A 115343-nucleotide genomic window follows, 5' to 3' on the forward strand; every position below is an offset into this window, starting at 1 on the left:
TCTCTATGTGTTCAAATCTAGATTTGTTCTCTTCTCTTTTTACAGATTTAAAAAAGTCTATGTTTCTATGTGTTTAAAAAGTTTAGCCACTGATTGTAAAAAGATTCAAAAAAATCTGCTAAATCTGCGGGAGAAAAAGTAAGCCACGAATTTCACAAATTTCCACAAATTATAATTCGAAAAAATTGGTGCAATCTGTGGCAAAAAAAAAACTTAAACCGTTTCCTTATTAATTGCAGTAATAAACTCCAGAATTTCCTCCGTAGTCAAAACGTAATCCGGAGTGCTATGCAGAATAGCGTTATTCGGCATAAAAGGCATATCTGCAGAAAGCGGATTCTGTACGACCGTGATTCCGCCTTCGGCCTGAATGGCTCTTAATCCGACAGTTCCGTCAGAATTTGAGCCTGAAAGTAATATTCCGACTAAAGTTGATTTGTATATTTCTGAAGCCGATTCAAAAGAAACATCTATGCTTGGTCTGCTGTAATTTATTTTTTCTGAAGTATCCAACGAAAGCGTTTCTTCTTTTTCAAATAATAAATGATAGTTGGAAGGCGCTATATAAATGAACCCCTTTTTTAAGGCCACTTTATCTTCAACTTCTTTTACCTTAACTTTCGTTTTTAAATCGATTAAAGCTTCAAGAGTTTGTTCGTCCGAATGTTTACGATGTACTACGATTACTATGGCAAAAGAAATAGGGTTTTCTATAAAAGGCAAAATCTGTAATAATGCCTGTAAACTTCCTGCCGAACCGCCTATTATAACTACTTTACAATTTGTTATTCTTTTATTTTCCTCCATATTTTCTCTTTATCAAATTGTTTGTATTTGGTTGGAGATATAGAATATTTTATAGTTTCTTTTGTTCCAAGTGCTAAAAATCCCAGCACCGCCAGACTGTCATCAAAAAGATTAACCACTCTTTTCTGCAGATTATTATCAAAATAAATTAAAACGTTACGGCATAAAATCAGATCGAATTCATTAAAAGAAGTATCTGAAACTAAATTATGCTGTGAGAAAACCATCTTTTCTGAAAGGTCTTCATTGAACTTCGCAAATCCGTAATTGGCGATATAATAATCCGAGAAATCCTCTTGTCCGCCTGAATCACGGTAATTATCGGCATAATCTTTTATCATTCTCAGCGGAAAAATACCGCTCTTCGCTGTTTCTAAAACCGATGCATTTATGTCAGTCGCATATAAAATAGATTTATGCAGTAAACCGGCTTCTTTCAGCATAATGGCCATCGAATAGACTTCTTCGCCTGTAGAACAGCCTGCATGCCATATTCTGATGAAAGGTTTGGTTCCCAATAAAGGAAGTACTTCCTTTCGAAGTGTCATATAAAAAGACGGATCACGGAACATTTCTGTCACATTCACCGTTATTTCGTCAATCATTCTTTTGCAATACTCTTCGTCTGTACGCACTTTTGATAAAAACTCATGAAAATGCGTAAATCCGTCTAAATAAAAAACCCGGTTGACACGTCTTTTCAGTGAAGCCCTCGAATAACTTCCGAAATCGAAACCATAATATTCGTAAACTTCATTTATAAGAGTTTCTAATTCAATATCTTCAATCATAATTCATTCTAAATTTCACCCAATATCTGCAATAATTTATCCACATCTACGGGTTTTGAGATGTATGCATCTGCCCCAGCCTCTAAACATTTTTCCTTATCTCCTGCCATTGCCTGCGCCGTTACCGCTACGACCAAGGTAGATTCCTGAGACGGAATGGCTTTTATTAACGGAATAGCTTCGTAGCCATCCATTTCTGGCATCATCATATCTAATAAAACAGCATCGATCAAACTGTCGTTTTTCAATATTTTTAAAGCCTCTTCGGCACTTAGACACGACAAACAGTCAAACGATTTTGCTTTTAAGGTATTCACCAAAGCAAAAATATTTCTGGAATCGTCATCTACAATCAATACTCTTTTCTTTCCCATTAGCACTTTAAAAATTAGATTTTATCATACAACCAAACACGCAGTAACGATAACAGCTGATCTACATCGACAGGTTTTGTGATATAATCTGAAGCTCCCGCTCTAATGCACTTTTCACGATCCCCCGTCATCGCTTTAGCTGTTACGGCAATTACGGCTAAGTTAAGAAATTTCGGATTACTTCTTATCTTTTCTGCTGTTTCATAACCATCCATATTGGGCATCATCATATCCAACAATACCACGTCTGTGTCTGGATTTTCATCTAAAATTTTAATCGCTTCTTTTCCGTCAAAAGCTGTAATGACATTCATTTTAAAAGCTTCCAAAGCTTTAGAAAGCGAATAAATATTACGAACATCATCATCTACAATTAATACTTTCTTTTCGAATAAAACATTGTTTAATGAATTCAGTTTCTTGTGACTTTCTTTTTTCTTGCCTTCTTTCTTTTCTTCCACCAAGTGAAGGAAAAGCGAAACTTCATCAAGCATTCTTTGGTAAGAATGTGCCGTTTTTACAATGATGGAATCGGCATATTTTCTAATTTTTAATTCTTCTTTAATCGATAAACTTTTTCCGGTAAATACAATTACAGGAAGGTTCTCTAAGCCCGGACTTTTCTTCACTCCGTCCAGAATTTCATACGCTTGCTGATCCGGAATTCCCATATCCAGGATTACGCAGTCTACATCTTGTTTGTTTAAAACGGTTAATCCTTCGGAAACATCGCTTTTAATTTCAGAATTGATATTATACGTTTCTAAGTAATACGCCAGTGCTTTTGCATGTTTCGGGTTATCTTCAATAATTAAAACCTTTTGAGATTCTTTATTGATGATATGTTCAATACGCATAAAAACTTCCGGAATCTTATCAAAAGCAACCGGTTTGTCTAAGAAATCTACCGCTCCTTTTAATAAACTTTCCTGTTTCAGTTTGTGCGAAGACATAATATGAACCGAAATATGTTTGGTCTGAGAATGATTTTTTAATTCTTCCAAAACTTCCCAACCGCTCTTAATTGGAAGTTCGATATCCAATAAAATTCCGATTGGTTTGTAGATTAAGGCAAAATTCAATGCATAATCTCCTCTTACCGCGACAACCGCTTTATAGCCTTTTTTCTGAGTGAAAGCCAAAAGTGATTTAGCAAAGCTAATGTCGTCTTCTACAATCAGAATAACCTTGTCACCTTCTACGATAGAATCCCTGTCATCTTCTATTTCTTCAGGTACAACCTGACTGATGTATTTTGGTCTTTTATCATTTGTTTCGTCCGTTTCCTCTATGACTTCAGCATCTTCAATTCTGTTAACTGAAACCCTGTTTATCGCAAATCCTAAAACCGGAAGACATAAAGTAAACGTACTTCCTTCATTTACTTTACTATTTAAAACAATTTCTCCTCTCAGCAATTTAGCCAGTTCACGGCTGATTGACAATCCTAAACCAGTTCCTCCGTATTTGCGTTTGGTCGAACCATCAGCTTGCTGGAAGGCTTCGAAAATTAAAGGTTGTTTCTCCGGCGGAATTCCGATTCCTGTATCTTTTACAATGAAGCAGATAATTTTATCGTCGTCTGTATCTACTTTTATTTCTAGAGAAACGGTTCCTTTTTCTGTAAATTTAATTGCATTCGAAATCAGGTTTTTCAGAATCTGTTCCAAACGCATTTTATCTGTTTTAATGACAATTGGCGCTTCCTTGGTAATAATTTCAAACTTGATTCCTTTTTCTTTGGCTACAATAAAGAATAAGTTATACAGACTGTCCGTGATTTCTTTGGTGGAAACATCTAAGAATTCTAAATCCATTTTACCGGCTTCAATCTTAGATAAATCCAGAATTTCGTCAATTAAACCTAATAAACTTGTTCCCGAACTCTGAATTACTTTGGCAAATTCAATTTCCTCGTTGTTCATGTTTTTATTATTGTTTTCTGCCAATAATCGGCTCAACAATAAAATGGAATTCAATGGAGTTCTTAATTCGTGCGACATATTCGCCAAAAACTCTGATTTGTAACGCGTAGTCAATTCCAACGCTTCGGATTTTTTCTGTATTTCGGTATTTTTTTCTTCTAAAAGAACACTTCTTTCGGATAATTCTTCGTTGGTTTGTTCCAATTCTTCCTGCTGTACGCGAAGTTCTTCTTCAGAAGCTTGCAATTTTTCGGTTTGTGCTTCCAATTCTGCATTGATGGCTTCTAGCTCGCTGTGCTGAACCTGAAGTTCTTCTGCCTGAGATTTGGTTTCTTCAAGCAATTCCATTACTTTTTTACGGTTTTGAGTTGCTTTTAAAGCAATACCGATATTATTGGCAACCAAATTCAAAAACTCTAATTGCAACATAGAGAAACCATAAATACTGGCCAATTCGACTGCACCTTCTACTTTGAAATCCATTAGCGGAAGCGCCACAATATGAGTGGGTTTGATTTCGCCTAAAGCGTAATTAATCTGAATATCATCTGGCGATAAAGTTTTTAATTCCAGCATTTTTCCGGAAACAATCGCTTGGCCAATAAGTCCTTCACCTTTTTTAATTCTTTCGCGGTTTTTACTCGGAATATAACTATAGCCTCCTGAAATTGCCATTTCTTCACCATCCAATACATACAAAACTCCCGCACTGCTATTCGTATATTGGCATAAAAATTCGATAACATCTTTGGATAATTTCTGAATCGTTTTTTCGCCCAGCATTTTATCATTTAAAGTAGCAACTCCCGTCTGAAGCCATTCTTTTTGAGATAATAAATCGAAAGAACTTTTAAGCGAATCTTTCATATCGTGAATAGAGGTTCCAAGCGAACCTAAAGTATCGGCTTTCCTGTCATCTATCTGAACATCATAATTCCCTTTTGAAATTTGAGTTGCGATTCCTGCAATAACTTCTAATCTTTCGGCAATTTCTTTATCTTTTTTCTCCAATTCATGCTGCAAAGCAGTTCTTTCATTGTAATCTTTCAAAATTCGAATTAGGAAAACAATAGATATTATAAAAGCAATAAAGAAAGCGACAACAATCAAAACCAAACTGTAAGTTCCGTAACGTTCTGAATTTGAATTGCGTTCTTCCAGAAGTTTTTGCTCTGTATTTTCGACCTTTCTGATGATTGCTCTCATCTCATTCATCATATTTCGGCCTTCATTCAGGTCAAAAATCAGTGTTTGTTTGTTTAAACGCTTTTTTACGATTTGATTATTTAGGTATTTAAAGAAACCGGAGCGCTTAGCGCGTAAGTCATCTAAAAGTTTTTTTTGAGAAGGATTATCGACAGTAAGTTCATCCAGCTTATCAAAATAACTATTAGATTTATTTTCGGCATCGTTAAAACGATCTACAAATTGTTCATCACCAGTAAGCAAGTAACCGCGCATGCTGGTCTGGGCTTCTGTAATAATCGATGAACCTTCATTTAAGTTGTAAATTACATCCTGAGTATGATTTACCCAAAAATTACTGTTTAGTAAGCTTTTAATACTAATAAAAGAAGCAACAGAACTAATAGTGAGTACAAGTAGTGAAACTAGGGAACTAATTAGTAAATTTCTTTTAAAATTACCATTCATATATTTCTAAATTATTTTGATTTGTATTTCAATGGAAGCACAATAATAAAGCTTGCGCCTTTTCCTACTTCACTTTTAGCTGTTATTAATCCGTTATGTTTTTCTATAATTTTCTTGGCGATTGCGAGTCCTATTCCGGTTCCTTCGTAAGTCTGGCGGTCGTTTAGGCTTTGAAAGATAATAAAAATTCTGTCTAAATAAATTTCGTCAAAACCAATTCCATTATCTTTTACCACAATTCTGCAAAAACTACCCTCCGGCGACGTGGGACTATCAAATGATTTTTCTACGATAATTTCAGAAGTGATTTCGATTTCCGGTTTTTGGTCTATTCCTGAAAATTTCAGTGCATTTCCAATCAAATTCTGGAAAACCTGACGCATCTGACTCGGAATACTATCCACAGTCGGAAGTTCGTTGGTTTTGATTGTCGCATTTTTGTTTTCTATCAGATAATCAAAATCAGATAAAACTTCCTGTAAGACTTCATTCAAATCTGTTTTTTCCGGTTTTACCTGAGCCGAAAGTCTGGAATACGCCAAAAGATCGGTAATTAAAGTCTGCATTCTTTCCGCCGATTTTATCGTTCGATTGACATAATCGACTGCTTTGTCATCGGTTTTTAAATACAGATCTTTTATAATTTTAATGAAAATCTGAATTTTACGAATCGGTTCGTTCAAATCGTGCGAAACCACCCATGAAAATTGCTGTAATTCATGATTTCGAAGTTCCAGTTCTTCGTTTTTCTGAACCAGTTCTTTGGTTCTCTCTGCAATTTTAATTTCAAGATTGTCCTGTGCTTCTTTTCTAATTTTGATTTCTTTAGAAAGAAGGTCTTTCATAACCTTAAGTTCGTTTTGCTGTTCGTAGATTTTGATAAAAGTTTTTACTTTTAAAATCAGCAAATCGGTATCGACTGGTTTGGTAATGTATTCAACAGCCCCTGTTTCATACCCTTTAAAAATATATTTCTTCTCGGTATTAAGAGCCGAAAGAAATATAACAGGAATATCTTTGGTACGCTGATTTCCGGAAAGGATTTTAACGACTTCAAAACCGTCAAGTCCTGGCATCTGAACGTCCATTATAATCAGGCAATAATCTGTTTTTAGAATTTTCTTTAAAGCTTCTTCTCCAGATTCAGCACTATCGACATCGATATTATGCAGTTCTAATGTTTTCTTTAAGGCAATAATATTGGCCCGTATATCGTCTACAATTAATACCATGCCCTTTTAAAACTAAATCTGTTGTGAATCAAAACTCTTGAATTTAAATTATTATAAAAATTTTCTTATTTTTTTATGGAATTACATAAGTAGTTCTTAAAAATGATGTGGAAATTCTCAAATGTATAAAAAAAATAACGGGCAGGTTTTTTATCTAAATCATAAATAGTTACAAAATTCCCACTTTTGATGTCTTTCTTGGGCTGAACAATGGTTCTGTAAAGCATTAGAAATTCGTGTTATTTTAACATTTTTTTAAAAACAAAGGTTTTTCATACAAAATCATTTATTGAGGCAAACAAAATTTCTTTTAAGGCAAGGCAAATTGTTGTTCTGAACTAAATTTAAAATGCATTAAAAGAAAAAATCATGACGAAGACAAAAAAATTCCCCGAACAAAAACAAAATCTTCCCGGCAACGAACATATGATGAAACCGGAACCGGAAATCATTCGAGAAAACTATGTCGGAAGTGGAAAATTACTCGGAAAAACAGCTTTTATAACCGGTGGCGACAGTGGCATTGGAAGAAGTGTTGCCGTACATTTTGCCAGAGAAGGTGCCAATATTGCGATTGTTTATCTGAAAGAAGACAAAGATGCCCGCGAAACAAAAGAGTTGATTGAAAAAGAAGGACAGCAATGTCTTTTGATAAGTGGTGATCTAAAGGATGAAAAGTTCTGTAAATCGGCGATTAAAAAATGCCATACCACTTTTAAAAATATCAATATTGTTGTAAACAACGCAGCAGTGCAATTTCCTGAAAAGGAACTAGAAAATATTACAACAGCTAATCTTCATAAGACTTTTGAAACGAATATCTATCCGTATTTTTATATTACGAAAGCGGTACTTCCCTTTTTAAATGAAGGCGATACGATTATCAATACTACTTCTGTAACTGCCTTTCGCGGAAGCGAACATCTAGCCGATTATGCTAGTACAAAAGGTGCGATTGTCAGTTTTACAAGGTCGCTCTCGACAATGCTGGCAAAACGAAAAATACGGGTAAACGGTGTTGCGCCTGGACCAATCTGGACACCGCTTATCGTATCGACTTTTGATAAATTATCAGATTTCGGAAAAGATAATCCGATGGAAAGAGCCGGACAGCCGTCTGAAGTTGCGCCTGCATATGTGTTTCTGGCGTGCGAAGACAGTAGTTATATTACGGGGCAGTTTATTCATATTAATGGCGGTGAATTGGTTGGTGCGTAGTTTTTTTAACCGCAATCCCGATAGTTATCGGGAGCAAAGATTTACGCAAGGATCGCAGAGTTTTTTAACCTCGCCAAGTCGCTAAGTTTTGTTTCACGCAGATTTGGCAGATTTTAGCAGATTTTTTATCATCTGAGTCTTCATGAAAAGTACAGTTTTTCCACAATCTTGTCATCCTGAGGAACGAAGGATCACACGCGAGAATCGATAAAAATTGTCCGCTATACTTTGTGGAGTTTCTTGTGTGATCCTTCGTTCCTCAGGATGACAAAAATACGGGCAACGAATGAAAAAATCTCAGAGCAATAGAACCTCAGCATCTTAGCAACTTAGCATCTCAGAACCTTAGACCCTTAGAAAAAAATGAATTACATAGACATCATTGGACTTTTTGCAGGAGCTTGTATCACCATCTCCACGATTCCGCAGATTTTAAAAGTTTGGAAAACCAAAAAAGTAAAAGAGATTTCCCTTAAAATGTTTTCAATACTAACTTTCGGAATTGCGATATGGATTATTTATGGCATTTTGAAAAGCGACTGGCCAATCATTATCACTAATGGAATTTCGCTTTGTTTGAATCTTATTATGGTATATTTTATTCTTCATTATGAAAAAGAGTAGTATTATAGAACATAAAATATCTCAAGCAGATATAGCAGATCTAGCAGATTTTCTATTGATTTATAAATATAATACTTTACTACCAAAACCTTCTAAAAAAGAAAAGCTCATACACAATCTTGTCCTCCTGAGGAACGAAGGAACACATGCGAGATTCGACAAAGATTGTCTGCCATACTTTGCGGAGTTCCTTGTGTGATCCTTCGTTCCTCAGGAGGACAAAAAATACACACAACAAATAGAAAAAACTTAGAATCTCAGTACCTCAGAATCTTAGAATCTTAAAGAAAAAAAACTGCTCGTATGAGCAGTTTTTTTGAAGTATATGTCAGGCTTTTTAGCTAGCTAATTTCTGGTTGTACGGTTTTAATTCCAATTGATATTTTTGCTTGAGTGTTCGCGACTGTAAACTTCTACGGATCATCTGCAAGGGCATTGTTACAGTCGAAACACTTAAAGTCGAAAGTTTTTTGATTTCGTTTATTTGTTTAGAAGCAAAATTTAAAATCGGATTAAAGGTGCTTAAATAGTTATAACTGTGTTGTGCTATCTCCAATTCCAGTACTTCTCTCAATATATTTCTCATCATCAAATAACGAACTGTTCCTTTCTTTGGAATTGCTTTTAATTCCTCGAACTTCTGTTCTATTTTATGATTTTCGTTTCCAATGTAAATGTAATTACCAGATTCATTTGTAAATATTTTTTTCACTTGAGAAACAAAATCGGTTTCTTGATTATTTACCATAGTAGGCATTCCAATTAGTGAAAACTGAATGTGTTTGTGACTGTTAAAATACAATACACTATTGATGGATGAAGAATTACTCATAATTCCCGACTGGTTTTTCTTTAAACCTTTCACATCGCCATTTGCGCCGAAACTATGGTTTAGATTTCCTTTTTCACAATACACAAAGAATACTGGTGTTAACGGATTAGATTCAATACTTAAACTAACATCTTCATTAAAGGTAAAATCAAAATTGAGATAGGTCATTTCTTTCTCAAAACGAACACCGGAAATACTTCCTTTTGCCCATTTGGATTTAAAAGTCAATTTATATTCGTTGGCGGAAATCGTTAATTTACCGTCAAAACTATCTTTAAAGTTATTAAAAACAGCATCAAATCCTCCAGTATTTATGTAAAGTTTCTTCATTATAAGGTTTTTGGTTGAACAACTGGTTAGTACTTATTTACGTACAAAAACTAACCTTGGTTTTTATCTTAATTTCTATACTTCAAATTTCGTTTATCTTGTCACTCAATTCCTTATACAATTTCGGACAGATATTTCATAATTATTATTTTGTGAGGTACAAAGGTTCAAAGTGACAGAGTGACAAAGATTTTACTTCTAAGTGCTTTATGCATAAAGAAACTCCGCCAACTAAATAAACCTTTGCCTCTTTGTAACTTTGCCACTCTATAACTCAAAAAAAAGCAGCTGCCTCAAATAAATTTGAAACAACTGCTCATCAGCAAAATAAAAATATCAATCTATTTTTACCTATCTATGTAAGTTCGTTTATGTCGGCATTTTTAGAATAATTGGCTTTTGGAATATCCTTGAAAAATTCAGCTTCTTCTAAATCCGCTGTAGGACCATAACCTAATAAATGAGTTCCTTTTCTGTTATCTTTTGTTTCGATTACATATAAAATTGACATATCATCCGGATCGCTCATTCCTTCATAGCGCTGATGTGCTACAATAAAAATATCTTCGGGCTTGTAAGCAATTTTAGTTTCTGCATCGATTAATTGATCGTTTTCAAATAAGTAAGTAACAGTATATCCTTGGTCTTGATATGTTTTTATATAGTCGGTTTCGTGTTTTGAATATTCTCGTTTCATAATTTTTATTTTAATCTATTTATCAAATTTCCGTATTGAAACGCGATAAAATTAACTCTAACGATTTTAATCGTAGCTCATTCAAAAATCATAGAAAAACTCATTTTATTTTTTATTAATTTTAACCATGCCTTACTCTGAGTAAGATTTTTTTATACGAACTTTAGAATTATTACAAGACGACAAATACCCTTTTTAATGAATAATAATTATGATTTTTTGGCAAATGGAGGAGAAATGGGAGCACTTACCCGAGCCAAAGATTGGAGCAAAACACCCGTTGGACCAGCAGAATTTTGGCCTCAAAGTCTTCGTACTACTTTGGGGATTTTGTTAAATTCTAAATTTCCAATGTTTTTGTTTTGGGGGCCAGATCATATTTGTTTTTATAATGATGCTTATCGTCCAAGTCTTGGAAACGATGGCAAACATCCTGCAATACTCGGAGAAAAAGGAGCCGATTTCTGGCCTGAAATATGGGATTTTATTCAACCTTTAATCGATCAGGTTTTAACTCAAGGAGAAGCTACCTGGCACGAAGATCAATTACTTCCCATTTATAGAAACGGTAAAATGGAAGATGTTTACTGGACTTTCAGTTATAGCCCTGTAAATAATGAAGATGGAAAGACTTCTGGAGTTTTGGTCATCTGCAATGAAACTACAGATAAGGTTTTAACCAACCAAAAGCTCAAAGAAAGCAATGAACGTCACTTAAACAGCATTTTGCAGGCGCCCAACGCAATGTGCATTTTTAGAGGCCCTGATTATACTATTGAAATTGCCAATAAACTAATGCTCGAAATTTGGGAACGAAAGGAAAAAGAAGTACTCCATAAACCCGTTTTTGATGCTTTGCCTGAAGTTCGTGACCAAGGTTTAGAAGAAATTTTAAAAAATGTTTATACAACTGGAGAAACTTTTACAGCTCAGGAACTCCCTGTGAAATTGTACCGAAAAGGCAATATCCTTACTCATTTTATCAATGTAACTTATGAAGCCTTAAAGGAATCTAACGGCGAAATCTCTGGGATTCTGTCTATTGCCAATGATGTTACACTTCAGGTCAATGCACGAAATGCTGTTGAAGAAAGTGAAAAACGTTTTAGAAATACCGTAAAACAGCTGCCGCTTGGAATTGGAATTTTAAAGGGAGAAAATCTTGTTTTGGAAATGGCGAATGCGACTTACCTTCATATTATTGATAAAAATGAAAGTGATGTTATCGATAAACCTATTTTCGACTCGGTCCCCGAAGCAAAAGAAACTGTCTTTCCATTATTAAAGAACGTTTTTGAAACAGGAGTTCCTTATTATACGGATGAACTTCCTGTGACATTAAACCGTTATAATAGTGAAGAATTGGGTTATTTTAATCTGGTATTTTATCCATTGAAAGAAAGTGACATTATTACTGGAGTTATTGTCGTAGCTTATGAAGTAACTGAAGAAGTAAAAGGAAGACATCTTTTGACCGAAAGCGAAAAAGCCTTTCGAAATATTGTGATGGAATCTCCCATTGCAATGGCAATCTTTAGAGGGAAAAAACATATTATCGAAATGGCCAATAATACTATGATGTATACCATTTGGCAAAAAGAAGAAAAAGATGTTATTGGAAAACCTCTACTGGAAGTTTTTCCCGAACTGGCTAATCAAAAATATCCCGAATTATTAGACGAAGTTATCAATAATGGTAAAACCATTCGCGAAAACGAATCTATTGCTTATGTTGATATTAAAGGAAAACTAAAAAAATTCTATCTCGATTACGAATATACACCTCTATATGAAAAAAATGGGAAATCATCCGGAATTATGGTAACCGTTAATGATGTCACACCCAAAGTTAAAGCAAGAAAAAAACTGGAAACTGCCGAACAAAGATTGCGATTGGCTGCCGAAATTGGTGAAATTGCCATGTGGGATTTAGATCTCAAAACCAAAAAACTAATCTATAGCGATAATCTACTGGAACTTTTTGGTTTTGAAAAAGACAAAAAGTTGGTTCACCAAGATATTAGAAGCAGAATTCTTCCTGAAGATGAACCTATTATAGAGGAAGCTTTAGCAAAGGCTTTTAAAACGAGTATTTACAGATATGAAGCCCGTATTTTAAAATTAGACAATACCATCAGCTGGATAAAAGTACACGGAAAAGTGTTTTTTGATGAAAATAAAGAACCTGCCAAAATGATTGGAACTGTAATGGATATTACGGTCGAGAAAAACAATCAGCAGGTTTTGGAGAAAAGCGAAAAGAAATTCAGACTCCTTGCCGACTCTATTCCACAATTAATCTGGACAAGTGATTCACTGGGAAATTTGAATTATTTTAATGAAACTTTTTATACCTATTGCGGTTATTCCAAAAAAGAAATTGAAAAAGATGGCTGGCTTCAAGTTGTTCATCCAGATGACCGGGAAGAGAATATCAAACTTTGGATGGAGTCTGTCAAAACAGGGCATGATTTTTTATTTGTGCATCGTTTTAAACGTTACGATGGAGAATATCGATGGCAACTCAGCCGTGCGATTGCACAAACAGATGAATTAGGAAAAATCCTGATGTGGGTTGGAACCAGCACGGATATCGAAGAACAAAAAAACTTTACAAATCAGCTGGAAGAACAAATTATTGACCGAACTACACAACTTGAAATTCAAAATCGTGATTTAGTCAATATGAATATTGAATTGCAGTCTTTCGCCTATATCTCAAGTCATGATCTTCAGGAACCTTTAAGAAAAATACAAACTTTCGCCAGCCGATTAAACGAATTGGATGATCAGAATATTTCGGCGAATGCCAAAACCTATTTGTCTAGAATTGAAGCATCGGCAAGAAAAATGCAGACGCTTATACAAGACTTATTGACTTATTCCCGTGCAAATTCTGCCGATCGTGTTTTTACAACTGTAAATATAAATGACATTTTGGATGAAGTAATCAGCGATTTCTCAGAAAAAATTGAAGAAAAGAAAGCCAAAGTAGAATACCATGATTTGGGAGAAGCCGTATTGATTCAGTTTCAATTCAGACAACTATTACACAATTTAGTAGAAAATGCTTTAAAATTCTCTAGAAACGGTATTCCTCCAAGAGTGCAAATTTCAGTAACAGAAGTAAATGGAAGTGCTATCCCAAATGCCGAATTTAAAGATAAAATCTACCATCATCTGAAAGTTTCGGATAACGGAATTGGTTTTGATATGGAATACAAAGAAAAAATCTTTGAGGTATTTCAGCGTTTAAATACAGAAAGCGAATTTAAAGGTACAGGAATTGGTCTTGCAATTGTCAAGAAAATTGTTGAAAACCATAAAGGTTTCGTCACCGTTTCCAGCGAAAAAGACAAAGGATCAACTTTTAATATTTTTATCCCTGATTTATCGTAAAAAATTAGAATTTGAAAACAAAATTAGATTTGGTTGGAATAAATTTATCCCACTCAATCTGAATAGCTAATTCTATAGATTTGATAATATCACTCATCAAAATAGGTTTTGTTATAAAGGCATTTGCTCCCAGAGCTCGGCATTTCTCAATAATTCCAGGTTCGCTTGAAGTAGAATAAATTACAACTGGAATATCTTTTTTATAGTCGGAATTTCTAAGCTCTTCTAAAACATCGAATCCATTTTTTCCTGGCATATTTAAATCTAGAAAAACTACATATGGAGTTGATGGCGGATTAAATATGGCACTTAGCAGTTTATCTCCTCCACTATAGGTCTGCAATTTAATTTCTCTTGGTATCGAATCTACTGCGTCGGTAAAAATGCTGATATCATCTTCGTCATCGTCAGTATATAATATAGTGTAATCAGCCATGGTGTTTTCGAGTGTAATTTTAATAAGCCAAATATAGGGTATTTTTTTGGGGTAAGCCCAATTTTGAGTTAAATTCCTACAATATCTCAAATTGGAATCTCATAATTTCTATGTTTTATTATATAATAAGAAAGAAATTAAAAATCCCAACTTTACATTTCTATTACTTATTAGATAAATACAAATTTTAAAATACAACATCATGGGAGATCATAAAGACCTTACAGACGAATTTGCTGTCGATAAAATTAAAGATCTGGCAGAACATATTAAAACCTGTATGTTTTGTACATACAATGAATATAGATTACAATCAAGACCAATGTCTGTGCAGAAAATAGACGATTTAGGACAACTTTGGTTTTTATCGGATCGAAACAGCAGTCAGAATGCTGAAATTACTGCAAATCCAACAGTAGAAATTTTCTTTTCTGAACCGCACGACAAATTCCTTACATTACATGGAACGGCAAGTATTTCGTATGATCGAGAAACGATTAAAGAATTATGGAGTCCAGTTGTAAAAGTCTGGATGCCAGGAGGCGAAGACGATCCAAATTTAAGTGTAATTAAAGTCGTGCCGGAAGACGGTTATTATTGGAATAACAAAAACGGTAAAATGGTCGCTATCGCTAAAATGACCGCTGCCTTTGTTACTGGAAAAACAATGGATGATGGAATTGAAGGAACTTTGAAACTTTAATGGTGGGGCTGGTTTAACCGCAAAGAGTGCAAAGAATTACGCAATCCCGATAGCTATCGGGAGCAAAGTTTTTTTAGCCACAGATTAAATAGATTACAAAGATTTCAAAAAATCCTAATAATCTATTTAATCTGTGGCTAAATATTTTAAACGCAAAGTTCGCAAAGCTTTATTCTTAAAACTTTGCGAACTTTGCGTTTTTTTTTAGACCCCGCATATCAAAAAACTTTGCGTGCTTTGCGGTTAAAAACAAAATTTATTTAGACATTCATTCGTTTTAATTCTAAAGCATTCAAAATACCAGCTTCGCTTGCAGTATTATTAAAATAAACAAATCCTTTCTTTTTAGTATCAATATTACTATTTATATCAGTTAATTCATCAGTAGAATAACTGGAATGAAACATTTTGGGAATTCCGTGAAATCTAATATACAATAAAGGAAAATCTTTAAAGATAGTCTGCGGAAGATTAGGATGACTCACACTGCAGAATGTAATATTATTTTCTTTGAAAGAATTCCAAACCTCAGCATTCCACCAGCTTTCATGTCTAAATTCGATTACATTTTGAAAATCATAATTCAAAATACCAATTATACTATGCAATTTTTCTTTACTAAACACATAACTAGGCGGAAATTGAAACAAAATTGCCCCCAGTTTATCCTTCATTCCATTTTTACAAATACTATAAAAGTCATCTAAAAGACTTTCGCAATCTTGAAGTTTTTTGATATGTGTAATTTCTTTTGGGACTTTGATTGAAAATAAAAAATCTTTGGGTGATTTATCGTACCAATTCTTAAAAATTCGAAGGGTTGGAAACTTATAAAAACTGCCGTTAAATTCATAAGTGTCAAAATGCTGGCAGTAAAAATTAAACCATTCTTTTGACGGTAAAGTCTGTGGATAAAATACTTTTTTCCAAAAACTGTTATAATAACTCGAGCAACCTATTAAAACTTGATTTTTCATATGTATAATTCTTGACAATTGGGACAGAAAAAACTTCTGCGTTTTCGGTCTCCAGTCTGTTTTTTGTGAATAGGAAGATTGCATCTTAGACAGACACTTTTGGTGTAAGCTTCCCAATGCTGTTTGAGTTCGAATTTCTTTTTCCAATACAAAAATTCGAAACTATAAATCGAACATTCGGCAATAATCTGACTGATTTCATTTGGCGGAATTTTTCCAATTATAGATTCTGGATGAATATAACAGCGGTACAATACTTCGTTTTTGATGATATTCCCTACTCCTGCAAAAATATTTTGATCTAGGACCACATCACAAATCATTTTATCTGGCATTTTTTCTAAACTGACTTGCGCCATTTTGGGATCCCAATTTTCATTCATTACATCGACACTCCAATCGTAATGAGAATTAATATCGCCTTCTAAGAATTTAACGGAACAGGTGTAGAAATTGAGTTCTCCATCTTCAAAAACGAGACTTAAACGTGGCGTCGATTCTTTACGTTCGTTAACTCTATAAGTACCAAACATCAGCATGTGAATTTTAACGGTAAAAGAATCAAAACAAATTAAAAAATGTTTACCCCAGGTATTGAATCTATTAATCGTCTTATCTTTTAGTCGGGAAATATCAATACTCGCATTTCCAGAAACAGAAATGATTTTCTTTCCAGTAAATTGCTGTACTTCTTCTTTTAAAATTACTATGGAAGGACCTTCTGGCATATAATTTTCTTTAGGTTTGTATAAAAAAGTGCAGTCCGAAAACTGCACTTATAAGTATATTTTATTTTTTATTCAATTTCTGCAGCTTCAAGATTCACTGCATTTACGGCAACTTCAGTCAAAATCTTATCGGCACCTTTTTCTTCATCTAGTGTCTGCTCTAAAAGTGTTGCTGCTTCCGGCAATCCTAGAGTTTCAGCAAATTGTCTTAAAGTTCCATAAGTGGCAATTTCATAATGTTCAATTTTCTGGCTTGCAGCGATAATTCCTGCATCACGAACTACTCCAATTTCGGTTTCTTCAAGCATTCCTTTGGCTTCTTCAATAAGCCCATCCATGGCGTCGCATTTTTTGGCTGTAGCTTTTTTTCCAATAATTTTAAAAACTTCCTCCAGACGAGTAATTTGTTCTTCGGTTTCGGTTAAATGATTGTCAATTGCATCTTTCAATTCTACTGAAGAAGCATTTTTAACCATTGTTGGCAATGCTTTGGTCAAAGCTTTTTCAGCCCAATAAATATCTTTTAAACCGTCTTCAAATAATTCTGTAAGTCCCGAAGCCGCATTCGATTTTGGTTTTGTAACGCCTCTAGGCGTTGTTTCTTTTGCAGTGGCTTTTTTACTATTCGTAGTTTTCTCTGTAGTTTTCATGGTAATAATTTTTATGATTAATAAGATGATAAAATTACTGCCTGCAAAATCAGACTGGTTATATGATTTTATCTTTAAATTTCATTCTAAACATCTGTTAATTATACAATTACACAAGACAATCGTATAAGAATTCCTAAATTATTCAGCGCTAAATTTGAAGATATAAATTACTAAAATTGAATATCATGGATACGACAGACAAAAGAAACAGCACCTTTCCTAAAGATCCAGGAAATCCAAATACTTCAGACAGAAACACTGTAATGAATGAGGAACTTTATGACTTAAATACAAAAAGAACCCAAAGCAGTAATGCTGAAGATGCAGAACGAGGCTACACGGTTCGAAATGGCCATAATCCGAATAAACCAAATCCTGACGAAAAACTTAACGGTTATGACGACGATTTGGACGATTTAAATGATGATTTTCATAATGACAGAGATCTGGAAGATACCGATGACGATGTTTATGAAGTGGTTTTGGAAGAAGGAGAAGAATTTGACGATGAATTCGATGAGGAAGAGGAGTACATCGAAGAGGATTTAGATGATGAAGTTGAAAATGACGAATTTGACAATCCTGCCGATACCTTCGAAAATGACTTCAGCGAAACCGAAGATGTTTTAGAAGACATCGACGATGATGAAGATTATGAAAACAACAATTATGTTGAAGACGATGTACAGCGTCAAAAGAAAAAAAATAAATTTACAAAAGAAGAGCAAAGAAGGCTTTACTAAGTAAAACCAAAAAAGCCGTTAAGTTCATTCTTAACGGCTTTTTATTGAGTTTAAAATTCAATTAATCACCAATAATTTTCAATACCGGGATATCGTCCATTCGCTCCAAGCGTTCTGCCAAGCCCGCTCTTGCTTCACTAAGTTCCTGCTCTGCTTTGCCTAATTCTTTATACCATTGCTCCTTTCCTATTGATGAAGACTCCAGTTTACGCACTATTTCATAAATTTCACCCTCAGCTTCCATCACTTTTAATCTTTTATAATAGGTCAAACTTTCGGTCATGTGTGCTAGTGCAATCATAGCCGTTAAAAAAGGATGATTGTTGGTCACATTCACATCTTTTACTTTTCCATGCTCCAATTCTACTTTCAATGCAAATGCAAATTCTTCCATATTAAAAGCTTCATGTTTGCTATTTGGGTCTAAATAGGCTTTTATAGCATGCACATTATTCATTGTCGAAAGATCAACATCTGTAGTTTTACTATTTAAATCTTTAAAAACTACATTTGCAATTGCTCTGGCTTCGGCAATTGTGGGATCGTTGTCAGGATTGTCAAAATCGCGAACCGACCAATCCCAATTTTCAGGATGAACAGGTTTAATGTATTTTTCACAAAAATCTGTTACATCATTTTTTAGGCTTACCATCACATCATCCCTTTTAATATAAACATCCTGATAAGCACCGCTTTTTGTTCCCATGATTGCTATTTTTTCTTTATTGAAACCACAAACGACACATTATCGAAATAAATGTGCCGTTGTAGTTTGTTCTTTATTTTACTGATATTCTTCTTATACTTTTGATCTTCCTGAGATTAAAGAAATAATAAATAATACTAAAAAGATGAAGAATAAAATCTTAGCTATACTTGCAGCTCCAGCGGCAATTCCGCCAAAACCAAATATTCCCGCCACTATGGCTAGAATAATAAAAATGACTGTCCAACGTAACATAATAATAGTTTTTTAGTTAATACTGATTTTGTTTGTATTGAAAGCTTTTAGAGAGATGCTTCAAACTCTATATTATTGACACGGCGATTCTAAATCGATTTGATAATTCTGAATCAATTCAGAAAAAGCTGTTTCTGTTTTTGTAAAATATTTTTTTGTGCTTCGGCTTTTCTTTACTTTATCAAAATACTTTTGGATACTTCCATCTTCGTAAGTTGAAATCAAAAGGGGATGCACATAATAATCTTTGCAAACTTTTCTAGTGTTTCCGAGTGCTTCGGCGGTTAGATCAAAAGCAGTTATAATATTTTGTTTAATTTCTTTTTCGTTGGAAGTAATTCCTAATTCCATCAAACTTTCAAAAAATATTATGGATGCTGCCCAGGTTCTAAAATCTTTTGCACTGAAATATTCTCCCGAAATAGCATGTAGATATTCATTTACAGCATGGCTATCCAATACCTTTTTTTCGCCATTTTTATCGTAATATTTAAAAACTTCATAGCCTGGAATTTCTTCGCAGCGACTTACCAATTTGATGAGTTTTTTATTTCGGGTTGTGATCGTGTGTTGTTTTCCTTTTTTACCTACAAACTCAAATCGAAGTGAATTACGATTGATATTAATATGTCTTTTTCTTAAAGTAGAAAGTCCATATGATTTATTGTCTTTGGCATATTTCTCGTTACCGATTCTGATATGCGTTTCCTCCATTAATCGAATTACCAATGCCGTTACTTTTTCTTTTGACCATTCTTTCTTTTCTAAATCAATATCGACCTGCTTTCTTATGGAGGGAAGCTTTGCTCCAAACTCTGCTATTTTGTAAAACTTAGTCTGATTCCGAATTAAATTCCATTTTGGATGATAACGGTACTGCTTTCTATTTTTAAGATCGGTTCCAACTGCTTGTAAATGTCCGTTTGTAACATCTGTAATTCGGACATTTTCCCATGCGGGAGGCAAAACAAGACTGTTGATGCGTTTGATTTCATTTTTGCTTTTTACATCTCTTCCGTTCTTTTTATAAACGAAATTTTCACCTTCACGACAACGGATAATCGTTAATTGATTATCATTTATATATTCTAAATCCAGTTTTTCAATTACTAAATGCGGCGCTTTAATCAACTGATTCATTAAGACTTCTTTTCGGGCTGCTGCATTCATGGTATTTATTTTTTTATCACTGAAATGGTTTTGATCAATTATTAGTTATTTCTTAAAGATTCAATCAGATCTTTTTTGTTCATATAAGACCTTCCTTTTATTCCAACTTTACTAGCTTGTTTTTGAAGTTCTTCTTTTGTCCATTCTTCATAAGGTTTTGCTTTTCCACCTTTTTTTCCTGCATCTGGTGTATTGGCAATACGAGCAGATTTTTCTTTGCTGTATCCTTTTTTTACCAACGCTTCATATTGCTCTTCATTCTTAATTCTCGGATTTGGCATGACTTTAAATTTTAAGGTTAAATTCTAAAAATCTGATAAGTCAAAGTTCATCAAAAAGTAAGGCGTTTCTGTTATAGAATTTTTTGCAGAATTTTCATATTTGTGGGATGGGAATTGTGAAAGACAGGATATAAAAAAATCCCGCTCATTGGAATGACGGGATTCTTTAATAAAAGAAATATTTATTTATTTGAGTTTACTTCTAATAGCAGAAATAATTTCTACATAGTTTTCAAAACTATCTGGCGAAATTATTAAGTTTTTGTTATTAACTAATTGTAATACTGTTTGAGTATATCCGTCTGTAAGATATCCTGATTTCCCTTTCATTCTAATTTTTTGAGTTTTAAAACCTATTATAGATATAAAAGGAATAAATTGTCTATGCCTAGAAATAACAAATATCTTTTCAATCCCTTCTTCTTTTATTGTTAACTTGAAAGTTTTAGCCAAATCTAATGCTGCGAAAAAGAGAAGAACTAAAAAAACAAGCGAAAAAATAAAAACAGGGTTTTTAGTAAGTTTAGAATATTGCGAAATACTATTTATGCATAAGTATAATGTAAAAATAAAAACCAGAAAACCAATCCCTGCTCTTATCCAAAACAACTTTCTAAATTTCGATTTGATTTCCATAATTATATTAATTAACTCCAACTCATATCAATTACAACTCTATTTCCCGTAATCTTAACTCTTCCGCCATAAGCACCTTTTTTAGGATGGATTTCGTAAGTAATTGTTCCATCCTTTACTTTCATTTTACTGTTTTTAAATCCTTTACTTTCTTGCATCCAATTTTTTATCTGTGAATCAGAGCAAGTAAATTCAATTATAAACTGTCTGGTAAACATACTTCCTCTTTTTTCCAGATGTGTAATATCGGCATCTTTTGGAAGTTTTTGTAACTCTCCCCAACTTAAGGCCGCTTCAATAGCTTCCTCTCTATACCAAGGCATAACAAATGGAGAGAAAAAATTAATATAAAAGCAAAAAACTCCAAAAAAGAAAATTCCGAAAAAAAACTTAGCGCTTTTTGTCATAAATTAATCACATTTTACTTTTTCTAATTTACCCGATTTAGTATCTAATTTAAGACAGGTTTGCTTTAGCAAAACCATCTTATTATTGACTACTTTATATTCTGCATCAATAACACTGCTTCCAGCACAGCACGAATTATGTTCGTAGATTCGTTTGTTTTTTTTGTCAAATTCTAAAGAACTCCCACTAAAACTACTTTCAAAATATTTTCCTGTTTTGGGATTGTACAAAAAATACAAACTGGAAGTATTTGGGCCGGCAGAGCCTCCTTCATAAACAGAAAAATCTTCTATTCCATCAAAATTATAATCATCAATACTAATGTTTCCTATTCCTAAAAGCTGGCATTCTACATCGAATTTCTGAATTAACTTATCAGTCTTTTTTTCATAAATCTTCACTCCTTTCACTTTCGGTTCATAATCATCTTTTTGTTTAGAAAGTACTAATTTAAAATACTTATCTTTAAAAGAAACCCGCTGCAGCATTTCCCTTTCTTTCCCTTCCATATCATAAGCCTGCTCTACATCAAATTCTCTTGCTAGTCTTATTGAAAGCTCTTTACCTGAATTTAAATCTTTCCAAATTCCATTTAGCTGACTACTTTTTGCATTATAGTTTTGAAATGTTAGACTAGCAGTAGCTTTATCATTTGTGTCTTTTTCTGTAAAAACCAAAGTTTTGCCCTTTATTTTAGCATCTAAGCCAATTGGAGTATCAAAATTAGTGTAGGCGTAAATTCCAGAACCAACGCCATCAGAATAAACATAGCTCACAAACTCTATTGGATATTTATCAATAAAACCTTTGTAGCTTATTTGAGCAGAAAGGAAGATTGTTGTTATAAAAAATAGGAAAGTAATTTTTTGTTTCATCAAAAATAGATTTGAGTATTCAGATTCAATATGCGTATAAATAGTTTTATTTTTTACATTATTTCAAAGATCCATCATCCTTTATGAATTGAAAAGGATAACATCCCTTATTATTTTTCCTCCTATCTGCATAAATGTTCCAAATAATCCCCTCTCCAATCTTCTGTATCATTTTCTTTAGGTGTGTCCCAGCAAATCACTCCACAAAAATTAGGTTCATCTAAGTCGTCTTTTACTACTATACCATTCTCATTACCTAAAGTAACCTTCATTCCATAAGTAAAAGTATTTTCCATTTTTTTGATTTTCTAGTTTAGCTAATATAATATCTTTTTATTTGAAAAATGAGAAATTACATCCAAATCCTATAAAAATCTCTAAAAATCCTGTAAGATATTCCTTTTTGTTCTAGATAATTTTACATCATAACATTTAAAACCATACAATCATGAAAAAGTTACTATTAGCCGGAAAAGCCATTTTAGGAGCAGGATTAATTATTATATTCCTTCAGTCTTGTAAAAACGAAACGAAACAAGAAGACCCAAAAGAAGTTGCAGAAGATGCAAACGAGGCTAAATTTGATTCTATAGACAGTAAAGAAGATGATTCTGAATTTTTAGTAGATCAGGCAGAAATCAATTTAGCTGAAATCGAAATAGGAAAATTGGCACAAAGTAAAAGTACCAATCCAGAAGTGAAGAAATTTGGTAAAATGCTTGTTGATGAGCATACTAAATCAGCTTCAGAAGTAAGCGCTTTAGCAAAAGCAAAAAACTTTACTTTACCAACTTCTCTAACAGAAGAAGGTCAAGAAGAATATAAAAAACTAAACGAAAAATCAGGTGTAGATTTTGATAAAAAATTCGCAGATATGATGATCGACGGTCACGAAAAAGCAATTAATAAACTTCAAGATGCCTCAAAAAATGCGGTAGATGAAGATGTTAAAACGTGGGCATCTAACAGCATTGCGGGTTTAACTGCACATCTAGAACATGCAAAATTATTAAAGCAGAATTTAGATAAAAAGTAAAATAAATTTAATTGGTTATTTATTTTTAAACGGCAAGGATTCTGAGATTCTGAGTAAGTATTTTTTTAAACAATTTAGTATTATTAGACCCTCAAATCTTTGCTAAAAAACCCCTCAAGAGTTGAATTGCTTGAGGGGTTTGTTTTTAGATGCAAAGGTGCAGAGGCTCAAAGTGACAGAGGTTTCCCTGTGCAAAAACCTTTGTCACTTTGAGCCTTTGTCACTTTGAGTCTTAGAGAAACTTATTTCCCAGCTATTTTCTGTAAATGCTCTGGGTATCTTGAACCTTCGATAGTAATTTTAGAAACGGCTTCATTAATTTCAGCCAAATCTTCGGCAGAGAGCTTTAGGTCTAATGCAACAAGATTTTCTTCCAATCGATGCAGTTTGGTTGTTCCTGGAATTGGAGCAATCCATGGTTTTTGAGCTAAATTCCATGCCAATGCGATTTGTGCGTTTGTGACTCCTCTGTCTGAAGCCATCTTGCCTAATAAATCAACAAAAGCTTGATTTGTTTTTCTTGCTTCAGGAGCAAAACGTGGCAGTGTATTTCTAAAATCTGTACTGTCAAATTGCGTATTTTCATCAATTTTTGCTGTTAAAAAACCTCTTCCCAACGGACTAAAAGGCACAAATCCAATTCCGAGTTCTTCTAAGGTTGGAAAAATTTCTTCTTCCGGCGTTCTCCACCAAAGTGAATATTCACTCTGCAACGCTGTAACAGGCTGAACAGCATGTGCACGGCGAATACTTTCTGCGCCAGCTTCCGAAAGTCCGAAATGTTTCACTTTTCCTTCCTGAATTAAATCTTTGATCGTTCCTGCAACCTCTTCGATTGGAACATTTGGATCTACACGATGTTGATAATACAAATCAATTACATCTGTGTTCAATCTTTTTAAAGAACCTTCAATACTTTTTCTAATCCATTCCGGACGACTGTCTAAACCTTTTTTAGAATCTCCTTCTAAAAAACCGAATTTAGTCGCAATTACAATTTTATCGCGAAAAGGAGCTAAAGCTTCTCCCAGCAATTCTTCATTCAAAAATGGTCCATAACATTCGGCAGTATCAAAAAAAGTAATTCCTTTTTCGTAAGCTGAACGCAAAAGATGGATCATCTCATTTTTGTCATGAGCAGGACCATATCCAAAACTCATTCCCATACAGCCCAGTCCCAGTGCAGAGACTTCCAGACCGCTATTTCCTAGTTGACGTATTTGCATTTTTTTTCTTTTTTAGGGACAGAGTTACAAAGGTTTCTTTGCAAAAACCTCTGGAGGTTTAAAGCTTTATCCCTTTAAACCTAGTTTCAAATTCTTTTTTATTAATTTGAGAAAAGCTAAAAGATTTATTCAAGAAAAAACTCTGAACCTTTGTAACTTTGTCACTTTGAACCTATTTCAAAGACTCCATATCAATCACAAATCGATATTTAACGTCTCCTTTTAATAATCTTTCGTAGGCATCATTCACATCATTTACGCCAATTACTTCAACATCTGAAGTAATGTTGTGTTCTGCGCAGAAATCAAGCATTTCCTGAGTTTCTTTAATTCCTCCAATTAGCGAACCAGAGAAACTTCTTCTTCCTAAAATCAAACTGAAAGAGGTTACGGGAAGCGGATCCATCGGCGCACCAACCAAAGTAAGTGTTCCATCAACTTTTAGTAAGTTTAAATAAGCATCGATATTGTGTTCTGCAGAAACGCAATCTAAAATAAAGTTTAAACTTCTGGCATGTTGTGCCATCTGTGTTTCGTCTGTAGACAATACAACCTCATCTGCTCCAAGACGTTTTGCATCATCAGTTTTAGATAAAGAAGTTGTAAAAACCACAACGTGAGCCCCCATAGCTTTTGCTATTTTGATTCCCATGTGTCCGAGACCTCCAATTCCAACGATTCCTACTTTTTGACCAGGACCTACTTTCCAGTGTTTTAATGGCGAATAAGTGGTGATTCCGGCACATAATAATGGGGCTACAGCAGCAAGATCTAATTTGTCTGAAATGTGTAGAACGAAGCTTTCATCAACTGTAATACTTTGGGAATAACCTCCGTAAGTTTGTCCTCCTAAATGTTTGTCAGGTGAATTGAATGTTTGAATATTTCCTTCATCACAAAACTGTTCCTGATCATTTTTACAATGTTCGCATTCTCTACAAGAATCCACCATACAACCTACTCCTGCCAAATCGCCAACTTTGAAACCTTTTACATGTTCTCCTACTTTTGTAATACGACCCACAATTTCGTGTCCCGGAACAATCGGATAAATGGTTCCATGCCATTCATTTCTAGCCGTATGCAAGTCTGAGTGACAGATTCCGCAGTATAAAATTTCGATTTCAACATCGTGTGCCTGTACTGCTCTTCTTTTAATATCTAAGGTTTGTAATGGTGCTTCGGCTGCTTCTGTACCAAAGGCTTTAATGCTTTTTGTTTCCATTTTTTTTATAATTTGTTTCGATTTTTTGTTTCAGGTTTAACCGCAAAGAGCGCTAAGGTTTACGCAAAGCACGCCAAAGAGAATAAACATAGAACCTTGGTATCTTAGAATCTTAGCAACTTTACTAGAAACTACTTAAGAGAAAATACTCTCCGTCCGTTACAGGCTCAAGCCAAACGCCGTGACCTTTATCCACTTCTGTAATAATGGCTACATAAGAGAATTTCTCAAACGGAGTGGCACCGTACCAGTGCTCTACACCTGGTAAAATAGTCACTACTTCATTTTTTTTAAGCATTCTCACTGCACTTCCTCTCTCTTGGTAATAACCACTTCCTTCTTTTGCAATCAGCATATGCAAGCCTGCATTACTATGCCAATTACTTCTTGCGCAAGGCTCGAAAGTCACTTCCTTTACAACAGTGTTTTCTGGATGAATATCACTGGTTTGTTTTTTATAGGAAACGTCACCCGTCATGTAGGTGTTCGGGACTTTTCCTTCTTCGATAACGGCTGAATAATTTGTTGACATAAATTTACTTATTTTTTGAGTTTGATTTTATTTTAAACTATATATTATTCATTACCAAAACGTTAAGAACAACCCGTTATTCCTTTTTTTTGCATTTTCGGTAATGTATAAATTCACTGTTTGGTTAATTTTCCTTCCAGTTGGTGTAAAATATTCTAAAAGCTACATCTCGCTTTAGAAAATAGAATTGTTAATTCATTTCAGAGTTTTTCATAATTTTTCGGTTTTAGGAATTATCAGAATCAGAAACTAAATTGGAGAAAGCTAGAAGGCGCTTTATGAAGTAGTTATTTAGTCCGTTAAAAACTGATAAATGATTAATACTGTAATTTCAGAGGCAAAATTAGGCTAACAATGCTTCTGAAAAATAACAATATTCAAACAAAAAATTATGAAATTGAAACAATTTACATGCGAAATGATTTTGGAACCGTTCCTGTAAGCCTTTTAAAATAATTATTAAAATAACTTGGATATTCAAATCCTAGCGAATAACCAATGTCCGAAATACTCCAATCAGTATGCTGCAATAATGCTTTGGCTTCGTTTATAATTCGGTCCGTAATATGTGCTGTTGTTGATCTTCCTGTAACTTCTTTTACAGAACGGTTTAAATGATTGACATGGACCGCTAGACTTTGTGCATAATCCTGCGGTGTCTTTAATGCCAAAGGCTCGTTTTTGGTTTCTATCGGAAATTGTCTTTCTAATAATTCCAGGAATAAAGAGGTAATTCTGGATGAAGCATTTTTATGTTTGAAGAAATTCTCCGAAGGCTGCATCTTCATTGATTCGTGAATTATCAAGTTGACATAACTGCGCATTAAATCGTCTTTAAAAACATAATCGGTTTCATATTCCTGAATCATTTTTTGGAATAACGAATCTATAAAAACCTTTTGCTCAGCGTTTAAAGAAAAGATTGGGGTTCCTCCTATTTTAAACAAAGGCGATTCCTGCAATGTTTCAGAACGGTCTTTTGCTTTCAGGAATTCTTCTGTAAAAACGCAGGCGTAACCTTCATAATTCTCTGAAAGTGTTTCCCATGAATACGGAATAATAGGATTACCGAAAAACAAAATGCTTCCGTCGGTTTCTATGCCGCGGTCAGCGTATTGTATAAGGCTTTTGCTGGTATTGATGCAGATTTTATAAAAGTCTCTTCGGCTATAAACTGGAACTTTACTAAAATCTCCATTTATAGGATACACTTTAAATCCCTTCATTTTTAAATCTGAAGTAAAATCGCAATTCTGAGTTTCTGTCTGATTATTCATTTTGCAAAGTTATGAAAATCAAACAATATTTAGTTTTTTTTTGTTTCAGGTTTCAGGTTTCAGGTTTAACCGTAAGGAGCGCTAGGATTTACGCAATCCCGATAGCTATCGGAAGTATTTTTTTTTTTTTTTTGGGAGGGGACAAGAAATAATCTCGCAAAGTCGCAGAGCCGCAAAGTTTTTTCTCTCGCAGATTTTGCAGATAAAGGAGATTTTTTATTTTTGATTGGATTAATCTAATAATCTGCTTTATCTGCAAAATCTGCGGGAGACTATTTTAAATTTAAACTTCCAGTTCGTAATCCTTTTGCGGAAGCGGATAAAATAACTTCTTTGGCATTATCTTCTTTTTGGATAATGATTTGAGCGTAGCCGTTGAAAAGCCTTCTTTTCCAAGATTCCGCAGGCGTAATAACCTGAATAATTCCGGGATCGGTATTCATAACGTCCCAGTCTTTTATTTTTTGTAAAGGAGTTGCTACTATATGAATCGTATTTTTTCCTTCTTTTAAAATTGCTGTATTAAAAGTATATTTTAGGGAATCTTCTTTACATGGTTCTACTTTAGTTCCGTTTACAAAAACAGCTGCTTCTACTCCTATTTTTTTGTAAAAGAAACTCACTGTATTTTTAACCGAATTTCTTTTTAATTCAAATTCCCCTCTATAAACATAACTCGGTGCTTGTTTTTTATAATCACGGTCTTTAAAAGCGGTAATCCATTTACTCTCAGTATAATTTGATAATTGCTGAGGCAAAACAGCAGTTGTTTCTTCTTGCTCCTGAAAATTCGTTATCGAAACCAAAGCCAAATCATCTATAAACTGATCGTTTTCTAATGACGTTGGATTGCCGTTTCCTACGCCTAAAATTTTACCGCCTTTTATCGAAAATTCTATTTCATCGTTTGCTGTGGGAACATGAAGACCGTTTTTATCTGTAAGTTCAACCGTAATTACAGAAACATTTCCTTTTGCAACATTTTCTTTATCCAAAGACAATTTGATATTTTCAGCTTTAGCCGTGGTTTTCTGAATTTCAGTAAGTACTTTTTTACCATTCTTATATCCTACAGCTTCCAAAGTTCCCGGCGCATAATTTACTTTCCATTCTAAATGTCCATTTTGCTCCATTTTCTTTTTTCCTAAACTTTTTTTGTTCAGGAAAAGTTCTACCTCATCACAATTAGAATATGCCCAGACATCAATTGCTGCGCCTTCCATTCCACTCCAGTTCCAATGTGGTAATAGGTGTAAAACAGGTTCTTTTCCCCACCAAGATTTTAAATAAAAAACATTGTCTTTGGGAAAACCGCAGACATCCATCATTCCGAAATAAGACGTTACAGATGGCCAGCCATAAGGCGTTGGTTCTCCTCGATAATCAAAACCGGTCCAAATGAACATTCCAGCTAAATAAGGACGTTCTGCATAAAATTTCCAGCCTTCTTCTATACTATAAAAAGTAGGTCTTGGCTTTTTGTCGTAGGCACTTTGGTAATGTTTGGCATCGTCAGTAAAATAAATCCCTCGGGTTGCAAACGTAGAACCTTCCTCCGTTCCCATTCCGGGCTGATTTTTAAACTGATTTCTATGTGCATCAATATCTCCGTTTCCAAGATAATTATACCCCATAATTTCAACTACAGAAGAAATCCCGCTTTTAAATCCGCTGCTGATTCCAACCGTTATTGGTCTTGTCGGATCGATGCTTTTGGCGAAATTCTGCATTACATTGGTCACTCTTTCACCTACAATGCCACCTTCAATATTCCATTCTTCATTTCCAACCGACCAGCAGAAAATACTTGGATGATTTCGGTCACGCTCCATCATTCGTTGCAAATCATTCAAATGATAATCGTTTATTCCCATTAAACGAGTTTCATCAATCACCAACATCCCTAATTCATCACAAGCTTTTAACAACTCAGGAGTCGGAGGATGATGCGAGCAACGATACGCATTTGAACCCATTTCTTTCAGTTTCTTAATTCTGTAATACTGAATTTCGTCTGGCAATGCCGTACCAATTCCTGCATGATCTTGATGATTGTTGGTTCCTTTCAATTTTAAAGGTTTTCCGTTAAGGAAAAAGCCATTTTCAGGATCAAACATAATGGTTCTGATTCCGAAAGTAGTTTCATAGCTGTCAATTACTTTTCCGTTTTGCTGTATTTGAGTAACCAAACGATATAAATTTGGATAATCAACATCCCACAAAAGTGGATTTTTCACATTTAGTTTTGAAGTAAAAGTTGCTGTTTTATAAAATTCAGGTGCAGTAAATTGTTCAGATTTTGTTGCAATCTGTTTATTCGAAGCGTCGAAAATAGTCTGAATAACTTCTAAAGAACCAAAAAAATTCCCTTTATTTTCAATAGAAACCTCTGCCGTAATTTCAGCATCATTATTTTTCAGTTCGGAAGTTACATAAGTACCATTTGTCCTAACATGAATCGGATTTGTCTTTTGTAAATATACGTGTCTATAAATCCCTGCTCCTTCATAAAACCAGCCTTCTTCCATCGAAGCATCAGCACGTACAACGACTGTATTTTCTCCGCCATAATTGACATAAGCCGTAACATCATATTCAAAACCATTATAACCGCTTTGTTCAGTTCCAAGATAAAATCCGTTATAAAATACTTTTGAATTTCTAAAAACACCGTCAAATTTGATTGAGATAATTTTACCTAAATCACTTTCTGGAATATTAATTTTCTTTCTGTACCAGCCAATGCTTTTTTCAGGATAATTTTTACCTGCCGCTTTAAATCCGTGGCTGAAACTGGCGCTTTCGCTAAAAGGCTGTTCAACCGCCCAATCATGAGGAAGATCTAGTTTTCTCCAAGCGCGATCGTCAAAATCTTTTGCTGCAGGGCCATCTCCAAAACCTGTTTTGGTTAAATATGAAAAATAACCTTCTGCATGTCCAAAATCTTTTTTAGTGTCATATAAATGTCCGAACGAAAATCGCCATTCTTTATCAATTAAAATTAGTTCTCTATCCGATTTTTGAGCCGAAACCCAAAACGATAATAACAGAAAAAAAGAAAGTAAAGTTTTTGGAACAAAAGTGGTTTTCATAAAGATGGTTGTTAGTAAATCAAATAGCGATAAAAATAAGGTTTTTAGCATAAACGGATTAATAGTATTTTATCAAAAGCTGATAACTCATTCATATTAATGCTTCTAAACAGGCTTTCAAAATTTAGAATGAATCTAATGGCTTAAGATTCAAGAATAATTTTCTTTTGATGTAACTTTATCTTAAAATCATAAAAAAAGCAAGAATTATTATGGGTACTATTATAAACGAAAATAGACTCCACAGTAAATTTAAAACCCTGGATCATAAGATTAGCGAGCTTAATGATCAAAAGATTGTTGCTTTTTTTGAATCTTTAGGATTAACAGAAAGAAGTGATGTTGCAAAGGATTTCCTGAAATGGGAAAACATTCTGATAGTCGTTCCAAACCGACATGTATCTCATGAATTGAAATATTACAAATATGCAATTTCCAGAATTTCATTTCTAACAAATCCTTACGCAGATCAGATTCATATCTATGATCTTAAAGAATGGAAAAGAGCATCGGGAAACAAAACACAGTTTCAGATTAGAGAAATGCTGAAGACGAGTTTTGGAGGGGTTAAAAAGATTATTAAGGAATCTTAAAAACAAGGAAAAAGTAATGCGAAAAGAGGCTGTCTCAAAAGTCGAGACAACCTCTTTTTTATTTGGGTACCTATCGGAGAAATTTTCCATTTACGCGATTCTCAACAGCTTGATTTTACTTTTGAGACAGCCTCTTTTTTAATTTTTTAAAGCTGAAATTAAAAATCTAATTTCTCTTAATCAATTCTTTCACTCTTCCAAAAACAAAATTGGCTTTTTCATCAAAAACAACCATCTCAAAATCACGGGTTCCTTCGATAAAATGTCCTTCTTTCTTCGTATCAGCATAAACTTTTTCAAAATAGACATCCCTTTTTTTAAGCCATTCCAGTTGTTCTTTTTTTAGTTTAGATTGTTCTTTGGAACTTATTTTCTCTTTAAGATTTTTATAAACCACATTTAGCAGACTGTCCGATTGATTGTAATAATTTATCGAACAACCACTCATATTATTTCCTTTATCCAAACATTTCTGATAATTCAATTTCATTTTTGAAACTGTTTCCAGTGTCTGCGAATTGGATTTAAACGAAACCAAGACCAATACTGCTAAAAGTGTCTTTTTAATCATAATCTTATTTATTTAATTATTGTTATTCCTGATTGTAAAACATACAACATAAAAGCCGAGAAAACTTATTCCAAAATACTTTTTACCATATCTTCAAGCGCTTTTCCGTGAATGTTTTTAGCCAAAATAATGCCATTTTTATCAACCAAAAAGTTCAAAGGCACCGATTGCAACATATAATCGCCCACAACTGGAGACTGCCAGTATTTTAAGTCACTAACGTTTGTCCACGGTAATTTCCCTTTTGCAATGGCTCCAGTCCATAAAGGCTTTTTGGTATCCATTGAGACACCATAAATAGATAATTTATCTGGATACGCATTGTGCAACTTTAGCAATAATGGCTGTTCTTTAATGCAAGGTCCACACCATGAAGCCCAAAAGTCTACTAAAACCAAGGAACCTCTTAAAGAAGAAAGTGCTATTTTTTCTCCTTTAGTATCTGGAAGATCAATTTCTGGAGCGATGTCGCCAACATCAACACCTACAACTTGTGCTTTCACACCAGTTATTACACAACATAAGAATGTAAAAATGAGTAAAGTTTTTTTCATGATTTAAGTTTAATTTGATTTGAGGTTATTTAAATTTTGCTATAACTGCATTGTTTGTCATTTCGACGAAGGAGAAATCACACTAGAAATTCCGCAAAGTATGTCGTCAATCTTTGTCGATTTCCGAGTGTGATTTCTCCTTCGTCGAAATGACATAAAATGAGAATAGAATACAAAAACAAATATAAATTTTCTTTGCTAAAATTCTAAAACATCAAAGCATTTTCTCCTTCCACAATCATAAAATTATGCTAAATAAATTTCTCTTAATTGGTATATCGGGAAAAGTCGATATATTTGTATCATGGAAACGATAGAAATTTTTAAAGCTTTATCTAACAAGTCCAGACTACAAATGCTGGAATGGTTAAAAGAACCGGAAATTAACTTTCCGGGTCAGCTGGAACATGCCGGATTTGAACACGGAGTATGTGTGGGTCAGATTCAGGCTAAGGCTGGTTTAACACAATCGACAGTTTCAGAATATCTGTCTATTTTACAACGCGCTGGTTTTATCGAAGCCAAACGTGTGGGACAATGGACTTACTATAAACGCAACGAAGGTGCCTTTGAAGCACTTAGTAAATTAATTCAATCTAATTTGTAAAATTACTATGAGTACAAACAACCTTTTTTCTCCGTTTAACTTAAAAACGTTAAACCTGAAAAACAGAATCGTAATGGCGCCAATGACGCGCTCTTTTTCTCCAAACGGAGTTCCAACTGACGAAGTAGCCGCTTACTACCAAAAAAGAGCGGAAGGCGAAGTTGGTTTGATTTTATCTGAAGGAACTGTAATTGACAGACCTTCATCTTCTAACGACGCTAATGTTCCTCACTTTTACGGTGATTTAGCTTTAAACGGTTGGAAAAAAGTAATTGAGAAAGTTCATGCTGCAGGCGGACAAATGGGACCGCAAATCTGGCATATGGGAATTATGGATAACCATCATTCAGGATGGGTTCCTCCAGTTCCTTTCGAAGGTCCGTCTGGATTAAATCGCCCTGATTTTAGAAATGGTGTTGCCATGACTGAAAAAGATATCGAAGACACTATCCTTGCTTTTGGTAAAGCAGCTGCTGATGCTAAAAGATTAGGTTTTGACACGATCGAAATTCATGGCGCACACGGTTATTTAATCGATCAATTCTTTAGAGCTGAAACTAATTTACGTGAAGATATTTACGGTGGTAAAACTTTGCCAGAACGTAATCGCTTTGCTATCGAAGTAATCAAAGAAATCAGAAAACAGGTTGGAAATGATTTTGCAGTTATTATGCGTTTTTCTCAATTCAAACCTTCTGATTACAATTATAAACTGGCTAAAAATCCGCAGGAATTAGAAGCTTGGCTTACTCCTCTTGTAGATGCTGGAGTTGATATTATACATGCTTCTCAACGCAGATTCTGGGAACCTGAATTTGAAGATTCTGATCTAAACTTTGCTGGTTGGGCTAAAAAAGTAACGGGAGCACCAACTATTACGGTAGGTTCTGTTGGGCTTTCTGGTGATTTCTTCGGTGCATTTGCGGGAGAAAGCTCTCAGCCGACTTCTTTGGAAGAATTAAACAGACGTTTCGACAGAGGCGATTTTGATTTGGTTGCCGTTGGAAGACCTCTTTTATCTGATCCAAACTGGGTAGCTAAAATCAAAGCAGGAAAAACTGATGAGTTAAAAGGTTTTAGCAAAGAAGCTTTGGGACAATTGGTTTTAGAATAATTTTTTTTTAAGATACAAAGGTTCAAAGGGATAAAGTTTTTCCTTTGAACCTTTGTTATTTTCTACCATGCAGGTTTATATTCAAATCTGTGTATATCTGCTGAAATCTTTTAAAATCTGCGTGAAATAATTTTGCGCATCGATTTTTCACTCAGATTTATACAAATTAAGCAGATCAAATTAGATTTTATTTATTGTATTTCAGCTAACGGATCAAAAGTTAGTACAAAACATTTATCTTTGCAGTCATGAAATTCTTGAACAACATATTACGCCTTCCATTTTTCAGCACTTATTATTATGCAATAATATCTGCTCGGATAGGCTATGCATATAATTCAACGTATTCACAACTGTAAATTAAACAGATAAATTATATAACCTTAAAGCCCGGGCATTTTGTCCGGGCTTTTTTATTTTAAAAAAATGGAAACAATTCAAAAACTTAAAGAAAATGCCACCATCTTCCTTCCTGAAAATGGTTTGGAAGAAAAATTAAATCAGGTTGCAAAAGAAAACAGAAAACTGATTATCAAAGTGGGATTTGATCCTACTGCACCTGATTTACATTTAGGACATGCTGTTGTATTGAAAAAGCTAAAACAATTTCAGGATCTCGGACATCAAATTGTAATTGTAGTGGGAAGTTTTACCGCACAAATTGGCGATCCAACTGGTAAAAACAAAAGCAGAAAACCATTAAATGAAGAAGAAGTACAACACAATGCTGCTACATACATTTCGCAATTATCAAAGATTATTGATGTAGAAAAAGCGCAAATCGTTTTTAATTCTGATTGGCTTGATGCGCTTTCTTTTTCTGAGATTATTCAGATCATGTCTAATGTTACGGTTGCTCAATTAATGCACAGAAATGATTTTAATAAACGTTTTACAGAAAATACCCCTATAGCCATGCACGAATTGGTTTACCCTATTCTGCAGGGATTTGATTCAGTAAAAATCAATGCAGATATTGAAATGGGTGGTACCGATCAGCTTTTTAATTGCACAATGGGAAGACAATTGCAGGAAAATTTTAAAATGCCTGCCCAAATTGTAATGTGCATGCCTTTGTTGAAAGGTCTTGACGGAAAAGAAAAGATGAGTAAATCACTTCACAATACCATCGGTTTAATTGATGAACCAAATGAAATGTTTGGCAAAACGATGTCAATTCCGGATAATCTTATTTTGGAATTTCTAGAATTGACAACCGATTTTTCATTCAAAGAAAAACTGGAAATAAAGAAAAGGCTGGAACTAGAGAATCCGATGGACATCAAAAAGCTAATTGCAAAAAATATCATCAGACAATACCATGATCAAAATAGCGCTGAGGAAGCTGAAAGATTCTTTGTCAATCAATTTCAAAATAAAAATGCAGAAGCCAAATCATTTACCTCGGTTATGATTTCTTCTTTAGAAAACGAATCCAATCAAATTGCCTTAATTGACCTTTGTTCGTTAATTAAAAATGATATTACAAAATCGGCAAACAGAAGATTGATTGAAAGCGGTGCCGTTCAGATTAATCAGGAGAAGATTCTAAATCCATACGAGTTGGTTCCGCTAATCAAAGAGACCAAAATCAAAATCGGAAAAAGAAATTTTTATGAGTTACTTTAGGTTAAGGTGCAAAGTGGCAAAGTAACAGAGAAACAAAGGCTTTACTTTGGTTATCTAAAATGCAAAAGAGCCTGTCTTACAAGGACAACCTCTTTGAATAAAAGATAATGCTTGCTAAAAAAACACTACCATAAACTCCAAAAGGGTACATTATTTATAGAATTTCGATTAGAAAATGAAAAACATTTGCCCTTTTCTATAAATATGACTCCTCTCCAAAGCTTACAAAAAAGGAGCTGTGCTTTTTGACATCTCCTTTTTGTTTATAAATCATCATCGTCATCATCTGAATTAAAAAAATCGTTTGGATTAAATGGAATATCCTCATCTGGATCTTTATCATGCGCATTTACACCAGGTGGATTAAATAATCCCCAACTGTCTTTTATATAATTCCAAACATCAAAACTTGCCACCCAATCAATAAACAAGAAGCGGAATTCTTCAATTGTATTGCGTAAGAGATAAATATAATCAGTATCTGTAATTCCATCCTCATAGCGAAGACTTCCTGCCTGTACATATAATTCTCTTGCCGCTTTTCTAATAATTGCAGCATTTTCCATTCTAAGATCATACAAATCACCGGCTTCGGCTCCAGCAATTTTAGCGGGGATAATCATGGCGTTCTCCAACATAAATCGAACAGTCGTTTCCTGCAAAAACTCATTCTCTGCTGGAATAATCTGAACTAAACCTTCAGTTAGTTTCAAAATCTGTTCTGCCTTTTGAAAAATTGGCATTTTGTGCGTTTCATCTAATCTTGCCATATCTTATTTACATTTTGTGGTTTCAATTTTAGACGCACTGCGGTACGTCTCTACAGTTTAAAACATTATCTAATCCGCGACTGATATTCATTAAACTTAATCATTTTCATTTTATTATCTAAAAAACAAAGGGATGAAATTTAAAATTTCACCCCTTCCTGAATATCTATAACTAACAAAATTAAGAAATTCAATATTTTCTTACAGGTACAAAGTAGCAAAGAGACAAAGTGGCAAAGTTTTGTACTTTGTTTCTTTGTTACTCTGTCTCTTTGAACCTTAACTAGATCTTTTCTGAAACTTACTTACAAGCCATTTTCTAACTGGTTCATCATATAATTTTAAACATACAAAAGCCAGTACGATACTTGCGATTAAAACTCCAATTCCTTCCAGATAACCATTTTCCATAGAAACTTTATTATCTACGACCCAAGCGGTAAACCAATAAATTAACGGGTAATGTGTAATGTAAATTGGATACGAAATATCACCTAAAGCTTTACAGATTTTTAGAGAAACTTCATTTTTAATTTCTCCTCCTGCTCCAATGGCTACAATAAGAGGAAACATAACAATAATACAGAATGATTCGTATAAACCATTCATCCAAAGACTGTTTTCATCTCCAAACCTTGGCAAAGCCAAAACGATAGTAATCAAAATACTGCAGATCCAGAAAGCATTTTTTACATGAATCAGTTTTCCTAAACGACATAACAAAACACCGGCAAAAAACGGAAATAATAAACGTGTAAAACCAACATTCAACTGTTCTAAATTTAACGACCAGCCGCCAATTACATCTCCTTTTGGTCCAAAAACAGTATAATTGATTAACAGTCCAGCAAATATCAGTACGAAAACCGACATGACTTTGTTCGAAAATTTACGAAAGATTAAAGCATATAAAATGTTTGCAATGTATTCGAAGAAAAGTGACCATGCCGGACCATTTAAGGGATGCATTTCTCCCCAACCTCTAATTTCTAATGAAGGCGGAATTGGCAATAAAGTAAAACCGATTACCATAGTCAAAATCACTTTCCACACTTCCATTCTTCCAATCATTGGAAATAGAATATCAGATGCTTGAAAATAGTAAAATACAGCCCCTATAATCATTCCCATAATGACCATTGGCTGTAAACGAATCAAACGACGTTTGTAAAATTCCCACTGCCCCATTTTCCCCCAGCGATCGTCATACGCATAAGCGACAACAAATCCTGACAAAAGAAAAAAGAAATCAACGGCCAGATAACCGTGATTGATAATTTGTTTGAAACGGTTTCCTCCAGCGAAAGCTTCAAAAATATGAAAAGCAACTACCAGAATAGCTGCAACTCCGCGCAGACCATCTAAAATTTCATAGTGCTTTTTTGGTGTAATATCAGATGAAATTGAACTCATTTATATTTAGTTTTGGTTAAGTTTTTTTAGTTAGTAATGATTTTGGAATTTGGAATTTGAAAATTAACTTCCCTATTGATGATTTTTCAACCATTCGGATCTTCTTTGATCCGGCAGATGTTTTACAGAGAAATTTTCAAATTTGGCTTCAAATCCTTTTCCATCAGGAGAAGCGGCCATCAAACCAACCATAACTGGTGTATTATCCTGTAAGGGTGCATTTCTGGTCATGATATAGTTTTTATCATCAAAAGAATAAAATACCTCAACAGCATCTAATCTTCTAACGGCTTTTATCCAAATAAAAGGTGGTGCTTTTTCCAGAGTCGTTACGCTCCAGTCACTTTTATCATGTGTTACAACGGTGCTGACATTGAATTTTCCGTCAACAAACTCGACGCCAGTTTTGATATAGTTTTTTTCGTCAACACGAATCATTAAACCCATTTGATCAAAGCGGGCAATATAATTTCCTGTCAATTTTACTTTAGCTTCAAATTCACCTCCATAAGTGGCGTAATAAAACGGAGCATCATCAACCGTAAATCCGTAATGCGAAATACGCCAGTAATCACTGTTTGCCGTTACATTCATGATTAAAGCATTGTTTTTAATTTCCCATTTTTCAGGTTCATTAAACCACTGCATTTTACTTAGAGTTTGTGCTGAAATATTTTGGCACAAAAACAAACCAATTGTAAAAAATAATATTCGTTTCATTTTATTTGATTCTTATTTAGAGAAAGTAAAACTTCTAACATTTTACTCCTAACTTTTAACTTTTTTAAAACAAAAGCAAAGCTGCAAATTTTTACACTTGCAGCTTTACAAACCAACCAATTTTTAGAAATAAAAACTCTTATTTAAGTGAGAATCCCACTTTAGATTTTATATCTGTTGATGAAGCACCAATAACTGCTTCGAAATCACCAGGTTCCGCAACCCAGTCATGTTTTTTATCGTCAAAGAAACTTAAAGCCGTTTTGTCGATTGTAAAAGTTACTGTTTTTTCTTCTCCAGCTTTAAGCGATACTTTTTCAAAGCCTTTTAATTCTTTTACCGGACGTGGTAAAGAAGATTTAGAATCTGTAATGTACAATTGAACGACCTCTGCTCCTTCTCTGCTTCCTGTGTTTTTAACGTTTACAGAAAATGTGATTTTGTCCCCTGCATTGATTTGTTTTTTATCAGCCGTTACTTTTCCGTAAGCAAAAGTCGTATAACTCAAACCATGTCCAAAAGAGAATAAAGGTTTAATATTGTTTTTGTCAACCCAACGATAACCCACAAAAATTCCTTCGTTGTATTTTACTTCATCTCCACCCGGGAATTCTCCTAAAGCATGTGCACCGTTATCAGCCAATTTTACTGGGAAAGTGAAAGATAATTTTCCAGACGGATTAACATCTCCAACCAAAACATTAGCCAAGGCATTTCCAGCCTCAGTTCCTAAAAACCATCCTTGAACAATTCCCGGAACCTCTTTGATCCAAGGCATTTCCACGGCGTTTCCTGAAATATTTACGAAAACAATGTTTTTGTTCACTTTCGCCAATTCGCTGATTAATTTATCCTGACCATAAGGCAATTCTAATTGTTTACGATCGTGTCCTTCATCATCTTGATTTGGGCTTTTGTTCAAACCTCCAATAAAAAGAACAATATCAGCATCTTTAGCTACTTTTAAAGCCTCTGCAGTTAATTCTGCCTGAGGACGTTTTTCTTCTAAACTAACTTTAGCTACAACACCATTATAATTGCTTGTTGGATCTCCAACATAACCTCTAGCATACATAATTTCAGCCTGATTTCCGATTCTCTTTTTTAATCCCTCAAGCGGTGTGATTTCATATCTTGCTTTAAGTGAAGAACTTCCTCCTCCAACAGTCATCATTTTGATTGCATTTTCTCCAATTACCGCAATCTTCTTCGTTTTAGAAAGATTGATTGGTAATATATTGTTTTTGTTTTGAAGCAATACAATTCCTTCTTCTGCAATTTTACGACCAGCCAAAGCATGTTCTTCTGTTCCAAAAGATCCAAACGGACGATTTCTATCCATAGTGGTCAAGAAAGACAAACGTAAAATACGACGCACTTTCTCATCTAATTCTTTTGTCCCAACTTCTCCTTTTCTGATCATTTCAGAATATGGTTTTGCTAAATAATAGTTGTCATAAGCGTTGCTTGTTCCCCAAGAAAGTCCGTTTGTCCAAGAACCAAATTCCATGTCCAAACCATTATGGATAGCTTGTTTAGTATCGTTAACACCGCCCCAATCTGAAACCACAACTCCTTTGAAGCCCCATTCTCCGCGAAGAATATCATTCAACAAATATTCATTGTGGCAACATTGCTGTCCTTTATATTTGTTGTAAGATCCCATAATTGACCACACCTCTCCCTCTTGAACAGCCGCTTTAAAAGCAGGAAGATAGATTTCATATAATGCACGATCATCAACAATTACGTTAACCGAATTACGATTTGTTTCTTGATTGTTTAAAGCGAAATGTTTTACGCAGGCTGCAACTCCGTTTGACTGAACGCCTTTAATATAAGGAACTACCATTTTAGAAGCTAAAAATGGATCTTCTCCCATATATTCGAAGTTACGTCCGTTTAATGGACTTCTGTAAATATTAACTCCTGGCCCTAATAATACATTTTTATTACGGTAACGTGCCTCTTCTCCAATTGATTTACCATACAAAGAAGCCAATTCTTTATTCCATGTTGACGAAAGTGCTGTAAGCGCTGGAAAAGCAATACAAGAGTCGTTTGTCCATCCCGCTTGATCCCATTCATCCCATTTTACCTCTGTACGAATTCCGTGTGGCCCATCGGTCATCCAGTTTTCTGGAATACCAAGACGTTTTACACCTGGAGAACTAAATTTTGACTGCGCATGAATCATGGCGATCTTTTCATCGGTTGTCATTCGCTTAAGTGCATCTTCTACCCTTTCATCTATTGGCTTTTTATCGTCCAGATAAACTGGAACTTTATTTTGGGCATTCATTCCCAAAGAACTTAGTAAAAGTAAAACAACAACTGTTTTAACGTTTTTAAACATAATAGTATTAATTAAAGCATTAGGTTATATAGTATAATAGTGGTTTCTTTTTTAAAGAACTTTTATCATAATGTAAAACTAAAACGTTATCGTACACGATACATTTTTAGATAGAAAAAAGTAGTAAGTCAAAAAATTAAAACATTGATTTACAATACTTTAAACAAAATAAATAATAAAAAAAAGTAGTAGATTTAAAATAAATCTTTATACTTTCAAAGCCATTGAACCGATTTTCATGACCATTTCTTCGAAATCATTTCGAGAAACTACAGCCTTATTTCGAGCTCGGGTTCTATAGTTATAAATTGTGCTTAAAGAGTAACGCAAAAATGCGGCGATTTTGACACTGTCAGTAATTCCAAGTCTAATTAAGGCAAAGATTCGAAGTTCTGTATTGAGCAGTTCATTTTGTTTGAGGACAATCTGCTCTTCTGGAATTAATAAAGTATTGAAATCTTTTACGAATGTTGGATACAAGTTCAAAAAGATGATATCAAAGTTCTTGTAAAGTTCCTCTAATTCATTATCAACTAGAGTGGTTGATTTTAAGATTTTATAAATTTCATCAAACTGTTTTGCGGTTGCTTTTTTGTTTAGAATAATTCGGTAGTTTTCTAATTTATTGATGTAAGTCGAACATAAACTGAAAAAATGCGCGATATATTCTTCCTTAACTAAATTAGATTCAGACAATTGCAGATTACTCTGTTGCAGTTGATTGTTGGTTTCCGTAATATCTTTGTTCAATTCTGCCAGTTTCTGACTGGTTTCATATAATTCTGTTCGAATTCTAGAAACCTTTTTCATCTGTTTATAAACATAAATAATGGCAACTAATAAGAATAGTGAAAGCAGACTGATACAAAGCAGATAAATCTGCAACTCGCTTTTTCGTTTTTTTTCACGTTCTAAATAAGCCGTGTTGATAATCGAATAAACTTCTGACATCAACAGCGTTCTAAACTGAACATTACAATAAAGCGCATCTTCAATAGCCGATTGCGTCAATTTATAAGCCATATCAACATCGCCTATTTCATAAAAAACCAAAGCTAATTCCTGTAAGGAAGCATTATCTTTGTTGGCATTTTTAATATCTGAAGTGGCAGAAAGGGCGTAATATTTTTTTCTGTTTTCTAATTGATGTGTGGCTTCTGCAATTTTACCCAATAAATAGGTAATCATAGCGTAGTTTGGACTTTCTTCTTTTGTTTTACTCAATAAAGAAAGCAGCTGTTTTTCTGGTTCATTGTATTTTCTATGAATAAAAATATCCTGCTGGATTCTATTGATTTTATATTCTAAAGTATTGGGATTTAAAATTCCTAATAAGGAATCACGGTATTTTCCAATCTGTATTCTGTATTCCCGATTATCACTATTGGCTGCGTAGTGCTCAAAAAATTCACGATACGAAATATAATAATTAGGTAGTAATGAAGCTGAAAGTGTCTTTTTATTAATACTTTTTAAAATAGCCTCAGATTCCCGATATTTTCCAGATGAAGAATAGAGTGTTACTAATTGCAACTGTGCCAAATTCAAAAGTTCTTTGTTTTGAAGTTCTTCAGCAATTTTTATATTCTTCTTTACATATTGAATAGCCGAATCTGAATTTAACTTTTGATATTCTAAATACATCGTTTTATTATAATTATACTCCTGTTCTTTAGTAAGATTATCCGATTTTATTTTCTTGAAATTGAGAATTCTTTCTTCCTTTATTTTTACGTAATGCTGTTTGTTTTTTATGGCTTCATTTAATTGTTTTAAAATAGCATCAGAACCTTCCAATGCGAAGACTGGAAAACTTACAATAAAAAGAAACAGAAATAAGTAATAATTTTTCAAGCTGATTTAATATAAAGGAATTACAAATATAACAAAGCGAAAATATAAAAATTGAATTATTTGACTGTGGTTAAAATGTACTAAAAATAGGGGCGATTTAGTTTTTTTGACATAAATAAAATAATTAAAAACCAATATCGCTATAAATAAAATGATTTCGATCTGATTAAAACCAAACTCGAAATCATTTAAAATTTATTAGATATCAAAACTAAATATGCGCAGCAATGGGCGCGGCTAAACAGCTTTCCGGAATATCAAATGCGTTAACCAATGCCACTGCATCTGGACGAATATCCCAGCAAAGCTGATTAACGATTTTACGAACCGCTTTTGTTTTGATTGCTTCCATATAACCATCTTCCAAATACCAAGCTTTATTTTTTTCTATCTGCGAAAGCGCATACAATTGACACTGCTTTGTCAAAATCGTTTTTGATTCTTCATCTTCAATTGCTTTAATCGCGGTTTGAAATTGCTCTAAAACCACTCTTTCCAAATAAGCCTGAGCGACATCAATCATTTGATGCTGTACAACGTTAAAGGCATCATAGGCTTCTAAACCACCATCAACCAATTTTTTAATACGTCTTGCTGCAGATGCCAAAATTGTTTTTTCTCTGTGAACAAAAGCCTGAAGATGAAATTCGCTGTCTAATAAATGCTCATCATCTGTTCTTCGTGTTGCAATTGGGTTCTTTTCTGTAATTGCCGTTTTAGCATTTTCATAAACGTAATTGATAATTCCCAACGATCCCATTTCGCCAAACGATTTTCTAAACTCAGACAAACGGTTTTTCGCAACCAACTGCATTAAAACGGTATTATCTCCTTCAAAAGTGGTGTAAATTTCAGTATCATTTTTTAAAGCATCAATTCTATTTTCAGACAAATAACCTTTTCCGCCGCAAGCCTCACGGCATTCCTGTAAAATATCTCTTGTACTCCAGGTAGAATAGGATTTCATTCCGGCTGCCAAAGCTTCGATTTCCTGCATCTCTGCTTCTGTTCTATTTAAGAATCTCTTGGTTAGATATTGCAATGCAAAATGAACGGCGTATGTTTTAGCTAAATGAGGCAATAATCGACGCTGATGCATTCTATAATTTAAAATCGGAACTTCTGATCCGCCTTCTGGGCCAAATTGTCTTCTTTGATCGCTGTAGCGAATGGCGATTGTTAAACCAGATTTCGCTGCAGCCAGAGCCGAACGCGGAATCCCAATTCGTCCTCCAACTAAAGTTCCTAACATCGTAAAAAATCTTCTGTTATCACTTGGAATCGGACTTTCAAATTCCCCTTTTTCATTTACCGAAGCAAAACGATCCAGCATATCGTCTTTCGGAATCACAACATTATCAAAACTGATGGTTCCGTTATCTACTCCGTTTAATCCCATTTTATGACCGCAATCACCAATTGTTACACCGTTTACGACTTTTCCATCCGGATCACGTAACGGAACAATAAAGGCATTCACGCCATAATCATGTCCATCTATAATTAGTTTTGCAAAAACCGTCGCTTTTTGTCCGTGAACTGCTGCGTTTCCGATATATTCTTTCTGAGCATTTTTATTGGGAGTATGAATCGTAAAAGTTTGATCGTTATGATTGTACGTTGCTGTAGTTTCCAAGCCTTTTACGTTTGATCCATGATGAGTCTCAGTCATGGCAAAACAGCCCGGAAGCTTCAACGTTCCAATATCTTTTAAATATTTAGCATAATGTTTTTCGGTTCCTAAAGACTGTACGCTCATTCCCCATAATCCAAACTGAACACCAAATTTAATTACCAAACTTAAATCATGATAACTCAACGTTTCCATAATCGCAAAATAATCGGCTATGTTTTCTCCTCCTCCGTATTGTTTTGGATATGCCATATTTCCAAGGTTTTCCTCGGCTAATATTTTACACCATTTGTAAACAGTTTGCCTGAAAACATTAATATCTGTAGAAGTTTCATAAGCAAATTCAGGTCTCGAAATAACCGATTTTACTCTTTCAATTATCGCCGCTTCTTTTCCGTTTAAGATTTTGGTGATTTTCTGAATATCAAAACTGGCATTGGTATGTGAATCTGCTGTAAAAGAACCTGCTTTGGTTTTGAAGTTTTGAAGTGCTTCTTCTCCTAAAATTCCTAAATCATTTTCCAATTTTTTAAAATCGGATTCGATAGGCGATAAATCCAATTCATTTGCTGAAAGTGCTTTTGCAATATCAAAAATCGATTTGATAGAAGAAGTATCCTGAATGCTTTTTTCAATATCCGATTTCCATTGTGTGAGTTCATTTCGCGAAGGCGGATTTGAAATATCTACTTTAGATAATAAATATTCTTTTTCTTCTTCTGATAAAACAGTCAGTGAATTAATAAACTCTTTTAGTGTCGAAAATTCTTTCTGCGTCAGTAAATCATCTGACCACACTAAATAAAATAATGGCGTAAAGGCTTGAAGTTTGGTAGCTTTCATATCAATACTATTCGGGTTTGTATTTTTTTGCCACAGATTACACAGATTAAAAGGATTTTTTTTCGCCACGAATTACACGAATTTGCACGAATTATTTTTTTTAATCTAAAATGAAAATTTGTGTAAATTCGTGTAATTCGTGGCTATTTTTTTTGCACAAAGAAATAATCCTTTTAATATGTATAATCTGTGGCTTTATTCATTTAACTGCATAAAAAAACAGGAATGAAAAATAATCATTCCTGTTTAAACATCCTGTTAAGATTCTTGTAATTTTCGATTTTAAACCAATAAAAAATATGAAAACTAAGATTATGAACCTTTGGATATTGCGGTCATTTTTTGCTTGATGGCAAAAATATGATGTGAATTAAAAACTAACACTGCTATAAAAATGATTCCGTATGCGGTAACCTGCAGAGATGTGATATTCTCTTTGAAGAAAAAGGCTGCTAATCCAAATGCAATCATTGGATTGATGTTTAAAAGCATCCCGACTGTTGAAGAATTGATTCCGGAAAGTGCGTATAAATTTAAAAACAACGGAATTATCGTAAACATAATTGCAATGGTCTCAATGCAGAGATAAAACTTAAATTCCGTTGGTACCGGTCCCCCAAAAACCGGATAAAAAGGTAATAATACTAATCCTGCCAAAGTAATATGAAACGTTAATACAATAAATTTATCAAAACCTTTATTGGCACGCTGGCTTACTAAATAAGTGGCATAAGTTAATCCGATAATGATACTGAAAACCATATCCATAATAGCGGCATACGATAATAACATGCAGCCGGAAATACTTAATCCTACCGAAATCCATTGTGTTTTGGATAATTTTTCTCTTAATATGAAATAGGCCAATAAAGTGGTCAAAATTGGACAGACTAAATAAGCTAGAGAAGTTGCTTTAACGCTTACGTGATTCATCACATAAATATAAGTAAACCAATTCCCCATTAGAAAAGCGCTTCCGCCAATATTCAGTAAAACCGATTTTCTTTTTTCAGCTTTTGGTAAAGCTTTAAATATTTCTATAGTCTCTTTTATTTTTTTTCTTTTAAATAAAACAGCAATCAAAAGCATCAAAATACTACAGCTGAAAACACGAAAAAACAAAATATCCAATGATGGATATTCATGAATTGGCCTTAAAACCAAGCTGAAAAGTCCCCATGTTGTAAAGGCAATAATAGCCGCTATATAATACTTTGTTGTTTTCACAAAAACGCTGTTTTGAATTGTTTTCTTTTGATGAAGCAAATTTCTAAAAAATAAAACAGCAATACAGATACAGTTTTTGTAAATTGCACCATAACAGTTTTATTTTTTTCTGATGAAAAACGCCAATTACTTATATCTTCAATTTGCAGACCGTATCGAAAAACAGATTAAATCTGGTCTTTTGAATGTTGGCGACAAACTACCTTCCATTAGAGAAATCTGCGCTGAAACAGGTTATAGTATGAGTACAGTCAGCAAAGCGTATTATGAAGTCGAAAGCCGTTCTTTGATAGAATCTCGTCCGCAATCTGGTTATTATGTGAGTAATATTTCGGCGCGAACCATTCCGGAACCATCTTCAAGCACACCAATTTTGACTTTGGAAAACATTGAACGTGAAGATTTAGTCGATTTGGTTTACGACGACATGCGTAAAAAAGACCTTACGATGCTGTCGCTTGGTTTTCCATCAAATGAATTACTGCCAATTGCAAAACTGAATAAAGGAATGGTTCAGGCCATGCGTCAATTGCCTAACAGCGGAACGAGTTATGAGGAAATTCAGGGAAACAGTAATTTACGTAAAGAAATTGCCCGCTGGTCGTTTACTTGGGGCGGTTCTTTGACAGAAGATGATATTATTACAACTCCCGGCTGTATCTCTGCAATTTCAGACTGTTTACTGACTCTGACCAAACCGGGAGATACCATTATCACAGAAAGTCCTGTATATTTTGGAATTCTACAGCTAGCGAGATCTTTAGGTTTATATGTTATGGAACTTCCAACCAACATGACAACTGGAATCGAATTGGAAGCTGTAAAAAAGACATTGGCTTCTAATAAAGTAAAAGCTTGTGTTTTGATGAGTAATTTCAGCAATCCATCAGGAAGTATGATGCCTAACGAACATAAAAAAGAAATTGTCCGTTTAATGGATTTTTATAATGTTCCTTTGATTGAAGATGATATTCACGGCGATTTGTACTTTGGCAACAGCCGACCAACCAATTGCAAAACCTACGACGAAAGCGGGATTGTACTTTGCTGCAGTTCGGTTTCTAAATCTCTAGCACCTGGTTATCGTGTAGGCTGGGTTTCGCCTGGAAAATTCAAAAAAGAAATTCTGAGAACCAAATTATACCATACCATTTCTAACACAACGATTACACATGAAGTGGTGGGAGACTTTTTGAAAAACGGTCGTTATGAAAACCATCTTCGTAAAATTCGTCAGATTTTAAATCGAAACTGTACCAATTATATCAATACTGTTTTAGAATCTTTCCCTGCAGGAACAAAGGTAAGTCAGCCACAAGGCGGATTTTTTCTTTGGGTTGAAATGGATAAAAAAATTGATACTGCTGCGTTTTATCATTTGGCTTTAAAACACAATATCAGCATTGCGCCGGGAAGGATTTTTTCGCTTCAGGATCAATTTTCCAATTGTATGCGATTGAGTTTTGGATTGCCTTGGTCGAATGAATTGAGAACTGCTATTCAGACTCTGGGAAAATTGGCGAAACAATTGTAAATATTTCGTTTTAACATAACCCGCGGTTTCAACCGCGAGAACGTATAGAAGGTTTTGATTTTGATTGCGTTCAGTGGTTGAAACCACTGGCTTTATTTAAAATGCTTGTGAATTTAGCAATGAAAAAAAAACTGGACAGCGCAACTACACACTGTCCAGCCAACAATTAAAAGAAGACCAAAATTAAATAGTTATAAGACAAAGTAAGCGTCTTTTTCGACTTTCTTAGGTTCGTCTACTAAGTGAAATTCATTCAGAATATCAAATTCACTTTGATATTCATTCAGCATTTGCTTGATATTTTTTTCTATAGTATTTGCAATAGCCGTAACAGGTGTATCGGTTGCTCTGTTTTCGAATGGATCTTGCAAATGAATTGCCATTCTTTCGATCAAAAAGAAAGCGGCGCCAATTGCTGTAATTAACGGAATCGCGAACCAGCTTAACACACTTGTTAGACCAAAAGGCAATAACAAAATGAACAGACATAAAGTCAATCTGATATACATACTGTAGGTTGTCGGGAAAATGGTGTTTTTAATTCTTTCACATTTTCCCATTTCATCACAAAGTCTGGACAACGTATTATCAATCTCAACCTGCTGATACATATTGATTTTCTTTTCGTTTTTTGCATTTCGCAAATCTCTTGCATGCAACATCAAAATAGCATTTGGAACATTTTGATGGTTTTTGATGTATCTGATTTCTTCTTCACTCATCAAACCTTCGAGCGGTTTTATAGCATCTCTATTTCTAAGAGATTCTCCTAAACTATAACACCATGCAATTTGTCTTTTAGCAAAATTCTCTTTGAATTCACTAGCTTCAACAGAAAAATCAGGATCTTTATAAAACGTCAAAACCTGACGGATTAAGGTTCTGGAATCGTTTACAATCGCTCCCCAGACAATTCGGGCTTCCCACCATCTGTCATAAGCCTGATTGGACTTAAACGCTAATAATAAGGAAATAATGGTTCCAATCATTGTCGGAATCGCGATTGGAATATCTACGGGAAGGTTTATAAAATAGTGATGAAATATTTCAAATAGTATCGTATAAGCCAATACTAAAGCAATTTCTACTTTAATTTTCCCGAGAACGTACTTCATTGGTATTCTTTTCTTTAATAACATATTTTCGGTTTTAAATTAAATTATTACTTATTTTGAAGAGATTCGTTTAAACTATCTCTTCGTACAACGAGAGCACCGGAAGTCCCAATTTCTCATTGACATTTTCTTTTTTTACTTTTTTAAATTTGATTTTTTCGCCTTTTCGAGTTTCTACCAGCATGTCTATGTTATGCTTCGAAATGGCTTCTGATAAAAATGGTGCCACATTTTCGTAGTTGTCTTCAAAATTGGCCGTCTGGCTTACGATTTCAAAAGAGAAATTTTCGCTCAAATATTGCTGTACATCTTTTACATGAATATTTGCCGTTGAATTTTCTACATAAAGCGCTTTACTGAAAACCTCTTTGTTGATTTCGGTACTTAAATGCAGAATTGGACATTTCTGATTGCCAGCCAACTGCACAAAATATTGGTGGATTTTTTTGGTTTCCTGTTTATAGGAATGCGTCAGGATAACCAGTTTTACAGAAAAAGCTTCTATAAGACGTTTTAAAATAGGTGCAGAAAGTCCGTATTGGTTGTGTACTTTCAATTTTGCATTTGGCGTGTGATCAATAATATATCTGCAGGTTTCCAGAACCTCTTCTTGACTTTTAGTAAGTCCCGATCTCATTTCACGCAAAAAACTGGAAGATGAAAAGGTATCGGGTGCTTCTGAAACTAATACTAATATAATTTCTGATTCAGTATCTTTTGACTGATTCACCGCAGATTTAACAGCCGAAATGGTATCATCTTTTAAAGTCGTAGGTATAAGAAAATTTTTCATAAGCATAATCGTTTAGTTTATACTTACAAATTAATAATCAACAAATTAGACGCTTCTTAATCTAAAATTAGAATTTCCTAAGATTAAACATTAGATTTTTTAATGTTTCGTTTTTTGAAGATAATAGTAACAATTGTACCCTTATTTTGTTCGGACTGAACCTGTAATTCCCCTTCGTGCATTCTGATAATTTTGGAAGCTAAAGGGAGTCCTAAACCATAACCAATATATTTAGTCGCAATTTTACCTCTAAAGAAAGGTTCATATAAATGAGGAATGTCTTCTGGCGGAATTCCGATTCCAATATCGTTAATCGTAATTTTAATCATTTCGTCATTTGCCGAAAGATTTACGAACACTTCGTTGTTATCTGAATATTTTACACCATTGGTAATGATATTATTAATCGCTAATTCTAATAAAGGTTTGTTACATGGAAGCAAAAGCAAATTAGACTCTTTTGGAGCAATATTAATTATGATGCTAACACGATTATCTGGATAAATTTTGTCTAAATCCGATTTTACATCTAATAACAATTCATCTATTCTTGCAACATCCGAAACTTGTTTTTGTCCGTCGTAACCTGTTTGAGTTAACTTTAGAAGACTTTCCGTTAGATTTCCTAAACGTGATGCTTGACTGTATATGTTTTCTAAAGATTCTACATACTCATTTACTTCACGTTCTTTTAGAAGCATAATTTCTGCCTCGGCAATAATAGTTGTTATTGGCGTTTTTAATTCGTGTGAAGCATTATTAATAAAGTTAGCCTGAATTTCGAAAGAAGTTTCCAATCGATCCAACATATTATTAAAAGTATTGGTCAAATCTGATATTTCATCAGAGTTTTTAACCTCCGGTAAACGATTGTGAAGATTAGAGGCACTGATTCTCTTTACTTCTTTTGTAATACGAGCGACAGGATTGATAACTCTTTTAGCTAAAAATCTTCCTAAAAGAAAAGCCAAAATCACAAAACCGATTCCGCCAAACAACATAATTTTGACAATATAAACCGTGGTATCTTTTCCTTTGCGGTCTCTTGCTCCAACAATTACGATATATCGCTGTCCGTTTTCTTCAAAAATCTGACCTAAATAATACTTATTATCCTTTTCATAAGAATCTTTTCCTGTACTTAAAATATTAGTGTAAAAGGTATTCGGAAGATTCAAATTCGTATTATAATCAAAACTATTGTGGCTGTTGATTTTTAATACATATTCTTCTTCCTCAATTAATTCTTCGAGACCGTTTTTTTGAAGGTTTTTATAGTATTTTATTTTCTCAGGATCTTTTTGAAAATGAATAGATGCCACAATTTTGGACCTGTCATCTAAACGCTTTAAGAAATGGTATCGATTATTTTCTCTAAATAAAAAGAACACAATAATACACAATAGCGAAGTACTAAAGGTAGAAAGGGCAACGTAATTAAAAGTAATTTTTTTTCTAATATCCATTTTATGGCTTTATAACATACCCCAATCCTTTCATTGTATGAATCAGTTTGGTATTAAAAGGCTTATCAATTTTTCTTCTTAAATACGTTATATATACATCGACAACATTAGTATTCATATCAAAATTGATATCCCAGACATTATCTAAAATCTGATCGCGAGAAACGATACGTCCTGTATTTTTTGCTAAATAGTATAAAAGTTTAAACTCTTTTGCTGTCAAAACAATATTTTCGCTTCCTCTTTTTACTGATTTTGCTCTTCCATTTATCTCTAAATCACCAATTACAATGGTATCAATTTTTTCCGTTTCCTGATGCGATCTTCTGTAAAGTGCATTTACACGGGCATCTAGTTCTCCGAATTTAAATGGCTTTACTAAATAATCATCGGCACCGGCATTAAGCCCTGTGACAATGTTTTCTGAAGTTCCTAAAGCTGTAAGGAGTAAAATGGGAACAAAATTCTTGCTGGCGCGAAGTCTTCTACAAATTTCGATTCCGTTAATATCTGGAAGCATTACGTCTAAAACTACAACGTCAAAAGTATAATTATGAATCATCTCCAAAGCGGTCTTACCGTCTAGAGCTACGCTAACTTCATTATTATTTTCGGCAAATCCTTTACGCAGAATTGATAATAGATTTGGCTCATCTTCAACTATTAGTAACTTCATAGTAATTTGTATATACAACAAAAATAAGGATTGAGTTTCAAAAATAGTACTTATTACGGATAGAAATTATGATTTAATTATGAACAATTAAACCAATACATAAAAAACCAGATCAATTTACCTTCTTATTCTTATTTTTTTATATTTTTTCTTATTTTAAAAAGAAAGTAAAACTCAAGATTACTTTAGCCATTTTCAAATACTTAAACTCAAAACACTTCTCCTGCGTTTAAGTAAAATCCTTTCGAATTGTTGCCCCATGCATAGTCGGCTACAAGATTGGTTCTTGTTTTTTTGTCAATTAATATCCTAAATCCAACTCCTGCTGCGGGCTGAATGGAATGAAAAAGCCCTATATTATTGTCTGCATTACTTGCCGTAACGAAATTGATAAAAACCGTTCCGCTCAACATTTGATTACAAGTAATAGGAAAACGGAACTCTGTTGAAAGATAAACCAATCCATTTCCTCTAAATAACCCCTGTGTATAACCTTCCCCACTCCTGCTCCGTTGATCCCAACCAATAGCCGGAAGATTTAAATAAGGCACTTCGCCTCTGGTTACAAATTGACCGTAGGCCCAGATTCCTAAAATGTAACGATCATTCTTTCGCGAAAGCGGTAAAAAATGTCGATACTCCGCATACAAAACATTACTATATTTCTGATTGTGAAATAAAACGGGATTAAAGCGATAATTGAGATTCGCAAACCAGCCTCTGGAAGAATTTACCTGATTATCTCGGGAATCATAAACCAGATTCAGACTTAATCCTGTTAGGAAATATTCTAAATTATCAAAACCATGCAACTGACTGTAATTGTAATGATAGGTTAAATTTCCGTTCTCAACATCCAGTTCTTTATCTTTTATATTGGTGTACCAATCAATATTGATACCTCCACCCACATAAAAATTCTTTCTTACCTCAAAAGATGCCGTTTGATGAAATTTAAAGTAATTGTAATCCATGGATTGGGCAATAGAATCAATACTAAAACCATCGGGACGATCTCTTCTAGGCGGAATAATAGCTGTTCCAAGTCCGTAATTGGGTTGAGAAAAAATATAAAACCGATAATCGCCGCTTAGAAAAATTTTATTGTTTTTTAGCAGAATATTATTCTTGACATTAATCATCCATTGTTTTTTCACGGTATAAAGTATCCCCAGATTAGCCACAGAATATTTATCATTTTCCTGTTTCCCTTTGAAAGTATATTGTGCAACGCCACCAAAGAAAAAACCTGTAGCAGGCTGAGAACCAATTGCTGGTATTACAAGAAAAAAATCGTTTTTTGTAGGTTTTACAACGTAAACAGAATCTTTCTTTCTAAAAAGTTCTAAAATAGTTTTAGGAGAACATTCTTTTTGACTTTGAGATTCTATTTCAGTTTGAGCATTCAAAAATGACGGAATACTAAAAAGTAAAATCGTCACTTTTAATATACGTCTAAAATTCGTCTTTTTGAAAAACTCCACACTCTTAAAGTTTTAATTTTTATATAGGCCAAGATTCAAACCTTATGTAAATATAATTCATTTTCAACACTTTACATAAATAACTTTTTAAAAATCAACAAAAAAAACTGTCAATTTCTTGACAGCTTGTTATTATAAAATTTATATCAAAATTATTTTGTGATAAATTTTGGATGAATTAAATTTTCTAAAGAATAGATTTCATCCCATTTTTCCTGAGTGATTAATTTTCGTTCCAAAACAGCAATTTGATGTACACTCTTACCTGTTTTTAAAGCTTCTCCAGCAATACTCGCACTTTCTTCGTAACCGATAATTGGGTTTAATTGTGTTACGATTCCGATACTATTCATTACCATATTGTAACAATGATCAACATTTGCTGTAATTCCAACAATACATTTGTCAATCAAAGTTTGTATTGCATTTGAAAGATAATCCAAAGAAGTAAACATAGCAAAGGCAATAACTGGTTCCATAACGTTCAATTGCAATTGTCCTGCTTCTGCTGCCATTGTAACCGTTAAATCCTGACCAATTACATAAAAACAAGTCTGATTTACTACTTCTGGAATTACTGGGTTTACTTTTCCCGGCATAATAGAAGAGCCTGGCTGACGTGCTGGAAGATTGATTTCGTTAAGACCTGTTCTTGGACCTGAACTTAATAAACGTAAATCGTTGCAGATTTTAGAAATCTTAACTGCAGAACGCTTTAAAGTTCCCATAATCTGAACATAAGCTCCAGTATCAACCGTTGCTTCAATTAAATCTGGAGAAAGTGTCAACGGAATTCCAACCTCATCTGCTAAATATTTCACGCAGATTTCAGGATAACCTTCTGGGGCATTTACTTTTGTACCAATTGCAGTTGCCCCCATATTGATTTCCAACAACAATTCTTGTGCATTTTTTAACCGCTGAATATCTTCTCCAATGGTTGTTGCATAAGCTTTAAATTCCTGTCCTAACGTCATTGGAACTGCATCTTGCAGCTGTGTTCTTCCCATTTTCAGAACATCCTTGAACTCTTCTCCTTTTTTAGCGAAAGCAACTTCTAAGCCTTCAAAAGTTTTAATGAAACTTTCCATTTTCAAATACAAAGCAATTCTAAATGCTGACGGATAAGCATCATTTGTTGACTGAGAACAGTTTACATGATTGTTGGGATGAAGAAAATTATATTCGCCTTTTTTGTGGCCTAAATATTCCAATCCAATATTCGCGATAACTTCGTTAGCATTCATATTAACAGAAGTTCCCGCTCCGCCCTGAATCAAATCGCTTACAAATTCTTGATCAAATTTCCCTGCAATTACCTGATCGCTTCCGTAACAAATTGCTTCAGCAATTTTAGGATCAATTGCTCCGCAGTCTTTGTTTGCCATTGCTGCCGCTTTTTTCACATATCCTAAAGCTTTGATAAACAAAGGTTCTTTTGAAATGGGAATTCCTGTAATATTGAAATTTTCTACAGCTCTAAAAGTCTGGATTCCGTAGTATAAATGATTCGGGATTTCTAATTCTCCTAAAAAATCATGTTCCTTTCTTGTTGATTCCATATAATAAAAATGATCTGTTTTAACTTAAAAATAAGTGTAAAGCTAAAGCATTTTAGGCATTAAAAATAGAATTAGAATCAAAATGATTTAGGATTAGTTCTATTTATTTTATGGTAAATTAGTACCTTTTCACTCTCAAATAATTACTGGAAAGAGTTGAAAAAAGAAAGCGAATATTTTCTTGATAAAGAATACAATACGATTATTTACGCCAAAGACGATCTTAATTTTAAAGACTTCGAAGGTTGCGTATTTAATGATTGCAACTTCTCTGCCTGCACTTTTCTAGCCGTTACTTTTATTGACTGTGTTTTTAATGATTGCATTTTTAGTGAAGCAAAGATTAATTACGTCGCTTTGAGAACAGTCACTTTTAATCGATGTGAAATTAAAGAGGTAAATTTCGCCATGTGCGACAAATTAATTTTTGAAGTACATTTTAATAATTGTATTCTCGATTTTTCGAAATTCTACTCTTTAAAACTAAAAGGAACTCCATTTATCAATTGCAGTTTAATTGCTGTAGATTTTATGGCGACAGATTTAACAAGTGTTGTGTTTGACAATTGTGATTTGTATCGTTCCGAATTCAACAAAGCCATTGCTAACAAAGCTGATTTTAAAACAAGTTACAATTACACTATTGATCCTTCTAAAACTAAATTGAAGAAAGCTGTTTTTTCTTTGAATCAAGTGAAAGGGTTATTGTTTACGCATGATATTGTTGTGAGTTGAGCCACAGTTTGTCATTTCGACTGAAAGGAGAAATCACACTATCCCGAAGCTTCGGGACGCACAGATAGTCTCCAATCTTTGTCGAGCTCCGCGTGTGATTTCTCCTTTCAGTCGAAATGACAAAAATGCTGGAAAATTACTTTGAAATATGCTTCCCCATTACATAATCCTCCATCAAATACCCTTTCCCAATTTCTATATCAACGGTTTCTTTAATTTCGAAACCTAGCTTTTTATAGAAATTCAAAGCGGTATTAAATCGGTTTACATTTAATAAAAGTTCATTTGAATTGTTTTCTAAAGCCAGTTTTTCAATAGATTCAAAAACTGTTTTGCCATATCCTTTTCCTTGTGTTTCTGGCAAAAGATAGATTTTGTGGATTTTGGTAATGGCTTCGTTTTTATAATGATGCTCAATTCCGATAAAACCAATTACTGATTCAGAATCTGAAACCAAATAAAATAACTCTTCTTTATTCTGAATTTGTTTTGAAAGCGCTTCATCAGAATAAATGAGATCTAACATATACTCTAATTGTTCTGAAGTCAAAATTTCGCCATACGTAATGGGCCATGTTATATTTGCAATCTCTTGAATTTTAGCAATATCTTCAATCGACGCTTCGGTAATTTTAATCATATTATTTTGTAAAAACCTGATTTTCCTGTTCGCTTACGCGGATGAAAGTTGTTCTTTTAGTCAATTCTTTTAATCTTGAAGCGCCAACATAAGTGCAAGTGCTTCTAATTCCACCTAAAATATCTAAAACAGTGTGAATCACATCTCCTTTAAACGGAACCTGAACTGTTTTTCCTTCACTCGCTCTATATTCTGCAACTCCTCCAGAATGTTTGTCCATTGCAGTTTTTGAACTCATTCCGTAAAATTGTTTAAATTTTTCGCCTTTTACTTCTATCAATTCACCTCCGCTTTCCGTATGTCCTGCTAACATTCCGCCTAACATTACAAAATCGGCACCAGCTCCAAAAGCTTTGGCAACATCGCCCGGAGTTGTACAGCCACCATCGCTTATAATATGTCCGCCTAAACCGTGAGCGGCATCTGCACATTCTATAATTGCGGATAACTGCGGATAACCAACGCCTGTTTTTACGCGAGTTGTACAGACTGAACCTGGTCCAATTCCGACTTTTACAATATCAGCGCCGGCTAATAAAAGTTCTTCGGTCATTTCGCCAGTCACAACGTTTCCGGCAATAATTATTTTGTCTGGATATTGTTTTCTGGTTTTCTTTAAAAATTGAACAAAATGTTCCGAATAACCATTGGCAACATCAATACAGATAAATTTCAGTAAAGGATTTGCAGAGATTATTTTTTCGATTTTCTCAAAATCTTCTTTTCCTGTCCCAGTGCTTACCGCAATATAATCGTAGAAATCTGTAGTTACGTTTTGAAGAAAACTATTCCATTCTTCTAAAGTGTAGTGTTTATGAATGGCCGTAAAAAGTTTTTCTTTTGCCAAAACCTTTGCTATTTCAAAAGTTCCAACTGTATCCATATTGGCAGCCATAATCGGAATTCCTGTCCAACTTGCGGTGCTGTGCAAAAACTTGAAATTTTGTTCTAAGGAAACTTCTGACCTACTTTTTAATGTAGATCTTTTAGGTCTGAACATTACGTCTTTAAAGCCTAATTTTAAGTCCATTTCTATTCTCATAGCTCAAGTTTTTGGTTACTCTCAAATATAAGGAATTTTAAATTTCAGACTTTAGATTTTAGATTATAAAAACTAAAAAAAATGAACACGGATAAAACTGATTCGCTTTCGCGAAAGCGCTGATAAAAACGGATTTTTTTTTAGAATTCCACAGAGATACACAAAGTTTTTCGCAAAGCTTCACAAAGTAAAAACTGAAAACTGTCACTGAGACTGAACAGTAAAAAACTACCCGTGAATCGTTTCGTTTTTCCCGTAATTACTAATGATTGACTCTTCAAAAGCCAGCCATTCTCTCCAACGTTTTTCAACATCAATTCCAACTCCGTATTTACGAGCGTATGTGATAAAAGTGGTGTAATGTCCTGCTTCACTTTCCATTAATTCTCTATAGAAAACAGCCAATTCTTCATCTTGAATATTTTCAGAAAGTACCTTAAAGCGTTCACAGCTTCTAGCTTCAATCATAGCTGAAAAAAGAAGTCTTTCTACAAGGCCAGAAACACGGCTTCCGTCTCCGCTTCTCTTCATGTATTGATACAACTCGTTTACATATTCATCTTTACGTTCACGTCCTAATTTCAATCCTCTTTTGATGATGATATTATGCACTTGCTCAAAATGATCCACTTCTTCTTTTACCAAAGCCAATAAATCTTGAACCAAGTCCTGATGTTCTGGATTGTTTGTAATGATCGTAATGGCATTTGTTGCCGCTTTCTGCTCGCACCAAGCGTGATCGGTTAGAATTTCTTCTATATTTTTCTCCACAATATTTACCCATCTTGGGTCTGTTGGCAATTGTAATCTTAATACTCCCATTTCTAAAAGTTATGAGTTATGAGTTAAAAGTTATGAGTCTTAAAAACAAAAATCGAAAGTCAAAAATAAGACTTTTGACTTTCGACTTTAAAAACTTTAAGACTTATCTTAATTAATACGCAAAAATCGGTCTTTCGCTCATTAATTCATTTACTTGTTCAGCAACTTCTTCGATAACGTCCTCATCTGTATGATTTGCTAATACTTTATCGATAAGTGCCACAATAGTTTCCATATCTTTTTCAACCAAACCACGAGTTGTGATTGCAGCTGTTCCAACACGGATTCCAGAAGTGATAAACGGAGATTTATCATCAAAAGGAACCATATTTTTGTTTACTGTAATTTCAGCTTTTACCAATGCGTTTTCAGCTTCTTTACCAGAAATATTTTTATTTCTTAAGTCGATAAGCATCATGTGGTTGTCTGTTCCGCCAGAGATAATATTGTAACCTCTTTTTACGAAAGCATCCGCCATTGCATTTGCATTTTTCTGCAATTGCATTGCATAAGTAAAGAATTCATCTTTAAGAGCTTCACCAAAAGCAACCGCTTTAGCAGCGATAATGTGCATTAAAGGTCCACCTTGATTTCCTGGGAAAACAGCTAAGTCTAATAATGAAGACATCATTCTGATTTCTCCTTTTGGAGTTGTTAATCCTTGTGGATTTGGGAAATCTTTCCCCATTAAAATAAGACCTCCACGTGGTCCTCTTAATGTTTTGTGAGTTGTTGTAGAAACAATATGACAATGTGGAATTGGATCGCTTAATAATCCTTTTGCAATAAGACCTGCTGGGTGAGAAATATCAGCAAATAAGATAGCTCCTACACTGTCAGCAATTTGTCTGAAACGAGCAAAATCCATATCACGAGAATAAGCCGAAGCTCCTGCGATGATTAATTTTGGCTGTTCTTTAGTTGCAATTTCTTGAATTTTATCATAATCTAAACGACCAGTTTCAGCATCTACACCGTAGAATACTGGACGATATAAACGTCCTGAGAAGTTTACTGGAGAACCGTGAGTTAAGTGACCACCATGAGATAAGTCAAAACCTAAAATCGTATCACCAGGATTCAAACAAGCGTGGTACACAGCAGTGTTCGCTTGAGAACCAGAGTGAGGCTGTACGTTTGCATATTCAGCGCCAAATAATTCTTTAGCTCTGTCAATAGCAATTTGCTCAATAACGTCAACTACTTCACAACCGCCGTAGTATCTTTTGCCAGGATATCCCTCAGCATATTTATTAGTTAAAACAGACCCTGCTGCCTGCATTACTTCATCACTTACAAAATTCTCTGAAGCAATAAGCTCTAGTCCATGAATTTGTCTTTCTTTCTCCTCTTGGATAAGATCAAAAATTTGTTCGTCGCGTTGCATTTTTTTGTTTTTCGTTAATTTCACGCAAAAATACAAAAAAACGTTTGTTGTACTGTTAGATTATGATATATTTGACATGTATTTTTTCAACAAACTAATTAACATCTAACATGCCTATAACCGCCAACGATACCAGTAGAAAATCATGGTTAGAAGTGCCAGAAAATAGCGACTTCCCTATTCAGAATATTCCTTTCGGCGTGTTTCTTACCAAAGAAAATGTCGTTACAGTTGGAACACGAATTGGCGATTATGCTATAGATTTAGGGGCTTTACAACAATTAAACTATTTTGAGGGAATAGATTTAACAGACGATATGTTTATGCAGGATACGCTGAATGATTTTATTTCCGATGGAAAAAAAACATGGCGTCTGGTTCGAAATCGTATCGCTGATATCTTTGATATCAACAACCCGCAATTAAGAGATTCAACAAAACATCGAGATATTGTTATATTTAAAATCGAAGATGTAGAGATGCAATTACCCGTTTTGATTGGTGATTACACTGACTTCTATTCGAGCAAAGAACATGCTACAAACGTAGGTAAAATGTTCCGTGATCCGGAAAATGCTTTATTGCCAAACTGGCTTCATATTCCAGTAGGATATCATGGAAGAAGTTCTACTATTGTACCGTCTGGAATTCCGGTTCACAGACCAATGGGACAAACTTTGCCAGCTGGTCATGACACACCTGTTTTTGGCGCTTCACGCTTAGTAGATTTTGAATTGGAAACTGCTTTCATTACAACTGATGTCAATGTAATGGGAGAAAACATCTCTACTTACGAAGCCGAGGATTATATTTTTGGAATGGTTTTACTAAATGACTGGAGTGCTCGCGATATCCAGAAATGGGAATATGTTCCTCTTGGACCGTTTTTAGCTAAAAACTTCGCCACATCCATTTCTCCTTGGATTGTAACTATGGATGCTTTGGAGCCTTTTAGAACAAAAGGTCCAAAACAAGATCCGTCACCGCTTCCTTACTTACAGACAAAAGGAAAAAAAGCTTTTGATATTCATTTAGAAGTTTCCCTAAAACCTGAAGATCACGAAGAAACTGTTATTTCTAAATCCAATTTCAAATACATGTACTGGTCTATGGCACAGCAATTAACGCATCATACCTCAAACGGATGTCGTGTAAATTCTGGCGACATGATGGGTTCTGGAACTATTTCTGGACCAACTCCGGACAGTTTTGGTTCTATGCTTGAATTAACTTGGGGCGGAAAAAATCCGTTAAAGTTAAATGGTGGCGAAGAACGTAAGTTTATTGAAGATAATGACACTGTTATCATCAGAGGTTTCTGCGAAAACAATGAAGTAAGAATTGGTTTTGGCGAAGTTTCAAGTCAATTATTACCTCCGTTTATCAGACAATGAAGAGCAGATAAAGAATCATCTGAAAACAGATAGAAAACAAAAAAACCTTGGTTATCGCCAAGGTTTTCTTTTTTTTCTATTTTAAATCTCTAAAAACTGAAAGTAAAAATTGTTTATTCCAGAATCACCTTTACCCAAACCAAACGATGATCGGAACTTGATTCACGTTTTTCAACTAATTCTGACATTGGCTCACCTTTAGCAGGCCAGAACACTCCACTGTTGACAACCTTAAAACCAAGTTTGGATGGCAATACATAATCAGCGCGCATTCTCCAAAACGCAGTATGATTAATTCCAAAAGGATTTTTAGGACTAAATTCAGCACCACCTTTACTAGCAGGTGTAAAGTCGCTATTAACTTTCGGATCATCGACTAAAGACTTTATACCTTCTCTAATAGCGTCTCCCTCAACTGGCGAAGCGTTTTGATCACCCAATATCACAAATCGAGAATCCGGAGGCAAACCACCTTTTACTCCTTTATCATCATAAATATACGAAGCCGAATTGTCTGAAATATAATCTTTCCAGAATCGGATTTCATCGTGATTTCTTTTTCCATTACGATCCTCAGCACCATCAAAAGTAGGAGGAGTTGGATGACTGACTAAAACATGAACTGTTTTATTGCCAATCTCTACAGGAACATCCCAGTGAGATTTTGAAGACAATGGAAATTCCTTCCATGCTTTCTTGCTATACCAATCCGACCCATCCGCTTTTTTAGTAAGCAATGCTCCCGGCATATCTTTCCATTTAAAATGCTGAAAAGTACGAACTGCCTTAACATCAATAGGATATTTAGACAAAAGCATCATTCCATATTGTCCAGGATACATACCAAACGCCCATGCATCATTTCCAAAATTATCGAACTTCCCATCATTGTTCAAATCGTAAGAACTTGACTGTCCAGTATTCACTGTTGAATAGTAATAATAAGGATAATCAATAGCGGTGGTTTTACCTTGGCTAACATTCAAATAATTTTTAATAAATGCTTTTACACCAAGTTCAGGATCTTTAATATAATCGAATTCGTTTAGCAAAATAACGTCTGGCCTAACAGTCTGAATAATCTGGGCAATATTTCTAATTTGAGCATTATGCCCTGAATTAAGTTGATTAATCAGCATCTGCTCCGATTTTCCCATTGCGCCTTTGGGAGAATAATTATCAGATTCCATACTTACATTGTAGGTCGCAAATGTAAGTTCGGTTTTTTCTTGCGACTCAGACTGTGAAAAAAGAACTCCGGAAGAAAGCACGGAAAGGATAAAAAATATTTTCTTCATATAAAATTAAATCTGCATTTCTGCATTATTGAAAACACGAATATAAGAAGGTTGTCCGGACACATGATAAATCTGTCTGTTAAATATACAACAAAAAAAAGCCGCCACTTTTGGTGACAGCTTAAATAATATAAGAAAGTCTCTGTATATCTGACAATTCTATCACAGATTAAAAAAATCAAAACGATTACTTTATAATCTGTAGCTACTATTTTTATGCAGGAATCTGCTGACTTAAACAATGTAAAGTTCCAAATCCCCAGATGAAATCAATACAGCTGATTCCAATAACTTCTCTGTCAGGAAAACATTCTGCTAAGATATTTAATGCTACGCGATCATTACTATCGTTGAATGTTGGCACTAAAACGCAATTGTTCAGGATTAAGAAATTAGCATAACTCGCAGGTAATCTTAAATCTTCAAAATCTACACGTTTTGGCATTGGCAATGCTACAATTACTGGAGATTTTCCGTTTTCTAATTTTGCATTTTGCAAACGTTTCAAATTATCCTGCAAAGGCTTATAATTAGAATCGTTTTTATCAGTTTCAACAATGGTTACGATAGTATCTTCATTTACAAATCGGCATAAATCATCGATATGACCGTGTGTATCATCACCTTCTATTCCGTCTCCAAGCCAGATTACATTAGTAACTCCAAGATATTCTTTAAAAACCGCTTCATAATCTTCTTTTGTAAAACCAGCGTTACGAACTTGAATTGTTGGATGCATTAAACATTCCTCAGAAGTCAGTAAAGTTCCTTTTCCGTTTACATCAATCGCTCCTCCTTCAACAATTACCGGCTTTCCTTTATACATAACTTGCGTTAGCGGAACATCAATAAAATCCGCCACTTTACCTGGAACGAATTTATCTAATTGATAGTTTTTATATTTTGCCCAGCCATTGAAATTGAAATTTAAAGCTTCTCTTTTCGAACCATTTTTTACAATAATTGGCCCAGAGTCGCGCATCCAGCTTCTGTTGGTTTTATGAATGATATAAGAAACATTTTCAAGATTTACACGAGCTCTTTCAAGCATATCGGCAACTTTTTCTTTCAGTTTTTCGTCAGCTACAACCAAAAAAACAGTTTCAAAAGTGGCTACTTTTTTTATAAATTCTACAAAAGCCCATTGAACAGCTTCGTATTTTCCCGGCCAATCGTTACCGTTATGCGGAAAACACAATACAATTCCTTGTTGTTTTTCCCATTCTGCTGGAAATCTTCTATTATTTGTTGACATAAATAGGTTCTAATTTAGAAAGTGCAAAGATAAGCATTCGTTAGGATTATAAAACAAATGAGTAAAAATCATGCCCGTTTCACAAAAAAATATCCTTTAAAAATTAAGTTAAAGATTAAATAATACAGCCTTAATATTTAACATAGACCTCAGAATTACTTTTACCGAAACTAAAAACTAACATATGAAAAATTTATCTCTCTCATTATTAGCTGCAATTTTCATACTAGCAAGCTGCAACAATGATGAAAATTCGAACAGCGAACCTGAAGTTGTTGTTAACGAAAATCCTGGAACTTTTAAAGAAATTGGTTCTATTACAATTGGTGGAGAAGCTGCTGCAGAAATCTCTGCTTACTGCGAAAAAACAAAAAGACTTTTTACTGTAAATAACAGCGGTGTAAATCAAATTGATGTTATCGACATCTCTGATCCGACAAAACCTCTTAAAATAGGACAAATTAATTTGGCTGCATACGAAGGCGCTGCAAACAGTGTTTCTGTTTTTGATGGAAAGCTGGCTGTTGCTTTAGAATCGACTGTAAATAAACAAGGAAACGGTAAAGTAGTTGTTTTTAACACTTCAGATTATAGCTTAATTAAACAAGTTACGGTTGGTGCATTACCTGATATGGTTACTTTTTCTCCAGATGGAAAATATATTATGACTGCTAATGAAGGCGAACCAAACACTGATTATTCTCAAGATCCAAACGGAACAATTTCTATTATTGAAACAAGCTCTTATAATGTAACGACTTTAGATTTTGCTTCATTTGCTGGTCAAGCAGAAGCATTAAAAAGAGACGGATTCAGAATTTCAAAATTTGCGAAAACTAGTTTTGCACAAGATATAGAACCAGAATACATTACTATTTCTGATGATTCAAAAACGGCTTGGGTAACTTTACAAGAAAACAATGGTGTCGCAAAAGTAGATTTGACTTCTAAAACTATTACTGCCATTTATCCTTTAGGTTTAAAAGATTACAATACTGCTGAAAATGCAATTGACCCAAGTGATAGTGATGACAAAATTGCTTTTAATCCTTGGAAAGCAAAAGGATTATTTATGCCAGATGCAATCAGTCATTTTTCGGCAAATAACGTTCCTTACTTTGTTACCGCAAATGAAGGTGACGCGAGAGAATATACTGCTTATACAGATGTTAAGCGTATGAAAAATATGAAACTTGACGCAACTGTTTTTCCAGATGCTGCTACACTAAAATTAGATGCCAATTTAGGAAGATTGAACCTTGTTGCTGATATGGGTGACACTGATGGCGACGGAGATTTGGACGAAATGGTAAGTTTTGGAGCAAGATCTTTCTCTATCTGGAACGGAAATACAGGAAAAATTGTCTACGATAGTAAAAATGACCTTGACAAAAAAGCTCACGAACTAGGACTTTATGACGATAAAAGAAGTGATGACAAAGGTTCTGAGCCAGAAGCGGTGTATGTAGCCAAAATGGGAACTCAGAATATTCTTTTCGTTGGTTTGGAAAGAGCTGATGCGTTTTTAACTTATGATGTTACAAATCCAAATGCTCCACAATATTTACAAACTGTAAAAACTGGAGATGCACCTGAAGGATTATTATTCATCCCAGCCTCTAAAAGTCCAACAAAAAGAAGTTTGTTAGTAGTAAGCAGTGAAGGTGACGGAACGGTAAAAATCTACCAGCCAGATTTGAAATAATCATAAAATTATCAAAATTTTAAAAAGAGCAAAAACTAAATTTTGCTCTTTTTTTTGCTTTTCATTGATACTTAATTAACTAATTTTCATAATTATAAGCTAAAACATGGAAATTATGTAACCAGATATAGAACGTGTTTCTAAGATACGTACTCTAATTTTGTCATGAGTTTAAAATAAAAACAATTTAATTTTTGATATCATGAAAAAGAAATTAGTATCAGCCTCTTTATTATTACTATCCTTCGCTGCAGGCGCACAAAATATGGCTACCACTTCTGCAAAACCAAGTATGGACCAGGAATTCAATAAATGGTCGATAGAACTTAATGGTGGTGTTAACAAACCAACGAGAGCTATGACTCCAGGTTACACTACAGAATCTGCCAACTTCTTTCACGGAGATTTAGGTGTAAGATATATGTTTAGCCCTAAGTTTGGTTTGAAATTGGATGTTGGATACGATCAATTTAAAGAGAAAAAAAACACTCCAGATTTTGAAAGCCGTTACGTAAGAGCGAGTTTACAAGGAGTTGTGAATGTAGGACGTGCTTTAAATTTTGAAACCTGGACAAACACAATTGGTCTTTTGGCACATGGAGGTTTTGGAGTTTCGCAAATTAGTACTGAAACAGGTTTTGGAGGACAGGATTATATGGCACACGGAATTGCCGGCTTAACAGGTCAAATCAAATTGAGCAACAGAGTAGCATTGACTGGAGACCTTACCGGAATTGTGAACGGAAGACAAAACTGGAATTTTGACGGAATGGGCAACACTACAACGGGTTCATTTGACGGAGTTTTATTAAATGCTTCAGTTGGTCTAACGTTCTACTTAGGTAAACACGAAAGACACGCTGACTGGGTTGGTGAAGAAGACAGAATTAGTGAATTGGAAAGAAGAGTGGACTTAGTTGAAACTGGTCTAATCGATTCGGACAAAGACGGAGTTGCGGATTTATACGATTTAGAACCAAACACTATTGCAGGAGTTGCTGTTAACACAAAAGGACAATCTATTGATACCAATCAAAATGGTGTGCCGGATGAGTTAGAAAGCTACTTAGATAAAACATATGAGAAAAAAGGAGCTGGAACAGCTACAAACAACACTGTTGAAGAATTAATTAACGGAGGTTATGTAAATGTTTATTTCGACTTTAATTCGTCTAAACCAACAAATGCTTCATTGTCTGGCGTTGATTTCTTAGTGAAATATTTGAAAAACAATCCAGGAAAATCAGCTGATATTATTGGTTATGCTGATGAAATTGGAAGCTCAAGCTACAACACTGAATTATCAAGAAAAAGAGCTGAAGCTGTGAAAAAAGTAGCTGTAAATGCCGGAATTGATGCTTCAAGATTGAATGTAATTGCTAATGGAGAGGATACTTCTGTTAACAAAAATTCAAAAGAAGCACGTCAAATCGTGAGAAGAGTTACTTTCCAAGTGAAGTAATCTATATAAAGCTAAAAACGAGAAAAGGAGCTGTTTCATTTTTGAAACAGCTTTTTTTTTATAAAAATCTTTAAGCTCCAGCGGAGCGAGATATTTATAGAATTTGAAACCAACAAAGAAAAAAGCTACAGCGGAGCGATATATTAGATCATAAATAAATATGTCGCTCCGCTGGAGCTTTATATTACAAATGTCTGTTCTTTACTATAAATATCTAGCTTCTCCGAAGCTTATAAAAGAAAGAGCTGTCTTTTCAGACAGCTCTTTCTTTTATAATTTTAATCGAATTATTTATCGATTGCTCTTTTTGTAATATCTCCAAAAGCATCAATTCTTCTGTCTCTGAAGAATGGCCAATTTTGGCGAACATTTTCTTGAAGATCTAAATCAACCTCAGCAATTAAGATTTCTTCTTTATCGTGTGAAGCCTGAGCTAAAATTTCTCCTTGTGGCCCAGCGATGAAAGATGCTCCCCAAAACTGAATTCCTTCAGTTCCTTCAAGGTATTTTTCTAAACCAATTCGGTTCGCAGCCGCAACGAAAACGCCATTTGCTACTGCATGACCTTTCATTACGTTCATCCATGCTCCGTACTGATTTTCTCCGTATTGCTCTTTTTCTTTTGGATGCCATCCGATAGCTGTTGGATAGAATAAAACCTCTGCTCCTTTTAAAGCTGTAATTCTAGCTGCTTCTGGATACCATTGATCCCAACAGATTAATGTTCCAACAGTTCCTTTTTTAGTTTCGATTGCTTGGAAACCTAAATCACCTGGCGTGAAATAGAATTTCTCATAGAAATGCGGATCGTCTGGAATGTGCATTTTACGGTACAAACCAGCTTCTGTACCATCTGTATCGATAATATAAGCACTGTTGTGGTAGATTCCAGCCATTCTTTTTTCGAAGAAAGGAACAATAATTACTACTCCTAATTCTTTAGCCAATTCGCTGAAAGCAATAAATGAAGTACTGTATAATGGTTCTGCTAATGCAAAATTATCTACATCTTCGCTTTGGCAGAAATAATGACTGCTATATAATTCAGGAAGTAAGATAACCTCTGCGCCTTGACTTGCAGCATCTCTTACCCAGCTGATACATTTTTTAAGATTATTTTCAGCAACATCATTCAGGTTTAACTGAATTACTGATATTTTATATTTTCTTTTCGGCATGACATAAAATTTAGAGTGCAAAAATAACACTTTTTAAAGGAATGGCAAAGTCAGTTCAATTTACTTAACAATATGGCATAACAAAAGAGCTTAAAAGCCCTTTTTATATTTGTTGTGCAAAACTTCGTTTGGTTGAAAATATTTTTGAGATATAAATTACTTCACCTTCCACCAAATATAATATTTTAAAATCCTTAACTATAATTCTTCTATATTCAGGTTCAATTTCATCTTTTTGATATTGCTCACTAAAACGTATATTTTTAGTAGAATTCAAAATCTCGTTTTTAATATTATTTGCGCCTTGTTCAGATTTCTCTTTATAATAATTAAAAATTGTCCTTAATTGATTTTTAGCTGTATTAGTCCAAACTACCTTCAATCGCTTTTCCATTACCAATTCTCAGATTCTTTTTCTAAATCTTTTTGTGAAATATATTCTCCTCTTTCAATTTCTAATTTCACGTTAGCCAGTTCAGTTTTATACTCACTTCTGGTAACTGGTTTTCCGTCTATTGAAAATGCAACTATTTCTTCCTCTTGATAACTCTCAATTACTGCTTTTACAACTTTTAAAAGACGCTCATCAGCTGCGTTTATATATTCTAACACACTTTCTCTCAACTCTAAGGCTCCCATAATTATATTTTTTTTTGATCTTTCAAAGATAGAAATTTTCGTTCATATTTTTAATTATAACAGAAAACCATTTTACATCAGCCTAAAATCAAACCTCTGCAAAATGGCTCATCAACCTAAAAAAATATCAACTAAGAAAGCGGTTTATTCAATCACAACTTTCTGAGTCAAGAATTCAGTTTCTGATTTTTTGAATTTGATTTCGATAGTTCCTTTTGCAGTTGCTTTGAATTTGTAAACTGTCTTTTTAGGATCTGGCACTTGTTGTGTACAAACTCCATCTACTGGATATTTTGCTACAACTTGCAGACCTTTTACCTCACCGATTGTAGCTTCTGAAATCTTATCAAATTCGCCACAAGCGTTATCAACCAAATAAGTTACATCGTAACTCAATTCATCATTTACTTTTCCAGTTGCTGGACCTTCAATTTTTGTCACAAATGCTGTTTTTGTTTTAACTGATGTTTCAGCTTTATCGTCGTCGTTGCTGCATGAAATTAATACAGTTGATAAAAATAATACTACTAAAACTGATTTTAATCTAAAACTTTTCATATAAAATAATAATTAATTGTTAATTACTATGAAGATGCTGTGTAGTTGCAAAGGTTGCTTTGGTAAAATGTTAAATAGTTTACTCAAAATTTCAACCTTCTATAAATCAGAAACTTATTTTTTGTTATTTTTTTCCAAAATGCCAATATTTCTTATAAAAATAAAAACTTCTCATCTAGCCCCGATCGAAGCGACATCCTTTTTCCTGCTTCTTTAGCAGGGAAAAGATACAGCGGAGAGCGGGACAAAACTTGAACTGAAAATGATATTTCTGCTTCAAAAAAAACAAAAAAACACCAGCCTCTCGACTGGTGTTTTGAATATCTAAGAACAGAAACTAAACTGCTGTTTCTTTCTTTTTGAATATTTTTTTGAAAAGATTTACTATTCCTAGAGTTACAAAACCTAAAACTAGTCCTGCCATAAATTCTTTAATAATTGACGGAATATTAATTTCTTCTGCTAGATGATGAATATAAGGGATATAATGCACAAACAATCCTCCCGCGACCATAATCAAGGCAATTGTTCCAATTACGGTCAAAGCTTTAATTACTTTTGGAAGTGCTTGAACTAAAATATTTCCGATAAATTTTAATACACTTTTTTCTTTTTTGCTATGCTGAATCATTTTAAAACCAACTTCGTCCATACGAACAATTAGCGCTACGATTCCGTAAACACCTATAGTTGCAATGATTGCAATGATGGATACAGTAATAATCTGTTGCAATAATGGTTTCCCGATTACTGTTCCTAAAGCGATAATTACGATTTCTACAGAAAGAATAAAATCAGTTACAATTGCTGATTTTACTTTGTCTTTTTCGATTACCAAAATTTCTTCTTCGGTAAGAACTTCATCAGTTATTCCCTCTGATTCTTCATGCGCGTGAGGAAAAAAGAACTCGTAGATTTTTTCTGCTCCTTCGTATGCTAAAAACAATCCTCCCAAAACCAAAATCACCATGATGGCAACAGGGAAAAATGCACTTAACAAAAAAGCAATTGGAAGAATAATAATTTTATTCAATAACGAACCTTTACTGATTGCCCATAATACAGGAAGTTCTCTAGACGATGCAAATCCTGAAGCTTTTTCGGCATTTACAGCCAAATCGTCTCCTAAAATTCCAGCTGTTTTTTTTGCAGCAACTTTACTCATTACTGCAACATCATCCATAATTGCTGCGATATCATCTAATAGAGCGAAAAAACCTGAACCCATTTTTTTAAATTTATTTTTAGTGATGCGAATCTAGACAATTTGCCTTAATCTGCCCAACAATCGGACATCAAAATTTGTATTTTTTATTCCTATTTTTCTGCTATGTGCTTAAAACCAACTCTAACTGCATTGCCCTAACAGCACCCACAGAATAATGAAAACAATGATCGTTCCGAAACATCCGCCTCCTAATTTTTTAGCGCCATATCCTGCTAGCAATCCTCTGAAAATATTGTTCATGATTTTATTATTTAAATTAATAATTTACTGATTTTTAAAAACTTAAAATTGAATATTTCTTCAAAATTTGTTGTTATAAGAATTAGGCAAAAAGTTTCAGAATTCACGGATAAAAAAAGCACCAGCCTTTCGACTGATGCTTTTCTTAAGAATAACATGAAAAAAATTATTTAGCTGTCTGGTTTCTAAAAACCAAATTGCCATCGAAAGCATCTAATAAAATGATGCTGTCTGTTGTTATATTTCCTGCCAAAATTTCTTTTGACAATTGATTTAAAACTTCTCTCTGAACAACACGTTTTACAGGTCTTGCCCCAAAATGCGGATCGTAGCCTTTGTCGGCTAGATAAGCAATAGCTTCTGGAGTTGCATCCATTGTAATACCTTGCAACGCTAGCATTTTTGTAACGCTTTTTAACTGCAGACTTACAATTCTTGAGATATTCTCTACTGTAAGCGGTGTAAACATTACGATTTCGTCGATACGGTTGATAAACTCAGGACGAACAGTTTGTTTTAACAATCCTAAAACTTCGTTTTTAGCAGCTTCTGTTGCGGCTTCAACGCTTCCTTTTAGGTTTTCAAATTTCTCCTGAATAATATTACTTCCCATATTTGAGGTCATAATAATAATCGTATTTCTGAAATCGGCCAAACGACCTTTATTGTCTGTTAAACGTCCTTCATCCAAAACTTGCAATAAAATATTGAATGTATCCGGATGCGCTTTTTCAATCTCGTCTAAAAGCACAACAGAATAAGGTTTTCTACGAACCGCTTCCGTCAACTGACCACCTTCGTCGTAACCTACATATCCTGGAGGCGCACCCACTAAACGGCTCACGCTGTGGCGTTCTTGATACTCACTCATGTCAATACGAGTCATAGCGTTTTCGTCATCAAAAAGATATTCTGCCAATGCTTTTGCTAACTCTGTTTTACCCACTCCGGTCGTTCCTAAGAATAAGAACGATCCAACAGGTTTTTTCATGTCCTGCAAACCGGCACGGCTTCTGCGAACGGCATCACTCACGGCTTCAATCGCTTCTTCCTGACCTACCACACGTTTGTGCAATTCGTCTTCCAAATGCAATAGTTTTTCTCTTTCTGTTTGAAGCATTTTTGTAACTGGAATTCCTGTCCATTTTGCAACAACTTCTGCAATATCTTCTCTGGTTACTTCTTCTTTAATCAAAGAATTTCCAGATTGGAATTCTAACAATTGTTTTTGCAAAGTTTCTTGACGTTCCTGCGCTTCTTTTATTTTTCCGTAACGAATTTCGGCTACTTTTCCGTAATCACCTTCACGTTCTGCGCGTTCTGCTTCGTATTTAAAATCTTCGATTTCGTGTTTTACAGCCTGAATTCCGTCAACGATATCTTTTTCCTGTTTCCATTTTGCATAAATTTCGTTGCGTTCTTCTTTCAGGTTGGCCAATTCCATACCTAAAATTTTCAGTTTGCTTTCTTCTTTTTCACGTTTGATGGCTTCGATTTCAATTTCCAACTGCATGATTTTACGATCCAAAACATCTAATTCTTCTGGTTTTGAATTGATTTCCATTCGCAATTTAGAAGCAGCTTCATCCATCAAATCGATTGCTTTATCTGGTAAGAAACGATTTGTAATATATCTTTGCGAAAGTTCTACAGCAGCAATAATAGCTTCGTCTTTAATTTGAACTTTATGATGTGTTTCGTATTTTTCTTTGATTCCACGCAAAATCGAAATCGCGCTTTCAGTATCTGGCTCATCGATTAATACTTTTTGGAAACGTCTTTCTAGCGCTTTATCTTTTTCAAAATATTTTTGATATTCATCTAAAGTTGTTGCTCCAATCGCTCTCAACTCTCCACGAGCCAAAGCTGGTTTCAAGATATTTGCCGCATCCATTGCGCCTTCTCCTCCACCCGCTCCTACAAGGGTGTGAATCTCGTCAATAAACAAAACGATATCTCCGTCTGCCGCTGTAACTTCTTTTACAACCGATTTCAAACGTTCTTCGAATTCTCCTTTGTATTTTGCTCCAGCAATCAAAGCTCCCATATCTAGTGAGAAAACGATTTTATCTTTCAGGTTTTCTGGAACGTCTCCGTCAACAATTCTATGTGCTAATCCTTCTGCAATTGCCGTTTTACCAACTCCAGGTTCACCAATAAGCATTGGATTATTTTTTGTTCTACGAGTCAAAATCTGCAATACACGTCGAATTTCTTCATCGCGACCAATAACTGGATCTAGTTTTCCTGTACGCGCTAATTCGTTTAAGTTTTTAGCGAATTTATTTAGCGAATTATACGTTTCTTCTGCCGAAGCCGAAGTTACTCTTTCGCCTTTTCTTAATTCTTCTATAGCCGTTTTAAGGCCTTTTCCTGTAACTCCCTGATCTTTTAAAATCTGAGAAACTTTGCTTTTTGAATCAAAAATGGCTAAAATTAAATGTTCGATCGAAACATATTCATCGTTCATTTTTTGTGCGATAATTTCAGCTTCATTCAAAGCTTTATTAGCGTCTCTGGAAAGCATAACATCTCCTCCAGAAACTTTTGGAAAACTCTGAATTGTACTGTCTAAAACTTGTAAAAACAAGGGCACATTTACATTTAGTTTTTTCAAGATAAATGGTGCCACGTTTTCATCAACTTCAAAAATAGCTTTGAAAATGTGTTCATTTTCAATTTGCTGCTGGCCATTACGCTGTGCTAACTGTTGAGACAGCTGAATGGCTTCCTGCGATTTAATAGTAAACTTATTTATATTCATATCTTTACGTTTTTGATTGATTTTATTTGTTTGAGATTTTATAAGATTAAAGTTACGATTTATTGAGTTAGATTTTTAGCCCAAATGATTTAACTTTGTATTCGAATAGACAAATTATATTCCATAACAAAAAAACAGACAAAACGGCATTAAAAAACTGATTTTTATCATTTTTAAATGTCAAAAAGTCATAAAACGCACCAAATATGAGTTTTTTTAATTCAATCTTCGGAAGTTCAGAGAACTCAGAAGCCACAAAAAGTAAAGTAAACTGGACAGAATTAACAGATATTCTTCAATTAATGGAAATCGAAGCGATCTCAAAAGAAAAACCAGTCGTTATTTTCAAACACAGTACGAGATGCAGTATCAGCCGAATGGCATTAAAACAATTTGAAAGAGAATTTGACCTAGAAGGTGTTGTAGATGCTTATTTTTTAGATTTGATTACACACCGTGATATTTCGAACGAAATTGCAAGCCGATTTGGAGTTTATCACGAATCGCCACAATTGATTTTAATCAAAAACGGAAAAGCTGTTTACGATGTTTCGCATAGTGATATTGATGCAGAGGCTTTGAAAAACAAAGTATAATTTTTGCCACTGATTAAAGGGTTTAAAAAAGATTTTTTCGCCACAAATTTCACAAATTTACACAAATCAATTCGTGAAAATTCGTGAAATTCGTGGCGACTTAAACAAGATTAGAAAATCATTTTAATCTATATAATCTGTGGCAAAATAATTTAAAAACTTTCTCCAGATCCGCCACCACTAAAACCTCCTCCACCAAATTCCATTGGAGAATCTTGTGATTTTACTTCTGGCTTCATTCCGAAAGTTGAAGCTACAACTAATGCCTCAGCATTTAAAATTGAATCAGAATGGTTGATCCTATCTGGTTTAAATGTCAGACCGCTTTCCTTTTCTTTTAGTTTTTTAATTGAGAAATACGCTATTGCGAACAACACAAGTCCGCCCAAAGTCAATGCAACTTCTATTGGCAAAACTGCGTAATAAAATCTAATAGTGTAGATTGAAAATCCAATTGCTAAAAAACTTATCCAAAGCATAATTCTATCTTTTGTTCTTAAAGATTGAATTAAATAAACAATTGGAACAACAAAAGTAAAAGCGTAAAAGAAAAAAGCAAACGGAATATCGGTTCCTGGTTTTACTTCAGTCCCTAAAAGCTCTTCTGAAAGCTCTCGCACAATCATATAATTACAAGAAATATAAAACAATACCAAACAAAAACTATTCGCTAATAAAAGTCCACTATAATAATAATTTTTGTTTAGTTTACTGATTAATTTTTGGGTTACAAAATAGAAAACCGCTACAAAAATCATGGCGATAAATGGCAGAATAACTCTTCCAATATCTCCAAATTCAAACATTTGAAAAAATAAAAACACAGTAACAGCTAAACAAAAAACCAGCATTGAAAGTAAATGTAAGTATCTAATATACATGAAAATTGCGGTCACTGCCATAAATAAAGCTATCACAGACTGATATCCGTCTGTAGTGATTCCTATAGCAAATCCTACGTTTAAAATAGCACCTAAGATAAAAGCATCGTCTAAACCGTGATTATGAAAATTTTGTTTCGCCAATATTTCTGAACCAGCAAAACCAACAGCGGCGAAAATATAACAGCAGATTTGAAAATAAGCATTCTCTGCACTTACTCCAATAATAGAAATTGCACCGCAAATAGAGCTATATAACATACTTCCTAACAAAAGGAATCCAATTCTAACCAAAATGTTATCCTGGCTTCTAAAAGCTGGTAATTCCTTTTTTACAAATTTCTTCTGATCCTTACTTATAAAACCTCCTTTGTATAAAGTATCAGCTTCATCTACTAAGATTTGGTTATCTAGCATTTTTTTATCGTACACTATCATTCTGCTATTTCTTTATGAAAGTTTTTAATTAATTTGATAAACATAATAATTGACCCTATAAAATATACTGGCAATAAGAAGATTAGTAATTCCCAAAAATCAGAAAAATCAATAGTATCAAAAAGTCTAAACAAAAGTATGTTTGCTCCAATATAACCATATACAATCATGAAAACATACAGAGACATCGCTTTCAATTGATAGCTAATCTTATAAAAATAAAAAGTTGAGCCTGCCAAAACACCTGCAAAAATTATCCAAGTAAAACTATCTTGATGCATTAAATTACTAATTGCTGCAATACTGATAATGTGTAAAGCGAAGGTGAGAAATACTAAACTAAAATGTGTTTTTAATGCAATTCGATTACTGTAGATTGTCCATAAAATCAATAAAACCCCTAGCATCACAGCTGAGTAACTTAAACTTTGGCTGGCGTAAAAATCATTGTTGTTTAATAAATCGTGAGGTGTAACAGAAAGTCCAACATAAGCTGCTAAACCAGTAACAGCAATCGTAAGAACACTTCTATTATCAAAATAATATGCACAAAAGAAACTTACTATGGTTGGCACCAAGGTTGCCAACCCGTAATGTTCTCCAAAAGGTTTGTACTGAAATTGCAGATAACCAATAAAAATACACGTTAAAATATTAGCCAGTAAAACGAGATATTCTAAAACAGGATGCTCAAATTGTGTTTCAGTTTTTTGAAAGCCTTTTGAATTCTTGAAACAATAGAAAAAGCAAACTGCGGTTACAACTAAAAGAAGCGAAAGAATCGCAATATGTCCAATCGAATCAATATTTTCATAAATTAAAATTCCTATTCCGGAAGTGAATAATAAAACCGATAAATAAAGGAAAAGTTTTAATTCTGTATTTACCGAAAAGATGTTTAAACTTCGATATACTTTAACTTCTTCAAACTGATTTTCTGTAATCAAGCCTTTTTCAAATAGGTCTGCAGTGGCCTGCTCATTAAATTTCTTCATTTGATTCATTTAAACTTATATTCAAATATAGGCAATTTAGTATGAATTTTCTCTTTGAATTCATTACATTCAACTATTGCATTTGGTTGTTTGTTTTTATTTTCCATTTAAAACGAAACTTTTCAAGAGTGTAAAAACAACACTTATCATTCTTAGAATCAAAACTTTAAAACACAAAAAACCAATAAATTAATTTGAAATTAATTTGAAACTTTTACATTTGTGCAATCGATTACATTAACTATTGAGCCACACAAAAAAACATAAATGAAAACAAAACTTATTTTATTGGCATTGCTTATTCCGTGCTCTTTTATTTTTGCGCAAAATTATTTTATGAGCAGTCCTGAAGGATTTGGAGCTACTGCAACTGGCGGTGGAAACACTAGTCCTGTTACTGTTGCAACTTTAGCAGATTTAACCGCCAAACTTAAACTCACTACTCCGCAAGTTATTCTAATTTCCGGAACCATAACTTGTACTTACACCAGTCTGCAGATAAACGACAAAACCATTATTGGACTTCCAGGAGCTCGTTTAGTCAATTTAGATCAAACTGCTGCGGGTTCTGGAATATTAAATTTAAAACCGGGGTCAAATAATATTATCATTAGAAATTTAATTTTTGAAGGCCCTGGTGCGTATGATGTTGACGGACGAGACAATTTGACTTCTGAAGCCACCAATATTTGGGTCGATCATTGCGAATTTCAAGACGGAATAGATGGTAATTTTGACAACAAAGGCGTTGCAGATAATGTGACTGTTTCTTGGTGCAAGTTTACCTATTTAAAAACTCCAAAAGCTGGAGGATCTGGCGGTGCCGATGATCATAGATTCTCAGATTTAGTTGGTTCTTCAAAATCGGACGCTCCAGCAGATGGCCATTACAGCATAACTTTTAAAAATTGTTATTGGGCAGAAGGCTGTAAAGAAAGAATGCCGAGAGCAAGAAATGCTGAGCTTCATATTCTAAACTGTTATTATAACACATCGGTTTCAAGTTCACTGGCAATTGGTTTAGGAGGCGGTAATAATAATACAACTTGTTATGTTGAAGGAACTGATTTTGCTAAAATAGGAACCGCTTTTAAAAACTACATAAGCACAGATGGCGGAACAGTTGCCATTACATTTAATAATTCCTTAAAAGCATCGGCTGATTTTGGCGACCCTGTTTCAAAACCAACTTATGTTTACACAACAATTCCGGTTGCAGATATTGCTGGCTACATAACAAACATATCTTGTGGTGCTGGCGCGACATTGCAGGTTTCTGCTGACGGCAAAATAGCTTCAAGCTGTTCTAATTTAGGAATCGGTAAAAAAAAAAGTCAGATCTAAATCTTGAATATTATCCAACCATTATTGATAATCTATTGAATATCAAATTTCCTAGTACAGAAAACGGAACTGCTTCAATTAATTTGTTTTCTTCGAATGGATCAAAAGTTTATACAACCAAAAAAAGTGTAATTTCAGATGAAAAAATTGAATTAAATCTGGGAAATCTGGCAAAAGGAACTTATGTATGTAAAATTCAAATAGAAGATCGAAGCAAAACATTTAAATTAGTAAAAAACTAATACTTCTATAAATCAAAAGGTCATTGAAACAAATCAATGACCTTTAACTTTTCACTTTTCAAATCTTACCAGACATTAAAAAGCCTCTTTCATTTTATCTTTAATCGCATCAAGACATAAATTATTGATACTGCCTTCGTGTGTATGTTTAGTCTCTTTTGGAGATTTGTACGTTCCAGCCTCTAATTGTTCTGCAACGGCTTTATAAGCATCTCTAAACGGCATTCCTGAAACAACCATTTCGTTTAAAGTATCTACTGTAAACAAATAATCATACTTTTTATCTTCTAAAATATGATCTTTTACCGTGATGTCTTTTATTGAAAATATCGCAATATCCAAACAAGCTTTTAGGTTTTGAATCGCTGGAAATAAACCTTCTTTTAAAAGCTGTAAATCTCTGTGATAACCACTTGGAAGATTATTGGTAATTAAAGTGATTTCATATGGAAGCGCCTGAATCTTGTTACATTTCCCTCTAATTAATTCGAAAACATCTGGATTCTTTTTATGAGGCATAATACTTGAACCTGTTGTAAGATGCGCCGGAAGACCAATAAAATCGAAGTTCTGGCTCATATACAAACAAACGTCCATGGCAAATTTTGATAACGTTCCTGCCACACTTGTCATAGCAAAAGCAACTGTTTTTTCTGCTTTTCCTCGGCTCATTTGTGCAGCAACGGCATTGTACTTTAAGGTTTCAAAACCTAATTCTTGCGTTGTAAATGTTCTGTTGATCGGAAATGAACTTCCATAACCTGCAGCAGATCCTAACGGATTTTGATCTACAATTTTAGAAGCTGCATTTAACATCGTAATATCATCAATCAAACTTTCGGCGTAAGCCGAAAACCACATTCCGAATGACGATGGCATTGCGATTTGTAAATGCGTATAACCTGGCAATAATACATTTTGATGTTTTTCTGCCGATTCCATCAACAAATCAAAAAGTGTTTTTACCTGCTCTTTTATCGCTTTTAATTCATCTTTTAAGTACAAATGAACATCAACTAAAACCTGATCGTTACGAGAACGTGCGGTGTGGATTTTCTTTCCTGCATCGCCTAGTTTTACCGTTAGCAGATATTCGATTTTAGAATGTACGTCTTCGAAACTGTCTTCGATTTCGAAATTACCTACTACAATATCGGCAATGATTTCGTTTAAAGCGTCTACTAAAGATGTTGTTTCTTCTGAAGTTAACAGACCAATTTGTCCTAGCATTTTTGCATGAGCGATTGAACCTAAAGCATCGTATTTTGCTAAAACCAAATCCAGTTCACGGTCGTTTCCAACGGTGAATTGTTCGATTTGTTTATCTGTTGGTATTCCTTTTTCCCAAAGTTTCATAGTCTTTTACGTTTCGGAAGAAACCTGACAGGTTTTAAAAACCTGTCAGGTTTAACTTCGATATTATTATAATTTAAAGAAATCCGTTAGTATTTTGATATACAGGTCGACTCCTTCTACAATTTCATTTACAAAAATAAATTCGTCTGCTGAATGCGAACGTAATGTTTCTCCTGGCCCCAATTTCAAAGATTGACAGCTTAAAACCGACTGATCTGAAAGCGTTGGCGAACCATAAGTTGTTCTTCCCAAAGCAATTCCTGCCTGAACCAAACCGTGCTCGATTGGAATAGACGATGAATTTAAGTGCATTGATCTTGGCGTTACTTCGGCATTTACATTTGCTTTAACCACTTCCAAAATCTCAGCATTCGTATAACGATCTGTTACACGAATGTCAACCACTAAATCACATTCTGAAGGCACTACATTATGCTGTTTTCCGGCATTGATTTGCGTTACGGTCATTTTTACAGGACCTAAAACATCAGAGATTTTGTCGAATTTATAATTTTTAAACCATTCCATTACCGGAATTGATTTGTATAATGCATTATCATCATTTTGATGCGCGGCATGGCTTGCAGTTCCTTTTACTTTTACATCTAAAACTAAAAGTCCTTTTTCGGCAACTGCCAATTGCATTAAAGTTGGTTCTCCTACAATCGCACAATCTAGTTCTGGTAAATGTTTTAGAACACTGTTTAATCCATTTTTTCCACTGCTTTCTTCTTCGGCAGAAGCCACAATTACAATATTGTGAGAAAGGTTTTGATTTTCGTAGAAATGTACAAAAGTCGCTAATAACGAAACTAAACAGCCTCCGGCATCATTACTTCCTAAACCGAATAGTTTTCCGTCTTTTTCAATTGCTTTAAACGGGTCGTTTGTGTATGCCTGATTTGGGCGAACGGTATCGTGATGTGAGTTTAATAAAAGTGTTGGTTTGTTTTCGTCGAAATATTTGTTGAAAGCCCACACATTATTGTTTTCTCTCTTGAATGGAATTTCATTCTGATTGAACCAATTTTCGATTAAAAGAGCTGTCTGATCTTCTTCACTTGAAAATGAAGGGGTTTCGATTAAGCTTTTTAATAAACTAATTGCTTCCTGGGTAAGCGTATCTATACTTTTCATAGGTTTGGTTTCTTTGCCACGAAGGCTCGAAGTCACAAAGTTTAATTTAAATCTGTGACATTTTTAATTTGCGCAAATTTCCAAAATTAAATTTTAAAAGTACTGCGCAACTCTGTTTTTTTGCCACTAATTACACGAATTTTCGCAAATTATTTTTTTGTTTTAGATTTAAAATCAAAATGAACTTTTTCATGTCTGTTTAAAATTATTTTCTCTTTTTTAAGCAGAAAAAAATTAGTGTCAATTCGTGTTATTCGTGACTATATCTTTACAAAGTAATCGTTGTATGTGGAATATCTGAATTTTGGAGCATTTTGTGATGTCCAATTTTGATTTTCTGCACGCCTCTTGATAAACTATTAAAACAATTATCCAATTTTGGAATCATTCCGGAATGGATTACTTTTTCTTCTTTTAGTTTATTGTATAATATTTCATTGATTTGGGTTATTACAGATGAATCGTCTTCTGAGTCCATCAAAACACCTTGTTTTTCAAAACAGTAAGTCAGCGTCACATCAAAAACTTCAGATAATGCAATTGATAATTCGCTAGCGATTGTATCTGCATTGGTGTTTAATAATTGTCCGTTTTTATCGTGTGTAATCGCGCAAAGAACAGGAACAACTCCAGCCTCTAATAAAGTAGCTAATAATTTGGTATTCACTTGTTTTACATCACCCACAAATCCATAATCGATTGTTGGGTGATTTCTTTTTGTGGACTGAATCAAATTTCCGTCTGCTCCAGAAAAACCAATGGCATTATTATCTTTTGCCTGCAATTGTGCTACAATATGTTTGTTGATTTGTCCAGCGTAAATCATTACTACAACGTCAAGCATTGGAGCATCTGTAATTCGGCGTCCGTCAATCATTTGCGGAACCAAACCAATACTCTGCGCCATTTTTGTAGCCGATTTTCCACCACCGTGAACTAAAACTTTATATCCTTCTATTTTAGAAAAATCGGTTAAAAATTGTTCTAATTCTGTCGGATTGTCGATGATGTTTCCACCTATTTTGATTACTGATACTTGCATACTTTTAGGTTCAGAGAGACAAAGTAACAAAGTAACAAAGTGACAAAGTTTCTATTCAAGGTACAAACCTTTGTCACTTTGTTACTTTGCTCCTTTGCAACTATAAAATTATATTTTCTTCAAAATCTTTTGTAAAACTAATTGTGCTGAATACGTTCTGTTATTCGCTTGTTCAATTACGATTGAATTTTCTCCGTCTAAAACTTCGTCGCTTACAATTACGTTACGACGAACAGGAAGACAATGCATAAATTTTCCGTTGTTGGTTAAAGCCATTTTTTCAGCTGTAACTGTCCAATTTGGATCGCTATTGGTTACTTTTCCGTAATCGTTGAAATTACTCCAGTTTTTTACGTAAACGAAATCAGCATTTTCGAAAGCTTTGTTTTGATCGTATTCTATTTTGCAATCTTTTGTAATTTCTGGACTTAATTCGTAACCTTTTGGATGTGTGATTACAAATTCCATCTCTTTTTGTAGCTGCATCATTTCTACGAATGAATTGGCAACTGCCTGAGGCAAAGCTTTTGGATGTGGCGCCCAAGAAAGCACTACTTTTGGTTTGTCTTTGTGTCTAGGCTTGAATTCTTCCATTGTAATCGCATCTGCTAATGACTGCAACGGATGACGAATAGCACTTTCCATATTTACAATCGGCACTGTTGCATATTTCAAAAATCCTGAAATTACAGTTTCCTGATAATCTTTTTCCTTATCAACCAAACCTGCAAAAGCACGAATTGCAATAATATCACAGTATTGCGAAACTACTTCTGCAGCTTCTTTAATATGTTCTGAAGCGCCAGAATTCATTACGGCTCCGTCTTCGAATTCCAACGTCCATCCTTCGTTGGTAAAATTCATTACCATAACATTCATTCCTAAGTTCATCGCCGCTTTTTGAGTACTCAAACGCGTTCTTAAACTTGGATTGAAGAATAACATTCCAAGAGTTTTATTCTTTCCTAAACTTTGATTTTTAAGCGGATTCTTTTTGATTTTAATCGCTTGTTTTACCCATTTTGATAATGAGTTAATGTCTTTTATTGAAATATAGTTCATTTGTTTTTTTTGCTTTTTTAGTTGTTTTTTCCGCCACGAATTCACGAATTATTTTTTCAATCTTTGCGTTTTTTTTTTCGAATGAATTCGAATTAATATTTCGTTTAGATAGTAAAAAGAATAATTCGTGAATTCGTGGCTATAAAATTTTCGTAAATGGAATTTCGTCTTTCAATGCCCGCAGAATAAAATTATCATTCAGTCCGTTGACAATCCAGGTTTCGATATTTGCTGCTTTTGAAATTGCTGCTGCTTCTATTTTGGATTGCATCCCTCCTGTTCCATGTGATGATTTAGAATCGCCGATTTCTTTCTCCAACGTTTTTAAATCATTTACCAATTTTATTGTTTCTGGAACTTTATTATGAATTGATTCTTTCGTGTAAATTCCGTTTGTGTTGGTCGCAATAATCAGAATATCAACATTTAGCAATACCGCAGTTAAAGCAGCTAATTTGTCATTATCACCAAACCGAATCTCATCTGTGGCAACGGTATCATTTTCATTGATAATCGGAATGTAATTGTTTTTGACTAATACATTAATCGTATTTACAATGTTCTTTTTGGTCTGTTCTTTTTCGAAATCAGAATAAGAAAGTAAACACTGCGAGGTATTTAATCCTAAATCTTTAAAATTCTCATTGTAAATCCGCATTAAATGTGGTTGCCCGATTGAAGCTAAAGCCTGTTTCACAAAAACATCTTTATCCTGATTGTCCAGCTTTACAAACTGTTTTGCTGCTGCAATTGCTCCAGAACTTACTATGATAAATTCATATTCGTCGTTTAAAGCTGCAATCTGAACTCCAAGGTCTTCAATCTTTCCCCGCGAAATATGATTGGTTTCTTTGGTTAAAGTGTTACTTCCTATTTTTAATAAAATCCGTTTTTTTGCCATGTCTTTTGTTTTTGCCACGAAGGCGCTAAGGCACTAAGTTTTTATGTTTTTTTGCCACGAATTACACAAATTGACGCTAATTTATTCAGCATCTTAATAAAAAATAATTTGTATGAATTAGTGTAATTCGTTGCAAACCAAATCTTAAATTCTAATTATTAATTATCTAATTGCCTCAATTTTCAAATTATCTCAATTACCTAATCTGTCCTTCTCCGTAAACGTACCATTTATTGGTTACTAAATGCTGCAAACCAATTGGACCACGTTGATGTAATTTATCGGTGCTTATTGCTAATTCTCCGCCTAAACCAAATTGCCCTCCGTCTGTGAATCTAGTTGATGCATTTTGGTAAACTGCCGCAGCATCAATTGATTCCATAAACTGCTGTGCGGTTTCGTCATCTCTGGTAATAATTGCTGCAGAATGTCCTCCGCAGTATTTATTAATCATATCAATGGCGTGATCTTGAGAATCAATGGTTCCAATTACGATTTTATAATCTAAAAACTCTTCATACCAAATATCTTCATTTTGAAGTGTTTTAGTATTTTCGAAATTTGCTAATGATTTATCTACGATAACTTCCACTTTTGATTCTACTAAAGCTTTGATTAACATTGCTGTAAAACCTTCAAAATTTGGAAGCTTAGAACTGATCAAAACTTTATCTAGTGCATTACAAGCCGAAATTTTAGCTGTTTTAGCATTTAAAATTACTTTTAAAGCCAAATCTGTATCTGCATCTTCATGAACGTAAACAAAATTATTTCCTCGTCCGCTTACGATTACAGGACAAGTGGCATGCGCTTTTACAAATTCAATTAATTTTTCTCCGCCTCTTGGAACTATTAAATCAACTTTTTGAGTTGGTTTTTCTAAAAAAGCCTGAGTTTCTGTTCTGTTGTAATTCAGATATTCCACCCAATCTTTTGAAACTCCATTTTCTTCTAAAGCTTTATGCCAAAGACTTACAATTTTCAAATTTGATTTTAAAGATTCTTTTCCGCCTTTTAATAAAATCTTATTACCAGATTTAAAAGCGATTCCACCCGCTTCGATTGTAACATCTGGACGAGATTCATAAATAATTAAAATCGTTCCGAAAGCGGCTGTTTTATTTATTACTTTAATTCCATTATCATGAGTAAAATGAAAACGCTCAACGCCAACGGGATCTTCCTGTGAAGCTAACTGATTTAATGATAAAATCATTTCGTCGACTTTTTTATCATCTACTTTTAAGCGTTCTTCCATTGCTAAATCAGAGCCGTCATAATCAGCAAGATCTTCCTGATTGGTTAGGATTATCTCATTCCGCTCCTGCTCGACCAGCTTTGCCATAGTCCGCAAAACCGCATTGCGTGTTTCAATTGATAATGGTTTCATAATTTCAAGTGGTTGGTTGTTTTTTGGTTGTTTCTTTTTATAGAAACTTATTAATACCTAACAGGTTTTGGAAACCTGTTAGGATAATAGTATTATGTTTAGTTTTTTAATTCTTCTAAACTTTCTTTTAAAGCTTTTACAAACGTATCAATATCTGCTTTTTTAACAGTCAAAGGCGGTAAAATTCTTAACAGATTTTTATTGTTCGCGCTTCCTGTAAAAATGTGTTTTTCGATGATTAATTTCTTTCTTAGAGCTGCCACATCAAAATCAAACTCCACTCCAAGCATTAATCCTTTTCCTTTTACTTGTATAATGCCTTCAACTTCTTTGATTTTTTCTAAGAAATATTCATAAACTTCATTTACATTCTTTTGTAAATCTAGTTTTTCAATTACATCTAAAACTGCAATTCCTGCTGCACAAGACAAATGGCTTCCGCCAAAAGTAGTTCCTAATAAACCGAAACTAGCTTCGAACTTTGGAGAAATTAAAATCGCTCCAACTGGGAAACCATTCCCCATTCCTTTTGCAACGGAGATAATATCAGCGTTGATTCCGTGGTGTTGGAAAGCAAAGAATTTCCCACTTCTTCCGTATCCTGACTGTACTTCATCTAAAATCAAAACAACATCGTGTTTTTTGCATGCTTTTTCTAAAGCCTGAAAAAATTCAGTTGTTCCTTGGTCTAAGCCTCCAACTCCTTGAATTCCTTCGATAATTACTGCTGTAACATCACCTTTAGCTAATTCAGCTTCAACTAATTCGATTTGATTTAGAGGCAAAAACGTTACTTCTTGCTGTGCATTAATTGGCGCAACAATCTTTTTATTATCTGTAACCGCAACCGCTGCAGAAGTTCTTCCGTGGAAAGAATTATCAAAAGCCACCACTCTTGATTTTCCGTTATGGAAAGAAGCTAATTTCAAAGCATTTTCATTTGCTTCAGCTCCAGAACTGCATAAAAACAGCTCATAATCTTCAAGACTAGAAAGTTTTCCTAATTTCTGAGCCAATTCCACCTGCAAAGGATTCTGAATGGCATTCGAATAAAAACCTAAATTATCAATCTGATTTTTAAGTTTTGCTACATAATCCGGCTGTGTGTGTCCGATAGAAATCACACCATGACCGCTGTATAAATCTAAATATTCTACTCCTTTGTCGTCAATGATTGTACAATCTACTGCTTTTACTGGAGTTATGTCGTATAATGGGTAAACGTTGAATAAGTTCATGTTTTTTTGTTGTTGGTTGATTGTTGTTGGTTGATGGTCTTATCTGATGTTTCCATAAACTATAAACCAACAACTATCAACTATTATTAAAATCCGCTTGGTTTCAAATGTAAACCTGTGGTTTCTTCTAAACCGAACATTAAATTCATGTTTTGAATTGCTTGTCCTGAAGCACCTTTGGTTAAGTTATCTATAATTGATGTTATTAAAACCCGGTTTCCTTTTTTCAATAAACTAATAATACATTTATTCGTTTGTACCACTTGTTTCATGTTGATGTTGGTTGTGGTAACGGTTACGAAAGGTTCGTTTTTATAGAATTCTTCGTATTTAGCAACCAATTGCTCCAAACTATCATCGCAAACTGTATATAAGGTTGCAAAAATTCCTCTTGGGAAATCTCCTCTGTTCGGAATAAAAAGCAATTCGCTATCAAAATCATCCTGCAACTGAACCAAACTTTCTGAAATTTCACCTAAATGTTGGTGTTCAAAAGCTTTATAATGAGACAAGTTGTTATTTCTCCAGCTGAAATGAGAAGTTTCAGAAAGGCTTACTCCTGCTCCTGTGCTTCCAGTTGTAGCGTTAATATGAACATCATTATTCAACAAATTATGTTTTGCTAAAGGTAACAAAGCCAACTGAATAGCAGTTGCAAAACAACCTGGATTTGCGATATAATTTGTCTTTTTGATTTCCGCTTTATTAATTTCAGGCAAACCATAAATAAAATCTTTTCCTTCGAAATGAGCATCTTTATTCAATCTGAAATCATTTCCTAAATCAATAATCTTAGTATGACTCGCAAACTGATTTTCTTTCAAAAATGAAATTGATTTTCCGTGGCCTAAACACAAGAAAACAACATTTACATTCGGATTGATTTCAGCTGTGAAATTCATTTCGATATCGCCCATCAAATCGTGATGCGCCACAGAAAGTGGTTTTCCCGCATTTGTTGTACTGTAAACAAAATCGATGTTTACTTTTGGATGATACATTAAAATTCTGATGAGTTCTCCGGCCGTGTAGCCCGAACCACCAATAATTCCGACATTAATCATGATCTAATTTGTTTACAGATGAGAATATGTTTTGTGCATTTCCTAAAATCTTGATAAATCCTTTTGCATCGTCAGATGTCCAAGCATTGTTCATTTCGCCATACTGACCGAAACCTGTGTTCATTAAATCATTTTCAGATTCGATTCCGTCAAGTGAGAAATGATATGGTTTTAATGAAACGGTTACCGTTCCATTTACTGTTTTTTGAGTGTCTTGCAAGAAAGTTTCGATGTTTCTCATAACTGGATCTAAGAACTGACCTTCGTGGAATAACATTCCGTACCAGTTTCCTAATTGCTCTTTCCAATATTGTTGCCATTTTCCAAGAGTGTGTTTCTCCAATAAATGGTGCGCTTTGATGATAATCAATGGCGCAGCAGCTTCAAAACCTACTCTTCCTTTAATTCCGATAATCGTATCTCCAACGTGAATATCTCTACCAATTGCGTAAGCACTTGCCAGTTTTTCAAGAGCTACAATATTATTTGAAGGTTTATCTGTTTTTCCGTTTAAACCAACTAATTCTCCTTGTTCGAAATGAAGCGTAACTTTCTCTTCTCCATCTTTTTGCAATTGCGAAGGATAAGCTTCGCTTGGCAATGGCTGGCTTGAAGTCAAGGTTTCTTTTCCTCCAACGCTTGTTCCCCAAAGTCCTTTATTGATAGAATATTGTGCTTTTTCCCAAGAATAGTGAACTCCGTTTTGAGCCAAATAATCAACTTCTTCTTGTCTTGATAATTTTAAATCTCTAATTGGAGTAATGATTTCGATTTCTGGAGCGATAGTTTGGAAAATCAAATCGAAACGGATTTGATCGTTTCCTGCACCAGTACTTCCGTGAGCGATTGCAGTTGCTCCTACTTTTTTTGCGTATTTTATAGCTTCAATTGCTTGAAAAACACGCTCTGCACTTACTGATAACGGATATGTGTTGTTTTTTAATACATTTCCAAAAATCAAGTATTTGATAGCTTTATCGTAATATTTATCTAAAATGGTTAAGTTAGCATGCTGAGCACTTCCTAACTCGTAAGCTCTTTTTTCAATAGCTGTTAATTCTTCAGCAGAAAATCCTCCTGTGTCAACAAGAACAGTGTGAACTTCGTATCCTTTTTCATTTTTTAAATATTTCAAACAATACGAGGTATCTAATCCTCCGCTATAAGCTAATACTACTTTTTTCATTTTTTATAATTTAGGCTAATACTTTCGTATTTAGCAGTTTGAGATTTCTTTTTGATTAAATTTTGAATAAAAAAATAAAGGACAATATTTTGTTTAAAAACAGAGCCTGTTTAATTTTTTTAAGTCTGCTTAAAACAGCCTCATTAAAAGGATGTCTCGGCGGTGTTTTTTGTTTTTCTTTAGGATCGTACAACATTCCAGTACAAAGGCACATTTTGTTTTGTTTACTTTGTAGAATTTCAAAATTGGTACAGGTTTTACAGCCCGCCCAAAAACTTGGATCGGTTGTCAATTCTGAGAAAGGAACCGGTTTATAACCTAGTTCAGAGTTAATTTTCATAACCGCTAAACCAGTTGTAATTCCGAATATCTTAGCATCTGGATATCTTTTTAAAGAATAGTCAAAAACTTTCGATTTGATTTTTTTTGCCAAACCTAAACTTCTGTAATCAGGATGTACAATTAATCCTGAATGTGCCACGAATTTTCCGTGTTCCCAGCTTTCGATATAACAAAAACCAGCAAATTTCCCGTCTGCCAGAGCAATCATTGCATCACCATTCGACATTTTTTTCTGAATATACTCAGGAGTTCTTTTAGCAATCCCTGTACCTCTCAACAAGGCAGATGATTCTATCGTATCGCAAATTTCTTGTGCGAATTTGAAGTGTTCTTCCTGGGTAACAACAATAGAGATCTTCATTTCAATAATTGAAGTTTAGCGTTAAAAATTAAAGAATATTGTTTGGCTTGAAATCCAGAATTGAATCCAATAAAATTAAGCAAAATAGAAGTAACATTCTCAAAATCAAAAACTTGATCAAGAAAATTTACAAAATAATAAATACTTTTAGGATATGTTTGTCCAACGGACAAATTATGTGATTTCAAAATGAAAAATGGATATGAATAAATATACGGCTATAAAACTCAGTGAACACTATAGAGATAGCGTCCGTACTTCGGGAGAAGTAATCGGTGAGTTTGTCCGTGACAAAGAAGTTATATGTAAACTTATTTTATTCATCGGTGCAAAAGTACATCTTTTTTTTATTTACAAAACAAAAAATTAAAATTCTAACATTTTTTTTTCGTTTTGTTAATACATTTGAAAAACAAAACCCGATAATCATTTCTAATTATCGGGTTTTAAATACTTTATAGTTTAAGCTTTTTATTTCTTCGTAAAAGGAATTACCTGATTATTCCCTAAAATAATCATATCGAAACCTGTTTTAGCTTCGTTAAATTTGAATTTTAATCCGGCTCTTTGTGATTCAAATGTATCTTTTTCACCGGCAACAGGAGACAAAGAGAATTTAGGATAGTTTGGAAGTTCTGCACTCAAAACACTATTTTTCTCTGTCATTTCAATGGTCAAAGGAGATTTTGAAGTCACATAATTACCTAAATATGCATCTAAAATAATATCTTTTTCCAATTTGCTTTTCCCAGCTGTCCAAACATTATTAGACTCATTATGATCAGGAAAAGCATTATCTGGATCCAAAGTGATACTCGCAATTTCTTCTGTAGAATTATGTTTGAAAGACCAGCTGTTATTACGCTGCCAAATTTCTACTGGGAGATTAACTCTTGTTACTTTTCCGCTTTTTGTTTTAACATCTAAGACAATCGGCATTGGCATTTTATCAAAATTCTCCACTGTAATAACAGCTCCTTTTGCAGGATCATTTTTTACATACATAACAGAATTGATTCCTTGATCGAATCTCCAGTTGTTTACGTACCAGCTTCTCCAGAACCAGCTTAAATCTTCACCAGCCACATTCTCCATCGTTCTAAAGAAATCATCTGGTTGCGGATGCTTGTAAGCCCAACGATTAATATAAGTTCTGAAAGCAGTATCAAAACGCTCTTTGCCTAAAATCTGTTCTCTTAAAATAATCAATCCAGCACTTGGCTTAAAGTAGCATAACATTCCAATATTAGCCTCTTTCATATTATCTGGTGAGCTCATAATCGTTTCTAGATCGGGACGAGTAAAAGACTCTGCTTCTTCATGTAAATTTGCTGCCGGCTCTTTATATTCTCCATTGTTGAAGGCAGCAGTACTTAATGAATTGATAAAAGTATTGAAACCTTCGTCCATCCACCCGAATAACCTTTCGTTAGAACCAACAATCATTGGGAACCAAATGTGTCCAAATTCGTGATCTGTAACTCCCCATAAATCTGCCCCTTTAGATTTCCATCCGCAGAAAACGATTCCTGGATACTCCATTCCTCCTTCATTTCCTGCAACGTTTGTCGCCGCTGGATAAGGATATTCGAACCATTGTTTAGAATAATGTTCGATTGAAGCTTTTACATATTCTGTAGAACGGCCATAACCATCTCTTCCTGCACTTTCTACAGGATAAGCAGATAATGCCAAAGATTTTTTACCGCTTGGAAGATTAATTTTAGCACCATCTAAAATAAAAGCAGGAGACGATGCCCAAGAGAAATCACGTGCATTTTTCATTTTATAATGCCAAGTTTTTTCAGTTCCTGCATTTGCATTTGCCGTCGCAGCAACCTCTTCAGCAGAACGAATTGTTACTGTCTGATCACTGTTAGATGCGTCTTTGTATTTCTTTAATTGATCTGCAGAAAATACTTCCTGACCATTAATCAATTCTCCAGAAGCTACCACATAATGATTTCCAGGAACAGTCAATTTTACATCAAAATCTCCATATTCAAGGTAAAACTCAGAAGCACCTAAATAAGGAGCTGTGTTCCATCCGCGCACATCATCATAGACGCACATACGTGGATACCATTGTGCAATGGTAAAGATTTTTCCATTTTTAGTTTCCAAAACTCCCATTCTGTCTGAACCTTCAAAAGGCGCTATAAATGAGAATTCTATTTTTACTTTTACAGTTCCTCCTTTTGCAGCTAATTCTTCTGGAAGAAAAATCTGCATTCTCGTATCTGTAACTACGTATTTAGCTTCAATTTCTGTTTTCTTTTTACCAACAGAAATCACTTTTACTGATTTAATTTTATTTCCGCCATCAAAAACCTGACCTTGCGCTCCATTACGGCTTCCTGTTAAAGGCACAACGGCATTTCCTCTAGAATCTTCTTTAAATAAGTTTTGATCCAAATTCAACCATAAAAACCCTAATTTATCTGGACTATTATTAGTGTACGTAATTTCGTCCGTACCTACAATCTCATTTGTAGTTCCGTTTAACTTCGCTGTGATTTGGTAATCAGCTCTGTTCTGCCAATACTCTACTCCAGGCTGACCGCTCGCTGCACGAGTTGAAGTTCCGTTTTTTGTATAAAAATGCGGACCAAAGGCATCATGATAATTGTAATTGTTTACCGGATTTGCTGCTGTCGCTGACGGAGTTTGCTGCGCCCAGACCGATGAAATCCCAAAAAATAAAGCCGCGGTTAAAATGGCTTTTGCACATTGCTTTTTCATATTTTTTAGCTGTTTATGTAGCAAATTAATGAAAAAAAAAGCTATTGACAGAGAAATTTCCAAACATAAATTCAATTTTAGCAAAATTTTATCAATAAAATAATTTAGCTCATTTTACAAGAAAACTGAATTTTATAAAATATATTTACATCACTTTAAAAAACAATCATTTTATACTTGATATTTTGACTACAACTATTTCAAATTCAAAACTAAAAGCTTCCATAAAACATGCTGGAGCTGAGTTATTTTCTATAAAAGACAATTTAAACAATGAATATATTTGGGAAGGAAATCCAGATTTTTGGGGCAAACACTCTCCTGTTCTTTTCCCTATTGTAGGAACATTAAAAAACAATACCTACACTATTAATGGCATAGAATATCAATTGCCAAGACACGGTTTTGCTCGTGATATGGAATTTGAATTAATTGATAAAACGGAAAGCAAAGCGGTTTTCTCCCTAAAATCTTCTGACGAAACACTCAAAAAATACCCTTTTGATTTTGAATTACAGCTTATTTATACACTTACTGAAAATTCTTTGGATTTAGAATACAAAATCATCAATAACAGTAAAGAAAAAATGCCTTTTTCAATTGGAGCACATCCTGCAATTGCATTACCAGATAATTTTGAAGATTATGCTCTTCAATTTGAAAAAGAAGAAGAACTTAAATATTACTTGCTTGAAAATGATTTAATTTCATCTAAGACTAAAATCTTAGAAACAACAAACAATAAAGTTTCTTTAAATTATGAGCTTTTTAAAAATGATGCTTTGATTTTTAAAAAATTAAACTCAAAGTCATTGACGATTCTAAAAAGCGCAAAACCATATATAAAAGTTGATTATCAAGATTTTCCAAGTTTAGGTATTTGGACAAAAGAAAATGCTCCATTTATTTGTATAGAACCTTGGTTAGGTTATTCTGATACGGATCAAAATACAGGAAATCTATACGAAAAAGAAGGAATTTTGATTTTGGATGAAAACAAAAATTTCTCTGCAAAATTTAGTATAACAATATTATAATACAGTTTAATATGTTAGAGTTTGATTTTTCATCTTTTCCAATTATCGAAACGGAACGGCTACTATTAAATAGAATTACAGAAGAAGATGTAAACGAAATTTTCGCCTTACGTTCTAATCCTGAGATAATGAAATATATTCCGAGACCATTAGCAAAAAACACTGATGATGCATTGGAACATATTAAAATAATAAAAGAGACAATTGATACCAACAAAGGGATTAATTGGGCAATAAGACTTAAAGATGATTCAAAATTATTTGGTTTCATAGGATTTTATAGATTACAACCAGAAAACTACAGAGCTGAAATTGGCTATATGATTTTACCTGAATTTCATGGAAAAGGATTTGTTCCTGAAGCAGTAAAAAGGCTTGTTAAATATGGCTTCGAAGAGCTAAAACTTCACTCTATTGAAGCCGTAATTGACCCTGACAATTATGCTTCTGAAAAAGTTTTACAAAAATGTGGCTTTGTTAAAGAAGCCCATTTCAAAGAATCTGATTTCTATAATGGTAAATTTCTAGACAAAGTAATCTACTCATTGTTAGAGAACTAAATACAATATTCAATTCTGACAAAAAATAATCTTGTTAAAACTAGGTTAATCGGCAATAGTAACGATTTACTTACGTTATATTTGTGCCGAAAAAAATATTCCCTTCGATTAAAAGATACCAATGAAAAAATTATTTGCCCTTACCGTTCTTCTTCTATCAATTCAATTACAAAGCCAGACTTTTATCAAATTCAACGGAGCTACCGCTTTACTTGCGGTACCAAATATTGGAATTGAAACCAGCATTGGAGAAAAAACAACTTTTAGTGCAGATATAATGGCTTCTTTTTGGGAATCATTTAACGGACATCATCCAATGAAATTCATCACTTTAACTCCAGAAGTTCGTTACCACTTTAAAGAAAAATATAACGGATTCTATGTTGGAGCACATATAGGTGCTGACAAATATGAATTACAAAAATGGAATTACTGGAATAGTAATGAATATGAAGATGGTTTTGGTTACAGAATTGGAGCAACTGTAGGTTACAACTTAAAACTAAATGACAAATTCGTACTTGACTTTTTTGTTGGAGGTGGTTGGCACCAAGGATTCTACCACGGTTACTACAACGACGGAACTCCAGGCAGATATGAAAAAGCGCCTAATTACAATAAAAGCGGTGAATGGCTTCCGTATCGTGGAGGCGTTATGATTTCTTATAAATTATAACTTAGGAAGTGTCTTAATATAAAGCTCTTCCAATTTTTTTCTCGCCCAATCTGTTTTTCTTAAAAAAGTAAGACTTGATTTTACACTTGGATTGGAATTAAAACATTTAATCGGAATTAATTCGCCTAAAGTATCAAAACCATAATAATCTACTAAGGTTTCTACAATTTTTTGAAGCGTGATTCCATGTAACGGATCTTTAGATTGATTTTGCATTTTATTTTTTTTTAAATTATATCAAAAAGGCCGTACTTAAAAAGTACGGCCTTTTCTTTTGCAAAATTACTAAATTGAATTTTACAGTAATCAAATAAAGAATAAATTAGAATACGAATTTAAATCCAACCGAAACCGGTGAAGTTAGATTAGGATTACTACCTGCTAAAGCAGTATTGTAAAACGGATCTACATTGGCTACGTGCGCCAAACCAAAATTAGTAACTGTTGTTTTATCTCCAGTTTTTGGATCAACAGTAGTTGATGTGAAGTTCGCTAAGTCATAAGAAAACTCAACTGAGAAATTTTTAGTTACAAAATAATCAAACCCTCCTGACATCGATACACCAACTTGAGTTACTTTTAATTCACTTTCTTTCTCTTTACCAGTAATAACTGGCACTGCTAATTGTCCGAAGAAATAAAGTGAACCAGCAATATTCCAATACTTTCTAACTAAAGGCTGCGCAACAAATAAATCTGTTTTAGCAGCAGTGCCCGCATCAGAATCTGCTTTAATATTAATGTACCCAACTCCTGCTCCAACAGCTACAGATGGTGTTACAAATGTTCCAACAATTGGCAAAACAGATAAAGTGGTATTTTTAGCATCTGCCGTTTTTGTCTGTTGAAAACCAAATTGAGAGGTTGCAAACCAAGCCCCTTTTAACCCTTGACTTGCTTCTTGCGCTTTAGCAGACAAACTAATTAGTACAATACTAACTAGCGTTACAATTTTTTTCATTTTAAATTTGTTTTTGAAATTATAAAGCAAACTTAAAAGGAAGCATTTTTGTCGTGGATGATTAAAATCATAGATTAGAATAAAACTTTAATTATCTTAGCCGGCGTAAGTTTTTCAATTTTGTCTTACATTTGCACTCATGTTAAAATCAGTCAATATATTAAATAAAAGAGCCCGATTTGATTATGAAATAATCGATACCTATACTGCTGGAATTGTTTTAGCAGGTACCGAAATCAAATCGATACGTTTAGGGAAAGCCAATATTACAGAAAGCTTTTGCGAATTCAGTGGCATGGAGCTTTTTGCTATTAATACTTATATCGAAGAGTATTCTTTTGGAAATCAATTCAATCATAAATCAAGAAGTGAACGAAAACTTCTTTTGAATAAGAAAGAATTAAAAACGCTTCATAAAAATGTACAAGCAAAAGGACTTACTATTGTTCCGCTGAAATTATTTACCAATGAAAAAGGATTGGCAAAATTGCAGATTGGCCTTTGCAGAGGAAAGAAAAACTATGACAAACGAGAATCTTTAAAAGAACAAGATACCAAACGAGATTTAGACCGTATTAAAAAAGCCTTTAATTAAAGACTTTTTATTTTAACATAAAACTCTGTTTATTAATATTTTATCGTTATTTTTACTTATAACCAATTTAACTGTAAAATATGAAAAAGTACTTAGTTTTGTTTTTCGCAATAATGATACTTTCAAGTTGCGGCAGTAATACAGCAATTGTTAATAGCTGGAGAGATCCAAATATTACCGTTGCTCAAGAAAATTTCAAAAAAGTTCTTGTTATGGCTTTAGTAAAAGACGAAGCTGCCAGAAGAACAACCGAAAATAGAATTGCTTCAAGCAATCCAATTTTTAAAACTTCTTATCAATATTTAAACGGAACTAATTTAAAACTTACTAAAGAACAGCAACTGAAAATTTTACAAGATGAAAATTTTGATGGCGTTGTTACCATGCGTCTAGTCAGCAAAGAAAAAGAAACTTCTTACGTACCTGGAACTTACACTGGAATGTATTACGGAGGTTTTGACGGAATGTATACCGGAATGTATGGCTATGGTTTTGGAAATTGGTACGGAATGTATTCTCCCGCATTTTATGATCCGGGCTATTATCAGGAAACTACATCTTACATGGTTGAAACCAATATTTTTTCCTTAAAAGAAAACAAACTCATCTGGACAGGAACTACAAAATCTCAAAATGTCACAGATTTAGGTCAAACTGTCGATGCCATTATGCAGGCTGTAGTGAAAGAAATGAGAAAAGACGGTTCTTTACCTCCAAAATAAAATCGATAAAGCAACATTTAATCTGTTGCTTTTTTTTTACATCATAAAAATTGACTAAATTTGTCAAGACAAAATTTTTCATTAAATGAAATCACTTCTTAAAAATGCTAGAGAGCAAAAAGGTTTAAAAACTCGTGAATTAGCACAACTTGCCGACATTGACCAAGCATTGATTAGTAAATTCGAATCGGGAACCAGAAAACCAACCAAAGATCAGGTTATTAAGCTGTCTCAGCTTTTAGAAATTGATTATGAAACCTTAATGATTGCTTGGCTTAAAGAAAAGATTCTTTATGAAATTGGTGATGAAGAATTTGTCTTAAAAGCTTTAAAAGTTGCTGAAGATGAAATCAAATACAACAAAACGGTTTCAAATCTTAAATTATCTACTTCTTTAGAGAAAATCCTAAAAGAAATCGATGCCTTAAAAGAAAAATTAGATTCTTATCGTCAATATGACAGCTTTAAAATAAAACAGGCCTTAGAATTAGAATATACTTTTGAAAGCAATAGAATTGAAGGTAACACCATGACACTTCGTGAAACTGACATGGTTATCAATGAAGGCTTGACAATTTCTGGAAAAAGCATGCGGGAACATCTTGAAGCTATAAATCATCAGGAAGCAATTGGTTTTATTAAAGAATTAATGAACAAAAACAGCTCTTTAAACGAACGAGATCTTTTATCCATTCATAATTTAATTCTACGAGGAATAATTCCGGAAGATGCCGGACGTTACAGAAAAGTTCAGGTGATGATTCAGGGAAGCAGTCACATGCCTCCACAACCTTTAATGGTTCCACAGGAAATGGAAGAATATTTTGTTTGGTATGAAATCAATAAAAATAAACTCCATCCTATTATTTTAGCGGCAGAAATGCACGAGCGTTTAGCTACAATTCATCCTTTTATTGATGGAAACGGAAGAACTTCACGACTAATCATGAATTTAATTTTAATGCAAAAAGGCTATCCTATTGCTAATATTAAAGGCGATTACGAAACTCGAATGCAATATTACCAGTCTTTAGAAATTGCTCAAACCAAAAAAGACAAAGAAGATTTTTTTCTGTTTATAGCTCAAAAAGAAAAAGAAAGTTTGGAAAGATATATTTCAATTCTTACCCAATAGAAAAGCCCGTTTTAAGCGGGCTTTCACATTAATTTTTATCTTCCAACAAAGGAACAAATCGAAATTCTCCAAACTCATGTTTTTCGAATTGTGTTTCATTTTTTCTAATTAACAAAGTCATAATCTGAACGTCTTCTCCCAACGGAATAACAAGCCTTCCTCCTATTTTTAATTGTGCCATTAATGGTTGCGGAATAAAAGGTGCACCAGCGGTAACTATAATACTGTCAAAAGGAGCAAAATTTGGAAGTCCTTTATAACCGTCCCCAAAAGAAACATGTTTTGGTCGAATATTTAATTTTGGAAACAATACAGAAGTTTGTTTAAACAATTCTTTTTGTCTTTCTACCGTGTAAACTTTCGCTCCAAGATGAAACAAAACAGCCGTCTGATATCCAGACCCCGTTCCAATTTCCAAAACTTTATGCTCTTTCTGCACTTCTAAAAGCTGCGATTGAAAAGCAACAGTGTAAGGCTGTGAAATAGTTTGGCCTGCGCCAATAGGAAAAGCCTTATCCTGATAAGCGAAATCTTCAAAACTAGAATTCAAAAAAAGGTGCCTTGGGATTTTTTTTATCGCATCCAGAACTGCTTTATCAGTAATTCCTTTTTGCTCTAAAGTGGTTACTAATTGATTACGAAGTCCTTGATGTTTGGCAGTGTCTTTCAAAATGGGTAGGTTTTATTTTCGCAAAAATAAGAAAGAAAACAGGATTTCAAATATTGATTTTTAAATAATAAAAATGTAAAGTCAAAAGTCGAAAAACAAAAGCCATTATTTGTCAGGCCGAGGATAGCCGAAGTCCTTTTCCTAACTGTACACTCCTCGACTTCGCTTTGGGTGAAAAGTTACAAAAAGAAAGAAGCAACAAACAATAAGCGACCAACAACCAATAACTCACAACCAACAACTCACAATTACCTAAATTCATTTTCACGGTAAACAAATAAATTATATTTTTGTTTAAAATACATTCTCATGTTAAAAGTAGGAGTTTTAGGTGCTGGTCATCTTGGTAAAATACATTTACGCTTATTACAACAATCTGACAAATACGAATTAGTTGGATTTTACGACGAAAATCAGGAAAATGCCGAAAGAATCTCAAAAGAATTTGGCTATAAAAATTTCAGCACAATTGCAAAACTTATTCACGCTGTCGACGTGATTGACATTGTTACTCCTACGCTTTCGCACTACAAATGCGCTAAAGTTGCCATCAAATCAGGAAAACATATCTTTATTGAAAAACCAATCGCCAATACAGTTGAAGAAGCCGAAGAAATTATTGCTTTAGCAAACGAATACAACGTAAAAGGACAAGTTGGTCACGTAGAGCGTTTTAATCCTGCTTTTATCGCTACAAAAGAAATGATCGAAAATCCGATGTTTATAGAAACGCATCGTTTGGCAGAATTTAATCCTCGCGGTACAGATGTTCCTGTAGTTTTGGATTTAATGATTCACGATATCGATGCTATTTTAAGTGTTGTAAAATCTAAAGTAAAAAGCATCAATGCAAGTGGTGTTTCGGTTATCAGCGAAACTCCGGATATTGCCAACGCCAGAATCGAATTCGAAAATGGCTGTGTTGCTAACTTAACTGCCAGCAGAATTTCAATGAAAAACATGCGTAAATCACGCTTCTTTCAAAAAGACGCATACATTTCTGTTGACTTTTTAGAGAAAAAATGTGAAGTGGTTCGTATGAAAGATGCACCAGAAGTTCCTGGAGATTTTGATATGATTTTGCAGAATGCTGAAGGTGTAAAAAAACAAATCTATTTCACTAATCCAGATGTTGAGCAAAACAATGCCATTTTAGACGAATTAAATTCGTTTGCAGATGCTATCAATAACGACACAACTCCAGTTGTAACACTTGAGCAGGCAACAGATGCATTACGCGTGGCTTATCAAATTATTGATTGTTTCAAAAAATAATAAAATTTCAAAAAATAAATTAGCCACGAATTCACGAATTATTTGGTGAATTCGTGGCTAAATCATAAAAAAATATCTAGCATAAAATGAAAACAATAGCTGTAATTGGAGCAGGAACAATGGGTAACGGAATTGCTCATACTTTTGCACAAAGCGGATTTACCGTAAAATTAATTGATGTTTCTGAAAAATCATTAGATAAAGGAATGGCAACAATTGCTGCCAACTTAGACCGTATGCTTGCAAAAGGAACAATCACTCAAGAAGATGTTGCGAAAACAATCACCAATATTATTACTTATACGGATATAAAAGACGGCGTTGTTGGTGTTGATTTGGTAGTTGAAGCCGCAACAGAAAATGTAGAATTGAAACTGAACATTTTCAAACAATTAAACGAATATTGTTCTCATAATACAATTTTAGCAACTAATACATCTTCAATCTCCATTACGCAAATTGGAGCTGTTGTAGCACATCCTGAGCGCGTTATCGGAATGCACTTTATGAATCCGGTGCCGATTATGAAATTGGTTGAAATCATTCGCGGATACAATACAAGCGATGAAGTAACTAAGATCATCATGGATTTATCTGAAAAATTAGGGAAAGTTCCTGTTGAAGTAAACGATTATCCAGGTTTCGTAGCAAACAGAATTTTAATGCCAATGCTAAACGAAGCAATCGAAACGTTATACAATGGTGTTGCTGGAGTTTATGAAATCGATACAGTAATGAAATTAGGAATGGGACATCCAATGGGACCATTACAATTAGCTGATTTCATTGGTCTTGACGTTTGTCTTGCCATTCTAAATGTAATGTACGACGGATTCAAAAACCCAAAATATGCTCCTTGCCCACTTTTAGTAAATATGGTTAGAGCTGGAAAACTTGGAGTAAAATCTGGCGAAGGTTTTTACGATTATAGCGAAAGCAAAAAAGCAGAGAAAATCTCGAAGCAGTTTTTATAAAAAGAAATACCATGTCGATTCAATCGAATTTAAATACAATCAAATCAACTTTACCTGAACATGTAACTCTGGTTGCCGTTTCAAAAACAAAACCTGTCTCCGATTTGATGCAGGCTTATGAAGCTGGGCAACGCATTTTTGGAGAAAACAAAATTCAGGAAATGACGGAGAAATGGGAACAAATGCCAAAAGATATCCAATGGCATATGATTGGTCATGTTCAGTCGAATAAAGTCAAATTTATGGCGCCTTATGTGACTTTAATTCATGGCGTTGACAGTTTGAAATTATTGCAAGAAATTAATAAACAAGCTTTAAAAAATAATAGAATTATAGATTGTCTTCTCCAAATTTATATTGCTGAAGAAGAATCTAAATTTGGTTTAGACGAAAATGAACTAAATGCACTTTTAACTTCTGCAGAGTTTAAAGAGTTAAAAAATATTCGTATCTTAGGTTTAATGGGAATGGCCACTTTTACCGAAGACCAAAACCAGATTAAAAAAGAATTTACCCATTTAAAATCGATTTTTGATTCGATAAAAGAGCTGAAAACTGACAACTGCAGTCTGAACACTATATCGATGGGAATGTCTGGAGATTATCAATTGGCAATAGAATGCGGAAGCACAATGGTTCGCATTGGAAGCAGCATTTTTGGCGGTCGTTAATTTTTCAATATCAATTGCAATTGCAAAAATCAATATCAATTTTAAAATGGGAAAAATTTAAATAGAAAAAATATTCAATTTTGAAGATCGATTAGTGCGATTTGCTGGAGAATGTATTTTTTTCACTCGACAATTAGAAAGGTTATTTGAAAATGAATATTATAAAAATCAATTAATTCGATCATCAGGAAGTGCCTCTTTAAATTTTGGAGAAGCACAAGGGACAATAACTGATAAAGATTTTGTTTTTAAAGTTTCATTAGTCGTGAAGGAGTTAAAAGAATCAAGAAACTCATTAAAAATTCTAGATTATATTAAAGAAGGCGATGACAGCAAAAGAAATAAACTTCTAATCGAAGTAGAGCAATTAATCGCAATTTCATCAAAAATGATAATAAATAAAAGATAATTTTTCAATATCAATGACAATGGCAAAAAATCAATAACAATGACAACGGCAATTTCAAAATTGAAATTGATTTTTGATATTGCAATTGTTTTTTTGATATTGTAATTGCCATTGATTTTTGACATTGACATTGAATATGTACGCAATATTAGACATAGAAACAACTGGAGGCCAATTTAATGAAGAGGGAATTACCGAAATCGCTATCTACAAATTTGATGGGCATGAAGTAGTTGATCAATTCATCAGCCTTGTCAATCCTGAAATTCCGATTCAGCCTTTCGTAGTAAAACTGACTGGAATTAATAACGCTATGTTACGTTCTGCTCCAAAATTCTACGAAGTTGCGAAACGAATTATAGAAATCACTCAAGATTGCGTTATTGTAGCTCACAACGCCTCTTTTGACTATAGAATCCTGCGTACAGAATTCAGACGTTTAGGCTACGATTTTGAAGCTAAAACACTTTGTACAGTAGAACTAGCGAAAAAACTAATTCCAGAACAACCGTCTTACAGTTTAGGAAAACTTGTTCGTTCACTAGGAATTCCAATGGCCGACAGACATCGCGCCAGTGGAGACGCTATGGCTACAACGAAGCTTTTCAAAATGCTTTTGGAAAAAGATGTTGAAAAAACCATCGTAAAAGATTTTATAAAACTCGAAGTCGAAAAAGGAATTTCTCCAAAATTCTTGGATATATTAAATCAAATGCCGGCTAAAACAGGCGTTTATTATATCTACAAAGAAGATGGGACTTTAATTTACATTGGAAAAAGCCAAAATATCAAAAAAAGAGTCAATCAGCATTTTACGGGAGTTACAACCAAAAGCAAACGAATTCAGGCGGAAGTTTTCACCATAACTTACGACGAAACTGGAAGCGAATTAATTGCACTTTTAAAAGAAAGCCAAGAGGTTAAAGTAAATCGCCCTCGATATAATCGCTCGCAAAAGAAAACTATTTTCCCTTTCGCTTTATATGCCGAAAAAGATTCAAATGGCTATATCAATTTAAAACTTGAAAAAGCAGACGGACGTAAAAAAGAAATCACTTCTTATGTTTCTTTGCAAGAAGGCAAAAATGCGCTTTTTAAGATTACGGCAAAATATCATTTGTGCCAAAAATTAACAGGTTTATACCAAACCAAAAAAGAGTGTTTTCAATATAAAATTAAAGAATGTGACGGAGCATGCATTGGCGAAATCAATCCAGAAGTTTATAATTTGAGAGTACAGCAATTCATCTCAGAAAACAGTTTTGAAAACAAAAGCATGGTCCTTATTGACAGAGGAAGAAATGTAAACGAAAGAAGTGCCATTTTAATCGAAAACGGAACTTATATAGGTTACGCTTATTACGATCTTAATTATCAAATCACGAATATTGATATCTTAAAAAATATTTTGGTTCCGATGCAGCATAATCGAGATGTAAAGAATATCATTCAGAGTTATATCCGAAAAAGCAAATCATTAAAAATACTTCATTTTTAACAAATCGAAACTTTCATTATCTTTAAGGATATGAAAAACAGAAAATCACAATACGAAATCTTCAGAGAAAAAGTCAAAATCGTTCTATATGGTACCAATACCATTTTAGGACGAATGTTCGATTTAGTATTGTTGGGTTTAATCTTATTGAGCGTTCTTCTTATAATGTTGGACACTGTTGAAGGTGTAAGCTCTAAATATCACCAACAATTGTTGATATGTGAATGGATAATTACAATATTCTTTACCATCGAATATATTTTAAGAATAATATCCATTCAAAAACCTATCAAATACATTTTCAGCTTTTACGGAATCATCGATTTGCTTGCCGTTTTACCCATGTATTTATCCATCTTTTTCCCAGGCGCAAGCATTTTATCAATCGTAAGAGCATTGCGTTTTCTAAGATTATTCAAAATTTTGCATATTCCGCAAATCAACCATCAATCCCTGCAATTAAAAGAAGCAATAGAAGCCAGTAAAGAAAAAATTCTAGTCTTCATTTATTTTGTATTAATCAGCACCGTCATAATTGGAACAATTATGTATCTGGTTGAAGGCAGAGAATCAGGATTTACCAGCATTCCAATGGGAATCTATTGGACAATCGTAACCCTTACAACAGTTGGTTACGGAGATATTTCGCCACAAACGCCACTTGGACAATTTATTGCAGCATTTGTAATGATTTTAGGTTACGGAATCATTGCCGTTCCAACAGGAATTGTAACAGCTGAATTTGCCAAAAGCAGTTTAAGAAACGGTACTGTAAGCGGTAAAAAAACATGCCGAAAATGTCAGTCACAAGTTCATTTTGACAACGCAAAATATTGTTACGAATGCGGAACAGAACTGCCTAATAATTAATTTTAGAAGCCAATCCAGCTGTACATTCCAACTCCTCCTTATATTTGTAATTTTTTAAGGCATAAAAGGAGCTTCCGTTGGTCGCTCTTTTATACCAAAAAAATTTAACAAATATAAGTCCGGGGTTTCCATTTCCATCTGGGCTAAAAACTATGAAATACCTAATTACCATTGTCGGACCAACAGCTATAGGCAAAACAGCCTTAAGTATCACTTTGGCACAACATTTTAAATGCGAAATCGTTTCGTGCGACAGCCGTCAGTTTTTCAAAGAAATGACTATCGGAACAGCAGTTCCAAGTCAGGAAGAATTAAATGCTGCCAAACATCATTTCATTCAAAACAAATCGATTTTTGAAAATTATACCGTTGGCGATTATGAAAAAGAAGCTCTAGCCAAAATCGAAGAATTATTTCAAACCAACGATTTTGTTATTCTTATTGGAGGTTCAGGTTTATATGTAGATGCCATTTTAAAAGGTTTCGACGAATTTCCCGAAATCAATCCAAAAGTTCGAGAAGAAGTAAATTCTAATTATGAAAAACTTGGAATAGAATATCTTCAAGAACAACTGAAAAATTTAGATCCAGAATATTATCAAAAAATAACAGCTGAAAATCCGCAGACATTGCAAAACCCACAACGAATGATGCGTTTTGTGGAAGTTTGCATTGGTTCTCAAAAACCCTATTCTTCTTTCTTAAACCAAAAGAAAAATAACCGCAACTTCACTCCTATCCTAATTGGTTTAGATGCAGATAGAGAAATCATTTACAGCCGAATCAACCAACGCGTTGATATCATGATGAATGAAGGATTGTTAAAAGAAGCCGAAGCACTATATCCTAACAAAGCGTTAAATGCGCTTCAAACGGTCGGTTATAGAGAATTATTTAGTTATTTTGACGGAGAATTCACTTTGCCTTTTGCAATAGAAGAAATCAAAAAGAACACCAGAAGATTCTCCAAAAGACAATTAACGTGGTTCAAACGAAACGAAAACACCAAATGGTTTGATTACGCAACAGATAGAAAAGAAATTATAAATTACATAGAAAATCTTCTAAAGTAAAATAAAGTCTTTCATCTTTGCTCTATTTTCCGCAGGAAAAATCTAAAATCTAAAATTAAAAAATGCCAATATCTCCCAACTTCACATCAGTTTTAAGCAAAGACTGGGAAATCAATTTCACGCAATGTACGCCAAACGGCTACTTGAAATATACCGATTTATGCAATCTTTTACAATTAACCGCTGCTGCACATTCTGAAGTCGGCGGAATCAGTTTTTCTGATATGCAAGAATTTGACCAAGCATGGGTTTTAAGCCGAATGCGCGTTGAAATTACAGCATTACCAAAATGGCAAGATGTTGTAACCGTAAAAACATGGATTAACAGTTTAGAAAATTCACGATCTGTACGTGCCCTGGAAATGTATGTAAACGGAAAAAAGATCGTGGGAAGCGAAACCTATTGGGCAGTTTTCAATACCAAGGCACGTCGTCCAGAGGCATTGGCATTACCTTTTGAACATTTTGAACTATTTCCTGACAAAAGAGCGACAGAAGAAGGTTTTTCAAAAATCAATATTAATCACGAAAAAGAAGCCGTTTTCGAAAAAACAGTATATTTATCCGATTTAGATATTGTAAATCATGTCAACAATGTAAAATACCTGGAATGGTGCCTTGATCATGTTGACCCAAAACGAATCATGAAACAGGAAGTAAAAAGCTTCGAAATGAATTTCATGAAAGAGCTTTCGCTACAAGATAACGTGGTAATTCATGAAAGTGAAGATGACAATCATACTACTGCAACATTCAGCATTACAAAAGACGAAAAAACGTGTTTTGCTTTGGAATTGCATTGGAAATAATTTTTTTTTCTCACTATATCCCACAATATTGTCATTTCGACGAAGGAGAAATCTCCACGAGAAACTCTACAAAGATTGGAATATAGTTGCGGAATTACTTGCGGAGATTTCTCCTTCGTCGAAATTGAAAAACTTTGCGTAATTATACTTTCTAAAAAAAACGATGCAAAATTTGCATCGTTTTTTTTTAGAAAAAATTACTTTGATTTCTTTTTAGAACCTTTCTTAGATTTCTTTTCTTTTTTCTTTTTCAGCAAATCAATTTTATTCTCAATCCTCTTCTCAACATCTGAAATATCAGATTCATAATTAAATTGCAACAAATGAAGTTTTGCATTTTTAATTTCTTTTAATGCCTCTTTAAACTTGTTTTGTGCTTCCAAAAGAATGGCTTTCTTGACATAAATTTCTGATTTGTTTATTCCTTTAACAGTCAGAGCAAAATCAATTAATTTTTGTGCTTCTTCGTAATCTTCATTTAAAATCAACGTTTTCAGATAAAACGGATATACTTCAAGAGCATGAATATTAATCGATAAAGCCTGCTGAAAATAAGATTTCGCCTCTTCATAATTCATTAATTGTTCTGCTTGAATTCTTCCGTACAAACACAAAACCATCGTGTTTTTATCATCATAAGAAAAAGCATAATCTAAAGATTCAATTGTCCCTTCCAACCAAAATGGATAATTATCCAAGGCCTGAAAAAGGTATTTATCAGTTGTTTTCATTGCGTAAATCGTTTTTTAATTTCTGACGAGGCCCCTTGTAGCTTTTCTCTACTTTGTTCTTTTTAAAATCACTTCCTGTAAAAACTCTCACGGGATTTCCACGTTCTACATTGAGTTGATTTTCCCATTGTTTTCCAACATGATTTTTAAGCTGAATTAATTTCTCGTCTTCTAGTTTTTTTAATAATCTTTCTGTTGCCAGATTTTTGTTTTGGTGCTGAGAACGGCTGTCCATAGCGACAACTGCAATTCCAGTCGGAATATGAGTTGCCCGAATAGCCGAACTCACTTTATTCACATGCTGACCGCCAGCTCCAGAACTCCGCATTGCTTGATATTGAATATCATTTTCTGATACTGAAACATTCTTCTGTTGTTCAATTTCAAAAATTCCAATAAACCAATTTTTACGCTTATGCATTTTCCTAAACTGACTCTGGCCAATCCATTGAATCGTTCCAACCCAAGATTTCACAAACTGATCAGCATTTTTTCCTTTTACAGAAATCGATGCGGTTTCAATAGTTCCGTTTTCTTCTCCTTTTTCTCTTTGGAGTAAAACCACATCTAAATTTTGATCCTGAGCTTCTTCCAAAACTTTTTTAAGCACTTGGGCGACAACCCAAGTGCATTCTGCAGGTCCGCGACCCGCTGTTATCTGAATTATTCTTTCCATTTTTCTAATATTTTAAGAAGCTTTTCTCTGTTTTTTGCTTCTTTAATAAATTTTGGAAGCCTTGAAAGCATTGTTCCGTTACCGCTTCCATTATTATTTCTTTCTCTTAAATCGGCTTTAATGTATTTTTCCAAATAGATTATATGCTCCTGATTGTAAACCCAAAATATATTTCCTTTGACTTCTTTTTGAAACCAAAGAAGCAAATTATGCCAAGGTTCCCTAACCAAGCCATCTTTTTTTGATTCTTTTCTAATTCTAGAAACAACTGGTTTTATTTCTTCCTGAAAACTGCAATGCGGACATTTAACTAGATATGTTTCTGGCCTTTCTTTAAAAACCTGAGATTCATAATCAAATTTTTCATAACAATTGCCACAATAGTGTTTCCCATACGCTTTGTAGTGATAAACTGGTTCATCAATCTTATAAAAGCAAGTTTTGCATTCAAAAGCCATTCTAGTACATTTTCCGCATTCACAATTTTTAGGAACTTCTTTCAGAACTCCTTTACATTCACATTTCGGACATACCACGAAAATCTCTTTATAAAAATTTCCTAGCCATTTATTTTCATCTTGAAACCTTTCCATAATTTTTACTTTTTAACGATCCATTCTAACAATCTTTGGCGTAAAAGTGCCTAGAACTTCAACTAGATCTGTTTGATTTGCCATTACCTTCGTAATGTCTTTATATGCCATTGGAGCCTCATCAATATTTCCACCAATTAAAGTCACATCATGTTTCTTCAATTCTTTATTGATTTGGCTTTGCGTGAAACTGCTTTTGCATTTCGCCCTCGAAAACAAACGTCCCGCGCCATGCGAAGCTGAATTCAGGCTTTCAGCATTTCCTTTTCCTTTAACAATAAAACCTGGTGCCGTCATTGAACCGGGAATAATTCCCAACTGACCTTCGCCAGCAGGAGTTGCTCCTTTTCTATGCACGATACATTCCTGACCGTTTACGATTTCTTTCCAGGCAAAATTGTGATGGTTTTCAATCGTTACCACTACTCTTTTTCCAATTGCTTTGGCAATTCGTCTGTGAATATCATCATGACAGGCTTTGGCATATTCTCCAGCTAAATTCATTGCCAGCCAATATTCCTGACCGTCGTGCGTATTCAAATCCAACCAAGCCAAATGCTGTACGTTTTTTGGCAACGGACATTGTTTTGTTGCCAAATAAGTATAATGCTTTGCAATATTAGCGCCCAATCCGCGAGAACCGCTGTGTGACAGAACAGCAAAATATTCCCCTTTTTCCAATTTCCATTCATTCTCAGGACTATCAATTTTAGCAATTCCAAATTCCACAAAATGGTTTCCCCCACCAGATGTTCCTAATTGTTTATAGGCTTTTGGAAGAAGATTTTTCAATAACGGAATATCTTGAAATCCACTATTATAAAACACCTCATGATCTACTCTTGAAGCATGTGTTTCATACATTCCAAACTTCGTATTGTCTTTTAAAATAGCTTCTAATTGATGTTCTTTTCCTTTAAAATGAGAAGCTGGCAAATCAAAAATTGAAAGGCTCATTCGACAGCCAATATCAACACCAACTCCGTATGGAATCACAGCGTTATCAGTTGCTAATACGCCACCAATTGGCAATCCGTAACCCGAATGCGCATCTGGCATTAATGCTCCTGCAACAGAAACCGGCAGTTTCAACGAATCGTACAATTGAAATTTTGCCTGTTCGTCAATTTCATTTTCACCAAAAATTTGAAAAGGAGCTCTCGTATTTTTAAGCTGATGCATTCTTACCTGAACTGGTTTGATTAAACCTTCGGCTACTTTTCCCCAAGTTCCGTTTCCTTCGTACTTTTCAGGATTCAGCAAAACATCTTTTGCTTCTGTTAGAATAGATTCTTTTTTTTCTCTTTTTCTATATCTGTTTATCTGCCCTAAGGCGATGTTTATTGAATTATTCTTTGGAAATCCTAATTTAATCAGGTCTTTTCCAGATAATTTATTTCCCATGATTTTCTATCATTTCATCTGCATATTGCTGATACAAAGCATGCAGACTTTTATTTTTAATTGGGTTTATCTCTTTTGGATTTTCTTTTTCGTAGTAACTCCATTTACGAGAACTCCCGTATAATAATCTATTTATTTTATCTCTCAGATTGTGATTAACAACATAATTGTCTATAAGCTGAATTTCGCTTTCCAAATCTGAATCGACCATCTTAGTATGTGTTATCATATAAGGACTAACACGAAGTACATATCGCCAAGGTTCATTAAATACGTAATGAATTTTGTATCTTTTACAATTACTGCACCAGCGCTCTCTTTTGTAAAAATGTACTTTTTCTTTTTCGGTCAATTCGAGTTTCGAACTTCTCCATTCCCATTCTGAAAACTCTTTTACAGTTTGGATTTTTTCAACATAAACATGTTTTCTTTTTCTCTTTTTCTTTCTCTTAAAAGATTTTTCTGGAGAAAACTGCCATGTATTTATTTTTTCCAATAATTCTCTGTAAAATGGAGCTTCACTTGATCTAGCAACATCATCTCTTAATTTAAAATTGCGTTGCCAGCCTTTTTGATAAGGAATTTCTAAAGGAACTAAAGGTAAGTTTCTGCGTTTTTTCCAAAGTTCAACTTCAAGCTTCCTTAACTGAATTAATTGTTTTTCAAAATCTTCTTTTACTAATCTTTTCTTTTTTCTTTTACTTTTAAAACGAGTGCATAATGCATACTCGTCCACCGTATAATTTTCCATAAAAAAATTATCGTGCATTAAATTAACAGCCAAAAAGGCTTAACTTTTTATCCTAACAGATAAATTTTAAAATCGATTTTCGGGAAAATTTTGAAGTGTCTAGAATAAAAAAAGCCCGAAACTTATTGTCTTCGGGCTTTTTTATATATCTAAAAGTATATTTCTAAGATTGAAATAAGCCACGAAGAATTGCTTCACCAAATACGTTTGATGTAAAGCTCTGAGATGTCGATGTAAGTACAAACACTATTTCTTCGTTTTAAAGGGTTATTAAATTTTTCGAGTGCAAATATTCAGAATTGTTTTTTGATTTTCCAAATTATTTTAAAGAAAATTCTTCAAAACAAATTAAAGCCATATTTTTTGACTCTCTAAAACTAATACTATTTATTTAAAAATCAAGCAATTAAAAACAAATCTAAATCATAAAAAAACAAACCAAAAATATTTTAGCATAATGCACAAAAAAAGCCCTGATTACTCAGAGCTTATATTTTATTTCGGTGAATTAATTATTCAGAAACTTTGCTTTTTACTACTAATCTGAAACCTTCTCCGTGAATGTTTAAGATTTCAACATCTTCATCTGCTTTTAAGTACTTTCTCAATTTAGCGATGTAAACGTCCATACTTCTTGAAGTAAAGTAATTATCGTCTCTCCAGATTTTTGTTAAAGCTAATTCTCTTGGCATTAAATCATTTTCATGAAGAATAAGCATTTTAAGCAATTCATTTTCTTTTGGAGACAATTTAATCGGCTCTTCATCTTGATAAGTCAAGAATCTCAATTTTGAATTTAAGTGGAATTTACCAATGTTAAATTCAAACTGTACTTGTTCTGCTTTTGTATCGGCTGATTTTCTTTGAATGATTGCTTTAATTTTCATTAAAAGAACTTCAGAATCAAAAGGTTTATTTAAATAGTCATCAGCACCTGCTTTATATCCTTTCAAAACATCTTCTTTCATCGATTTTGCTGTTAAGAATATAATTGGCACTTCACTGTTCTTCTCTCTAATTTCTTTGGCCAAAGTGTAACCATCTTTATAAGGCATCATTACATCGAGAATGCATAAATCATATACATCCTTCTTGAATTTCTCGAAACCTTCCATACCGTTTTTAGCTAAAGTAACTTCAAAGTCATTTAACATTAGATAATCTTTAAGAACCGCCCCAAAATTTAGGTCATCTTCTACTAAAAGTATTCTTTTGTTAGTATTTTCCATATTTTAATTTATTAATGGTATTTTTATTATAAAGGTGCTACCTTTTCCTTTTTCGCTTTCTACATATACTTGACCATTGTGATCCTCTACTATTCTCTTTACATATGCCAATCCTAAACCATGCCCTTTTACGTTATGAAGGTCACCGGTATGCTCTCTGTAAAACTTCTCAAAAACTCGTTTCTGAGCTATCTTACTCATTCCCAAACCATGATCTTTTACTTTTATCAGAATCATATCTTTTACATTCTCTGTAAAGACCTCAATTTTAGGGGTGTCTGGAGAATATTTTATGGCATTTTCCAAAATATTAACCAATACATTGGTAAAATGAACTTCATTTATTAAAACTGTCGTTCTTGCTGCATCATAATGTCTTTCGACTGTACCTTGTCTGTCTTCTAATATCAAGTTAACATGCTCAATTGCATCATCAATTATATCAGTAACTACAGTAGGCTCTTTTGTAATATCAAGCTCTCTTTTTTCCAGTTTAGAAATACGCAGTACATTTTCAACCTGAGCATGCATTCTTTTATTTTCATCCCGAATCATTTGAAGATAACGATAAACTTTCTCTTTATCTTCAATAACCTTTGGACTCCTAATAGCATCAAGTGCTAAATTTATTGTAGCAATTGGAGTTTTAAACTCATGCGTCATATTGTTTATAAAATCGGTTTTGATTTCAGAAATATGTTTTTGACGCAATAATTGATTTAATGCACTCGTATAAGCAACAATTATAATTAGTGTAAAAACTATTGATAGAATAGTAATACTTAACAACTCAGATAATAAGAACTTCTTTTTATTTGGAAAAGTTATGTACAATTCATATTTACTATTTCCTTCATTATCAGTAAAAACAGGAACTTGATAACTTGCGTTCTTATCATAATGAAAACCATCTGATCGAATCTTTGTTGGAACGCCATTATTTAGGACACCAAATTCAAACTTTGTTTTAACACCGTATTCTGCTAATTCTTTTTTTAGTAAACTTTGTAACTTTTCCTTATTAACCCTTTCTTCAATCGGTAATACATCAGTAAAATCTTTTACTGCAATATCCCTCTGCATTTTACTAAGCATTTCCAAGGTTCCTGATTTTTCAATTCTTATATCAGGTATCACACTCTGACTTAAAGAATTTTGATCAATTATGCTGTTGCTATTGTAAATTTCAGTTACTCTCTTAGAATTGAAACTTTTGAATCTGTCGCTGGAGAACTTTTTATTAAATAACAAATTATTGATACCATAATCTTCGGAGGATAAAGTATTAGAATATACAATTGTTTTATTTGTTTTACTATTTCTCTGAACGTAATAAACTTCCAGCAGGTCTTCTTTTTTGGGTTCTTTACCTGTACTGTTTTTTAAATTATTGTAATCAACAAAGTATTTGTACTGTTCCTGCTTTTCCAGTTTATCAGCAACATTCCCAATAACTTGGGTTACGTGGTATTTAAATTGTTCTTCATTATTCTTGAACGAAGAATTGAACCAAAATACTTGAACCAGAATTATCCCGATTAAGGACAAACTCATCAACAAAACAAGTATTCTAAAAAATAATTTATTCATCGAAACAAAATTAATATTTTAACAATATACTAAATAATACATTAACCAAATATTAACATTTAAGACTGATTTTGTTTTATCTTTAAAATTTTAAGAATTTTAACAACTTCTTCCTTGGCAACTTTAAGATTATTGTTATTAATCACGAAATTGCTCTTAGAAATTCGTTTTTCATCATTCCACTGCATTTTCATTCTACTTAAAACTTGTTCTCTTGTAGTTTGATCGCGTTTTATCACTCGTTCAATTCTTACCTCTTCTGGTGCAGTAACTGTTATAATTACATCACAATCTTTGTAACGTCCACTCTCAAACAAAATAGCTGCTTCATAAATAACATAATCATAGTTTTTGTATTTCAGCATCCAAGATTCAAAATCTCTTTTTACAGCTGGATGTACAATGTTATTTAATTTTGCCAATTCTTCTTTATCATTAAAAACAATCTGAGCTAATTTCGCCCGATTTAAAACATCTCCATCAAAAATGCTTTGGCCAAATGCAGTTTTTACCTCTTCTATAATCTCTTTTGACTGCATTACCCTTTTAGCTCCATCATCTGCTATATAAACAGGAACGCCCATTTCTTCAAAATAGTTTGCAACAGTTGTTTTACCGCTGCCAATTCCTCCTGTAAGGCCAATAACTTTTGCCATTATTATAATTTAAAAAACATACGTGGAAAAGCTTCTTGGGGTTTCTTTTTCAATAGAATTATTTTTACATACGATTCTAAAAATCCTGTTCCGTAACCGTAGAATTGTTTCCAAACTGCTATTACAGAAAGATATCCAATCTTAACACTTTTATTTTGAATACTTGCTGTAAGAAAAATTATAACGAAATATACGAAATATAATTGTAATAAAATATCTATATTGAAAATTAACAATAAAAAAGCTAATAATAAGCCCAGAATAAAAAGGGTCGGAAAGAAGAAAGTCAGCTTATTATGCTCTGGGTACCAGCTATTTAAAATAGGTCTTGCGATACCAAATTTCTTTACTTGTATTGAGAATTTTTCCCAATCAATTCGTCTTTTATGATACACATAAGCCTCAGAAAACAGTCTTGTCTCAAATCCTAAGTTCCATAAACGTATTGATAAATCAGGATCTTCTCCAGGATGAATATTTCCAAAACCCTTTGAAGCCTCAAAGGCTTTCTTTGAAATCCCCATATTAAAACTACGTGGCTGAAATTTGGTTATTTTCTCAGATCCTCCCCTAATTCCTCCTGTAGTCAAAAAAGAAGTCATAGCAAAATTGATTGCCTTTTGAATACTAGAAAAACTATCTAGCGCTTTATCTGGACCGCCAAAACAATCTACATATTCTCTATCTAATTCTTTACGTACTTCTGTCAAATAATTAGGCGGAATAATGCAATCGGAGTCAAAAATGATAAAATAATCTCCCCTAGCCCTCTGCATTCCGAAATTTCTAGAATCTCCAGGACCTGAATTTTCTTTAAAATAATAGGATATGTTTAATTTTCCTTGATAATTCATCACCACATCTCGGCATGGAACTGACGATCCATCTTCGACAAGAACAATTTCAAAAGCTTCATTATAATCAGATTTGGTGAGACTTTCCAAAAGCTCATCAACTTCATCTGGACGATTATACACGGGTATAATTAAAGAGAAAATCATAGCAGAATATGCGTTTTTAAAGGGAATATTTTTAAGTTCAAAAATTTTAACAAAGATAGGGTATATTAACAAAAAAACCATCAACTTTCGATTGATGGTTTTTGCTTTACTTTAAGTAAAAATAGTATTATTTGATGCTTTCTATTTCAACAACTTCGTTTGCTTCTGCGTTGTAATCAACACCTGCAAATTCGAAACCGAATAAATTCAAGAAGTCATTTCTGTATCCTGCTAAATCTCCAATTTCTGGTAAAGATTCCGTTGTAGCTTCCAACCAAAGTTTTGCTACTTTAGCTTGAACATCTTCACGCATTTCCCAATCATCAATTCTGATTCTTCCTTTTTCGTCTACAGGAACTTCAGAACCGTTGTATAATCTGTCTTGGAACAAACGCTGAATTTGCTCGATACAACCTTCATGAATTCCTTCTTCTTTCATGATTTTGTATAAAAGAGAAATGTATAATGGAATTACCGGAATTGCAGAACTTGCCTGCGTTACCAAAGCTTTGTTTACAGAAACATAAGCTTTACCACCTATAGATTTTAAAGAATCACCAATTGTAAATGCCGTAGCTTCTAAGTGGTCTTTTGCACGACCGATAGTTCCTTTACGATAAACAGCTTCTGTTAATGATGGTCCGATATAAGAATAAGCAACAGTTGTAGCGCCTTCTGCTAATAAATTTTCATTTTTTAAAGCATCAATCCACATTGCCCAGTCTTCACCTCCCATAACAGCAACTGTGTTCTCAATA

110 protein-coding genes (1 of these 110 running past the window's edge) are annotated in these 115343 nt (G+C 33.8%); 33 read left to right on the forward strand and 77 right to left on the reverse strand.

The features are described from left to right. Positions 1–213: 213 nt before the first annotated feature. The 5 genes from BM289_RS19925 to BM289_RS19945 are packed head-to-tail and all read right to left on the reverse strand — an operon-like array spanning position 214 to position 6782. Entirely contained in the window at positions 214–807 is a 594-nt protein-coding gene (locus BM289_RS19925; RefSeq protein WP_091496795.1) for a chemotaxis protein CheB, read from the reverse strand. After that, positions 786–1598: a CheR family methyltransferase gene (locus BM289_RS19930; RefSeq protein ID WP_091496797.1), complete on the reverse strand. Its 813-nt coding sequence runs from the start codon at positions 1596–1598 to the stop codon at positions 786–788. Before BM289_RS19930 ends, BM289_RS19925 begins: the two co-directional genes overlap by 22 nt. A gap of 8 nt (positions 1599–1606) precedes the next feature. Continuing rightward, positions 1607–1972, reverse strand: coding sequence for a response regulator (locus BM289_RS19935; RefSeq protein ID WP_091496799.1), 366 nt, complete (start codon positions 1970–1972; stop codon positions 1607–1609). Between the two features lie 14 nt (positions 1973–1986). Beyond that, a complete protein-coding gene (locus tag BM289_RS19940; protein ID WP_091496801.1) occupies positions 1987–5550 on the reverse strand; it encodes a response regulator in 3564 nt (1187 codons plus the stop codon). 11 nt (positions 5551–5561) lie between these two features. Next, positions 5562–6782, reverse strand: coding sequence for a hybrid sensor histidine kinase/response regulator (locus BM289_RS19945; RefSeq protein ID WP_091496803.1), 1221 nt, complete (start codon positions 6780–6782; stop codon positions 5562–5564). Positions 6783–7151: 369 nt separating this feature from the next. Between BM289_RS19945 and BM289_RS19950 the strand changes: the two genes are divergently transcribed. Next, the gene (locus BM289_RS19950; protein WP_091496805.1) at positions 7152–8000 is read left to right on the forward strand and encodes an SDR family oxidoreductase; all 849 of its coding nucleotides are present in this window, start codon (positions 7152–7154) and stop codon (positions 7998–8000) included. 363 nt (positions 8001–8363) lie between these two features. Further along, positions 8364–8624: a SemiSWEET family sugar transporter gene (locus BM289_RS19955; RefSeq protein ID WP_091496807.1), complete on the forward strand. Its 261-nt coding sequence runs from the start codon at positions 8364–8366 to the stop codon at positions 8622–8624. Positions 8625–8961: 337 nt separating this feature from the next. Here BM289_RS19955 and BM289_RS19965 read toward each other — a convergent pair whose 3' ends face one another. Together BM289_RS19965 and BM289_RS19970 are read right to left on the reverse strand one after the other, a co-directional pair. After that, on the reverse strand, positions 8962–9786 hold the full coding sequence (locus BM289_RS19965) for a hypothetical protein (protein WP_091496811.1): 825 nt from the start codon (positions 9784–9786) through the stop codon (positions 8962–8964). A gap of 355 nt (positions 9787–10141) precedes the next feature. After that, on the reverse strand, positions 10142–10483 hold the full coding sequence (locus BM289_RS19970) for a hypothetical protein (RefSeq protein ID WP_091496813.1): 342 nt from the start codon (positions 10481–10483) through the stop codon (positions 10142–10144). A 198-nt stretch (positions 10484–10681) separates the two neighbouring features. Between BM289_RS19970 and BM289_RS19975 the strand changes: the two genes are divergently transcribed. Then, a complete protein-coding gene (locus BM289_RS19975) occupies positions 10682–13882 on the forward strand; it encodes a PAS domain S-box protein (protein WP_167365472.1) in 3201 nt (1066 codons plus the stop codon). Between the two features lie 4 nt (positions 13883–13886). Here BM289_RS19975 and BM289_RS19980 read toward each other — a convergent pair whose 3' ends face one another. Continuing rightward, on the reverse strand, positions 13887–14318 hold the full coding sequence (locus BM289_RS19980; protein WP_091496815.1) for a response regulator: 432 nt from the start codon (positions 14316–14318) through the stop codon (positions 13887–13889). Between the two features lie 202 nt (positions 14319–14520). On the opposite strand from BM289_RS19980, the gene BM289_RS19985 reads away from it, so the two are divergent. After that, entirely contained in the window at positions 14521–15021 is a 501-nt protein-coding gene (locus tag BM289_RS19985) for a pyridoxamine 5'-phosphate oxidase family protein (protein ID WP_091496817.1), read from the forward strand. Positions 15022–15281: 260 nt separating this feature from the next. Here the strand turns inward: BM289_RS19985 and BM289_RS19990 are convergent, their stop codons facing one another. From BM289_RS19990 to BM289_RS20000, 3 genes are all read right to left on the reverse strand, one after another. Further along, the gene (locus BM289_RS19990) at positions 15282–15998 is read right to left on the reverse strand and encodes a DUF72 domain-containing protein (RefSeq protein ID WP_091496819.1); all 717 of its coding nucleotides are present in this window, start codon (positions 15996–15998) and stop codon (positions 15282–15284) included. Beyond that, positions 15995–16726, reverse strand: a complete 732-nt coding sequence (locus tag BM289_RS19995) for a DNA-formamidopyrimidine glycosylase family protein (protein WP_091496821.1) — start codon at positions 16724–16726, stop codon at positions 15995–15997. Before BM289_RS19995 ends, BM289_RS19990 begins: the two co-directional genes overlap by 4 nt. 68 nt (positions 16727–16794) lie before the next feature. Then, entirely contained in the window at positions 16795–17376 is a 582-nt protein-coding gene (locus BM289_RS20000) for a YciE/YciF ferroxidase family protein (protein ID WP_091496823.1), read from the reverse strand. 188 nt (positions 17377–17564) lie between these two features. Between BM289_RS20000 and BM289_RS25350 the strand changes: the two genes are divergently transcribed. After that, positions 17565–18122, forward strand: coding sequence for a hypothetical protein (locus tag BM289_RS25350; protein WP_143102107.1), 558 nt, complete (start codon positions 17565–17567; stop codon positions 18120–18122). Positions 18123–18183: 61 nt separating this feature from the next. On the opposite strand, the gene BM289_RS20005 is transcribed toward BM289_RS25350, so the two are convergent. The 8 genes from BM289_RS20005 to BM289_RS20040 all read right to left on the reverse strand — a co-directional run bounded on the left by BM289_RS20005 (position 18184) and on the right by BM289_RS20040 (position 22749). Next, on the reverse strand, positions 18184–18828 hold the full coding sequence (locus BM289_RS20005) for a DUF5661 family protein (protein ID WP_091496825.1): 645 nt from the start codon (positions 18826–18828) through the stop codon (positions 18184–18186). Between the two features lie 93 nt (positions 18829–18921). Then, positions 18922–19083: a DUF1328 domain-containing protein gene (locus BM289_RS20010; protein WP_091496826.1), complete on the reverse strand. Its 162-nt coding sequence runs from the start codon at positions 19081–19083 to the stop codon at positions 18922–18924. 72 nt (positions 19084–19155) lie between these two features. After that, positions 19156–20253, reverse strand: a complete 1098-nt coding sequence (locus BM289_RS20015) for a DNA topoisomerase IB (RefSeq protein ID WP_091496828.1) — start codon at positions 20251–20253, stop codon at positions 19156–19158. 41 nt (positions 20254–20294) lie between these two features. Beyond that, positions 20295–20534, reverse strand: coding sequence for a DUF7218 family protein (locus BM289_RS20020; protein WP_091496830.1), 240 nt, complete (start codon positions 20532–20534; stop codon positions 20295–20297). Positions 20535–20720: 186 nt separating this feature from the next. Beyond that, complete coding sequence (locus tag BM289_RS20025; RefSeq protein WP_091496832.1) at positions 20721–21170, reverse strand: hypothetical protein; 450 nt, start codon at positions 21168–21170, stop codon at positions 20721–20723. 11 nt (positions 21171–21181) lie between these two features. Next, positions 21182–21493, reverse strand: a complete 312-nt coding sequence (locus BM289_RS20030; RefSeq protein WP_143102108.1) for a hypothetical protein — start codon at positions 21491–21493, stop codon at positions 21182–21184. Positions 21494–21580: 87 nt separating this feature from the next. Beyond that, positions 21581–22453, reverse strand: coding sequence for an XAC2610-related protein (locus BM289_RS20035; RefSeq protein WP_091496837.1), 873 nt, complete (start codon positions 22451–22453; stop codon positions 21581–21583). Between the two features lie 122 nt (positions 22454–22575). Beyond that, the gene (locus BM289_RS20040) at positions 22576–22749 is read right to left on the reverse strand and encodes a hypothetical protein (RefSeq protein ID WP_244165422.1); all 174 of its coding nucleotides are present in this window, start codon (positions 22747–22749) and stop codon (positions 22576–22578) included. A gap of 152 nt (positions 22750–22901) precedes the next feature. Between BM289_RS20040 and BM289_RS20045 the strand changes: the two genes are divergently transcribed. Further along, positions 22902–23489 carry a DUF4142 domain-containing protein gene (locus BM289_RS20045; protein ID WP_091496839.1) on the forward strand — a complete coding sequence of 196 codons (588 nt, stop codon included), beginning with the start codon at positions 22902–22904 and terminating at the stop codon, positions 23487–23489. A gap of 242 nt (positions 23490–23731) precedes the next feature. Here BM289_RS20045 and BM289_RS20050 read toward each other — a convergent pair whose 3' ends face one another. From BM289_RS20050 to galA, 5 genes are all read right to left on the reverse strand, one after another. Then, positions 23732–24715 (reverse strand): aldo/keto reductase, encoded by a 984-nt coding sequence (locus BM289_RS20050; protein ID WP_091496841.1) that lies wholly within the window; start codon positions 24713–24715, stop codon positions 23732–23734. A gap of 172 nt (positions 24716–24887) precedes the next feature. Further along, the gene (locus BM289_RS20055; protein WP_091496843.1) at positions 24888–25940 is read right to left on the reverse strand and encodes an NAD(P)-dependent alcohol dehydrogenase; all 1053 of its coding nucleotides are present in this window, start codon (positions 25938–25940) and stop codon (positions 24888–24890) included. Positions 25941–26064: 124 nt separating this feature from the next. Beyond that, positions 26065–26472, reverse strand: a complete 408-nt coding sequence (locus BM289_RS20060) for a cupin domain-containing protein (RefSeq protein ID WP_091496844.1) — start codon at positions 26470–26472, stop codon at positions 26065–26067. A gap of 407 nt (positions 26473–26879) precedes the next feature. Continuing rightward, positions 26880–27749: a helix-turn-helix domain-containing protein gene (locus tag BM289_RS20065; RefSeq protein WP_091496845.1), complete on the reverse strand. Its 870-nt coding sequence runs from the start codon at positions 27747–27749 to the stop codon at positions 26880–26882. 272 nt (positions 27750–28021) lie between these two features. After that, positions 28022–30841, reverse strand: a complete 2820-nt coding sequence (galA, locus tag BM289_RS20070) for a beta-galactosidase GalA (protein WP_091496847.1) — start codon at positions 30839–30841, stop codon at positions 28022–28024. 212 nt (positions 30842–31053) lie between these two features. Between galA and BM289_RS20075 the strand changes: the two genes are divergently transcribed. Continuing rightward, complete coding sequence (locus BM289_RS20075) at positions 31054–31434, forward strand: hypothetical protein (RefSeq protein ID WP_091496849.1); 381 nt, start codon at positions 31054–31056, stop codon at positions 31432–31434. Positions 31435–31600: 166 nt separating this feature from the next. Here BM289_RS20075 and BM289_RS20080 read toward each other — a convergent pair whose 3' ends face one another. Further along, entirely contained in the window at positions 31601–32005 is a 405-nt protein-coding gene (locus tag BM289_RS20080) for a lysozyme inhibitor LprI family protein (protein WP_091496851.1), read from the reverse strand. A 65-nt stretch (positions 32006–32070) separates the two neighbouring features. Continuing rightward, complete coding sequence (locus BM289_RS20085) at positions 32071–32559, reverse strand: TlpA family protein disulfide reductase (protein ID WP_091496853.1); 489 nt, start codon at positions 32557–32559, stop codon at positions 32071–32073. Between the two features lie 304 nt (positions 32560–32863). Here BM289_RS20085 and BM289_RS20090 point away from each other — a divergent pair, with 304 nt between their 5' ends. From BM289_RS20090 to tyrS, 3 genes are all read left to right on the forward strand, one after another. Then, complete coding sequence (locus BM289_RS20090; RefSeq protein ID WP_091496855.1) at positions 32864–33166, forward strand: ArsR/SmtB family transcription factor; 303 nt, start codon at positions 32864–32866, stop codon at positions 33164–33166. Between the two features lie 7 nt (positions 33167–33173). Beyond that, positions 33174–34280, forward strand: coding sequence for an NADH:flavin oxidoreductase (locus BM289_RS20095; RefSeq protein WP_091496857.1), 1107 nt, complete (start codon positions 33174–33176; stop codon positions 34278–34280). Between the two features lie 426 nt (positions 34281–34706). Next, positions 34707–35909 (forward strand): tyrosine--tRNA ligase, encoded by a 1203-nt coding sequence (gene tyrS, locus BM289_RS20100; RefSeq protein ID WP_091496859.1) that lies wholly within the window; start codon positions 34707–34709, stop codon positions 35907–35909. Between the two features lie 263 nt (positions 35910–36172). On the opposite strand, the gene BM289_RS20105 is transcribed toward tyrS, so the two are convergent. From BM289_RS20105 to BM289_RS20135, 7 genes are all read right to left on the reverse strand, one after another. Further along, entirely contained in the window at positions 36173–36679 is a 507-nt protein-coding gene (locus tag BM289_RS20105) for a hypothetical protein (RefSeq protein ID WP_091496861.1), read from the reverse strand. Between the two features lie 279 nt (positions 36680–36958). Then, positions 36959–38092 carry an acyltransferase family protein gene (locus BM289_RS20110; protein WP_091496863.1) on the reverse strand — a complete coding sequence of 378 codons (1134 nt, stop codon included), beginning with the start codon at positions 38090–38092 and terminating at the stop codon, positions 36959–36961. A gap of 72 nt (positions 38093–38164) precedes the next feature. Next, positions 38165–38812, reverse strand: coding sequence for a DUF1349 domain-containing protein (locus BM289_RS20115; protein WP_091496865.1), 648 nt, complete (start codon positions 38810–38812; stop codon positions 38165–38167). A 139-nt stretch (positions 38813–38951) separates the two neighbouring features. Further along, on the reverse strand, positions 38952–41168 hold the full coding sequence (locus BM289_RS20120; RefSeq protein ID WP_091496867.1) for a glycoside hydrolase family 3 C-terminal domain-containing protein: 2217 nt from the start codon (positions 41166–41168) through the stop codon (positions 38952–38954). A gap of 207 nt (positions 41169–41375) precedes the next feature. Next, complete coding sequence (locus BM289_RS20125) at positions 41376–43022, reverse strand: DUF6377 domain-containing protein (protein WP_091496869.1); 1647 nt, start codon at positions 43020–43022, stop codon at positions 41376–41378. 211 nt (positions 43023–43233) lie between these two features. Next, positions 43234–45498 carry an acyl-CoA dehydrogenase family protein gene (locus BM289_RS20130; protein WP_091496871.1) on the reverse strand — a complete coding sequence of 755 codons (2265 nt, stop codon included), beginning with the start codon at positions 45496–45498 and terminating at the stop codon, positions 43234–43236. Positions 45499–45810: 312 nt separating this feature from the next. After that, positions 45811–46725: an EamA family transporter gene (locus BM289_RS20135; protein WP_091497134.1), complete on the reverse strand. Its 915-nt coding sequence runs from the start codon at positions 46723–46725 to the stop codon at positions 45811–45813. A gap of 112 nt (positions 46726–46837) precedes the next feature. Between BM289_RS20135 and BM289_RS20140 the strand changes: the two genes are divergently transcribed. Further along, on the forward strand, positions 46838–48259 hold the full coding sequence (locus BM289_RS20140; protein ID WP_091496873.1) for an aminotransferase-like domain-containing protein: 1422 nt from the start codon (positions 46838–46840) through the stop codon (positions 48257–48259). A gap of 191 nt (positions 48260–48450) precedes the next feature. Here BM289_RS20140 and BM289_RS20145 read toward each other — a convergent pair whose 3' ends face one another. The 6 genes from BM289_RS20145 to aspA all read right to left on the reverse strand — a co-directional run bounded on the left by BM289_RS20145 (position 48451) and on the right by aspA (position 55355). Then, positions 48451–49398 carry a bestrophin family protein gene (locus tag BM289_RS20145; protein WP_091496875.1) on the reverse strand — a complete coding sequence of 316 codons (948 nt, stop codon included), beginning with the start codon at positions 49396–49398 and terminating at the stop codon, positions 48451–48453. A gap of 46 nt (positions 49399–49444) precedes the next feature. Continuing rightward, positions 49445–50167 carry a hypothetical protein gene (locus tag BM289_RS20150; protein WP_091496877.1) on the reverse strand — a complete coding sequence of 241 codons (723 nt, stop codon included), beginning with the start codon at positions 50165–50167 and terminating at the stop codon, positions 49445–49447. Positions 50168–50250: 83 nt separating this feature from the next. After that, positions 50251–51633, reverse strand: a complete 1383-nt coding sequence (locus BM289_RS20155; RefSeq protein WP_091496879.1) for a HAMP domain-containing sensor histidine kinase — start codon at positions 51631–51633, stop codon at positions 50251–50253. Position 51634: 1 nt separating this feature from the next. Continuing rightward, positions 51635–52309 (reverse strand): response regulator transcription factor, encoded by a 675-nt coding sequence (locus BM289_RS20160; protein WP_091496881.1) that lies wholly within the window; start codon positions 52307–52309, stop codon positions 51635–51637. 209 nt (positions 52310–52518) lie between these two features. Then, positions 52519–53793, reverse strand: a complete 1275-nt coding sequence (locus BM289_RS20165; protein WP_091496884.1) for a BamA/TamA family outer membrane protein — start codon at positions 53791–53793, stop codon at positions 52519–52521. 152 nt (positions 53794–53945) lie between these two features. Next, a complete protein-coding gene (gene aspA, locus BM289_RS20170; RefSeq protein WP_091496886.1) occupies positions 53946–55355 on the reverse strand; it encodes an aspartate ammonia-lyase in 1410 nt (469 codons plus the stop codon). Positions 55356–55511: 156 nt separating this feature from the next. Between aspA and BM289_RS20175 the strand changes: the two genes are divergently transcribed. Next, a complete protein-coding gene (locus tag BM289_RS20175; RefSeq protein WP_091496888.1) occupies positions 55512–56090 on the forward strand; it encodes a pentapeptide repeat-containing protein in 579 nt (192 codons plus the stop codon). Between the two features lie 136 nt (positions 56091–56226). Here BM289_RS20175 and BM289_RS20180 read toward each other — a convergent pair whose 3' ends face one another. From BM289_RS20180 to glyA, 4 genes are all read right to left on the reverse strand, one after another. Then, positions 56227–56730 (reverse strand): GNAT family N-acetyltransferase, encoded by a 504-nt coding sequence (locus tag BM289_RS20180; protein ID WP_091496890.1) that lies wholly within the window; start codon positions 56728–56730, stop codon positions 56227–56229. 1 nt (position 56731) lies between these two features. Continuing rightward, positions 56732–57772 (reverse strand): GMP reductase, encoded by a 1041-nt coding sequence (locus BM289_RS20185; RefSeq protein WP_091496892.1) that lies wholly within the window; start codon positions 57770–57772, stop codon positions 56732–56734. 228 nt (positions 57773–58000) lie between these two features. After that, positions 58001–58594, reverse strand: coding sequence for a MiaE family protein (gene miaE, locus BM289_RS20190; protein ID WP_091496894.1), 594 nt, complete (start codon positions 58592–58594; stop codon positions 58001–58003). Between the two features lie 112 nt (positions 58595–58706). Then, a complete protein-coding gene (glyA, locus tag BM289_RS20195) occupies positions 58707–59981 on the reverse strand; it encodes a serine hydroxymethyltransferase (protein WP_091496896.1) in 1275 nt (424 codons plus the stop codon). Positions 59982–60091: 110 nt separating this feature from the next. On the opposite strand from glyA, the gene fahA reads away from it, so the two are divergent. Next, on the forward strand, positions 60092–61375 hold the full coding sequence (fahA, locus tag BM289_RS20200) for a fumarylacetoacetase (protein ID WP_091496902.1): 1284 nt from the start codon (positions 60092–60094) through the stop codon (positions 61373–61375). 113 nt (positions 61376–61488) lie between these two features. Here fahA and BM289_RS20205 read toward each other — a convergent pair whose 3' ends face one another. Then, positions 61489–62673: an endonuclease/exonuclease/phosphatase family protein gene (locus BM289_RS20205; RefSeq protein WP_091496904.1), complete on the reverse strand. Its 1185-nt coding sequence runs from the start codon at positions 62671–62673 to the stop codon at positions 61489–61491. Positions 62674–62887: 214 nt separating this feature from the next. Then, complete coding sequence (locus BM289_RS20210; protein ID WP_091496906.1) at positions 62888–63928, reverse strand: agmatine deiminase family protein; 1041 nt, start codon at positions 63926–63928, stop codon at positions 62888–62890. A gap of 184 nt (positions 63929–64112) precedes the next feature. Here BM289_RS20210 and BM289_RS20215 point away from each other — a divergent pair, with 184 nt between their 5' ends. Together BM289_RS20215 and BM289_RS20220 are read left to right on the forward strand one after the other, a co-directional pair. Then, the gene (locus BM289_RS20215) at positions 64113–65633 is read left to right on the forward strand and encodes a choice-of-anchor I family protein (RefSeq protein ID WP_091496908.1); all 1521 of its coding nucleotides are present in this window, start codon (positions 64113–64115) and stop codon (positions 65631–65633) included. Between the two features lie 202 nt (positions 65634–65835). Further along, positions 65836–67095: an OmpA family protein gene (locus BM289_RS20220; RefSeq protein WP_091496910.1), complete on the forward strand. Its 1260-nt coding sequence runs from the start codon at positions 65836–65838 to the stop codon at positions 67093–67095. 287 nt (positions 67096–67382) lie between these two features. Here the strand turns inward: BM289_RS20220 and BM289_RS20225 are convergent, their stop codons facing one another. The 6 genes from BM289_RS20225 to clpB all read right to left on the reverse strand — a co-directional run bounded on the left by BM289_RS20225 (position 67383) and on the right by clpB (position 73702). Further along, complete coding sequence (locus BM289_RS20225; protein ID WP_035644835.1) at positions 67383–68273, reverse strand: carbon-nitrogen hydrolase; 891 nt, start codon at positions 68271–68273, stop codon at positions 67383–67385. A gap of 103 nt (positions 68274–68376) precedes the next feature. Beyond that, on the reverse strand, positions 68377–68667 hold the full coding sequence (locus BM289_RS20230) for a type II toxin-antitoxin system RelE/ParE family toxin (RefSeq protein WP_091496912.1): 291 nt from the start codon (positions 68665–68667) through the stop codon (positions 68377–68379). Beyond that, positions 68667–68912: a hypothetical protein gene (locus tag BM289_RS20235; RefSeq protein ID WP_091496914.1), complete on the reverse strand. Its 246-nt coding sequence runs from the start codon at positions 68910–68912 to the stop codon at positions 68667–68669. The genes BM289_RS20230 and BM289_RS20235 overlap by 1 nt, the downstream gene beginning before the upstream one ends. Positions 68913–69056: 144 nt before the next feature. Continuing rightward, the gene (locus BM289_RS20240; RefSeq protein WP_091496916.1) at positions 69057–69470 is read right to left on the reverse strand and encodes a hypothetical protein; all 414 of its coding nucleotides are present in this window, start codon (positions 69468–69470) and stop codon (positions 69057–69059) included. Positions 69471–69807: 337 nt separating this feature from the next. Next, the gene (locus tag BM289_RS20245; RefSeq protein ID WP_091496918.1) at positions 69808–70698 is read right to left on the reverse strand and encodes a DUF808 domain-containing protein; all 891 of its coding nucleotides are present in this window, start codon (positions 70696–70698) and stop codon (positions 69808–69810) included. A gap of 406 nt (positions 70699–71104) precedes the next feature. After that, a complete protein-coding gene (clpB, locus tag BM289_RS20250; RefSeq protein WP_091496920.1) occupies positions 71105–73702 on the reverse strand; it encodes an ATP-dependent chaperone ClpB in 2598 nt (865 codons plus the stop codon). A 206-nt stretch (positions 73703–73908) separates the two neighbouring features. Between clpB and ytxJ the strand changes: the two genes are divergently transcribed. Further along, positions 73909–74298, forward strand: coding sequence for a bacillithiol system redox-active protein YtxJ (gene ytxJ, locus BM289_RS20255; RefSeq protein ID WP_091496921.1), 390 nt, complete (start codon positions 73909–73911; stop codon positions 74296–74298). 152 nt (positions 74299–74450) lie between these two features. On the opposite strand, the gene BM289_RS20260 is transcribed toward ytxJ, so the two are convergent. Both BM289_RS20260 and BM289_RS20265 read right to left on the reverse strand, forming a co-directional pair. Beyond that, on the reverse strand, positions 74451–75596 hold the full coding sequence (locus tag BM289_RS20260; protein WP_244165424.1) for a hypothetical protein: 1146 nt from the start codon (positions 75594–75596) through the stop codon (positions 74451–74453). A 17-nt stretch (positions 75597–75613) separates the two neighbouring features. Next, positions 75614–76612 carry a DUF2157 domain-containing protein gene (locus BM289_RS20265; protein ID WP_091497136.1) on the reverse strand — a complete coding sequence of 333 codons (999 nt, stop codon included), beginning with the start codon at positions 76610–76612 and terminating at the stop codon, positions 75614–75616. A gap of 267 nt (positions 76613–76879) precedes the next feature. Here BM289_RS20265 and BM289_RS20270 point away from each other — a divergent pair, with 267 nt between their 5' ends. Together BM289_RS20270 and BM289_RS25680 are read left to right on the forward strand one after the other, a co-directional pair. Continuing rightward, on the forward strand, positions 76880–77956 hold the full coding sequence (locus tag BM289_RS20270) for a pectate lyase family protein (RefSeq protein ID WP_244165425.1): 1077 nt from the start codon (positions 76880–76882) through the stop codon (positions 77954–77956). A 35-nt stretch (positions 77957–77991) separates the two neighbouring features. Continuing rightward, positions 77992–78198: a T9SS type A sorting domain-containing protein gene (locus BM289_RS25680; RefSeq protein WP_244165426.1), complete on the forward strand. Its 207-nt coding sequence runs from the start codon at positions 77992–77994 to the stop codon at positions 78196–78198. A gap of 75 nt (positions 78199–78273) precedes the next feature. Here BM289_RS25680 and argH read toward each other — a convergent pair whose 3' ends face one another. The 10 genes from argH to BM289_RS20320 all read right to left on the reverse strand — a co-directional run bounded on the left by argH (position 78274) and on the right by BM289_RS20320 (position 89277). After that, complete coding sequence (argH, locus tag BM289_RS20275; RefSeq protein WP_091496924.1) at positions 78274–79554, reverse strand: argininosuccinate lyase; 1281 nt, start codon at positions 79552–79554, stop codon at positions 78274–78276. 66 nt (positions 79555–79620) lie between these two features. Continuing rightward, positions 79621–80691 (reverse strand): M20 family metallo-hydrolase, encoded by a 1071-nt coding sequence (locus tag BM289_RS20280; protein ID WP_091496926.1) that lies wholly within the window; start codon positions 80689–80691, stop codon positions 79621–79623. A gap of 268 nt (positions 80692–80959) precedes the next feature. After that, positions 80960–81733, reverse strand: a complete 774-nt coding sequence (gene argB / locus BM289_RS20285) for an acetylglutamate kinase (RefSeq protein WP_091496928.1) — start codon at positions 81731–81733, stop codon at positions 80960–80962. A 108-nt stretch (positions 81734–81841) separates the two neighbouring features. Then, positions 81842–82795 carry an N-acetylornithine carbamoyltransferase gene (locus tag BM289_RS20290; protein WP_091496930.1) on the reverse strand — a complete coding sequence of 318 codons (954 nt, stop codon included), beginning with the start codon at positions 82793–82795 and terminating at the stop codon, positions 81842–81844. 139 nt (positions 82796–82934) lie between these two features. Beyond that, positions 82935–83696: a glutamate 5-kinase gene (proB, locus tag BM289_RS20295; protein ID WP_091496932.1), complete on the reverse strand. Its 762-nt coding sequence runs from the start codon at positions 83694–83696 to the stop codon at positions 82935–82937. 196 nt (positions 83697–83892) lie between these two features. Continuing rightward, on the reverse strand, positions 83893–85086 hold the full coding sequence (locus BM289_RS20300) for a glutamate-5-semialdehyde dehydrogenase (protein WP_091496934.1): 1194 nt from the start codon (positions 85084–85086) through the stop codon (positions 83893–83895). 98 nt (positions 85087–85184) lie between these two features. After that, complete coding sequence (locus BM289_RS20305; protein WP_091496936.1) at positions 85185–86324, reverse strand: aspartate aminotransferase family protein; 1140 nt, start codon at positions 86322–86324, stop codon at positions 85185–85187. A gap of 86 nt (positions 86325–86410) precedes the next feature. After that, entirely contained in the window at positions 86411–87388 is a 978-nt protein-coding gene (gene argC, locus BM289_RS20310; RefSeq protein ID WP_091496937.1) for an N-acetyl-gamma-glutamyl-phosphate reductase, read from the reverse strand. Further along, on the reverse strand, positions 87381–88574 hold the full coding sequence (locus BM289_RS20315; protein ID WP_091496939.1) for an argininosuccinate synthase: 1194 nt from the start codon (positions 88572–88574) through the stop codon (positions 87381–87383). Before BM289_RS20315 ends, argC begins: the two co-directional genes overlap by 8 nt. 55 nt (positions 88575–88629) lie before the next feature. Further along, positions 88630–89277 carry a GNAT family N-acetyltransferase gene (locus BM289_RS20320; RefSeq protein ID WP_091496941.1) on the reverse strand — a complete coding sequence of 216 codons (648 nt, stop codon included), beginning with the start codon at positions 89275–89277 and terminating at the stop codon, positions 88630–88632. Between the two features lie 202 nt (positions 89278–89479). Here BM289_RS20320 and BM289_RS25500 point away from each other — a divergent pair, with 202 nt between their 5' ends. Beyond that, complete coding sequence (locus BM289_RS25500) at positions 89480–89647, forward strand: hypothetical protein (protein WP_159436632.1); 168 nt, start codon at positions 89480–89482, stop codon at positions 89645–89647. Positions 89648–89748: 101 nt separating this feature from the next. On the opposite strand, the gene BM289_RS20325 is transcribed toward BM289_RS25500, so the two are convergent. Beyond that, positions 89749–92019 (reverse strand): M1 family metallopeptidase, encoded by a 2271-nt coding sequence (locus BM289_RS20325; RefSeq protein WP_091496943.1) that lies wholly within the window; start codon positions 92017–92019, stop codon positions 89749–89751. A 185-nt stretch (positions 92020–92204) separates the two neighbouring features. On the opposite strand from BM289_RS20325, the gene BM289_RS20330 reads away from it, so the two are divergent. From BM289_RS20330 to BM289_RS20340, 3 genes are all read left to right on the forward strand, one after another. Then, positions 92205–93056, forward strand: a complete 852-nt coding sequence (locus BM289_RS20330) for an aldose 1-epimerase family protein (protein ID WP_091496944.1) — start codon at positions 92205–92207, stop codon at positions 93054–93056. 11 nt (positions 93057–93067) lie between these two features. Beyond that, positions 93068–93616: a GNAT family N-acetyltransferase gene (locus BM289_RS20335; protein WP_091496946.1), complete on the forward strand. Its 549-nt coding sequence runs from the start codon at positions 93068–93070 to the stop codon at positions 93614–93616. 121 nt (positions 93617–93737) lie between these two features. Further along, a complete protein-coding gene (locus BM289_RS20340; RefSeq protein WP_091496948.1) occupies positions 93738–94292 on the forward strand; it encodes a DUF3575 domain-containing protein in 555 nt (184 codons plus the stop codon). On the opposite strand, the gene BM289_RS20345 is transcribed toward BM289_RS20340, so the two are convergent. Together BM289_RS20345 and BM289_RS20350 are read right to left on the reverse strand one after the other, a co-directional pair. Further along, complete coding sequence (locus tag BM289_RS20345; RefSeq protein ID WP_091496950.1) at positions 94287–94508, reverse strand: VF530 family protein; 222 nt, start codon at positions 94506–94508, stop codon at positions 94287–94289. The genes BM289_RS20340 and BM289_RS20345 overlap by 6 nt on opposite strands. A gap of 106 nt (positions 94509–94614) precedes the next feature. Beyond that, complete coding sequence (locus tag BM289_RS20350; protein WP_091496952.1) at positions 94615–95253, reverse strand: outer membrane beta-barrel protein; 639 nt, start codon at positions 95251–95253, stop codon at positions 94615–94617. A gap of 139 nt (positions 95254–95392) precedes the next feature. Here BM289_RS20350 and smpB point away from each other — a divergent pair, with 139 nt between their 5' ends. The 3 genes from smpB to BM289_RS20365 all read left to right on the forward strand — a co-directional run bounded on the left by smpB (position 95393) and on the right by BM289_RS20365 (position 97705). After that, positions 95393–95848, forward strand: a complete 456-nt coding sequence (gene smpB, locus BM289_RS20355) for an SsrA-binding protein SmpB (RefSeq protein ID WP_091496954.1) — start codon at positions 95393–95395, stop codon at positions 95846–95848. 80 nt (positions 95849–95928) lie between these two features. Continuing rightward, positions 95929–96570, forward strand: a complete 642-nt coding sequence (locus BM289_RS20360; protein WP_091496956.1) for a hypothetical protein — start codon at positions 95929–95931, stop codon at positions 96568–96570. Positions 96571–96655: 85 nt separating this feature from the next. Next, entirely contained in the window at positions 96656–97705 is a 1050-nt protein-coding gene (locus tag BM289_RS20365) for a Fic family protein (protein ID WP_091496958.1), read from the forward strand. Positions 97706–97733: 28 nt separating this feature from the next. Here BM289_RS20365 and BM289_RS20370 read toward each other — a convergent pair whose 3' ends face one another. Further along, positions 97734–98375: a protein-L-isoaspartate(D-aspartate) O-methyltransferase gene (locus BM289_RS20370; RefSeq protein WP_091496960.1), complete on the reverse strand. Its 642-nt coding sequence runs from the start codon at positions 98373–98375 to the stop codon at positions 97734–97736. 309 nt (positions 98376–98684) lie between these two features. On the opposite strand from BM289_RS20370, the gene BM289_RS20375 reads away from it, so the two are divergent. From BM289_RS20375 to BM289_RS20415, 8 genes are all read left to right on the forward strand, one after another. Next, the gene (locus BM289_RS20375) at positions 98685–99650 is read left to right on the forward strand and encodes a Gfo/Idh/MocA family protein (protein ID WP_091496962.1); all 966 of its coding nucleotides are present in this window, start codon (positions 98685–98687) and stop codon (positions 99648–99650) included. A gap of 86 nt (positions 99651–99736) precedes the next feature. Beyond that, on the forward strand, positions 99737–100624 hold the full coding sequence (locus BM289_RS20380) for a 3-hydroxyacyl-CoA dehydrogenase family protein (RefSeq protein ID WP_091496963.1): 888 nt from the start codon (positions 99737–99739) through the stop codon (positions 100622–100624). Positions 100625–100635: 11 nt separating this feature from the next. Continuing rightward, entirely contained in the window at positions 100636–101295 is a 660-nt protein-coding gene (locus BM289_RS20385; RefSeq protein ID WP_091496965.1) for a YggS family pyridoxal phosphate-dependent enzyme, read from the forward strand. Between the two features lie 61 nt (positions 101296–101356). Then, positions 101357–101704: a four helix bundle protein gene (locus tag BM289_RS20390; RefSeq protein ID WP_091496967.1), complete on the forward strand. Its 348-nt coding sequence runs from the start codon at positions 101357–101359 to the stop codon at positions 101702–101704. A 136-nt stretch (positions 101705–101840) separates the two neighbouring features. After that, positions 101841–103202 carry an exonuclease domain-containing protein gene (locus BM289_RS20395; protein ID WP_091496969.1) on the forward strand — a complete coding sequence of 454 codons (1362 nt, stop codon included), beginning with the start codon at positions 101841–101843 and terminating at the stop codon, positions 103200–103202. A gap of 30 nt (positions 103203–103232) precedes the next feature. Beyond that, positions 103233–104072, forward strand: coding sequence for an ion transporter (locus BM289_RS20400; protein ID WP_091496971.1), 840 nt, complete (start codon positions 103233–103235; stop codon positions 104070–104072). A gap of 152 nt (positions 104073–104224) precedes the next feature. Then, positions 104225–105145, forward strand: coding sequence for a tRNA (adenosine(37)-N6)-dimethylallyltransferase MiaA (miaA, locus tag BM289_RS20410; RefSeq protein ID WP_091496974.1), 921 nt, complete (start codon positions 104225–104227; stop codon positions 105143–105145). A gap of 62 nt (positions 105146–105207) precedes the next feature. After that, positions 105208–105954 (forward strand): acyl-[acyl-carrier-protein] thioesterase, encoded by a 747-nt coding sequence (locus BM289_RS20415; protein WP_091496976.1) that lies wholly within the window; start codon positions 105208–105210, stop codon positions 105952–105954. Between the two features lie 197 nt (positions 105955–106151). Here BM289_RS20415 and BM289_RS20420 read toward each other — a convergent pair whose 3' ends face one another. The 10 genes from BM289_RS20420 to fabV all read right to left on the reverse strand — a co-directional run. Further along, positions 106152–106685: a hypothetical protein gene (locus BM289_RS20420; protein WP_091496978.1), complete on the reverse strand. Its 534-nt coding sequence runs from the start codon at positions 106683–106685 to the stop codon at positions 106152–106154. After that, positions 106672–107361 carry a peptide chain release factor H gene (prfH, locus tag BM289_RS20425; RefSeq protein WP_091496980.1) on the reverse strand — a complete coding sequence of 230 codons (690 nt, stop codon included), beginning with the start codon at positions 107359–107361 and terminating at the stop codon, positions 106672–106674. Before prfH ends, BM289_RS20420 begins: the two co-directional genes overlap by 14 nt. Then, on the reverse strand, positions 107349–107954 hold the full coding sequence (locus tag BM289_RS20430) for a hypothetical protein (protein WP_091496982.1): 606 nt from the start codon (positions 107952–107954) through the stop codon (positions 107349–107351). The genes prfH and BM289_RS20430 overlap by 13 nt, the downstream gene beginning before the upstream one ends. Positions 107955–107966: 12 nt before the next feature. Continuing rightward, positions 107967–109358: an RtcB family protein gene (locus BM289_RS20435; RefSeq protein ID WP_091496984.1), complete on the reverse strand. Its 1392-nt coding sequence runs from the start codon at positions 109356–109358 to the stop codon at positions 107967–107969. Further along, the gene (locus BM289_RS20440; protein WP_143102109.1) at positions 109348–110109 is read right to left on the reverse strand and encodes a hypothetical protein; all 762 of its coding nucleotides are present in this window, start codon (positions 110107–110109) and stop codon (positions 109348–109350) included. Before BM289_RS20440 ends, BM289_RS20435 begins: the two co-directional genes overlap by 11 nt. A 512-nt stretch (positions 110110–110621) precedes the next feature. Further along, a complete protein-coding gene (locus BM289_RS20445) occupies positions 110622–111338 on the reverse strand; it encodes a response regulator transcription factor (protein ID WP_091496987.1) in 717 nt (238 codons plus the stop codon). Positions 111339–111341: 3 nt separating this feature from the next. Beyond that, complete coding sequence (locus BM289_RS20450) at positions 111342–112928, reverse strand: sensor histidine kinase (RefSeq protein WP_091496988.1); 1587 nt, start codon at positions 112926–112928, stop codon at positions 111342–111344. Positions 112929–112987: 59 nt separating this feature from the next. Next, complete coding sequence (gene coaE, locus BM289_RS20455) at positions 112988–113584, reverse strand: dephospho-CoA kinase (RefSeq protein ID WP_091496990.1); 597 nt, start codon at positions 113582–113584, stop codon at positions 112988–112990. A gap of 2 nt (positions 113585–113586) precedes the next feature. After that, positions 113587–114585, reverse strand: coding sequence for a glycosyltransferase family 2 protein (locus BM289_RS20460; RefSeq protein ID WP_091497138.1), 999 nt, complete (start codon positions 114583–114585; stop codon positions 113587–113589). 127 nt (positions 114586–114712) lie between these two features. Then, on the reverse strand, positions 114713–115343 hold the 3' portion of the coding sequence (gene fabV, locus BM289_RS20465) for an enoyl-ACP reductase FabV (protein ID WP_091496992.1). 560 nt of this gene lie beyond the right edge of the window; the window shows 631 of its 1191 coding nt (coding positions 561–1191); its start codon lies beyond the right edge, outside the window; the stop codon is at positions 114713–114715.

Origin of the sequence: Flavobacterium phragmitis (genome assembly GCF_900112575.1) — a bacterium.
Classification (GTDB): Bacteria; Bacteroidota; Bacteroidia; order Flavobacteriales; family Flavobacteriaceae; genus Flavobacterium; species Flavobacterium phragmitis.

What these genes read in the sequence shown, in the direction of transcription:
- BM289_RS19925 (WP_091496795.1), bottom strand. Translation starts at nt 807, where the DNA reads ATGGAGGAAAATAAAAGAATAACAAATTGTAAAGTAGTTATAATAGGC.
- BM289_RS19930 (WP_091496797.1), bottom strand. Translation starts at nt 1,598, where the DNA reads ATGATTGAAGATATTGAATTAGAAACTCTTATAAATGAAGTTTACGAA.
- BM289_RS19935 (WP_091496799.1), bottom strand. Translation starts at nt 1,972, where the DNA reads ATGGGAAAGAAAAGAGTATTGATTGTAGATGACGATTCCAGAAATATT.
- BM289_RS19940 (WP_091496801.1), bottom strand. Translation starts at nt 5,550, where the DNA reads ATGAATGGTAATTTTAAAAGAAATTTACTAATTAGTTCCCTAGTTTCA.
- BM289_RS19945 (WP_091496803.1), bottom strand. Translation starts at nt 6,782, where the DNA reads ATGGTATTAATTGTAGACGATATACGGGCCAATATTATTGCCTTAAAG.
- BM289_RS19950 (WP_091496805.1), top strand. Translation starts at nt 7,152, where the DNA reads ATGACGAAGACAAAAAAATTCCCCGAACAAAAACAAAATCTTCCCGGC.
- BM289_RS19955 (WP_091496807.1), top strand. Translation starts at nt 8,364, where the DNA reads ATGAATTACATAGACATCATTGGACTTTTTGCAGGAGCTTGTATCACC.
- BM289_RS19965 (WP_091496811.1), bottom strand. Translation starts at nt 9,786, where the DNA reads ATGAAGAAACTTTACATAAATACTGGAGGATTTGATGCTGTTTTTAAT.
- BM289_RS19970 (WP_091496813.1), bottom strand. Translation starts at nt 10,483, where the DNA reads ATGAAACGAGAATATTCAAAACACGAAACCGACTATATAAAAACATAT.
- BM289_RS19975 (WP_167365472.1), top strand. Translation starts at nt 10,682, where the DNA reads ATGAATAATAATTATGATTTTTTGGCAAATGGAGGAGAAATGGGAGCA.
- BM289_RS19980 (WP_091496815.1), bottom strand. Translation starts at nt 14,318, where the DNA reads ATGGCTGATTACACTATATTATATACTGACGATGACGAAGATGATATC.
- BM289_RS19985 (WP_091496817.1), top strand. Translation starts at nt 14,521, where the DNA reads ATGGGAGATCATAAAGACCTTACAGACGAATTTGCTGTCGATAAAATT.
- BM289_RS19990 (WP_091496819.1), bottom strand. Translation starts at nt 15,998, where the DNA reads ATGAAAAATCAAGTTTTAATAGGTTGCTCGAGTTATTATAACAGTTTT.
- BM289_RS19995 (WP_091496821.1), bottom strand. Translation starts at nt 16,726, where the DNA reads ATGCCAGAAGGTCCTTCCATAGTAATTTTAAAAGAAGAAGTACAGCAA.
- BM289_RS20000 (WP_091496823.1), bottom strand. Translation starts at nt 17,376, where the DNA reads ATGAAAACTACAGAGAAAACTACGAATAGTAAAAAAGCCACTGCAAAA.
- BM289_RS25350 (WP_143102107.1), top strand. Translation starts at nt 17,565, where the DNA reads ATGGATACGACAGACAAAAGAAACAGCACCTTTCCTAAAGATCCAGGA.
- BM289_RS20005 (WP_091496825.1), bottom strand. Translation starts at nt 18,828, where the DNA reads ATGGGAACAAAAAGCGGTGCTTATCAGGATGTTTATATTAAAAGGGAT.
- BM289_RS20010 (WP_091496826.1), bottom strand. Translation starts at nt 19,083, where the DNA reads ATGTTACGTTGGACAGTCATTTTTATTATTCTAGCCATAGTGGCGGGA.
- BM289_RS20015 (WP_091496828.1), bottom strand. Translation starts at nt 20,253, where the DNA reads ATGAATGCAGCAGCCCGAAAAGAAGTCTTAATGAATCAGTTGATTAAA.
- BM289_RS20020 (WP_091496830.1), bottom strand. Translation starts at nt 20,534, where the DNA reads ATGCCAAATCCGAGAATTAAGAATGAAGAGCAATATGAAGCGTTGGTA.
- BM289_RS20025 (WP_091496832.1), bottom strand. Translation starts at nt 21,170, where the DNA reads ATGGAAATCAAATCGAAATTTAGAAAGTTGTTTTGGATAAGAGCAGGG.
- BM289_RS20030 (WP_143102108.1), bottom strand. Translation starts at nt 21,493, where the DNA reads ATGCCTTGGTATAGAGAGGAAGCTATTGAAGCGGCCTTAAGTTGGGGA.
- BM289_RS20035 (WP_091496837.1), bottom strand. Translation starts at nt 22,453, where the DNA reads ATGAAACAAAAAATTACTTTCCTATTTTTTATAACAACAATCTTCCTT.
- BM289_RS20040 (WP_244165422.1), bottom strand. Translation starts at nt 22,749, where the DNA reads ATGGAAAATACTTTTACTTATGGAATGAAGGTTACTTTAGGTAATGAG.
- BM289_RS20045 (WP_091496839.1), top strand. Translation starts at nt 22,902, where the DNA reads ATGAAAAAGTTACTATTAGCCGGAAAAGCCATTTTAGGAGCAGGATTA.
- BM289_RS20050 (WP_091496841.1), bottom strand. Translation starts at nt 24,715, where the DNA reads ATGCAAATACGTCAACTAGGAAATAGCGGTCTGGAAGTCTCTGCACTG.
- BM289_RS20055 (WP_091496843.1), bottom strand. Translation starts at nt 25,940, where the DNA reads ATGGAAACAAAAAGCATTAAAGCCTTTGGTACAGAAGCAGCCGAAGCA.
- BM289_RS20060 (WP_091496844.1), bottom strand. Translation starts at nt 26,472, where the DNA reads ATGTCAACAAATTATTCAGCCGTTATCGAAGAAGGAAAAGTCCCGAAC.
- BM289_RS20065 (WP_091496845.1), bottom strand. Translation starts at nt 27,749, where the DNA reads ATGAATAATCAGACAGAAACTCAGAATTGCGATTTTACTTCAGATTTA.
- galA (WP_091496847.1), bottom strand. Translation starts at nt 30,841, where the DNA reads ATGAAAACCACTTTTGTTCCAAAAACTTTACTTTCTTTTTTTCTGTTA.
- BM289_RS20075 (WP_091496849.1), top strand. Translation starts at nt 31,054, where the DNA reads ATGGGTACTATTATAAACGAAAATAGACTCCACAGTAAATTTAAAACC.
- BM289_RS20080 (WP_091496851.1), bottom strand. Translation starts at nt 32,005, where the DNA reads ATGATTAAAAAGACACTTTTAGCAGTATTGGTCTTGGTTTCGTTTAAA.
- BM289_RS20085 (WP_091496853.1), bottom strand. Translation starts at nt 32,559, where the DNA reads ATGAAAAAAACTTTACTCATTTTTACATTCTTATGTTGTGTAATAACT.
- BM289_RS20090 (WP_091496855.1), top strand. Translation starts at nt 32,864, where the DNA reads ATGGAAACGATAGAAATTTTTAAAGCTTTATCTAACAAGTCCAGACTA.
- BM289_RS20095 (WP_091496857.1), top strand. Translation starts at nt 33,174, where the DNA reads ATGAGTACAAACAACCTTTTTTCTCCGTTTAACTTAAAAACGTTAAAC.
- tyrS (WP_091496859.1), top strand. Translation starts at nt 34,707, where the DNA reads ATGGAAACAATTCAAAAACTTAAAGAAAATGCCACCATCTTCCTTCCT.
- BM289_RS20105 (WP_091496861.1), bottom strand. Translation starts at nt 36,679, where the DNA reads ATGGCAAGATTAGATGAAACGCACAAAATGCCAATTTTTCAAAAGGCA.
- BM289_RS20110 (WP_091496863.1), bottom strand. Translation starts at nt 38,092, where the DNA reads ATGAGTTCAATTTCATCTGATATTACACCAAAAAAGCACTATGAAATT.
- BM289_RS20115 (WP_091496865.1), bottom strand. Translation starts at nt 38,812, where the DNA reads ATGAAACGAATATTATTTTTTACAATTGGTTTGTTTTTGTGCCAAAAT.
- BM289_RS20120 (WP_091496867.1), bottom strand. Translation starts at nt 41,168, where the DNA reads ATGTTTAAAAACGTTAAAACAGTTGTTGTTTTACTTTTACTAAGTTCT.
- BM289_RS20130 (WP_091496871.1), bottom strand. Translation starts at nt 45,498, where the DNA reads ATGAAAGCTACCAAACTTCAAGCCTTTACGCCATTATTTTATTTAGTG.
- BM289_RS20140 (WP_091496873.1), top strand. Translation starts at nt 46,838, where the DNA reads ATGAAAAACGCCAATTACTTATATCTTCAATTTGCAGACCGTATCGAA.
- BM289_RS20145 (WP_091496875.1), bottom strand. Translation starts at nt 49,398, where the DNA reads ATGTTATTAAAGAAAAGAATACCAATGAAGTACGTTCTCGGGAAAATT.
- BM289_RS20150 (WP_091496877.1), bottom strand. Translation starts at nt 50,167, where the DNA reads ATGAAAAATTTTCTTATACCTACGACTTTAAAAGATGATACCATTTCG.
- BM289_RS20155 (WP_091496879.1), bottom strand. Translation starts at nt 51,633, where the DNA reads ATGGATATTAGAAAAAAAATTACTTTTAATTACGTTGCCCTTTCTACC.
- BM289_RS20160 (WP_091496881.1), bottom strand. Translation starts at nt 52,309, where the DNA reads ATGAAGTTACTAATAGTTGAAGATGAGCCAAATCTATTATCAATTCTG.
- aspA (WP_091496886.1), bottom strand. Translation starts at nt 55,355, where the DNA reads ATGGAATCAACAAGAAAGGAACATGATTTTTTAGGAGAATTAGAAATC.
- BM289_RS20180 (WP_091496890.1), bottom strand. Translation starts at nt 56,730, where the DNA reads ATGATTAAAATTACCGAAGCGTCGATTGAAGATATTGCTAAAATTCAA.
- BM289_RS20185 (WP_091496892.1), bottom strand. Translation starts at nt 57,772, where the DNA reads ATGAGAATAGAAATGGACTTAAAATTAGGCTTTAAAGACGTAATGTTC.
- miaE (WP_091496894.1), bottom strand. Translation starts at nt 58,594, where the DNA reads ATGGGAGTATTAAGATTACAATTGCCAACAGACCCAAGATGGGTAAAT.
- glyA (WP_091496896.1), bottom strand. Translation starts at nt 59,981, where the DNA reads ATGCAACGCGACGAACAAATTTTTGATCTTATCCAAGAGGAGAAAGAA.
- fahA (WP_091496902.1), top strand. Translation starts at nt 60,092, where the DNA reads ATGCCTATAACCGCCAACGATACCAGTAGAAAATCATGGTTAGAAGTG.
- BM289_RS20205 (WP_091496904.1), bottom strand. Translation starts at nt 62,673, where the DNA reads ATGAAGAAAATATTTTTTATCCTTTCCGTGCTTTCTTCCGGAGTTCTT.
- BM289_RS20210 (WP_091496906.1), bottom strand. Translation starts at nt 63,928, where the DNA reads ATGTCAACAAATAATAGAAGATTTCCAGCAGAATGGGAAAAACAACAA.
- BM289_RS20215 (WP_091496908.1), top strand. Translation starts at nt 64,113, where the DNA reads ATGAAAAATTTATCTCTCTCATTATTAGCTGCAATTTTCATACTAGCA.
- BM289_RS20220 (WP_091496910.1), top strand. Translation starts at nt 65,836, where the DNA reads ATGAAAAAGAAATTAGTATCAGCCTCTTTATTATTACTATCCTTCGCT.
- BM289_RS20225 (WP_035644835.1), bottom strand. Translation starts at nt 68,273, where the DNA reads ATGCCGAAAAGAAAATATAAAATATCAGTAATTCAGTTAAACCTGAAT.
- BM289_RS20230 (WP_091496912.1), bottom strand. Translation starts at nt 68,667, where the DNA reads ATGGAAAAGCGATTGAAGGTAGTTTGGACTAATACAGCTAAAAATCAA.
- BM289_RS20235 (WP_091496914.1), bottom strand. Translation starts at nt 68,912, where the DNA reads ATGGGAGCCTTAGAGTTGAGAGAAAGTGTGTTAGAATATATAAACGCA.
- BM289_RS20240 (WP_091496916.1), bottom strand. Translation starts at nt 69,470, where the DNA reads ATGAAAAGTTTTAGATTAAAATCAGTTTTAGTAGTATTATTTTTATCA.
- BM289_RS20245 (WP_091496918.1), bottom strand. Translation starts at nt 70,698, where the DNA reads ATGGGTTCAGGTTTTTTCGCTCTATTAGATGATATCGCAGCAATTATG.
- clpB (WP_091496920.1), bottom strand. Translation starts at nt 73,702, where the DNA reads ATGAATATAAATAAGTTTACTATTAAATCGCAGGAAGCCATTCAGCTG.
- ytxJ (WP_091496921.1), top strand. Translation starts at nt 73,909, where the DNA reads ATGAGTTTTTTTAATTCAATCTTCGGAAGTTCAGAGAACTCAGAAGCC.
- BM289_RS20260 (WP_244165424.1), bottom strand. Translation starts at nt 75,596, where the DNA reads ATGCTAGATAACCAAATCTTAGTAGATGAAGCTGATACTTTATACAAA.
- BM289_RS20265 (WP_091497136.1), bottom strand. Translation starts at nt 76,612, where the DNA reads ATGAAGAAATTTAATGAGCAGGCCACTGCAGACCTATTTGAAAAAGGC.
- BM289_RS20270 (WP_244165425.1), top strand. Translation starts at nt 76,880, where the DNA reads ATGAAAACAAAACTTATTTTATTGGCATTGCTTATTCCGTGCTCTTTT.
- argH (WP_091496924.1), bottom strand. Translation starts at nt 79,554, where the DNA reads ATGAAACTTTGGGAAAAAGGAATACCAACAGATAAACAAATCGAACAA.
- BM289_RS20280 (WP_091496926.1), bottom strand. Translation starts at nt 80,691, where the DNA reads ATGAAAAGTATAGATACGCTTACCCAGGAAGCAATTAGTTTATTAAAA.
- argB (WP_091496928.1), bottom strand. Translation starts at nt 81,733, where the DNA reads ATGCAAGTATCAGTAATCAAAATAGGTGGAAACATCATCGACAATCCG.
- BM289_RS20290 (WP_091496930.1), bottom strand. Translation starts at nt 82,795, where the DNA reads ATGAACTATATTTCAATAAAAGACATTAACTCATTATCAAAATGGGTA.
- proB (WP_091496932.1), bottom strand. Translation starts at nt 83,696, where the DNA reads ATGGCAAAAAAACGGATTTTATTAAAAATAGGAAGTAACACTTTAACC.
- BM289_RS20300 (WP_091496934.1), bottom strand. Translation starts at nt 85,086, where the DNA reads ATGAAACCATTATCAATTGAAACACGCAATGCGGTTTTGCGGACTATG.
- BM289_RS20305 (WP_091496936.1), bottom strand. Translation starts at nt 86,324, where the DNA reads ATGAACTTATTCAACGTTTACCCATTATACGACATAACTCCAGTAAAA.
- argC (WP_091496937.1), bottom strand. Translation starts at nt 87,388, where the DNA reads ATGATTAATGTCGGAATTATTGGTGGTTCGGGCTACACGGCCGGAGAA.
- BM289_RS20315 (WP_091496939.1), bottom strand. Translation starts at nt 88,574, where the DNA reads ATGAAAAAAGTAGTATTAGCTTATAGCGGAGGATTAGATACCTCGTAT.
- BM289_RS20320 (WP_091496941.1), bottom strand. Translation starts at nt 89,277, where the DNA reads ATGAAGATCTCTATTGTTGTTACCCAGGAAGAACACTTCAAATTCGCA.
- BM289_RS25500 (WP_159436632.1), top strand. Translation starts at nt 89,480, where the DNA reads ATGAATAAATATACGGCTATAAAACTCAGTGAACACTATAGAGATAGC.
- BM289_RS20325 (WP_091496943.1), bottom strand. Translation starts at nt 92,019, where the DNA reads ATGAAAAAGCAATGTGCAAAAGCCATTTTAACCGCGGCTTTATTTTTT.
- BM289_RS20335 (WP_091496946.1), top strand. Translation starts at nt 93,068, where the DNA reads ATGTTAGAGTTTGATTTTTCATCTTTTCCAATTATCGAAACGGAACGG.
- BM289_RS20340 (WP_091496948.1), top strand. Translation starts at nt 93,738, where the DNA reads ATGAAAAAATTATTTGCCCTTACCGTTCTTCTTCTATCAATTCAATTA.
- BM289_RS20345 (WP_091496950.1), bottom strand. Translation starts at nt 94,508, where the DNA reads ATGCAAAATCAATCTAAAGATCCGTTACATGGAATCACGCTTCAAAAA.
- BM289_RS20350 (WP_091496952.1), bottom strand. Translation starts at nt 95,253, where the DNA reads ATGAAAAAAATTGTAACGCTAGTTAGTATTGTACTAATTAGTTTGTCT.
- smpB (WP_091496954.1), top strand. Translation starts at nt 95,393, where the DNA reads ATGTTAAAATCAGTCAATATATTAAATAAAAGAGCCCGATTTGATTAT.
- BM289_RS20360 (WP_091496956.1), top strand. Translation starts at nt 95,929, where the DNA reads ATGAAAAAGTACTTAGTTTTGTTTTTCGCAATAATGATACTTTCAAGT.
- BM289_RS20365 (WP_091496958.1), top strand. Translation starts at nt 96,656, where the DNA reads ATGAAATCACTTCTTAAAAATGCTAGAGAGCAAAAAGGTTTAAAAACT.
- BM289_RS20375 (WP_091496962.1), top strand. Translation starts at nt 98,685, where the DNA reads ATGTTAAAAGTAGGAGTTTTAGGTGCTGGTCATCTTGGTAAAATACAT.
- BM289_RS20380 (WP_091496963.1), top strand. Translation starts at nt 99,737, where the DNA reads ATGAAAACAATAGCTGTAATTGGAGCAGGAACAATGGGTAACGGAATT.
- BM289_RS20385 (WP_091496965.1), top strand. Translation starts at nt 100,636, where the DNA reads ATGTCGATTCAATCGAATTTAAATACAATCAAATCAACTTTACCTGAA.
- BM289_RS20395 (WP_091496969.1), top strand. Translation starts at nt 101,841, where the DNA reads ATGTACGCAATATTAGACATAGAAACAACTGGAGGCCAATTTAATGAA.
- BM289_RS20400 (WP_091496971.1), top strand. Translation starts at nt 103,233, where the DNA reads ATGAAAAACAGAAAATCACAATACGAAATCTTCAGAGAAAAAGTCAAA.
- miaA (WP_091496974.1), top strand. Translation starts at nt 104,225, where the DNA reads ATGAAATACCTAATTACCATTGTCGGACCAACAGCTATAGGCAAAACA.
- BM289_RS20415 (WP_091496976.1), top strand. Translation starts at nt 105,208, where the DNA reads ATGCCAATATCTCCCAACTTCACATCAGTTTTAAGCAAAGACTGGGAA.
- BM289_RS20420 (WP_091496978.1), bottom strand. Translation starts at nt 106,685, where the DNA reads ATGAAAACAACTGATAAATACCTTTTTCAGGCCTTGGATAATTATCCA.
- prfH (WP_091496980.1), bottom strand. Translation starts at nt 107,361, where the DNA reads ATGGAAAGAATAATTCAGATAACAGCGGGTCGCGGACCTGCAGAATGC.
- BM289_RS20430 (WP_091496982.1), bottom strand. Translation starts at nt 107,954, where the DNA reads ATGGAAAGGTTTCAAGATGAAAATAAATGGCTAGGAAATTTTTATAAA.
- BM289_RS20435 (WP_091496984.1), bottom strand. Translation starts at nt 109,358, where the DNA reads ATGGGAAATAAATTATCTGGAAAAGACCTGATTAAATTAGGATTTCCA.
- BM289_RS20440 (WP_143102109.1), bottom strand. Translation starts at nt 110,109, where the DNA reads ATGGAAAATTATACGGTGGACGAGTATGCATTATGCACTCGTTTTAAA.
- BM289_RS20445 (WP_091496987.1), bottom strand. Translation starts at nt 111,338, where the DNA reads ATGGAAAATACTAACAAAAGAATACTTTTAGTAGAAGATGACCTAAAT.
- BM289_RS20450 (WP_091496988.1), bottom strand. Translation starts at nt 112,928, where the DNA reads ATGAATAAATTATTTTTTAGAATACTTGTTTTGTTGATGAGTTTGTCC.
- coaE (WP_091496990.1), bottom strand. Translation starts at nt 113,584, where the DNA reads ATGGCAAAAGTTATTGGCCTTACAGGAGGAATTGGCAGCGGTAAAACA.
- BM289_RS20460 (WP_091497138.1), bottom strand. Translation starts at nt 114,585, where the DNA reads ATGATTTTCTCTTTAATTATACCCGTGTATAATCGTCCAGATGAAGTT.